The 115,343-nt window shown below is 37.2% G+C and carries 117 protein-coding genes, 2 tRNA genes and 1 riboswitch (1 of these 120 running past the window's edge); of the genes, 60 read left to right on the top strand and 59 right to left on the bottom strand.

The window, feature by feature from the left end:
- The 4 genes from LB465_RS08295 to LB465_RS08280 form a co-directional block, all read left to right on the top strand.
- Positions 1-10, top strand: partial view of a calcium/sodium antiporter gene (locus tag LB465_RS08295; RefSeq protein ID WP_224469175.1) — the final stretch only. It extends 938 nt beyond the left edge of the window; the window shows 10 of its 948 coding nt (coding positions 939-948); the start codon falls outside the window, past its left edge; it ends in the stop codon at positions 8-10.
- 123 nt (positions 11-133) lie between these two features.
- A complete protein-coding gene (locus tag LB465_RS08290) occupies positions 134-2,320 on the top strand; it encodes a glutamine synthetase III family protein (protein WP_224469172.1) in 2,187 nt (728 codons plus the stop codon).
- 134 nt (positions 2,321-2,454) lie between these two features.
- Positions 2,455-3,633 (top strand): AIR synthase related protein, encoded by a 1,179-nt coding sequence (locus LB465_RS08285; protein ID WP_224469170.1) that lies wholly within the window; start codon positions 2,455-2,457, stop codon positions 3,631-3,633.
- Between the two features lie 135 nt (positions 3,634-3,768).
- Positions 3,769-4,479: a hypothetical protein gene (locus tag LB465_RS08280; RefSeq protein WP_224469168.1), complete on the top strand. Its 711-nt coding sequence runs from the start codon at positions 3,769-3,771 to the stop codon at positions 4,477-4,479.
- A gap of 63 nt (positions 4,480-4,542) precedes the next feature.
- On the opposite strand, the gene LB465_RS08275 is transcribed toward LB465_RS08280, so the two are convergent.
- Positions 4,543-5,202, bottom strand: a complete 660-nt coding sequence (locus LB465_RS08275; RefSeq protein WP_224469165.1) for an ATP-binding cassette domain-containing protein — start codon at positions 5,200-5,202, stop codon at positions 4,543-4,545.
- 381 nt (positions 5,203-5,583) lie between these two features.
- Here LB465_RS08275 and prfA point away from each other — a divergent pair, with 381 nt between their 5' ends.
- The 3 genes from prfA to LB465_RS08260 all read left to right on the top strand — a co-directional run bounded on the left by prfA (position 5,584) and on the right by LB465_RS08260 (position 8,396).
- Positions 5,584-6,660, top strand: a complete 1,077-nt coding sequence (prfA, locus tag LB465_RS08270) for a peptide chain release factor 1 (RefSeq protein ID WP_224469163.1) — start codon at positions 5,584-5,586, stop codon at positions 6,658-6,660.
- A 133-nt stretch (positions 6,661-6,793) separates the two neighbouring features.
- Positions 6,794-7,612 carry an orotidine-5'-phosphate decarboxylase gene (pyrF, locus tag LB465_RS08265; protein WP_224469161.1) on the top strand — a complete coding sequence of 273 codons (819 nt, stop codon included), beginning with the start codon at positions 6,794-6,796 and terminating at the stop codon, positions 7,610-7,612.
- Positions 7,613-7,622: 10 nt separating this feature from the next.
- Entirely contained in the window at positions 7,623-8,396 is a 774-nt protein-coding gene (locus tag LB465_RS08260) for an ABC transporter substrate-binding protein (RefSeq protein ID WP_224469158.1), read from the top strand.
- Here LB465_RS08260 and LB465_RS08255 read toward each other — a convergent pair whose 3' ends face one another.
- From LB465_RS08255 to purU, 3 genes are all read right to left on the bottom strand, one after another.
- On the bottom strand, positions 8,397-8,579 hold the full coding sequence (locus LB465_RS08255; protein ID WP_224469155.1) for a Lacal_2735 family protein: 183 nt from the start codon (positions 8,577-8,579) through the stop codon (positions 8,397-8,399).
- 169 nt (positions 8,580-8,748) lie between these two features.
- Positions 8,749-9,456, bottom strand: coding sequence for a DUF4197 domain-containing protein (locus LB465_RS08250; RefSeq protein ID WP_224469153.1), 708 nt, complete (start codon positions 9,454-9,456; stop codon positions 8,749-8,751).
- Positions 9,457-9,511: 55 nt separating this feature from the next.
- Complete coding sequence (purU, locus tag LB465_RS08245) at positions 9,512-10,363, bottom strand: formyltetrahydrofolate deformylase (protein ID WP_224469151.1); 852 nt, start codon at positions 10,361-10,363, stop codon at positions 9,512-9,514.
- Between the two features lie 141 nt (positions 10,364-10,504).
- Here purU and LB465_RS08240 point away from each other — a divergent pair, with 141 nt between their 5' ends.
- Entirely contained in the window at positions 10,505-13,960 is a 3,456-nt protein-coding gene (locus LB465_RS08240) for a methylmalonyl-CoA mutase family protein (RefSeq protein ID WP_224469149.1), read from the top strand.
- A gap of 344 nt (positions 13,961-14,304) precedes the next feature.
- The gene (locus tag LB465_RS08235; RefSeq protein WP_224469147.1) at positions 14,305-14,916 is read left to right on the top strand and encodes a MarC family protein; all 612 of its coding nucleotides are present in this window, start codon (positions 14,305-14,307) and stop codon (positions 14,914-14,916) included.
- A gap of 11 nt (positions 14,917-14,927) precedes the next feature.
- Here LB465_RS08235 and LB465_RS08230 read toward each other — a convergent pair whose 3' ends face one another.
- Positions 14,928-15,350 carry a hypothetical protein gene (locus LB465_RS08230; protein WP_224469144.1) on the bottom strand — a complete coding sequence of 141 codons (423 nt, stop codon included), beginning with the start codon at positions 15,348-15,350 and terminating at the stop codon, positions 14,928-14,930.
- A 97-nt stretch (positions 15,351-15,447) separates the two neighbouring features.
- Between LB465_RS08230 and LB465_RS08225 the strand changes: the two genes are divergently transcribed.
- The 4 genes from LB465_RS08225 (at position 15,448) to LB465_RS08210 (ending at position 18,423) form a co-directional block, all read left to right on the top strand.
- On the top strand, positions 15,448-15,897 hold the full coding sequence (locus LB465_RS08225) for an Lrp/AsnC family transcriptional regulator (protein ID WP_224469142.1): 450 nt from the start codon (positions 15,448-15,450) through the stop codon (positions 15,895-15,897).
- Positions 15,898-16,114: 217 nt separating this feature from the next.
- A complete protein-coding gene (locus tag LB465_RS08220; protein ID WP_224469140.1) occupies positions 16,115-16,309 on the top strand; it encodes a DUF1328 domain-containing protein in 195 nt (64 codons plus the stop codon).
- A 107-nt stretch (positions 16,310-16,416) separates the two neighbouring features.
- A complete protein-coding gene (locus LB465_RS08215; protein WP_224469136.1) occupies positions 16,417-17,838 on the top strand; it encodes a hypothetical protein in 1,422 nt (473 codons plus the stop codon).
- Between the two features lie 231 nt (positions 17,839-18,069).
- The gene (locus LB465_RS08210; RefSeq protein ID WP_224469134.1) at positions 18,070-18,423 is read left to right on the top strand and encodes a DUF1684 domain-containing protein; all 354 of its coding nucleotides are present in this window, start codon (positions 18,070-18,072) and stop codon (positions 18,421-18,423) included.
- Positions 18,424-18,428: 5 nt separating this feature from the next.
- Here the strand turns inward: LB465_RS08210 and LB465_RS08205 are convergent, their stop codons facing one another.
- The 5 genes from LB465_RS08205 to LB465_RS08185 form a co-directional block, all read right to left on the bottom strand.
- The gene (locus LB465_RS08205) at positions 18,429-19,544 is read right to left on the bottom strand and encodes a porin (RefSeq protein ID WP_224469132.1); all 1,116 of its coding nucleotides are present in this window, start codon (positions 19,542-19,544) and stop codon (positions 18,429-18,431) included.
- A gap of 102 nt (positions 19,545-19,646) precedes the next feature.
- Complete coding sequence (locus LB465_RS08200; protein WP_224469130.1) at positions 19,647-20,888, bottom strand: ammonium transporter; 1,242 nt, start codon at positions 20,886-20,888, stop codon at positions 19,647-19,649.
- 32 nt (positions 20,889-20,920) lie between these two features.
- Complete coding sequence (locus LB465_RS08195; RefSeq protein ID WP_224469128.1) at positions 20,921-21,259, bottom strand: P-II family nitrogen regulator; 339 nt, start codon at positions 21,257-21,259, stop codon at positions 20,921-20,923.
- A 169-nt stretch (positions 21,260-21,428) separates the two neighbouring features.
- Positions 21,429-21,803: a fluoride efflux transporter CrcB gene (gene crcB / locus LB465_RS08190; protein WP_224469125.1), complete on the bottom strand. Its 375-nt coding sequence runs from the start codon at positions 21,801-21,803 to the stop codon at positions 21,429-21,431.
- A gap of 6 nt (positions 21,804-21,809) precedes the next feature.
- A complete protein-coding gene (locus tag LB465_RS08185; RefSeq protein ID WP_224469123.1) occupies positions 21,810-22,841 on the bottom strand; it encodes an SRPBCC family protein in 1,032 nt (343 codons plus the stop codon).
- 323 nt (positions 22,842-23,164) lie between these two features.
- Here LB465_RS08185 and LB465_RS08175 point away from each other — a divergent pair, with 323 nt between their 5' ends.
- Together LB465_RS08175 and LB465_RS08170 are read left to right on the top strand one after the other, a co-directional pair.
- Positions 23,165-23,551: a pyrophosphohydrolase domain-containing protein gene (locus LB465_RS08175; RefSeq protein WP_224469118.1), complete on the top strand. Its 387-nt coding sequence runs from the start codon at positions 23,165-23,167 to the stop codon at positions 23,549-23,551.
- A 19-nt stretch (positions 23,552-23,570) separates the two neighbouring features.
- Positions 23,571-24,602 (top strand): Gmad2 immunoglobulin-like domain-containing protein, encoded by a 1,032-nt coding sequence (locus LB465_RS08170; protein WP_224469116.1) that lies wholly within the window; start codon positions 23,571-23,573, stop codon positions 24,600-24,602.
- Between the two features lie 124 nt (positions 24,603-24,726).
- Here LB465_RS08170 and LB465_RS08165 read toward each other — a convergent pair whose 3' ends face one another.
- Positions 24,727-25,794, bottom strand: coding sequence for a branched-chain amino acid aminotransferase (locus LB465_RS08165; protein ID WP_224469112.1), 1,068 nt, complete (start codon positions 25,792-25,794; stop codon positions 24,727-24,729).
- 103 nt (positions 25,795-25,897) lie between these two features.
- Here LB465_RS08165 and LB465_RS08160 point away from each other — a divergent pair, with 103 nt between their 5' ends.
- The 3 genes from LB465_RS08160 to LB465_RS08150 all read left to right on the top strand — a co-directional run bounded on the left by LB465_RS08160 (position 25,898) and on the right by LB465_RS08150 (position 28,053).
- Positions 25,898-26,404, top strand: coding sequence for a DUF4920 domain-containing protein (locus tag LB465_RS08160; protein WP_224469109.1), 507 nt, complete (start codon positions 25,898-25,900; stop codon positions 26,402-26,404).
- A 1-nt stretch (position 26,405) separates the two neighbouring features.
- The gene (mnmD, locus tag LB465_RS08155) at positions 26,406-27,080 is read left to right on the top strand and encodes a tRNA (5-methylaminomethyl-2-thiouridine)(34)-methyltransferase MnmD (RefSeq protein WP_224469107.1); all 675 of its coding nucleotides are present in this window, start codon (positions 26,406-26,408) and stop codon (positions 27,078-27,080) included.
- 70 nt (positions 27,081-27,150) lie between these two features.
- Positions 27,151-28,053: a TIGR01777 family oxidoreductase gene (locus tag LB465_RS08150; protein WP_224469105.1), complete on the top strand. Its 903-nt coding sequence runs from the start codon at positions 27,151-27,153 to the stop codon at positions 28,051-28,053.
- A 76-nt stretch (positions 28,054-28,129) separates the two neighbouring features.
- Here the strand turns inward: LB465_RS08150 and LB465_RS08145 are convergent, their stop codons facing one another.
- The gene (locus tag LB465_RS08145; RefSeq protein WP_224469102.1) at positions 28,130-28,798 is read right to left on the bottom strand and encodes a YceI family protein; all 669 of its coding nucleotides are present in this window, start codon (positions 28,796-28,798) and stop codon (positions 28,130-28,132) included.
- Positions 28,799-28,967: 169 nt separating this feature from the next.
- Between LB465_RS08145 and LB465_RS08140 the strand changes: the two genes are divergently transcribed.
- The 7 genes from LB465_RS08140 (at position 28,968) to LB465_RS08110 (ending at position 36,219) form a co-directional block, all read left to right on the top strand.
- Positions 28,968-29,561: a nucleotide exchange factor GrpE gene (locus tag LB465_RS08140; RefSeq protein WP_224469100.1), complete on the top strand. Its 594-nt coding sequence runs from the start codon at positions 28,968-28,970 to the stop codon at positions 29,559-29,561.
- Positions 29,562-29,591: 30 nt separating this feature from the next.
- Positions 29,592-30,725, top strand: coding sequence for a molecular chaperone DnaJ (gene dnaJ, locus LB465_RS08135; RefSeq protein ID WP_224469098.1), 1,134 nt, complete (start codon positions 29,592-29,594; stop codon positions 30,723-30,725).
- 286 nt (positions 30,726-31,011) lie between these two features.
- Positions 31,012-31,941 (top strand): ABC transporter ATP-binding protein, encoded by a 930-nt coding sequence (locus tag LB465_RS08130; RefSeq protein WP_224469094.1) that lies wholly within the window; start codon positions 31,012-31,014, stop codon positions 31,939-31,941.
- A complete protein-coding gene (locus tag LB465_RS08125; protein ID WP_224469092.1) occupies positions 31,934-33,226 on the top strand; it encodes an ABC transporter permease in 1,293 nt (430 codons plus the stop codon). The genes LB465_RS08130 and LB465_RS08125 overlap by 8 nt, the downstream gene beginning before the upstream one ends.
- Positions 33,227-33,229: 3 nt before the next feature.
- Positions 33,230-34,150, top strand: coding sequence for a mechanosensitive ion channel family protein (locus LB465_RS08120; protein WP_224469089.1), 921 nt, complete (start codon positions 33,230-33,232; stop codon positions 34,148-34,150).
- Positions 34,143-35,051 (top strand): DUF6268 family outer membrane beta-barrel protein, encoded by a 909-nt coding sequence (locus LB465_RS08115; RefSeq protein ID WP_224469087.1) that lies wholly within the window; start codon positions 34,143-34,145, stop codon positions 35,049-35,051. The genes LB465_RS08120 and LB465_RS08115 overlap by 8 nt, the downstream gene beginning before the upstream one ends.
- A 1-nt stretch (position 35,052) precedes the next feature.
- Positions 35,053-36,219, top strand: coding sequence for a sigma-54-dependent transcriptional regulator (locus tag LB465_RS08110; protein ID WP_224469084.1), 1,167 nt, complete (start codon positions 35,053-35,055; stop codon positions 36,217-36,219).
- Positions 36,220-36,226: 7 nt separating this feature from the next.
- On the opposite strand, the gene LB465_RS08105 is transcribed toward LB465_RS08110, so the two are convergent.
- Complete coding sequence (locus LB465_RS08105) at positions 36,227-36,826, bottom strand: hypothetical protein (RefSeq protein WP_224469082.1); 600 nt, start codon at positions 36,824-36,826, stop codon at positions 36,227-36,229.
- A 233-nt stretch (positions 36,827-37,059) separates the two neighbouring features.
- Here LB465_RS08105 and LB465_RS08100 point away from each other — a divergent pair, with 233 nt between their 5' ends.
- The 4 genes from LB465_RS08100 to LB465_RS08085 all read left to right on the top strand — a co-directional run bounded on the left by LB465_RS08100 (position 37,060) and on the right by LB465_RS08085 (position 40,733).
- Complete coding sequence (locus LB465_RS08100) at positions 37,060-38,478, top strand: M20/M25/M40 family metallo-hydrolase (RefSeq protein WP_224469079.1); 1,419 nt, start codon at positions 37,060-37,062, stop codon at positions 38,476-38,478.
- A gap of 82 nt (positions 38,479-38,560) precedes the next feature.
- On the top strand, positions 38,561-39,931 hold the full coding sequence (locus LB465_RS08095) for an MATE family efflux transporter (RefSeq protein WP_224469076.1): 1,371 nt from the start codon (positions 38,561-38,563) through the stop codon (positions 39,929-39,931).
- Between the two features lie 2 nt (positions 39,932-39,933).
- Complete coding sequence (locus tag LB465_RS08090; RefSeq protein WP_224469074.1) at positions 39,934-40,164, top strand: hypothetical protein; 231 nt, start codon at positions 39,934-39,936, stop codon at positions 40,162-40,164.
- On the top strand, positions 40,164-40,733 hold the full coding sequence (locus tag LB465_RS08085) for a phosphatase PAP2 family protein (RefSeq protein WP_224469072.1): 570 nt from the start codon (positions 40,164-40,166) through the stop codon (positions 40,731-40,733). Before LB465_RS08090 ends, LB465_RS08085 begins: the two co-directional genes overlap by 1 nt.
- Here LB465_RS08085 and meaB read toward each other — a convergent pair.
- Positions 40,730-41,818, bottom strand: coding sequence for a methylmalonyl Co-A mutase-associated GTPase MeaB (gene meaB, locus LB465_RS08080; protein WP_224469069.1), 1,089 nt, complete (start codon positions 41,816-41,818; stop codon positions 40,730-40,732). The genes LB465_RS08085 and meaB overlap by 4 nt on opposite strands.
- A 96-nt stretch (positions 41,819-41,914) precedes the next feature.
- Between meaB and LB465_RS08075 the strand changes: the two genes are divergently transcribed.
- A complete protein-coding gene (locus LB465_RS08075; protein ID WP_224469067.1) occupies positions 41,915-42,346 on the top strand; it encodes an organic hydroperoxide resistance protein in 432 nt (143 codons plus the stop codon).
- A 147-nt stretch (positions 42,347-42,493) separates the two neighbouring features.
- Here LB465_RS08075 and LB465_RS08070 read toward each other — a convergent pair whose 3' ends face one another.
- On the bottom strand, positions 42,494-43,057 hold the full coding sequence (locus tag LB465_RS08070) for a DUF2911 domain-containing protein (RefSeq protein ID WP_224469065.1): 564 nt from the start codon (positions 43,055-43,057) through the stop codon (positions 42,494-42,496).
- A gap of 152 nt (positions 43,058-43,209) precedes the next feature.
- Here LB465_RS08070 and LB465_RS08065 point away from each other — a divergent pair, with 152 nt between their 5' ends.
- The 4 genes from LB465_RS08065 to LB465_RS08050 are packed head-to-tail and all read left to right on the top strand — an operon-like array spanning position 43,210 to position 46,489.
- Positions 43,210-43,755 carry an RNA polymerase sigma factor gene (locus LB465_RS08065; RefSeq protein ID WP_224469062.1) on the top strand — a complete coding sequence of 182 codons (546 nt, stop codon included), beginning with the start codon at positions 43,210-43,212 and terminating at the stop codon, positions 43,753-43,755.
- Positions 43,739-44,356 carry a hypothetical protein gene (locus LB465_RS08060; RefSeq protein ID WP_224469060.1) on the top strand — a complete coding sequence of 206 codons (618 nt, stop codon included), beginning with the start codon at positions 43,739-43,741 and terminating at the stop codon, positions 44,354-44,356. The genes LB465_RS08065 and LB465_RS08060 overlap by 17 nt, the downstream gene beginning before the upstream one ends.
- On the top strand, positions 44,346-45,731 hold the full coding sequence (locus LB465_RS08055; protein WP_224469058.1) for a DUF4097 family beta strand repeat-containing protein: 1,386 nt from the start codon (positions 44,346-44,348) through the stop codon (positions 45,729-45,731). The genes LB465_RS08060 and LB465_RS08055 overlap by 11 nt, the downstream gene beginning before the upstream one ends.
- A gap of 56 nt (positions 45,732-45,787) precedes the next feature.
- Positions 45,788-46,489 (top strand): peptidoglycan DD-metalloendopeptidase family protein, encoded by a 702-nt coding sequence (locus LB465_RS08050; protein ID WP_224469055.1) that lies wholly within the window; start codon positions 45,788-45,790, stop codon positions 46,487-46,489.
- Here LB465_RS08050 and LB465_RS08045 read toward each other — a convergent pair whose 3' ends face one another.
- The 7 genes from LB465_RS08045 to LB465_RS08015 all read right to left on the bottom strand — a co-directional run bounded on the left by LB465_RS08045 (position 46,490) and on the right by LB465_RS08015 (position 55,806).
- A complete protein-coding gene (locus tag LB465_RS08045) occupies positions 46,490-46,966 on the bottom strand; it encodes a DUF4199 domain-containing protein (RefSeq protein ID WP_224469053.1) in 477 nt (158 codons plus the stop codon). It lies immediately after the preceding gene.
- A 111-nt stretch (positions 46,967-47,077) separates the two neighbouring features.
- Positions 47,078-50,437 (bottom strand): preprotein translocase subunit SecA, encoded by a 3,360-nt coding sequence (secA, locus tag LB465_RS08040; RefSeq protein WP_224469051.1) that lies wholly within the window; start codon positions 50,435-50,437, stop codon positions 47,078-47,080.
- 88 nt (positions 50,438-50,525) lie between these two features.
- A complete protein-coding gene (locus LB465_RS08035; protein ID WP_008272287.1) occupies positions 50,526-50,747 on the bottom strand; it encodes a DUF2795 domain-containing protein in 222 nt (73 codons plus the stop codon).
- 148 nt (positions 50,748-50,895) lie between these two features.
- Positions 50,896-51,468, bottom strand: coding sequence for a cob(I)yrinic acid a,c-diamide adenosyltransferase (locus tag LB465_RS08030; RefSeq protein WP_224469049.1), 573 nt, complete (start codon positions 51,466-51,468; stop codon positions 50,896-50,898).
- Positions 51,469-52,054: 586 nt separating this feature from the next.
- Entirely contained in the window at positions 52,055-52,831 is a 777-nt protein-coding gene (locus LB465_RS08025) for a hypothetical protein (RefSeq protein WP_224469047.1), read from the bottom strand.
- A gap of 176 nt (positions 52,832-53,007) precedes the next feature.
- A complete protein-coding gene (locus LB465_RS08020; RefSeq protein WP_224469044.1) occupies positions 53,008-54,513 on the bottom strand; it encodes an OmpP1/FadL family transporter in 1,506 nt (501 codons plus the stop codon).
- A gap of 144 nt (positions 54,514-54,657) precedes the next feature.
- Positions 54,658-55,806, bottom strand: coding sequence for a hypothetical protein (locus LB465_RS08015; protein WP_224469042.1), 1,149 nt, complete (start codon positions 55,804-55,806; stop codon positions 54,658-54,660).
- Between the two features lie 110 nt (positions 55,807-55,916).
- Here LB465_RS08015 and proS point away from each other — a divergent pair, with 110 nt between their 5' ends.
- From proS to rpsT, 4 genes are all read left to right on the top strand, one after another.
- Entirely contained in the window at positions 55,917-57,395 is a 1,479-nt protein-coding gene (gene proS / locus LB465_RS08010; protein WP_224469039.1) for a proline--tRNA ligase, read from the top strand.
- 78 nt (positions 57,396-57,473) lie between these two features.
- Positions 57,474-57,545, top strand: a tRNA-Glu gene (locus LB465_RS08005).
- A gap of 66 nt (positions 57,546-57,611) precedes the next feature.
- A tRNA-Glu gene (locus tag LB465_RS08000) sits at positions 57,612-57,683 on the top strand.
- Between the two features lie 30 nt (positions 57,684-57,713).
- A complete protein-coding gene (gene rpsT / locus LB465_RS07995; RefSeq protein WP_224469037.1) occupies positions 57,714-57,962 on the top strand; it encodes a 30S ribosomal protein S20 in 249 nt (82 codons plus the stop codon).
- A 79-nt stretch (positions 57,963-58,041) separates the two neighbouring features.
- Here rpsT and LB465_RS07990 read toward each other — a convergent pair whose 3' ends face one another.
- Both LB465_RS07990 and pepE read right to left on the bottom strand, forming a co-directional pair.
- A complete protein-coding gene (locus tag LB465_RS07990; protein WP_224469035.1) occupies positions 58,042-58,956 on the bottom strand; it encodes a glutaminase in 915 nt (304 codons plus the stop codon).
- Between the two features lies 1 nt (position 58,957).
- The gene (gene pepE, locus LB465_RS07985; protein WP_224469033.1) at positions 58,958-59,665 is read right to left on the bottom strand and encodes a dipeptidase PepE; all 708 of its coding nucleotides are present in this window, start codon (positions 59,663-59,665) and stop codon (positions 58,958-58,960) included.
- A gap of 140 nt (positions 59,666-59,805) precedes the next feature.
- Between pepE and LB465_RS07980 the strand changes: the two genes are divergently transcribed.
- The 8 genes from LB465_RS07980 to LB465_RS07945 all read left to right on the top strand — a co-directional run bounded on the left by LB465_RS07980 (position 59,806) and on the right by LB465_RS07945 (position 66,764).
- The gene (locus LB465_RS07980; protein WP_224469031.1) at positions 59,806-60,603 is read left to right on the top strand and encodes a peptidase associated/transthyretin-like domain-containing protein; all 798 of its coding nucleotides are present in this window, start codon (positions 59,806-59,808) and stop codon (positions 60,601-60,603) included.
- Between the two features lie 36 nt (positions 60,604-60,639).
- Positions 60,640-61,422 carry a peptidase associated/transthyretin-like domain-containing protein gene (locus LB465_RS07975; protein WP_224469029.1) on the top strand — a complete coding sequence of 261 codons (783 nt, stop codon included), beginning with the start codon at positions 60,640-60,642 and terminating at the stop codon, positions 61,420-61,422.
- A 69-nt stretch (positions 61,423-61,491) separates the two neighbouring features.
- The gene (locus LB465_RS07970; protein ID WP_224469026.1) at positions 61,492-62,169 is read left to right on the top strand and encodes a carboxypeptidase-like regulatory domain-containing protein; all 678 of its coding nucleotides are present in this window, start codon (positions 61,492-61,494) and stop codon (positions 62,167-62,169) included.
- The gene (locus LB465_RS07965) at positions 62,150-62,950 is read left to right on the top strand and encodes a carboxypeptidase-like regulatory domain-containing protein (RefSeq protein WP_224469023.1); all 801 of its coding nucleotides are present in this window, start codon (positions 62,150-62,152) and stop codon (positions 62,948-62,950) included. The genes LB465_RS07970 and LB465_RS07965 overlap by 20 nt, the downstream gene beginning before the upstream one ends.
- 27 nt (positions 62,951-62,977) lie before the next feature.
- A complete protein-coding gene (locus LB465_RS07960) occupies positions 62,978-63,481 on the top strand; it encodes a DUF6702 family protein (protein ID WP_224469020.1) in 504 nt (167 codons plus the stop codon).
- Between the two features lie 55 nt (positions 63,482-63,536).
- The gene (locus LB465_RS07955; protein ID WP_224469018.1) at positions 63,537-65,846 is read left to right on the top strand and encodes a M1 family metallopeptidase; all 2,310 of its coding nucleotides are present in this window, start codon (positions 63,537-63,539) and stop codon (positions 65,844-65,846) included.
- A gap of 70 nt (positions 65,847-65,916) precedes the next feature.
- Complete coding sequence (locus tag LB465_RS07950; protein ID WP_075326198.1) at positions 65,917-66,198, top strand: Sec-independent protein translocase subunit TatA/TatB; 282 nt, start codon at positions 65,917-65,919, stop codon at positions 66,196-66,198.
- Positions 66,199-66,206: 8 nt separating this feature from the next.
- Complete coding sequence (locus tag LB465_RS07945) at positions 66,207-66,764, top strand: phosphatase PAP2 family protein (RefSeq protein WP_224469016.1); 558 nt, start codon at positions 66,207-66,209, stop codon at positions 66,762-66,764.
- Here LB465_RS07945 and LB465_RS07940 read toward each other — a convergent pair.
- The gene (locus tag LB465_RS07940; protein ID WP_224469013.1) at positions 66,757-67,398 is read right to left on the bottom strand and encodes an O-methyltransferase; all 642 of its coding nucleotides are present in this window, start codon (positions 67,396-67,398) and stop codon (positions 66,757-66,759) included. The two genes, LB465_RS07945 and LB465_RS07940, sit on opposite strands and share 8 nt — an antisense overlap.
- 168 nt (positions 67,399-67,566) lie before the next feature.
- Here LB465_RS07940 and kynU point away from each other — a divergent pair, with 168 nt between their 5' ends.
- On the top strand, positions 67,567-68,841 hold the full coding sequence (gene kynU, locus LB465_RS07935) for a kynureninase (protein ID WP_224469011.1): 1,275 nt from the start codon (positions 67,567-67,569) through the stop codon (positions 68,839-68,841).
- A gap of 89 nt (positions 68,842-68,930) precedes the next feature.
- Here the strand turns inward: kynU and LB465_RS07930 are convergent, their stop codons facing one another.
- The 9 genes from LB465_RS07930 to LB465_RS07890 all read right to left on the bottom strand — a co-directional run bounded on the left by LB465_RS07930 (position 68,931) and on the right by LB465_RS07890 (position 76,086).
- Positions 68,931-69,605, bottom strand: a complete 675-nt coding sequence (locus tag LB465_RS07930; RefSeq protein WP_224469008.1) for a hypothetical protein — start codon at positions 69,603-69,605, stop codon at positions 68,931-68,933.
- A gap of 37 nt (positions 69,606-69,642) precedes the next feature.
- A complete protein-coding gene (locus LB465_RS07925; protein ID WP_224469006.1) occupies positions 69,643-70,401 on the bottom strand; it encodes an SDR family oxidoreductase in 759 nt (252 codons plus the stop codon).
- Positions 70,402-70,531: 130 nt separating this feature from the next.
- Entirely contained in the window at positions 70,532-70,687 is a 156-nt protein-coding gene (locus LB465_RS07920) for a lmo0937 family membrane protein (RefSeq protein WP_224469004.1), read from the bottom strand.
- Between the two features lie 207 nt (positions 70,688-70,894).
- A complete protein-coding gene (locus LB465_RS07915) occupies positions 70,895-72,442 on the bottom strand; it encodes a cryptochrome/photolyase family protein (RefSeq protein WP_224469001.1) in 1,548 nt (515 codons plus the stop codon).
- Positions 72,427-73,722, bottom strand: a complete 1,296-nt coding sequence (locus LB465_RS07910; RefSeq protein ID WP_224468999.1) for a DASH family cryptochrome — start codon at positions 73,720-73,722, stop codon at positions 72,427-72,429. Before LB465_RS07910 ends, LB465_RS07915 begins: the two co-directional genes overlap by 16 nt.
- Complete coding sequence (locus LB465_RS07905) at positions 73,722-73,859, bottom strand: DUF2256 domain-containing protein (protein WP_224468997.1); 138 nt, start codon at positions 73,857-73,859, stop codon at positions 73,722-73,724. Before LB465_RS07905 ends, LB465_RS07910 begins: the two co-directional genes overlap by 1 nt.
- Before the next feature lie 3 nt (positions 73,860-73,862).
- Entirely contained in the window at positions 73,863-74,513 is a 651-nt protein-coding gene (locus tag LB465_RS07900; RefSeq protein WP_224468996.1) for a flavin reductase family protein, read from the bottom strand.
- A gap of 109 nt (positions 74,514-74,622) precedes the next feature.
- Positions 74,623-74,868, bottom strand: a complete 246-nt coding sequence (locus LB465_RS07895; protein ID WP_224468993.1) for a hypothetical protein — start codon at positions 74,866-74,868, stop codon at positions 74,623-74,625.
- A gap of 96 nt (positions 74,869-74,964) precedes the next feature.
- A complete protein-coding gene (locus tag LB465_RS07890; protein WP_224468991.1) occupies positions 74,965-76,086 on the bottom strand; it encodes an alkene reductase in 1,122 nt (373 codons plus the stop codon).
- Between the two features lie 279 nt (positions 76,087-76,365).
- On the opposite strand from LB465_RS07890, the gene LB465_RS07885 reads away from it, so the two are divergent.
- Positions 76,366-77,727 carry an FAD-dependent oxidoreductase gene (locus LB465_RS07885; RefSeq protein ID WP_224468988.1) on the top strand — a complete coding sequence of 454 codons (1,362 nt, stop codon included), beginning with the start codon at positions 76,366-76,368 and terminating at the stop codon, positions 77,725-77,727.
- On the opposite strand, the gene LB465_RS07880 is transcribed toward LB465_RS07885, so the two are convergent.
- From LB465_RS07880 to LB465_RS07870, 3 genes are all read right to left on the bottom strand, one after another.
- Positions 77,719-79,206 (bottom strand): potassium/proton antiporter, encoded by a 1,488-nt coding sequence (locus LB465_RS07880; protein WP_224468985.1) that lies wholly within the window; start codon positions 79,204-79,206, stop codon positions 77,719-77,721. The genes LB465_RS07885 and LB465_RS07880 overlap by 9 nt on opposite strands.
- A 202-nt stretch (positions 79,207-79,408) precedes the next feature.
- Complete coding sequence (msrA, locus tag LB465_RS07875) at positions 79,409-80,071, bottom strand: peptide-methionine (S)-S-oxide reductase MsrA (RefSeq protein WP_224468983.1); 663 nt, start codon at positions 80,069-80,071, stop codon at positions 79,409-79,411.
- 4 nt (positions 80,072-80,075) lie between these two features.
- Positions 80,076-80,684, bottom strand: a complete 609-nt coding sequence (locus tag LB465_RS07870; RefSeq protein WP_224468981.1) for a hypothetical protein — start codon at positions 80,682-80,684, stop codon at positions 80,076-80,078.
- Positions 80,685-81,076: 392 nt separating this feature from the next.
- Between LB465_RS07870 and LB465_RS07865 the strand changes: the two genes are divergently transcribed.
- Positions 81,077-81,715, top strand: a complete 639-nt coding sequence (locus LB465_RS07865; protein WP_224468979.1) for a hypothetical protein — start codon at positions 81,077-81,079, stop codon at positions 81,713-81,715.
- Between the two features lie 147 nt (positions 81,716-81,862).
- Here the strand turns inward: LB465_RS07865 and LB465_RS07860 are convergent, their stop codons facing one another.
- Both LB465_RS07860 and LB465_RS07855 read right to left on the bottom strand, forming a co-directional pair.
- Complete coding sequence (locus tag LB465_RS07860) at positions 81,863-82,642, bottom strand: zinc ribbon domain-containing protein (RefSeq protein WP_224468977.1); 780 nt, start codon at positions 82,640-82,642, stop codon at positions 81,863-81,865.
- Positions 82,643-82,644: 2 nt separating this feature from the next.
- Positions 82,645-83,739, bottom strand: a complete 1,095-nt coding sequence (locus tag LB465_RS07855) for a Nif3-like dinuclear metal center hexameric protein (protein ID WP_224468975.1) — start codon at positions 83,737-83,739, stop codon at positions 82,645-82,647.
- 104 nt (positions 83,740-83,843) lie between these two features.
- Here LB465_RS07855 and lpxK point away from each other — a divergent pair, with 104 nt between their 5' ends.
- Entirely contained in the window at positions 83,844-84,848 is a 1,005-nt protein-coding gene (gene lpxK / locus LB465_RS07850) for a tetraacyldisaccharide 4'-kinase (protein ID WP_224468973.1), read from the top strand.
- A 106-nt stretch (positions 84,849-84,954) separates the two neighbouring features.
- On the opposite strand, the gene LB465_RS07845 is transcribed toward lpxK, so the two are convergent.
- From LB465_RS07845 to LB465_RS07820, 6 genes are all read right to left on the bottom strand, one after another.
- Positions 84,955-87,180, bottom strand: coding sequence for a response regulator (locus tag LB465_RS07845; RefSeq protein ID WP_224468971.1), 2,226 nt, complete (start codon positions 87,178-87,180; stop codon positions 84,955-84,957).
- Between the two features lie 39 nt (positions 87,181-87,219).
- Complete coding sequence (gene gap / locus LB465_RS07840; RefSeq protein WP_224468968.1) at positions 87,220-88,227, bottom strand: type I glyceraldehyde-3-phosphate dehydrogenase; 1,008 nt, start codon at positions 88,225-88,227, stop codon at positions 87,220-87,222.
- A gap of 15 nt (positions 88,228-88,242) precedes the next feature.
- Positions 88,243-89,121, bottom strand: coding sequence for a lipoyl synthase (gene lipA, locus LB465_RS07835; protein WP_224468966.1), 879 nt, complete (start codon positions 89,119-89,121; stop codon positions 88,243-88,245).
- 73 nt (positions 89,122-89,194) lie between these two features.
- Positions 89,195-89,767 (bottom strand): RNA polymerase sigma factor, encoded by a 573-nt coding sequence (locus tag LB465_RS07830; protein WP_224468963.1) that lies wholly within the window; start codon positions 89,765-89,767, stop codon positions 89,195-89,197.
- Positions 89,758-90,861, bottom strand: coding sequence for a glycosyltransferase (locus LB465_RS07825; protein ID WP_224468961.1), 1,104 nt, complete (start codon positions 90,859-90,861; stop codon positions 89,758-89,760). The genes LB465_RS07830 and LB465_RS07825 overlap by 10 nt, the downstream gene beginning before the upstream one ends.
- 5 nt (positions 90,862-90,866) lie before the next feature.
- On the bottom strand, positions 90,867-91,073 hold the full coding sequence (locus tag LB465_RS07820; protein WP_224468959.1) for a membrane or secreted protein: 207 nt from the start codon (positions 91,071-91,073) through the stop codon (positions 90,867-90,869).
- 235 nt (positions 91,074-91,308) lie between these two features.
- On the opposite strand from LB465_RS07820, the gene LB465_RS07815 reads away from it, so the two are divergent.
- Positions 91,309-91,926: a fasciclin domain-containing protein gene (locus LB465_RS07815; RefSeq protein WP_224468957.1), complete on the top strand. Its 618-nt coding sequence runs from the start codon at positions 91,309-91,311 to the stop codon at positions 91,924-91,926.
- 129 nt (positions 91,927-92,055) lie between these two features.
- Positions 92,056-92,143: riboswitch (TPP riboswitch) on the bottom strand.
- A 95-nt stretch (positions 92,144-92,238) separates the two neighbouring features.
- Here LB465_RS07815 and murB read toward each other — a convergent pair.
- The 3 genes from murB to LB465_RS07800 all read right to left on the bottom strand — a co-directional run bounded on the left by murB (position 92,239) and on the right by LB465_RS07800 (position 95,095).
- Complete coding sequence (gene murB, locus LB465_RS07810) at positions 92,239-93,252, bottom strand: UDP-N-acetylmuramate dehydrogenase (protein WP_224468955.1); 1,014 nt, start codon at positions 93,250-93,252, stop codon at positions 92,239-92,241.
- Positions 93,253-93,255: 3 nt separating this feature from the next.
- A complete protein-coding gene (locus tag LB465_RS07805) occupies positions 93,256-94,446 on the bottom strand; it encodes a pyridoxal phosphate-dependent aminotransferase (RefSeq protein WP_224468953.1) in 1,191 nt (396 codons plus the stop codon).
- A gap of 259 nt (positions 94,447-94,705) precedes the next feature.
- A complete protein-coding gene (locus LB465_RS07800) occupies positions 94,706-95,095 on the bottom strand; it encodes a DUF1573 domain-containing protein (protein WP_224468951.1) in 390 nt (129 codons plus the stop codon).
- A 134-nt stretch (positions 95,096-95,229) separates the two neighbouring features.
- Here LB465_RS07800 and LB465_RS07795 point away from each other — a divergent pair, with 134 nt between their 5' ends.
- On the top strand, positions 95,230-97,860 hold the full coding sequence (locus LB465_RS07795; RefSeq protein WP_224468948.1) for a valine--tRNA ligase: 2,631 nt from the start codon (positions 95,230-95,232) through the stop codon (positions 97,858-97,860).
- Positions 97,861-97,888: 28 nt separating this feature from the next.
- Here LB465_RS07795 and LB465_RS07790 read toward each other — a convergent pair whose 3' ends face one another.
- The 6 genes from LB465_RS07790 to rsfS all read right to left on the bottom strand — a co-directional run bounded on the left by LB465_RS07790 (position 97,889) and on the right by rsfS (position 102,801).
- Positions 97,889-98,164 carry an acyl-CoA-binding protein gene (locus LB465_RS07790; protein WP_224468946.1) on the bottom strand — a complete coding sequence of 92 codons (276 nt, stop codon included), beginning with the start codon at positions 98,162-98,164 and terminating at the stop codon, positions 97,889-97,891.
- Between the two features lie 10 nt (positions 98,165-98,174).
- Positions 98,175-98,831 (bottom strand): phosphatidylserine decarboxylase family protein, encoded by a 657-nt coding sequence (locus LB465_RS07785; RefSeq protein ID WP_224468944.1) that lies wholly within the window; start codon positions 98,829-98,831, stop codon positions 98,175-98,177.
- Positions 98,821-99,624, bottom strand: a complete 804-nt coding sequence (locus tag LB465_RS07780) for a phosphatidate cytidylyltransferase (RefSeq protein WP_224468941.1) — start codon at positions 99,622-99,624, stop codon at positions 98,821-98,823. The genes LB465_RS07785 and LB465_RS07780 overlap by 11 nt, the downstream gene beginning before the upstream one ends.
- A gap of 3 nt (positions 99,625-99,627) precedes the next feature.
- A complete protein-coding gene (locus LB465_RS07775; protein WP_224468938.1) occupies positions 99,628-100,239 on the bottom strand; it encodes an LUD domain-containing protein in 612 nt (203 codons plus the stop codon).
- Positions 100,240-100,338: 99 nt separating this feature from the next.
- A complete protein-coding gene (gene ftsH, locus LB465_RS07770) occupies positions 100,339-102,405 on the bottom strand; it encodes an ATP-dependent zinc metalloprotease FtsH (protein WP_224468935.1) in 2,067 nt (688 codons plus the stop codon).
- Positions 102,406-102,429: 24 nt separating this feature from the next.
- Entirely contained in the window at positions 102,430-102,801 is a 372-nt protein-coding gene (gene rsfS, locus LB465_RS07765; RefSeq protein ID WP_075326231.1) for a ribosome silencing factor, read from the bottom strand.
- Between the two features lie 95 nt (positions 102,802-102,896).
- Between rsfS and LB465_RS07760 the strand changes: the two genes are divergently transcribed.
- On the top strand, positions 102,897-103,628 hold the full coding sequence (locus LB465_RS07760; RefSeq protein WP_224468933.1) for a biotin--[acetyl-CoA-carboxylase] ligase: 732 nt from the start codon (positions 102,897-102,899) through the stop codon (positions 103,626-103,628).
- A gap of 88 nt (positions 103,629-103,716) precedes the next feature.
- Here LB465_RS07760 and LB465_RS07755 read toward each other — a convergent pair whose 3' ends face one another.
- Both LB465_RS07755 and pyrE read right to left on the bottom strand, forming a co-directional pair.
- Positions 103,717-104,109 (bottom strand): SRPBCC family protein, encoded by a 393-nt coding sequence (locus LB465_RS07755; protein ID WP_224468931.1) that lies wholly within the window; start codon positions 104,107-104,109, stop codon positions 103,717-103,719.
- Positions 104,110-104,112: 3 nt separating this feature from the next.
- Positions 104,113-104,754 carry an orotate phosphoribosyltransferase gene (gene pyrE, locus LB465_RS07750; RefSeq protein ID WP_224468927.1) on the bottom strand — a complete coding sequence of 214 codons (642 nt, stop codon included), beginning with the start codon at positions 104,752-104,754 and terminating at the stop codon, positions 104,113-104,115.
- A 7-nt stretch (positions 104,755-104,761) separates the two neighbouring features.
- Here pyrE and LB465_RS07745 point away from each other — a divergent pair, with 7 nt between their 5' ends.
- Positions 104,762-105,385, top strand: a complete 624-nt coding sequence (locus tag LB465_RS07745) for an NUDIX hydrolase (RefSeq protein ID WP_224468924.1) — start codon at positions 104,762-104,764, stop codon at positions 105,383-105,385.
- On the opposite strand, the gene LB465_RS07740 is transcribed toward LB465_RS07745, so the two are convergent.
- A complete protein-coding gene (locus LB465_RS07740) occupies positions 105,353-107,104 on the bottom strand; it encodes a M14 family metallopeptidase (protein WP_224468922.1) in 1,752 nt (583 codons plus the stop codon). The genes LB465_RS07745 and LB465_RS07740 overlap by 33 nt on opposite strands.
- 156 nt (positions 107,105-107,260) lie before the next feature.
- Between LB465_RS07740 and LB465_RS07735 the strand changes: the two genes are divergently transcribed.
- Positions 107,261-108,547, top strand: a complete 1,287-nt coding sequence (locus tag LB465_RS07735) for a PQQ-dependent sugar dehydrogenase (RefSeq protein ID WP_224468920.1) — start codon at positions 107,261-107,263, stop codon at positions 108,545-108,547.
- A 12-nt stretch (positions 108,548-108,559) separates the two neighbouring features.
- Complete coding sequence (locus LB465_RS07730; RefSeq protein ID WP_224468917.1) at positions 108,560-110,848, top strand: TonB-dependent receptor; 2,289 nt, start codon at positions 108,560-108,562, stop codon at positions 110,846-110,848.
- A 169-nt stretch (positions 110,849-111,017) separates the two neighbouring features.
- On the opposite strand, the gene coaD is transcribed toward LB465_RS07730, so the two are convergent.
- Both coaD and LB465_RS07720 read right to left on the bottom strand, forming a co-directional pair.
- Complete coding sequence (coaD, locus tag LB465_RS07725; protein WP_224468915.1) at positions 111,018-111,470, bottom strand: pantetheine-phosphate adenylyltransferase; 453 nt, start codon at positions 111,468-111,470, stop codon at positions 111,018-111,020.
- Between the two features lie 337 nt (positions 111,471-111,807).
- On the bottom strand, positions 111,808-112,788 hold the full coding sequence (locus tag LB465_RS07720; protein WP_224468912.1) for a D-alanine--D-alanine ligase: 981 nt from the start codon (positions 112,786-112,788) through the stop codon (positions 111,808-111,810).
- Between the two features lie 178 nt (positions 112,789-112,966).
- Between LB465_RS07720 and LB465_RS07715 the strand changes: the two genes are divergently transcribed.
- Genes LB465_RS07715 through LB465_RS07700 form a run of 4 tightly spaced genes read left to right on the top strand, consistent with a single transcriptional unit; the run spans position 112,967 to position 115,174 of the window.
- Positions 112,967-113,584 carry a PASTA domain-containing protein gene (locus LB465_RS07715; protein WP_224468910.1) on the top strand — a complete coding sequence of 206 codons (618 nt, stop codon included), beginning with the start codon at positions 112,967-112,969 and terminating at the stop codon, positions 113,582-113,584.
- Entirely contained in the window at positions 113,584-114,630 is a 1,047-nt protein-coding gene (locus LB465_RS07710) for an RluA family pseudouridine synthase (protein ID WP_224468908.1), read from the top strand. The genes LB465_RS07715 and LB465_RS07710 overlap by 1 nt, the downstream gene beginning before the upstream one ends.
- Positions 114,631-114,666: 36 nt before the next feature.
- Positions 114,667-114,900 (top strand): hypothetical protein, encoded by a 234-nt coding sequence (locus LB465_RS07705; protein WP_224468905.1) that lies wholly within the window; start codon positions 114,667-114,669, stop codon positions 114,898-114,900.
- A complete protein-coding gene (locus LB465_RS07700; protein ID WP_224468903.1) occupies positions 114,890-115,174 on the top strand; it encodes a type II toxin-antitoxin system RelE/ParE family toxin in 285 nt (94 codons plus the stop codon). The genes LB465_RS07705 and LB465_RS07700 overlap by 11 nt, the downstream gene beginning before the upstream one ends.
- Positions 115,175-115,343 lie beyond the last annotated feature (169 nt).

Here is a 115,343-nt window from a genome sequence, read left to right as displayed (position 1 = left end):
TTTGGGTTAATTTTAAGGGGGTGTATTAAGAAATACATAAAAATTCAAATCAGGGTGGTAATATTTTACGGGGTGTCTGTAAAAATACATACATTTGGTAGCTGAAATTCAAAATTTATCAAACAACACCAATATGTCAACATTACGATTTGCAGCTTTAAAAGAAACCATGAACCGCAAGCCGGTTAAAATTAAAGAGCCGGCCCGAAGGTCTGAGCTTTTTGGAACAAATGTGTTTAACGAAGCCTCCATGAAGCAATACCTTACCAAGGAAGCTTACGAGAATGTGATGGAAGCTATAAAAACCGGGAAGAAAATTGACCGTAGAGTGTCAGACCATATTTCTACCGGAATGAAAGAATGGGCCATTGCAAAAGGGGCAACCCATTATACGCACTGGTTTCAACCATTAACCGGAGCAACTGCAGAAAAACACGATGCCTTTTTTGAAACTCAGGCTGATGGTAGTGCAATAGAGAAATTTGGTGGTGGGGCCCTGGTACAACAAGAGCCAGATGCCTCAAGTTTCCCGAGTGGAGGAATTAGAAATACTTTTGAAGCCCGTGGTTATACTGCGTGGGATCCTACTTCTCCAGCTTTTATTTGGGGAACTACCCTTTGTATTCCTACAATCTTCGTTTCTTATACAGGTGAAGCTTTAGATTATAAAACACCGCTATTAAGAGCACTGCAGGCTGTAGACCAGGCTGCAACTTCAGTAGCTAAATATTTTGATAAAAATGTTACTAAAGTTAATGCAACTTTAGGCTGGGAACAGGAATATTTCCTTATCGATTCAGCTTTAGCGGCAACGCGTCCCGACCTTACATTGGCAGGGCGCACTTTATTGGGTCATTCTCCCGCAAAAGGACAACAATTAGATGATCATTACTTTGGTTCAATTCCATCAAGGGTATTGGCTTATATGCGTGATTTGGAAATTGAGTGTATGAAACTTGGTATTCCAGTAAAAACACGCCATAACGAGGTGGCGCCAAACCAATTTGAACTGGCACCTATTTTTGAAGAAGGTAACCTTGCCGTAGACCATAATTCATTACTTATGGATATTATGAGCAAAATTGCCGAAAAACACCATTTTAAAGTAATTCTGCACGAAAAACCATTCGCTGGAATAAACGGTAGTGGTAAGCATAATAACTGGTCTTTATCTACAGATACCGGTATCAACCTGTTGGGGCCGGGTTCTACACCAATGAAGAACCTTCAGTTTTTAACCTTCTTTATAAACAGTATTAAGGCGGTACATGATAACGAAGAACTTTTGAGGGCTGCAATTGCAAGTGCATCTAACGATCACAGGTTGGGAGCAAACGAAGCACCACCGGCAATTATTTCTGCATATATTGGTTCTCAGTTAACAGAGGTGCTGGATGAATTGGAAAAAGTAACCGACGGGAAGTTATCTCCACAAGAGAAAACAGAACTTAAACTTAATGTAGTAGGTAAAATTCCGGAAATTCTTCTGGATAATACAGATCGTAACCGTACTTCTTCTTTTGCCTTCACAGGTAATAAATTTGAATTTAGAGCAGTTGGTTCTACCGCGAACTGTGCTAATCCAATGACGGTACTAAACACCATTATGGCCAAGCAGCTAAAAGACTTCAAAGCTGAAGTTGATGAGTTGATTAAAGGCAAGAAAATGAAAAAGGATGATGCCATCTTTAATGTGCTTAGGGATTACATCAAGAAATCTAAGAATATTCGTTTTGAAGGTGATGGTTATGGTGAGGCCTGGGAAAAAGAAGCTAAAAAACGTGGCTTAAGTAATAACAGGACTACGCCACAGGCATTAAAAGCACAGGTTTCTGAGAAAACAATCGCTCTTTATGAAGAGATGAAAGTGATGAACAAAGTGGAACTGGAAGCCCGTCACGAAATTGAGCTTGAAGACTACGCGATGCGAATCCAGATTGAAGGAAGAATCCTTGGGGATATTGCCAGAAATCATGTAATCCCAACAGCGGTTCGTTACCAGAATATTCTTATTGAGAACGTAGAAGGCTTGAAGCATATTTATAATGAGGATTTCAAGAAGCATTCTAACGAGCAATTAGAAATAATTGAAGAGATCTCTGCGCACATTGCTAAAATTAATAGTGGAGTTAAAGCTATGATCGAGGCCAGGAAGGTTGCCAATAAGATAGAAGACTCTGAAAAACGTGCTTTTGCTTATTGTGACGATGTTAAGCCTTATTTTGATGAAATAAGATATCACTGTGATAAATTAGAACTTCTTATAGATGATGAGCTTTGGCCATTAACTAAATATAGAGAATTGCTTTTTACCAAATAGTTTAAAGAATTAGATAAATACCTAAAAACCACGTGTGCTAAACACGTGGTTTTTTGTTTATATAGAAATAAGTAATCGGCATTAGAGGCTAAAAAATCTAATCTGTTTATATTTGGCTTTTCAACAACACAGTTATGAGTCAGGAAGTAAGTAAAAGATACGCCCAGCGTGGAGTTTCAGCAGGAAAAGAAGATGTTCACAATGCGATTAAAAATGTAGATAAGGGTTTATTTCCAAAGGCATTTTGCAAAATCGTGCCCGATTATCTTACGGGAGATGCAAATCATTGCTTAATTATGCACGCCGATGGCGCGGGTACTAAATCTTCCCTGGCTTATATGTATTGGAAAGAAACCGGAGATCTTTCGGTTTGGAAAGGGATTGCACAAGATGCACTTATTATGAATATAGACGACCTGCTTTGTGTGGGTGCCGTAGATAACATAATGCTTTCTTCAACCATTGGCCGTAATAAGAACAAAATTCCGGGAGATGTGATTTCAGCAATTATTAATGGTACTGAAGAATTGATTGCTGAACTAAAAGAGTTTGGTGTAGAAATTCATTCAACCGGTGGCGAAACCGCCGATGTTGGTGACTTGGTAAGAACAATCATCGTAGATTCTACCGTAACTGCTAGAATGAAAAAAGCAGATGTAATTGATAATGCCAATATTAAACCTGGAAATGTAATTGTTGGTTTATCTTCTTCGGGCCAGGCTTCTTACGAAAAAGAATATAATGGCGGTATGGGTAGTAACGGACTTACCTCCGCGCGTCACGATGTTTTTTCTAAAGTTTTAGCTGAAAAATATCCCGAAAGTTTTGATAATGATATTCCAGAAGAATTGATTTATTCCGGGACTAAATCTTTAATCGATTCTGTTGAAAATTCGCCTTTAGATGCTGGAAAATTAGTGCTTTCTCCTACCCGAACTTACGCTCCAATTATTAAGAAAATGCTTTCTAAATTCAGTAATAAGGAAATTAACGGGATGGTGCATTGCAGTGGAGGTGCTCAAACCAAAATCCTTCATTTCATAGATAATTTGCATATTGTGAAAGACAATATGTTTGAGGTGCCGCCCCTTTTCAAACTTATTCAGCAAGAAAGCAAAACCGACTGGAAAGAAATGTATCAGGTTTTTAATATGGGTCACCGTATGGAGCTTTATGTAAATCCTGAAATTGCCGAAGAAATTATTGCAATCTCCAAATCTTTTAATGTAGATGCACAAATTGTTGGTAGGGTGGAAGCTTCAGAAGAAAAAAAACTCACTATAAAAAGTGAATTAGGGGAATTCCACTATTAATAGCTCAACGTTGTGCTTGTTTAAGAGTGAAATTTATATTAGCATTATTTAAAATTATAGGTATTAGTCCATTCATTTATATTTTTCAAAGTCGTTTGTATTAAACTTTAAAAATTTAAACTCCTGGTAAATAAATTGAACATATATAACTCAAAATTTGTTTTTACTTCAACAATATTTTGGGTTGTACTTAATTTACTTGGTCTCTATTTTTTAGATGATGAGCATAGCAGGTGGTTGAGGGTAGCAGCTTCTTCCTATTTTATTTTATGGAGCTTATCTTTTCACGCTTTAAACTCTAAAATACATTATGTATTGCTTTCCTTTTTAATTTGTGATGTATCGCTGCTTTTTTACGAAAATGAGATTTTTAATTTCATAACCTTCATAGCCAGGTCGCTTACTTTTTTTCTATTGGTTTGGATTGTCTTTCCTAAAATTCGAGCCATAAAGTATAATCTTTTAGAATTGTTTATAGGGCTTTTCGTTATAAGTGTGAATATTTATTTGTTGTTTGAATTGTTAGCTATGGTGCCTGAAGCTCATTTATACGATTATTTTGTTCCTGCCTATTTAGGATTCACAATTCTCACAATGATTTTGGTTGGTGCTGCAATTACTTATAACAATAGATATAGCAATAAAAAAAGCCTCTATTTTTTATTGGCTGCACTTTTCATGGCACTTTCTGATGTTAATTTCTTTATCGCATTTTATTTAGAAATCCCGGGATTTTATTACCCCGATAGGTTTCTACATATTTTTAGCCTGGGGTTAATACTTCTTTTTTGGATTAAACCTTTGGATATGTCTACTTATAATAATATAGGGAATCGTGAGGTTTAATTAATTTGGATTGGATATCTTAAATTTCAGGAATCTCTTATACTTGAAATTTCTTCCGAGAATCTAAAAAGTTCCGGCTTTTAAATAATGGTAATCTTCAAGGGCTTTTTCATTTTTTATAAGCTGCGTACTGCCGTTTTTTAGTAAATATAGTTCGTCGCTAGCTTCTAAAATATGCCGGTACATATGGTCGGTTATAACTATGGCTTTATCATACTTCAACTTCTGAAGCAAGTTTTGAATCTTTTCAATGTATAATGGTGAAAGATGCGAGAAAGGTTCATCTAAAAGAACAAGTTGGGCTTTGCTGTTTAGGGAGATATAAATTTCTACAAGCCGCTGTTGACCGCCTGAAATTTCCCGCATTCGAAATTTTTTGTAATTTTTAAATTCTGGGAAATTATTCACAAAATCCATCAAGTTTACTTTAAAAAGTTGAAAGGCACTCTCCATTTTCATTTTTGGCGGAATAAAGTTCTGCTGTGGTAAATAGTTTACGATTCCATATTTAAAAAGTGGTTTCAGGTATGGTTTCTTGTCAACCCTAATCAGTTTATGTCTGGATTGCAAGCTTCCGAAGAAAATATTGAGTAAACTGCTTTTTCCACAACCATTAGCGCCAAGTATACCGGTAACCTTTCCTGTTTCAGCTTTTAAGTAAACCCCATTTAAGATTTGCTTTTCAGCAAAATAAAGCTCAACATTATCGATTTCAAAAATCATACTATAACAGAATAAATTCCGGCGGAAATTATGATGAAAATAAAGTCAATCATAAAACTAAAAACGAAGAGTTTAGCACTGCTTAAGGAAAGGTTTTGGTAAAAGTAGAGATGATGTTTATAGGAAGTTTTATATAAATAAAACACCAAAGAAGCCAGGGAAAGTTTGAATAGCACTATGAAAATGACTGGATTGCCTAAAAACAGGAAAAAGAAATTCAATAAAACAGAAGCCAAAATAAATTGCCTGTAAAAGTAAAAGATTGCCCTGGTTTTGCTTAGCATAAAACTCCCTTGATGGTTTCAATTTACAATTCTTTTTTCAATCCTGTAATTCAATCAATTTATCGTAAATTTGTTTTCCTAAAATCAGTGTGATTATATGATTGAGAAGCTTAATATAGTAAAGCAGCGTTTTGATGAGGTGAATGATTTAATTATTCAGCCCGATGTGATTTCAGATCAAAAGCGATATATAGAATTAAATAAAGAATACAAAGACCTTAGGGCTTTAATGGATGTGCGCGAAAAATATTTGGAGCTCACTAATAATATTGAAGAAGCCAAAGAAATAATTTCCGATGGCAGCGATGCAGAAATGACCGAAATGGCCAAAATGCAGCTGGAAGAAGCCGAAAAGGAAGTTCCGAAACTGGAAGAAAAGATCAGAATGATGTTGGTGCCTAAAGATCCGGACGATGCTAAAAACGTGGTGATGGAAATTAGAGCGGGTACCGGTGGGGACGAGGCCAGTATCTTTGCCGGCGATCTTTATAGGATGTATACTAAATATGTAGAAAGCAAAGGCTGGAAACACAATATTGTAGATTATAGCGAAGGTACCAGCGGCGGATTTAAAGAGATGATTTTTGAAATCTCAGGTGAGGATGTTTACGGCACTATGAAATTTGAAGCCGGTGTTCACCGTGTACAACGTGTGCCACAAACCGAAACCCAGGGTCGTGTACATACCTCGGCAGCAACCGTTATGGTTTTGCCTGAAGCTGAAGAATTTGATGTGCAAATTGATATGAAGGATGTAAGAATAGATTATTTCTGTTCTTCCGGTCCAGGTGGGCAATCGGTGAATACTACCTATTCTGCTGTACGTTTAACGCACGAACCTACCGGTTTGGTGGCGCAGTGCCAGGATCAAAAATCGCAGCACAAGAACAAGGAAAAGGCTTTTAGGGTTTTAAGATCTCGTTTATACGAAATCGAACTCGCGAAAAAGCAAGAGGCCGATGCCGCTAAGAGAAACTCAATGGTTTCCAGTGGTGACCGTAGTGCGAAAATTAGAACGTATAATTATTCCCAGGGAAGGGTTACAGATCACCGTATAAACCTTACGCTTTATGATCTTTCTAATATTATAAATGGGGATATTCAGAAAATAATAGACGAGCTGAGATTGGTAGAAAACACCGAAAAGCTTAAAGAAAATTCAGATATATTCTAAAAATAGTCACCTCCGCGAAGGCGGAGGTCTACAATTCTAATATTAGTGAGAACCTTATTTTAAGAATTACTTTCCGCGAAAGCGGAATTTTCTTTTTATATTTTAAATCTAATTAATCATAAAACTCTAAACTATGTCCCCGCAAGAATTAACTGAACAGATCCTGAAAAAGAAGTCTTTTTTATCTGTGGGACTTGATGTGGATATAGATCGTATTCCAACCTATCTGTTATCTGAAGAGGATCCTATTTTTGAGTTCAATAAAGCGATTATAGATGCTACCCATAAATTTTGTGTGGCCTATAAACCAAATATCGCCTTTTATGAAGCTAATGGTGTCGAAGGCTGGCAAGCCTTAGAGAAAACAATAAATTATCTTCATCACGAATATCCAGAAATGTATACCATCGCTGATGCCAAGCGTGGCGATATTGGTAATACGTCAAGGATGTATGCAAAAACCTTTCTCAAAGATCTTGGTTTTGATTCGGTAACGGTTGCTCCTTATATGGGAAAGGATTCTGTAGAGCCTTTTCTCGAATTTGATAACCGGCAGGCAATTTTGCTGGCGCTGACTTCTAATGAAGGTGCGTTCGATTTCCAGACGCAAAAAATAGATGGAGAAGAGCTTTATAAAAAAGTGCTGAAAACTTCTAAAACCTGGAAAAATGCCGACCGACTCATGTATGTTGTTGGTGCGACTAAAGCGGAATTTTTAAAGGAAATTAGGGAGATAATTCCCGAGAATTTCTTGTTAGTTCCGGGGGTGGGAGCCCAGGGCGGAAAACTAGAAGATGTTTGTAAATACGGAATGACTAAAAATGTTGGTCTTTTAGTAAATTCTTCCCGAAAGATTATTTATGCTTCAGAATCTTCAAACTTTGCTGAAATAGCAGGAGCCAAAGCGGAAGTACTTCAGCAACAAATGGCCGAAGAATTGAAACAGCTTTAATTTTTTTGCAATGGAAGTTAAAGATCAATTACAAAGAAAAATTTACCTTCCAGAAGTCCCCAAACGAATTATTTCCTTAGTTCCCAGTCAGACTGAACTTTTAGTCGATTTAGGCCTGGAAGAACATTTGCTGGGAATCACTAAATTCTGTGTACATCCTGAATATCTTCGAAAAACCAAGACCATTGTAGGTGGTACCAAACAAGTGAAGCTGGAAAAAATTAAGGCTTTAAAACCTGATATTATTCTTTGTAATAAAGAGGAAAACACCAAAGAAATGGTGGAGGAGCTAGAAGCAATTGCTCCGGTTCATGTTTCAGATATTGTTAAGCTTGAGGATGCTTTTGAATTAATGTCTCAATATGGAGAAATCTTTCAGAAAGAAGCTTTAGTAGAAACGATGCTGTCTTCCGTAAAGAAAAAAATTGCAGCACTACAGAAGCAACTCAAAGATAAACCGGTAAGAAAGGTGGCTTATTTTATCTGGAAAAAACCATTAATGGTTGCAGGAAAAGATACTTTTATAGATGAACTTTTAAAGTTGAATAAGTTCGAAAATGTTTTTAAAGAATCCCGTTATCCGGAAACTACTTTTGAAGAAATTAAAGTAAAAAATCCTGATCTGCTATTGCTTTCCTCAGAACCATATCCGTTTAAAGAAAAGCATAAAGAATATTTTTCAGAATTAAATGTGGAAATTAAACTGGTAGATGGGGAATATTTTAGTTGGTATGGCTCACGATTGGTGAAAGCAATAGACTACTTTAAAAAGCTTAGCACTTAACTAGTAATCTATTTTATCGTATTGCATTCTCCTAAGTTCTTTCAGAATTGTTTTAGCCTTTGCGTTAAGTCGGTCGCTTTCTTCCTTATCGGTAAGTGCCAATTTATAAGCTTTGTGCATAAGATGGGTATACTTATCACATAGGCATTCTTCTGTAGATCTTGTTTCAAAGATTTTGAACATAGTCTGTTTTCGTCTTTGATGCAAATATAGGAGGCATCAGCACAAGGGGTTGCTAAGTCTGCGTTAATATTGATGTAAAATTTTCTTCTTGTAGCATTAAAATGTTAAAAAAATGGATAAACGTGCTTTTAATTACTTTTGGCTGAATATAAAGTTGTGAAGGACTAATTTAGTATTGCCTGTCCTGTAGGGCGAAAACCCTTTGCAAAAGGCTGGTAGTTCTTGCAGATACTTTTTCTCTTATTTCTTTTTCTTCAATAGCAATCATAGTATAGACTCCGTTTAGCGCTTCCTTCGTCACATAATCTGCAAGGTCTGGATTTACATTATTAGTAAGTGGTAAGCTGTTATACCGGTTAATGATATTAGTCCAAATTTCGGTAGCGCCAACTTTTTCAAGAGAAGTGGTAACAACTGGATTGAATTTTCCGTAAAGTTGTTCATCGGTTTTCCCGGTAAGATAAACCGTAGCTGCATTATCCTGGCCTAATAAAATATTACGGGCATCGTTAAAAGTAATTTCTCGCACGGCATTTACGAAAATTGGAGTGGCTTCCTGTACGGCTTCTTCGGCAGCGCGATTTAATACCTTTAAACCTTGATCTGCTAAGGCATCTAAACCAACATCACGAAGCGTTTTGTCTACTTTTTGCAATTCTGGCGGAAGCGTAATTCTTACCAGCTCGTTGTTATAAAATCCGTTTTCTTCGGTCAGTTTTGTAACCTGTTTTTCAATTCCCATATCTAAGGCCTGTCTTAAGCCTGAAGCTATTTCGGTATTGCTAACACCGGCCTGCGGATAATTTTCTGCGATGGTCTGTAATTCGGCGCAGGATGAAAATAAGAGAATACTCAGAATCAGGGATAATTTTTTCATAGCAAGGTTTTCCTGCAAATATATCATTTTTGGCACTAAAATAAATTTCAGAATATTAGGTGAAAATTATGGTCTTATTATTAAAAACCAGCGTTTTTCGTTCAATATGAAGTTTTATACCTCTGGCAAGCACAATTTTTTCCAGGTCTCTTCCTTTTAAAATAAGATCTTTAATGGAATGGCTATGAGAAATCCGGGTAATATCCTGTTCGATAATGGGCCCTGCGTCTAGTTCTTCAGTGACGTAATGACTGGTGGCTCCAATTATTTTTACACCTCGTTTATAGGCCAGATGATATGGTTTAGCCCCAGCAAATGCAGGTAGGAAAGAGTGATGAATATTAATAATTCGATTGGGGAAAGCTGTAATTAAAGACTTTGGTATTATCTGCATATACCTGGCCAGGACAATAAAATCTACTTTTTCTTTTTGAAGCAATTCAAGCTGGATTTCAGCAGCTTTTTCTTTCGTGCCGGCAGTTACGGGAATATGATGAAACGGAATTCCAAAATTTTGTGCTACATGTTCAAGCTCCTTGTGATTACTAATAATTAAGGTAATAACCGCCTGAAGTTCGCCCGATTTGTACCTACTTAAAATATCATAAAGACAATGATCATATTTAGAAACAAAAACAGCCATACGGGGCTTTGAATCAGCCGAATACATTTCCCAGGCCATTTTATACTTTTCTGCTACAGTTTCCTTAAATTCTTCTTTGGTGGCACTGATATTGGTTTCCGCATTAAACTCACATTCCAGACGCATAAAAAAAACAGTATTTTCAACGTCTACATATTGATCTATATAAATAATATTGCCCTGCCTTTTATAAAAAAAAGATGTGACATGAGCAATAATTCCTGAAGTGTCAGGGCAATGGATAAGAAGCGTAATTTTTGACATAGCACTATTATAGGATGATAAAATTAAGAATTTTGGGTTGTTTCAACAGAACTGAATTTAGAATTATATTAATATTACGGAAGGCTCTTGAGAATTACAATTTTCGTAAATTGCAGTACCAAAAACACGATATCATTACAAATGGAACAACAAAAACCATATACCCCTAAAAATAAAATAAGAATCGTAACTGCAGCTTCGCTTTTTGATGGGCATGATGCAGCCATAAACATTATGCGCCGAATCATTCAGTCTACAGGAGTTGAAGTAATTCACCTTGGCCACGATCGTAGTGTTGATGAGGTGGTGAATTGCGCCATTCAGGAAGATGCACAGGCAATTGCGATGACGTCCTACCAGGGCGGGCACACCGAATATTTTAAGTATATGTACGATCTGCTTCAGGAGAAAAATGCAGGTCATATCGCTATTTTTGGCGGTGGTGGCGGAGTAATTCTTCCGGAGGAAATCAAGGAATTAATGGATTACGGGATTACCCGGATTTACGCTCCAGACGATGGTCGTGAAATGGGACTCCAGGGAATGATTAACGATATGGTGAAGCGGGTAGACACAGAAACTCGCGATTTAGTTGAAGAAAAATCTGTTGCTGAAGATTTAAAAGATAAAAATGTAAATACTATTTCAAGGCTTATTTCCCTTGCAGAGAATAAACATGATTCTTTTCTGAAACATTTCGAACCAATAAGAAAAGAAACCGAAAATAGTAAAATTCCCGTTTTGGGAATAACAGGAACCGGTGGTTCGGGAAAATCCAGTTTGGTGGATGAACTGGTACGCCGATTCTTAACCGATTTTCCTGATAAAAACATTGGAATTATCTCGGTAGATCCTTCTAAAAGGAAGACCGGCGGCGCCTTACTGGGAGATAGAATTAGAATGAATGCCATAAACAATGAACACGTTTATATGCGTTCTCTTGCGACACGTCAATCTAACCTTGCCCTCTCCAAACACGTGGCTGAAGCCGTTGAGGTTTTAAAAGCGGCTGAATTCGATTTGATTATTTTGGAAACTTCGGGAATTGGACAGAGTGATACTGAAATTATGGATCACTCTGATGTTGCTTTATATGTGATGACGCCAGAATTTGGAGCAGCTACTCAGCTTGAAAAGATTGACATGCTTGATTTCGCCGATTTGGTAGCTATAAATAAGTTTGATAAACGCGGCGCACAGGATGCCTTGCGTGATGTAAAGAAACAATATCAGCGTAACCACCAGTTATGGCACGAAGACGCTGATAAATTACCGGTTTTTGGAACTATCGCCTCTCAGTTTAACGATCCGGGGATGAATACCCTGTATCGTCAAATTATGGATACGGTTGCTGAAAAAACCAAAGCCGATCTAAATTCTACTTTCGAGATTTCTACGGAAATGAGCGAAAAGATCTTCGTGATTCCACCGAAACGAACGCGTTATCTTTCAGAAATTGCTGAAAATAACCGAAGTTACGATGAAAAAGCTGCAAACCAGGCTGAAGTAGCCCAAAAACTCTACGGGGTTTTTAAAACTATCGAGTCGGTTTCTGGTATGGATATGACTAATAATCAATCGCAATACTTAGAAAAGCACGGCATTAACCAGGAAGAAATAAATGATTTTACAGAAGATTCTCAAAAAGATTTTCTGAAGTTACTTTTCGCAGAGTTTGACCGTGTAAAAATGGATCTCGATCCTTATAACTGGGAAGTGATACAAAGCTGGCAGGAAAAAGTTACCAGATATGTAGAGCCAGTTTATTCATTTAAAGTTCGTGATAAGGAAATCAAGATAGATACGCATACCGAGTCGCTTTCACATTCTCAAATTCCTAAAGTTTCCTTGCCAAAATATAAAGCCTGGGGCGATATTTTAAAATGGTGTCTTCAGGAAAATGTACCGGGAGAATTTCCATACACGGCAGGGCTTTATCCATTTAAACGCCAGGGTGAAGATCCAACCAGGATGTTTGCCGGTGAGGGTGGACCGGAGCGTACGAACCGTCGTTTTCATTATGTGAGTATGGGCTTGCCGGCAAAAAGACTGTCTACTGCTTTCGATTCGGTTACACTATATGGAAACGATCCCGATGAACGTCCCGATATTTATGGAAAAATCGGTAATTCAGGAGTTTCAATTTGCTGCTTGGATGATGCTAAAAAACTCTATTCCGGGTTTGATCTGGCAGATGCAATGACTTCGGTGAGTATGACCATTAATGGCCCGGCGCCTATGTTGCTCGGGTTTTTTATGAATGCTGCCATAGATCAGCAGTGTGAGAAATACATCAAGAAAAATGGACTGGTAGATAAAGTTGAAGCAAAATATAAAGAACTCTATGATGACCGCGGGTTAGATCGTCCGGTTTATCGCGGTGAGCTACCGGAAGGAAATAATGGTCTTGGCTTGATGCTTTTAGGCCTTACCGGAGATCAGGTTTTGCCTGCAGAGGTTTATGAAGAAATCAAGAAAAAAACAATCAGCGTTGTTCGTGGAACCGTTCAGGCCGATATTTTAAAGGAAGACCAGGCGCAAAATACCTGTATTTTTTCGACGGAATTCGCATTGCGTTTAATGGGCGATGTTCAGGAGTATTTTATTAAAGAAAAAGTAAGAAATTTTTACTCGGTTTCAATTTCAGGATACCATATTGCTGAAGCCGGTGCAAATCCCATAACTCAGTTAGCATTTACACTGGCCAATGGATTCACTTACGTGGAATATTACTTAAGCCGGGGAATGGATATCAATAAATTTGGCCCCAACCTTTCGTTCTTCTTTTCTAACGGAATTGATCCCGAATACGCCGTAATTGGTAGGGTAGCACGTAAAATTTGGTCCAAAGCCTTGAAACATAAATACGGAGCGAATCCAAGGGCACAGATGTTGAAATACCACATCCAGACTTCCGGAAGATCTTTACACGCACAGGAAATAGATTTTAATGATATAAGAACCACGCTTCAGGCGCTGTATGCGATTTACGACAACTGTAATTCCCTACACACCAATGCTTACGATGAGGCGATTACAACGCCTACAGAAGCTTCAGTAAGAAGAGCAATGGCAATTCAGTTGATTATAAATAAAGAGTTAGGACTCGCGAAAAACGAAAATCCAATTCAGGGATCATTTATTATTGAGGAATTAACCGATCTTGTAGAAGAAGCCGTTTTAACCGAATTCGATCGTATTACAGAGAGAGGTGGCGTACTTGGCGCGATGGAAACTATGTATCAACGCGGGAAAATTCAGGAGGAAAGTCTGCATTATGAAACTTTAAAACATAACGGTGATTACCCGATTATTGGTGTAAATACCTTTTTAAGTTCAACAGGTTCGCCGACGGTTACACCGGGCGAGGTAATTAGAGCAACAGAAGAAGAAAAGCAACATCAGCTTAAAACGCTGAATACGCTTCACAAAGCCAAAGAAGATTCTGCCGAAGAAGCTTTAGAAAAAATCAAAGAAGCTTCAATTAAAAATGAAAATATCTTTAAAGAGTTAATGGAAGCCACCAAAGTTTGTTCTCTTGGACAAATCACCAGGGCAATGTTTGAAGTAGGTGGGCAGTATAGAAGAAATATGTAAGCAGAGAGCCACTTTATCTAAACCTAAGGGCAGAGAAAAAGGTGCAGGCTGCTTATCCCGATGAGCGTAGTGATATAGGGATCTTTCGAAAAAGAAAGCAGTTTATTTCAGAATTTTATGAAAATCAATCATCCCAATGGGCGATAGTCTCATTGGGATTTTTTGTTTAAGATGTTTTTAGAAATAATATTATTTTTTCGGCGTTATGAACACTTATGATACTCATAATTGTCAAGTTTCAAAATGCTTAAAAATTTTATCTTTTTTGTTGGGTGGGGCTAAAATTTCAGATTAATTTTGCAGCTTCTAATTTTCAACCGCTTAAGTACCAAAAATATAAATCTATGGAAAATATCTGGTTATATGCCATAGGTGCGTTTACCGCATTTTTTGCGATCAATAATCCTATTGGAAATATCCCAATTTTTCTGAGCCTTACCAAACAGGCCGATGGGAAGAGAAAGCGTTTTATTTCTAAAAAAGCGACTTTCACGGCTTTCGTGATTGTTACTGGATTTATTCTATTGGGTAAATATATTTTTCAGCTTTTTGGTTTAACTATTCCTGCCTTTAAGATTACTGGTGGAATTCTTGTGTTTTTTGTTGGTTTTGAAATGATTAGGGCGCAGCAATCCAGTATCGATAACCAGAAAGAAATAGATTTTAATGAAGGGATTTCAATCTCTCCATTGGCAATTCCAATTCTGGCCGGTCCCGGAACTATTGTAACCGCGATGAATTACACCACAACCGCCAGTTATATGGATATGGGAATTATTGCAGCAATGTTTGGACTAATTATGTTCTTGAACCACCTCGCTTTTATATCCAGTGATTATTTAGTGCGGTTTATTGGTCAAAACAAGATTATTGTAATCGAGAAAATTATGGGACTAATAATAGCTATTATTGGAACCAATATGCTGATTGAAGGAATAAAAATTGCTTTTTTTTAAAAGGGAGTAAACTAAACTTTTCTTATTTGCTGAATCCAGTCGGCGATCATTTTATCGAAAACATGAATTTCTTTTTTAAGCAAGCTTAGAAACTCACTTTCTTTAGCACCGGAAAATTCAAGATTTTTACAGAGTAACTTTAAACTCTTACTTGCCTTTCTAATATTTCTTATTCGTTCTAAACGTGATCCGGAGCTTTTTGCCGTAGCTACTGAAGCTATTCCCGGTGCGAGTTGAAGAGATTCTGTAACAAGGTCGCCGGCATACCTGTCTTTTGGGCAGGCCGAAAATCCCATTTCCAGAACGTGTTTATCTTGAGTAAAATGCACAGCCATAGCCCTGGAAAGCTTAAATATTTCCAATGCTTTCCGGTAAACCGGCATCTGATAAGTGTTATTTAGAAAAGCCTGCGACATCTTATTTAATTTCAGCATAAAATTAAAGAGAAATTAAATAGCTTATCTTTGTATATTAAACTGTAAATTAGAATTAACCTTTAATTATAAGGTATTTTACAATTAAAACTTTAATATGCAAGTAGATGAACTTAACTGGGCTATCTTAGCGAGGTTGCAACAAAACGCGCGGTATTCTTTTGCAGAAATTGGACGCGAAGTGGGATTAAGCTCTCCGGCAGTTGCCGAAAGAGTAAAGAAAATGGAAGATGCCGGGATTATAAAAGGCTATAAGACTCAAATTTCTTATCATAAAGCAGGCTATCAGTTAAAAGCAATTATTACCCTTCGGGCTTTTATGGGCAGGTTAAAACCATTTTTAGAAAAAGTAAAAGAATTTAGAGAAGTAAATAATTGTTACCGCATTACCGGGAATGAAAATATAATTATGGAAGTTGTACTCCGCGACCAGGTTCATTTGGAAGAATTTATAGATAAACTTATTACTTATGGCGAAACGAAAACCCATATTGTTCTTTCCCAGGTTGTAGATTTTGCTCCTATAAATAAGAGTATGATAAAATGATCTTAAATTTTATTATAGCTCCATTTCCAGCTATTTAAAACTAAGCAATTTAAAGGGGTGAATATTTAGGCTTTAGTTAAAACGGGCTACTTTTTCAGCTATTTTTAACGGAATTCTCAGACCCAAATTTGTTTTAGTTAAAGTATAGCAAATTGTAATTTTGTTAATACCATCGCGACTATACTATACCTATTTTTACAAAAAAAGAAATTACATTATGAGAAAGTATAGTACATTATATCTAATCGTAGCTGCCTTAACGGGTGCGATAGGATTTTCCGGATTAAATTTTTCCGGTATTGAAGTAGTGAGGGTGTTGTTTTTAATCTTTGCAGACTTACTTGTTGTCTCTTTAGTTGCTCGTCTTTTTTTTGGAAGCAATAATATGAGATTACAACGAATTAAAAAATAAAAATCTATCACTATATATTTATTTAGCCTTCATCTGTTGATGAGGGCTTTTTTATGCACGATCTTTGATATCTATGCTTATATTTAAATTAATTATTTGATATTATTATGAAAAAGATACTAGTTCTAATATTACTTTTTGCTTTAACTTTTCAATTTGGGAATGCTCAGGAAATAAAACTTCCCCTGGGTAAAATTGTAGATTCTATCCCAACAACAGATACCACGGCGAGCAGTTTTTCTTTATATCTTCCAAAAAATTTTAATGAACAGGAAAAATGGCCGGTAATCTTTGTTTTTGATCACGAAGGCAGGGGGAGAGCTACCACACAACTTTTTAGAACAGTCGCTGAAGAACAGGCTTATATAATAGCTTCCTCTAATTTAAATTTGAAAGAGGATTCTTTAAAAAATAACATAAACAAAGTAGGGCCAATTATAAATCAGGTAGATGGTATGCTGGCCATAGATAGGGAACAGGTTTACGTAGCCGGACTATCAGAAGGTGGACAATTAGCTACAGCTTTGCCTTTTCTCTACAATAATATTTCTGGTGTGCTGGCGGTAGAAAATGCCTGGATAAATACAGAGTATTTAAATGCTAACAATAAATTTATGTTCAGTGCGGTGGCCTGCGATAGTAATAATTCGATGTTTATTCTAGAGGAAATAGAAGACTATCTTGATAGTGAAAATTTTCCCACCGAAATGAATTTCTATACCTGTGAAGAGAACGTAGAATGGCCTGATGCCGATGTGATTCGTAATGCCGTGGCGGGATTTACGCTAAATGCTATGAAAGAAGGGAAGAGGGCCAAAGATTTAGAATTAGTAAAAGAACTTTTTGAAGCTGAAGTGGAATATGCCGAAGTTTTAAGGCGTACCCGAAATTATTACCAGGCTTTTGAAAAACTTAAGCAAATAGAAGATAAATACGATGATTTTGATCTTGACATAGATTTACGTGATCAGATTAGGAACATCAGAAGAAATAAAGCCTTTAAACAACAACGACGGGAATATCGAAACGTAGTAGCATCAGAAAAGGCTAAACAGGAAGAATATCTATACTATATGGAAACCGATGTAGTAACTTCAAACTTCGAAAATATTGGCTGGTGGGCAGCTCAGGTTGAGGAGCTTCAGAAAAATGAAGAAAAATTTAGCGGACCGAAGCAAAAAATGGCCAAAAGACTCCAGGGTTTTCTTGATAACCTTAGCAAAAATTATTACGACAGCTATGTGAATTCCCAGGCTACGTCCAGAACTAAAGTTTTTGTGAGTATACTTAGAACCATATTCGATAAGAAAGATCCTGAAGCTTATTTAAACATCATTAAAATTGCCGGACACGATGGTGATCATGAAACCGCTCTTTTATATCTCGAGGATTTATTAAAAACCGGTTTTGATGATATGGAAGTTTTATATGATATTGAGGGAATTTTAGACCTTAAATTAAGTGAGGCTTATAATGAAAAAATCAGGGAATATCTTGGGGAGGCAAAATATTATAAAGCTAAAGGTTAAATTGAGATTTAGTGTCTTCCTGTTTTTTCTGCTGTCTATTACGCTGGTTGCACAAGAAAAAAATACGGTAGAATTCCAACAGGAAATGAATTAGAAATTTAGTGACCCAGAGCGTACGCCGCTTTCTAAAAAAGATTTAGCTGAATTTAAAAGCCTGGATTACTTTAAAATTGATTCAGCATATAAGGTCAAAGCCATTTTGTTAGAACTCCTGCCGAAGCTCCCTTCAGAATGCAAACTACGACTGATAGGTTGGCAGTTTATGTAAAATACGGTGAGTTATATTTCAGTATAAAAGGAGAAGAATTTAAGCTTACTGTTTTTCAAAACCAGGAGCTTATTTCGCATCCTGAATATTATAATTATTTGTTTCTACCTTTCACAGATCTTACTAACGGCGAAACCACCTACTCCGGCGGACGGTATTTAGACTTAAGGATACCGGAGGGTGATTCCATACTGTTAGATTTTAATAAAGCATACAATCCTTACTGTGCTTATAGTGGTGATTTTTCCTGTCCCATAGTTCCTGCCGAAAATCATTTGGAAATAGCCATTTCAGCAGGAGTTAAAAATTTCAAATAACTGTTTTAAAACGCGTAAACCGCAGCCAGAACAAAAGAAGAAAGATTATCGGTTCCTTCTAAATCTGAGTTTACAAAAACTGGGGATGGTGTATTGGATACTTTATCCAAACGTAATTCCGGTTTCAGGGTTAGACTTCCAACAGTATAACTACCAGTTAGGGTAAAATCTAATGCTTCTGCATCAGCTCCATACACCGGGCCGCCATCTTCTAATTCTTTAAAATATTCAGCTCTTAAACCTATAGCAAAATTATCGGAAGTTTGAATTTGCGGATATAGTGCCGCTCCATAAAATCCTTCCCCATCGGTAGTGTTATAAGTAGTGTTTAGCCCTAAATAGAAAGCATCGCTAAAATCCCATCCAGTGGTTAAATCTATCTGAAAAGTAGCTTCATCTGAAAGTGGCATTTGTTCGCCGTAGATCAGGTTTAAAAATGCACTACCTGCAGTGGTGGAATACCCAAGCTGACCTCCAAAGGAATATTTCCCATAAGGATTAAACTCTGTCCAGTCGGTTGGATTCATAATGGCCAACATTGCACTCCAGTTATCGTCTATGGCGAAATCGGCTTTAATTCCGGTATGAGAGAATGGTCCATAAGAGAACATATACGAAGTGGAATAGTTGAAGTTGGCCGCCGGAGAGATTACTTCATAGCCCAGGAAAGTATTAAAATTTCCCATCGTTAAAGTAACCGCATCTGAAACATTCCAGTAGGCATATAATTGATTCACAATATTGCTGGGTGCCGCTGATGCAAAAACTGCGTCTTCCCCGCGCGGACCAAAAACCAGGTCGGCTACAAAACCAACTTTTTCACCTTCGTATCCTAAAATTACATTGGCCATTCCAATGGCAAAGCCGGGATCGTTGGCAAAAGATGAAGCCGGAGCTTGCGGACCAACGATTGGATTGCCCGCATCATTATATTCATATTTATTTAATCCGTTAAAATTGGTTCTGAAATAGGTATCTACAGAACCACTTATACTAAAATTAGACATAAAGCTTTCAACTTCAGTTGTTTCAGCTTCCTGAGCTTGCAGGTTAGAACCTACTCCAAAGCATAGCCCTAAAAGGAATATTTTTTGGATATTTGCAATAGTAAATTTTTTCATAATAAAAGTCTTGTTTAATAAGTTGAAATGTGTTGAGCAAAGCTTAATGAAAGGTTTACTTATAGGGAGCGCTCCGCCAAGCGCTCCTTTCTTTTTTAAATTTTATCTATCGTGAGCTGTTCCAAATTCGGCATATGCATCCATACCATGTTCGTGGGCATCGAGGCCTTCAGTTTCTTCTTTTTCTTCCATCCTTAAGCCCATTGTTGCTTTAATAATTGAAAGGATACCGAATGCTGAAATACAACAGAATGCACCAATTATTCCTACGCCCGCCAGCTGTATAAGTAATTGATTAAATCCAGCCATACTTCCAAAGATTCCTACTGCCAGGGTTCCCCAAATACCACAGGCAAGGTGGACAGCAACGGCACCAACGGGGTCATCTAATTTTAGTTTGTCAACCAGCGAAACGCCTAATACAATAACACCACCTGCAACCAGGCCAATAAGAACCGCATCTAATGGCGACATAAGGTCTGCGCCTGCAGTAATACCTACCAGTCCGCCTAAAATCCCGTTAAGGAACATGGTGAGATCGTAATTCTTGTAAGCAATCGTGGAAACCAGAAAGGCTGAGATACCTCCCGCAGCCGCAGCAAGGCAGGTTGTTACCAGGGTGATAGAAGTTAAAGAAGGATCGGCTGAAAGTACAGAACCTCCGTTAAAACCAAACCAACCTAACCAAAGGATAAAAACTCCTGCAGTGGCCAAAGGAATATTGTGACCTGGTATTGCGTGTGACTGACCATCTTTACCAAATTTACCTAAGCGAGCTCCCAGTAAGTAGATGGCAACTAGCGCTGCCCATCCTCCTACAGAATGAACAAGGGTAGATCCGGCAAAATCGTAAAAACCAAGTCCGTCTAAAAATCCACCGCCCCATTTCCAGGAGCCTACAATTGGATAAACAATGGTGATATAGATCACAGAAAAAAGCATAAAACTTCCCAGTTTAATTCGTTCTGCAACTGCCCCGGAGACTATAGTAGCCGCGGTGGCTGCAAACATTCCCTGGAAGAGGAAATCTGTCCAGTAAGTGTATCCTTCATTATAAGCTAAGTCTAAAGAACCGTCCGCCAGAGGTGCACTTAATCCAAAAAGGTCGAAAAAATAATCAGGAATAAATCCGGCAATAAAAGAACCGGGGTACATTAAGTTAAACCCAAGAATAGCATAGGTTAATAACCCGGCACAAATTATAAATACGTTTTTAAATAGGATATTAATGGCGTTTTTTTGCCTGGTAAGTCCAACTTCAAGCAGGGAGAAACCCAGGTGCATAAAAAAGACAAGTGCGGTACACACCATCATCCAAACATTATTAGTAGTAAGTAATTCCATAAAAGTGATTTTTTATAATGAGTTGATTTGTTTTAAGAAAGGGAGTCAGTGCCTTTTTCTTTGGTTCTTATGCGATAGGCTTCTTCTACCGGTGATACAAATATTTTCCCATCTCCTACCGAACCGGTATGCGCAGCTTTCAGAATTGTTTCTACAGTGCTATCAACATTTTCATCTGATACTACCAGTGAAATTTTACGTCTTTGAATATCACTGGTACTGTAAGACACACCCCGATAAACATGACCTTGTTTTTCATTACCTACTCCGGTAACATCCCAATAGCTAAAAAAATTGACTTCAGTTTCATGAAGTGCTTTCTTAACTTCATCAAACGTAGATTTTCTAATAATGGCTTCTATTTTTTTCATAAAAACTTGATTTTGATGATGTAAATGTATAAAAATATCATAACACCCATTAAAAAATAGGGTCTTATGCTAAATTAATATGAAATAAATAAAAACAACCCCTAAAAAATTAGGGGTTATCTTAAATTACATATGTGTTTTGATTTGTTTCTAATTTTTTGACCCGTGACTAAGTCAATTTTGAAAGAAAAAGACCTAAAAAGACAGCTAAAATTCCTAGAATTAGGCTTCCGAAGGTGTAAAAGAAGAAATTTAGGTAATCACCAGAGCGTAAAAGCGCCTGATTTTCGAAAGCGAAACTGGAAAATGTGGTAAAGCCGCCACAGAAGCCAACTGCCAGGAATAAAACAATATTAGAAGTGAAAATATCAGATTTGGCAGCGACTCCAAGAATTAATCCCAGTAGTAAACTACCCAGAATATTTACTGTGAATGTCCCAAAAGGGATAAATGCGGTTTCAAAATTTAAACTTTTACTGATTAGATAGCGTAAAACACTGCCAAAACCGCCCCCTAAAAAAATCAGTAATAGTTGTTTAAGCATATTTGTTTATTTAACCGGAATATAAAGATGCGTAATCCATTTTGCAGGATTAGCTACTTTATCGGGAGTAGTTAAATGCACTTCAAAGTTATTAGCATCTTCAGCGATCTCAAGATCGTTTGCTTCCATATACTTATATGCAATGTCCCAGGCTTCCTTTAAATTTTTATAATCTCCCTTCAGAGTTGTTTTTAGCACTTTTTGGTTAGGCATAAACCCGGTTAAAATCTCACTTTCAGCGGGAGTAATAACTTCGCTTGGTGTGAATATTCCTGCGGAAAAAATGACGTTCCCAGAATTTTCATTCCATTCATTATAAAGGACAAAGGGGTTCCCATTTTTCTCAATTCCGTTTTCATCCATATAAGTAGAAACTTCAGAAAACATAGATGTCATCTTTTCATCTACCTGACTTATTTTACTGGCGGTTGTGGTGTACATATAATAACCGCCCCCGTGCTGGATAATTCCATCTACATTAATAGTATACTTATCCATTTTATTTAAAACAACGCTTTCCATATTATTAAGACCAGTTTGGAATTTGGGACGCATCATTTCAGTTATGCTTTCATCCTCAAAGGTAAAGGCCAGTTTTTCCATAAAACTTTGGTTGCCTTTCATTCCCCAGGTAACCTCAGTGCCGTTTTCAATTTCATTAAATTCCCAGTAAATCTCGCTGGTAGATTCACCAAATGGAGTTTTAAAGCTGATTTCCTGTTCAATTTCAGAATAAGGTTTGGCCGAAATAGTTCTTATTTCCCCATCTCCGGCATTCTCACTTTTCCAGGAATAAGAAGCGCTATCTCCGCTGGTTTTCGCTCCATATTCAATAATCATATCATCTGCTTCGGCCGACCAGGGTTCCCAATTTTCCCAATTATTAAATTCGTTTACTTCCTGAAAAACCATTTCTACCGGTGCTGTAATGATTTTTGTTTCTTCTACCTGGTAATCGCCATCTTTTGTAGCGATATAAATAGAACCTGCAATTATTACAATAAGTAGTAAGAAGAAAAGGTATTTTAGAATTTTCATATTGGTGGGTTTATAGGCGAAGATACTTAATTTAACATAATTAGTAGCTCACTTGGTAAAGATGCGAATTACGGATTTAAAAAGCCTTTAAGAACAAAGAGAAGTCCTATAAAAGCAAGAAATGCTATTAGCACCCAAAAGCTTCCTTTGTATTGTTTTCTATGTAATAAGGTATCTTTTTTATAACTAACTGCAATAATTATTATAAAAACGACTAGAAATAAACCCGCAAAAATGAGTTGGCCAGTGCTAAACATTTTATTTACTTTTATGCAAAGTTAAGGTTTTAGGCTTAACCTGTAATTGATTTATATTATAAACAAATGAAAAAGAGACTCGCCGCGGTAAAGGAATTTCATAAAAGGTTTAAGCTGGGAATTGCTGAAAAGCCGCAGGCTTCACTGGGAAATGAAAAAAATCGTTTACGCTACGAATTAATGAAGGAAGAGAACGAAGAATACCTTGAAGCTGCAAATACTGGAGATCTTATCGAAGTGGCAGATGCCCTTGGCGATATGCTCTATGTTTTATGCGGAACTATTATTGAACACGGCCTGGAGCATAAAATGGAAGCCGTTTTTGATGAAATTCAGCATAGTAATATGAGTAAGCTTGATGAAAATGGGGATCCTATCTACAATGAAAAAGGGAAGGTGATAAAAGGGCCAAATTATTGCAGGCCCGATATAGTGAAAGTGCTTAAAAGTTGAATTTTATTTAAATGAAAAAATGAAAATTTCGTTGCTCTCTATTTTTATATTGCTTGTAGCTTTTGGATGTAAAAATAATACCGAAACTACTGAAGTTCCTAAAAAACTAAAAAATAATGACACAATAACTAAGACAAATAGTAAGTTTCAGGAATATGTTGATAGTACCTGGAATTTTGCGCTGGAATATCCTTCAGATTTTAAAGTTGCTAAAGGACAATTACCGGGGAAAAGTAGCGTGATAAATGTCTATCCAAAAAAATATGAAATCACTGAGCCGCTCGTTATCCATGAAGAACCGGAGCTGGCCTACATCGCTTTTTTACCTAAAGGCTTTGGCGTTGACGGACTATCAGGACGACAAATATCTATAAGCGAGTGGAAAGCCAATCCTGGTCTGTCTTTCAATATTAATAAAAACGATTCCCGGGTGTACCTATTAGAAAATGGTGAAGCCTGGGCTTATTTCTTGAGATTTTACCAATCTCCAGAAAAGTGGAGTAAACACAGTGGTATTTTTGTGCATTATCAAATTGAAAATTTTAATGCTATCTGTATTTCAGCTGATGGCAAATCCAAGCTTATGCAGCAATGCGACCCTTTGGGGGAAGATGAGGTTCGTATTTTTGGAGAGATTAAGGAAGAAAGTAAAAAGCAACTGGATAAAATTATGAGTTCTCTTTATTTCTTCAGGGAAAATGCAGAAGAGCGTAAAGAACTTTCAGATCTTATAAAAGTTGAAAAACCCTCATCAAATAAGCTTATTAATTCTCCTTTACGAATTAGCGGTAAAGCCCGTGGAAACTGGTTTTTTGAAGCGGAAGCTCCTGTAAGATTAGTCGATAAAGATTATAAACTATTGGCAGAAACTTCAATAAAAGCAAACGGCGAATGGATGACCAGCGATTTTGTCCCGTTTTCTACGGAATTATCTTTTGAGAAGATTCCGGAAGACGAAGAAGGCTATTTGATATTTGAAAAGTCAAATGCTTCAGGAAAACCAGAATTGGATAGAAAATTGACCCTTCCCGTGCGTTTCCTATCGGAATAATTTATGTCAACCTGAACCTGCCTCAGGTTTTAATTCGAAAAAATTTTTCGGGAAGACTCCATAAAAAAAACCTCACAGATTCAAAAACTGTGAGGTTTAATTTTTATAAAAAACTCGGGGAAATTTACTTCACCTGGTATCTCCAGTTATGTTTATCTTCGGCCTGGTTGTATTGAATTTTCATTAAGCGGTCTTTAAAAGATTTTCCGTAAGAATCTTCCATTTTTGGAAGCTCAAACTTTTCGCCTTTATATCCAAATCCGGCGATAGGATTAATTACCGTTGCGGTACCTGAACCAAAGATCTCTTTTAGGTCGCCTTTTCTTGCAGCTTCTACAACTTCAGATACCGGCACTCTTCTAATTTCCACTTCAATGTTAAGGTCTTTTGCAAGATCTATGACACTTTTTCGGGTTACGCCATCCAGAATTCTATCGCTGGTAGGAGCGGTGATAAGTTTATCTCCAATTCTAAAGAAAATATTCATAGTTCCGGCCTCTTCCAGGTAATCGTGCGTATTGGCATCGGTCCAGATTATTTGCTGAAAACCGGCTTCTTTTGCGAGATTGGTAGGGTAGAACTGTGCGGCATAATTTCCGGCAGCTTTAGCAGCTCCAACGCCACCATCGGCAGCACGGCTGTATTTTTCTGAAAACTGTACTCTCACTTCACCGCTGTAATAAGCCTGTGCTGGAGAGCAAATAATCATAAATTTATATTTGGTAGCAGGATTGGCAGAAACGCATTCTTCGGTAGCAATTACAAACGGGCGAATGTATAGCGAATTTCCAAAACCTTTTTTGATCCAATCTTTTTCCAGTTTCAGTAATTCTTCCAATCCGTTAAAGAAAAATTCTTCTGGAAATTCAGGGATTGCCAGCCTGGCGCTGGATTTATTGATACGCTTGTAATTTTCTTCCGGTCTAAAAAGCCAAATCTGGTCGTCTTCGTCTTTATAGGCTTTCATTCCTTCAAAAACGGCTTGCCCATAATGAAATACTTTTGCAGATGGATCCAGTTGAATAGGCCCATAAGGCGTAATTTTAGGATTTTGCCACTTGCCATTTTCATAATCACATACAAACATATGATCGGTGAAAATTTCGCCAAAAACCAGTTTGTCAAAATTTACTTCTTCAATTTTAGATTTTTGGACTTTATTAATTTCGAGCTGGTCAGTATCGTATTTCATTATCATAAGTTTAGTTAACAAATTTACCTAAATTAAAACAGAATCAAAATCTAAAGTTTTGGTAAATTTGACTCCTTACAATGTTTTAACTAAAAATAATAAAATGAGAAAAATAGCTGCTATATTGGCTTTATCCTTAATATTTATTGCCTGTAAAAATGAAAAATCTAATGAAGAAGCTGAAGTTTTAGCTAAAACCAATACCGTTTCCTATAATTCTTTTGGAAGCGAAATTGATTCAGAAAATGCCATATCATCCACCCAAGCTCTTGAGAAATTCAATTCGCTGAAACCCGGTGATACTTTAGATTTAAAGTTTACTTCAAAAATAAATAGTGTTTGTAAAAAGAAAGGTTGCTGGATGATTTTAGAACTTCCGGAGGAAGAAGATGTGAGGATAACCTTTAAAGATTACGGGTTTTTCGTGCCGAAAGACAGCGAAAACACTGAAGTGATCGTAGAAGGAAAAGCCTTTATAAATGAAATGTCGGTTAAAGATCAAAAACATTATGCTGAAGATGAAGGTAAATCTGAAGCTGAAATAGCTGCAATTACTTCTCCTAAAATATCCAGGGGTTTTATCGCGAACGGCGTACTTTTAAAGAAATAACTTGGAAAGAAAAATTATAAAAACCGGCGATGGCTCGGTCACTATTCATTTAAGCGAATGGGACGAACAATACCATTCTAAGCACGGCGCGGTACAGGAAGCTCAACACGTTTTTATAAAAATGGGACTGGAATATTGGGTTGGCTTGAATAAAGAGAAAAATCTGGCAATTCTTGAAATAGGTTTCGGTACCGGGCTAAATGCTTTTATCACATTTCTTGAAGCTCAGAAACTTCATCTAAAAGTAAGTTATACCGGGGTTGAAGCATATCCGGTTTCGGCAGCTGAAATAAAAGAGCTGAATTATGCCGAAATGCTTTCCGCACAAAATCAGATAAATTCTTTTCAGAAAATGCATGAAATTCCGTGGAATGAAACGGCAGATATTTCAGAAAACTTTCTACTAGAAAAACAACAAAAACGCTTTGAAGAAATTGAAGATATTAATAAATACGATTTAGTGTTTTTTGATGCTTTTGGAGCCCGGGTTCAACCCGAACTCTGGACTGAAGGAATCTTTTCTAAAATGTTTTCAGCGATGAAGAATAATTCTGTTTTAGTCACTTATTCGGCAAAGGGAAGTGTAAGAAGAGCTATGCAAACTGCGGGTTTTATCGTTGAAAGGCTGCCGGGACCGCCTGGAAAACGCGAAATGTTAAGAGCATTAAAAAACTAGTTGGTTTTGCTGTTAAATCAGTAATAATATTTAGTAGAGGTTTATTCTTGTTACTATCTTGTAAAGAAAAATGCGAGTATTAATCACAGGAGCTACCGGTTTAATTGGGTCTAAAATCACCCAGTTATGTCAGGAAAAGGGGATGGAGGTATATTACCTTTCTACCAGCAAAGATAAACTGGAAAATAAAACAAACTACAAGGGTTTTTACTGGAATCCTACCAAAGATGAAATTGATAGCAAAGCGATAGATGGTGTTGATGCTATTATAAATCTAGTTGGTGCCAGTATTGCAGAGCGATGGACCCCGGAGCAAAAAGAGAAGATCCTTAAAAGCCGTACCGAAACGGCAAATTTACTTTACACTTGTTTACAGGAAAATGAGCACCAGGTAAAACACCTGGTTTCTGCCAGTGCCATAGGTGTTTATCCCAGTTCGCTAGAGAAATTGTATACCGAAGAAGATCAGGGTGTAGATGACTCCTTTGTAGGAGAAGTGGTGGTGAAATGGGAAGAAGCCGTAGATAATTTTAAAGACCTGGGAATTGAGGTCGCCAAAATTAGAATAGGATTAGTACTTGCTGAAACTGGTGGAATGCTCCAGAAACTCAAAGAGCCGGTTAATTTTAATGTAGGTTCGCCTCTTGGCAGTGGAAAACAATGGCAATCCTGGATTCACATAGACGACATTAGCAGCATATTTTTGTTCGCGGTAGAAAATGAGCTTACCGGCGTTTACAATGCCGTAGCCCCAAACCCTGTTACTAATAAGGAATTGGTAAATGAAGTAGCCTCCCAAATGGGAAAACCTGTCTGGTTGCCTAATGTTCCTAAAGTTGCCCTAAAGCTTGTATTGGGAGAAATGGCACACCTGGTATTATCCAGCCAGTTGGTGAGCAGTGATAAAATAGAGCAGGAAGGTTACTCTTTTAAATATGTAAATCTTGCTAAGGCTTTGGAAGATTTAATATAACTTTCAGATTATAAAGCATAAAAAAAGGCTGCCAAATTTTGGCAGCCTTTTTAGTATTCAAATTATATGAATTGTCTTAAGCTTTAGTAGCTTTTAAGTTGATCTTTAAAACAATATCATCGCTTACAAAGTTGTCTCCAAGTCCATCAAAAACAGATTTAGAACCAAAATTTACATTCCAGTTTGTTCTGTCTATAGTGAATTCTTCACTGGTGATTTCAATACTGTCATCAGATTGGTTAATGCTAACAGGGAAAGTAACGTTTTTGGTTTCCTCTTTAATAGTAAGGTTTCCAGATAACATTTTCTGTCCGTTTTCTTCAGTAATATCAGTTACTTCAAAAGTAGCTTCAGGATATTTTGTAGCGTTAAAGAAGTCACCTTCTTTACCTTCTACAGTTCCCATTAAGTGAGCTTCGAGATCTGCTTTATCTTTTCCTTCAAGATCGGTAACGTTAATAGATTGCATATCGATTACGAAATTTCCGCTTTCAATAATACTGTCATTAGCGCTAAAAGTACCATCAGCAAGTTTAATAGTACCGGTATGCTCTCCAGTTGGTTTACTTCCTCTCCACTCAATAGTAGAAGCTGAAGTATCTACCTTAAACTCCATAGCTTCCGCTTGTGCAGTTGCTGCCTCTTGAGCTTCTGAAGTTTCTGCCTGATTTTTATCGTTCTTACATCCTACAACCGCAGTTAAAAAAGCTGCAATTACAAAAGTGCTTAAAATTGATTTTTTCATTTTGTTAAAATTTAGTTTTATTTTAGGCTGCAAAATTACATAAACTAGAAACACGCGAATGCTAAATGTTTACTAAATATTAAGAGTGATTAATATGAGTGACATTTTGACATCGAATCATAATTGGCAATGAATTTGACCCGTTCAAGCTGTATTAAAATGCATAAAAATGAGCAATAAGAAAAAAGATATAAAAGAAGAGCAACAGGATCAGCCTGTGAAAGATCAAGTGGAGGATATTTTGGACGAAGCCATAGACGAGGTAGAAAAGGAAAAAGAAGAAAGTGGGAATGAAGATAATGGATTTGAGCTTACTGAGGAAGAAAAGCTAAAAGAGGATCTTCAGAAGGAAAAAGATAAATTTCTACGACTTTTTGCGGAGTTTGAAAATTACAAAAGAAGAACTTCAAAAGAACGTTTAGAGTTATTTAAAACTGCCAACCAGGAAGTAATGGCAGCCATGTTGCCAGTATTGGACGATTTTGACAGGGCTTTAAATGAAATCAGAAAATCTGGCGATGAAAATTTAGTGCACGGCGTTGAGCTTATTCACAATAAATTTAAAGAAACGCTTACCAGTAAAGGCCTTGAGGCAATGAATGTGAAAGAAGGCGATACTTTTGATTCTGAAATTCACGAAGCCATTACCCAAATACCTGCACCTAAAGATAAGCTTAAAGGCAAGATAGTTGATGTAGTAGAGCGAGGATACAAATTAGGGGAGCGAATTATTCGATTTCCTAAAGTAGTAACCGGCAAATAAAAGCTTTTTTAGAATTCGCAAAACGAGACCATGAAAGAAGATTATTACGACATATTAGGCATAAGTAAAGGTGCTTCAACCGCAGAAATAAAGAAAGCATACCGAAAAATGGCCATTAAGTATCACCCAGATAAAAATCCGGGAGACACTGAGGCTGAAGAAAAGTTTAAAAAATCGGCTGAAGCTTACGAAGTACTTAGCAATGAAGACAAACGAGCCCGTTACGACAGGTTTGGTCACCAGGCATTTGAAGGTGGCGCCGGTGGCGGTGGCGGCTTCGGCGGAATGGATATGGACGATATATTCAGCCAGTTTGGAGACATCTTTGGCGGAGGTGGTTTCAGCGGTGGCGGAGGCTTCTCTGGTTTTGGTGGCGGTTTTGGCGGTGGCCAAAGACGTGCAAAAGGAAGCAACCTTAGAATTAGGGTGAGTCTTACTTTAGAAGAAATTGCTAATGGTGCCGAGAAAAAGATTAAAGTAAAAAGAAAAGTTCAGGCACCCGGTACTACTTATAAAACATGTACTACGTGTAAAGGTACCGGGCAGGTAACTAGAGTTACCAATACTATTCTAGGAAGAATGCAAACCGCATCTCCCTGTACTGCGTGTAGTGGTTCTGGACAGATTATAGATCAAAGACCGCCAGAGGCAGATGCTCACGGATTGGTGCAAAAGGAAGAAACTGTTTCTATTAAAATTCCTTCGGGAGTAGAAGATGGAATGCAGTTAAAGGTTGCCGGTAAAGGGAACGATGCGCCAGGAAATGGTGTTCCCGGGGATTTGCTGGTAGCTATAGAAGAAAAAGAGCACCACAGCCTGCAACGCGAAGGAGACAATCTGCATTACGATTTGTATATCAGTTTATCTGAAGCGGTATTAGGTTCTTCAAGAGAAATAGATACCGTTACCGGTAAAGTGAGAATAAAGGTTGAAGAAGGAGTACAATCTGGAAAGATTCTTAGACTTAGAGGAAAAGGAATTGGTAATCTTAATGGTTACGGAAAAGGAGATCTACTGGTTCATGTAAACGTTTGGACTCCAAAAACTTTGAATAAAGAACAACGCGATTTCTTTGAAAGAATGGCTGAAGACGAGAACTTCCAGCCGAATCCCGAGAAAAGCGATAAATCATTCTTTGAAAAAGTTAAAGATATGTTTTCTTAGAACCCCGGTTTTAAGAAAAAATTTATATATTTGATTATCACTAAGTCTTTTAGTGACAATTTTTCTTTTTCATAGCAATTTTTTTCCCATCCTTAATTTATTAAGGATGGGTTTTGTTTTTTAGGACATTTGAGAAATTATTTTTTCTTTATTACAAAACATCTCTGAAGCTATTTCAATATATTTACTCATTTATGGAAAATTAAATTGTTTCAGGAAATATAGATTTCTAGGCTAATACCTTGTGGGTTTATCTCAAGGAGTCTTATTTATACCAATTCTTTATATGGAAAACCTCTTAGTAGCAGAAAATATCTACAAGCAATTCGGCAATTTTACTGCACTAAATAATGTGTCTATCGCAATTCCCCGCGGAAGTATATTTGGTCTCTTAGGGCCTAACGGGGCTGGTAAAACCACTTTACTTCGTATTATAAACCAAATTACTATGCCAGATAAAGGCCAGGTTTATCTTGATGGCAAGCCTTTACACCCAGATGATATTGCGCATATTGGTTATCTCCCGGAAGAGCGCGGACTTTATAAGTCTATGAAAGTTGGAGAGCAGGCACTCTACCTGGCTCGGTTAAAAGGACTTTCAAAAACCGAAGCTAAAGAACGCCTGGAATACTGGTTTAAAAAATTACAAATAGAAGGTTGGTGGGATAAAAAGATCCAGGAACTTTCTAAAGGGATGGCTCAAAAAATTCAATTTATTATTACGGTTTTGCATAGACCTAAATTGCTGATTTTTGATGAACCTTTCAGCGGATTTGATCCTGTAAACGCTGGTTTAATTAAGAATGAGATCCTTCAGCTTAAAGAAGAAGGGGCAACGATCCTTTTTTCAACTCACCGTATGGAAAGTGTAGAGGAGTTATGCGATTATATGGCTTTAATTCATCTATCTAATAAATTATTAGATGGTAAAGTTGCAGAAATAAAAAGAGAATATAAATCTAACACTTATGAAGTTGGCCTGGATACAGAAAATGATGCCGCGCTAATTGCAGAGTTAAAAGAGAAATTTGTGATTGGTAACACTAATTTTAAAAGTATAAACGACGATCTAAAACTAACTATTCAGCTTAAAGATGGAGAAACGCCAAACCAGCTTTTAGATTACCTTTTAGGTAAAGCCAGGATAAATCATTTTGTAGAAGTTATTCCTTCAGTAAACGATATTTTCATAAAAACCGTCACTCAAAATGCGTAATCTAAAGCTTATAATTCAGCGGGAATATTTAGCGCGGGTAAGGAATAAAACCTTCGTTATTATGACTTTTTTGAGTCCGCTAATTCTGGTAGGAATGTTTGCGCTAATTGCATATTTAAGTATGCTGAATAGCAGTGAGCAACGTATTATTGGGTTGTTTGATGAAACTGAAATGTTTGCTTCAGAATTTAAGGACCAGGAACAGGTTCAATACTTAGACCTTTCGGGAAAGTCTCTTGAAGAAGCAAAACAAATGGTAAATGAGCAGGATTATTACGGACTCATTTATATACCTGAAAATATTGACAGAGATCTGAAAGGGGTTCAATTCTTTGGAAAAGAATCACCCGGTTTGGGAACTATTCAGGCTATTGAAAAAACCATTGCCGATAGACTTACCCGGGAAGAACTTATTGAGCGCGGGATTGACGTAAATCAATTAAATGAGGCCAAAACCGAAGTGAGAATTGAAATTCAAAATTTCTCTGGAGAGCGTACTTCTAAAATGTCCAACTACATAAAAATGTTCTTTGGTGGCGCTGCGGGCTATTTGCTTATGATGTTTATTATTATTTACGGCAATATGGTAATGCGCAGTGTGATTGAAGAAAAAACGAACAGGATTATTGAAATAATCGTTTCTTCAGTAAAGCCTATTACACTTATGATGGGTAAAGTACTGGGAACATCTTTGGCCGGAATCACACAATTTACAATTTGGGTTCTTTTGGCAGGCGTATTGGCTATGACTTCGTTTTACGTTCTGGGTATCGATATTTTTACAGTTCAGAAATCACAATTAGAAACTGTTGAGGAAATAGCGCAACCAGAAATTGCTCAATTGGTGATGGATGTTCTTAATTTACCAATTCTAAGCCTGATTATATTTTTCTTAATTTATTTTATTGGGGGCTATTTTTTGTATAGTGCTATTTATGCGGCAATTGGTGCTGCAGTAGATAGTGAAACCGATACCCAGCAATTCATGTTTCCGGTAATTCTGCCTTTAATGTTAGGAATTTACGTAGGATTCTTTTCGGTTATAGAAAATCCGCATGGTACTGTTTCCACTATTTTTTCTATGGTACCACTTACTTCACCAATAGTTATGCTAATGCGTATTCCATTTGGGGTGCCTTGGTGGGAACTAGTTATTTCAATAGCACTTTTAATTATCACTAATTTTGCAGTTATTTGGGTAGCGGCTAAGATATACAGAGTGGGAATTCTTATGTACGGTAAAAAAGCCAGTTACAAGGAATTATTTAAATGGCTTAAATATTAGAAGATGCAAGAACAAGAGGGTTTTGAAGCTACAGAAGCTATTAAAGAGGTAGTAGAGGAAGATATTTGGGGTGGCATCGTTGATTTTTGGAATCTTATTCTTTTTAAATATGAAGTTAGCGGTACGCCAATAGAAATTACTGTAGGTTTAATTTTATTGGTGGTTTTCGCTTTTGTGATTACCAGTATTATACTTCGTGTAATTAGATCTTTCATTACCGGTAAACTGGCGGAAGGGGACAAGCATAAGTTTATAAGCGTCTTTAAGTTTATAAAATATTTTGTCTATTTGGTGGTGATCCTTATCACATTAAGCTCTGCCGGAATAAATATTACCATACTTTTAACAGCTTCGGCTGCCCTTTTTGTAGGTATAGGTTTAGCTTTACAAGAGTTTTTTCAAGATATTCTTGGAGGGATTTTTATTATTTTAGATAAATCCCTTTTAGTGGGAGACGTGATAGAAATGGACGGTAGAGTGGGACGTGTTTTTCAAATAAAGCTTCGAACTACCCGCGCTTTAACAAGAGATGATAAGGTGATGATTATTCCTAATCATAAGTTTATGAGCGATGTGATCTACAATTATACCCAAAACCATGCAACCACCCGGGAAGGAGTTCAAGTTGGTGTAGCCTATGGAAGTGATACCCAAAAAGTAAAAGATGTTTTGCTGGAATGTGCGAGTGCAAATAAAAATATTGTGAAAAGCCCTGAAGCTTTTGTTCTATTTGATGATTTCGGAGATTCAGCATTGGTTTTTTCATTACATTTTTATGTAGTTGATAGTTTTGTAGATCCAAAAATAAAGAGTGAACTTAGATTTAAAATAGATGAAGAATTCAGGAAAAATAATATCACCATCCCTTTTCCACAGCGGGATGTGCATTTTTATCCTACTCAAAATTTATCTAAAAATGAATAAGACCTTTAAATTTATAGCTTTCCTTTTGCTGGGAGCTGTAACTTTTCCGGTAACGGCCCAATCTACAGATTTAGCCCGAATAGAATATACCTATTTCCCCCAATCAGATTCCGATAATTCATTTCGTAGGTTTAGGACTTTTGTGAATTTGCCCATTAAACTAAATAAAAATGGTGCATATCTAATTCCGGGAGTAGAATACAGGAACGTGAATTTTAAATATGAAAATAATGAAGCTTTTTCAACCAATAACCTGGACCGGTTTCAATCATTTACAGGAAAAGTAGGTTATACTTTTAAAATGAACGAATTATGGCGCTTTGGAGCAGAAACAGGAGTGAAAGTTGCCTCTAATTTTGCTACCAATGAGTTGGTAAAAGACGATTTTATTTACACAGGATCTGTTTATTTTATAAAAATTAAGGAAGATGAGCGTTACATAGAACCCTGGAGACTTATTTTGGGATTAAGCTATTCTACGACTACCGGTTTTCCGTTTCCACTACCTGTAATAAATTATTACAAACGTTTTGATGAAAAATGGTCTTACGGTTTAGGGATACCAAAAACCAATCTTAAATATTATTTTAACGACAAACACCAGGTTCAGGGTTTTGTAACTTTAGATGGTTTTTTTGCTAATATCCAACAAAATTTTAATCCTTATCCTCAAACAAATCCAGGTGCAGACCGGCTTGCCGAAAGTATGTCTATGACTATAGTATTAAGTGGTTTAGGGTATCAATATAATTTTACCGATTATATATCATTCTATGCTTATGCCGGTTATACAGTTATGAACGATATTCGATTAAGGGATAAAGATAGGGAAGACCTGTATACAATAGACGAAAACAATACATTCTACGCCCGTGGGGGCTTAAAATTTAGTATTTTATAATATGGCACATATTTTATTAATTGAAGATGAAGCAGCAATTAGAAGGGTTTTAGTAAAAATCCTTACTGAAGAAAGCGATAATTATGAAGTTGAAGAAGCAGCAGATGGACTTGAAGGAATTGAAAAGGTAAAAGACCAGGATTTTGATCTTGTACTTTGTGACATTAAAATGCCCAAAATGGATGGGGTCGAAGTCCTGGAAGCTATAATGAAAATAAAGCCTGAAATTCCGGTAGTAATGATTTCCGGTCACGGCGATCTTGATACTGCTGTAAACACCATGAAACTGGGAGCTTTTGATTATATCGCAAAACCGCCAGATCTTAACCGCCTGCTCAATACTGTTCGAAATGCGCTAGACCGAAAAGAACTCGTCGTGGAAAATACACGGCTTAAGAAAAAAGTTAGTAAGAATTTTGAAATGATCGGTGAATCAGATGGTATTCAGCGAATCAAAGAACTTATTGAAAAAGTTGCTCCAACAGATGCTCGAGTACTGATTACCGGTCAAAATGGTACAGGAAAAGAACTCGTAGCGCACTGGATACACCAAAAAAGCGACCGGTCTAAAGGGCCAATGGTAGAGGTGAACTGCGCCGCTATTCCTTCAGAATTAATAGAAAGTGAACTTTTTGGCCACGTAAAAGGAGCTTTTACCTCGGCGAATAAAGACCGCGCTGGTAAGTTTGAAGTTGCCAATGGAGGTACAATTTTTCTTGACGAAATTGGTGATATGAGTCTTTCGGCCCAGGCAAAAGTTTTGCGTGCGCTTCAGGAGAATAAAATCTCTCGTGTTGGTAGCGGTAAAGATATTAAGGTAGATGTAAGGGTTGTGGCTGCAACCAATAAAGATCTAAAAAAGGAAATTGAAGAGAAGAAATTTAGGGAGGACCTTTATCACAGGCTCGCGGTAATTTTAATTGAAGTACCATCGCTAAACGAGCGTCGTGAAGATATCCCGCTTTTAATCGATTATTTTAGTGAAAAGATTTCTTCGGAACACGGTTCGGGGAAAAAAGAATTTACCAAAGATGCCTTAAACACCCTTAAAGATTATGACTGGCGCGGAAACATACGTGAACTTCGTAATGTAGTGGAACGCCTTATTATACTTGGTGGTGATACAATTTCTGAAGAAGATGTAAAACTCTTTGGAAGTAAATTTTAGAAAGAAATTAGTTAGTTTTTCTTGGCGGCGGATTATACCTTAAAAAGTACATAGTATCGCCGCTTGGGTGTTGCCATTCGTGAAACAACTCAAAGCCAAAACGCTGATAAACCAATGCATTTTTACGCATTCTTGTTTCAGCATACAATGGGATTTGATATTCAGTTGCTTGCCTGTAAAATTCGTCTTTCATTTCCTTTCCCACCTGGGTGTCGGCACCACGGGATTCGGCTAAAATTCCCCAGAACCAGCAGTAAAGATATTCACTGTTTTGCGGGCGTTGTTTCTTAATGTAATTCTGGTTTTTTACAATACGGTAAGCATTTTTTATCCCCGTAACATTTAAAACCAAACCTATTTGTGTCCAGATATCTTTCAGGAAATTATCTTCTTTCTTGCTGGTTTTAAATAGAATAGCAATTCCCATACGGTTTTCAGAGATAATAAGCGCATCTTTTTCAATGGCTTTTTCTACCATATGCGTAGCAAGATATTCAAAACGTTTGTGACGGTTTCCTCCCTTTTTTACAATATCCATAGAGGATGGGATTTCCTTTAAAAGACTGGTAACCTTGGTAATAATCTCTTCTTTCTCTGCTTTGTCCAAACTGCTATAATTTAGCGGCGAAGATATAAAATTAATCTTTTTTTGGGTTGAATGTATGTCGATTAAAATTCATCAAACTAAAATACTTTTCAGGCATATTCTTTGTTATCAAACTGGTAACTTATAAATATTTCCTGAAAAGTTTGAAAAACAAGTAAGCATTCAGATCGAAGCTTCTGCAGGAATATTTATTTTCGCATCTAAGAGTTAAAATATCAAATCCTATTTCCCCGATGAAACAATACATTTTAGCCATTTTTTGCCTGGTCTTTATAGTAGATCTTAACGCTCAGGCTCCTGAAACACAAGAAGATTCTCTTAAAATTCGAGAACTGTATTCTGCAGCCCTGGTGAATGGTAAAGCCTACGATTGGCTGGACCATCTTTCAAATAAAATTGGAGGTAGATTGTCCGGTTCTTTAAATGCGCAAAAGGCGGTAGAATACACCAAAGAACAGCTAGAAGAATTAGGCCTTGACAAAGTTTGGTTACAACCGGTAATGGTGCCCAAATGGACTCGTGGAGCCCGCGAGCATGCTTTTATCCAAACCGGACCTGGAATGACTACCGAAGTTAATATAACTGCCTTAGGTGGCTCGGTAGCAACTCCTATCAGCGGTTTAAAAGCCCAGGTTTTAGAAGTACAGGGAATTGAGGACCTGGAAAATTATAAAGATGAAATAAAAGGTAAAATTGTTTTTTATAATCGCCCTATGAATCCTGAACTTATTCAAACCTTCGCAGCTTACGGCGGTTGTGTAGATCAGCGTTATTCTGGTGCTGAAGCGGCCGCTAAATATGGAGCTGCCGGCGTAATTGTTCGTTCATTAAGTCATAAAATTGATGATAATCCGCATACGGGTTCTATGAGTTATGGAGAATTACCGGATAGTCAAAGAATTCCTGCTGCGGCAATAAGCACTAAAGATGCCGAATATCTTTCCGGAATTTTAAAACTGAAAAAAGATCTGGAATTTTATTATAAATTAAGTTCAGAAAATCACGGCGAGGTACAATCTTACAACGTAATAGGTGAAATAACCGGGAGCGAATTTCCTGAAGAAATTATGGTAGTTGGCGGACATTTAGATTCCTGGGATTTAGGAGATGGTTCTCACGATGACGGTGCCGGGGTGGTGCAATCTATGGAAGTTTTGCGTTTGTTTAAAGAAACCGGTTACCAGCCTAAAAGAACCATTAGAGTTGTGCTTTTTATGAATGAAGAAAACGGTTTACGCGGCGGTAATAAATATGCTGATGTAGCTCATGCTAAAAATGAAAATCACATTTTTGCTTTAGAGAGTGATGCCGGTGGATTTACTCCCCGCGGATTTTCTTTTGATGCCGATGATGCTCAATTCGCCCAAATTGAAAGTTGGAAATCACTTTTTGAACCTTATCTAATTCATTATTTTGGAAGAGGTGGTAGCGGTGCAGATATTGGTCCGTTAAAGAAGGGAGATATTGTTCTTGCCGGTTTAAGACCAGATTCCCAAAGATACTTTGATCATCACCACGCTGCAACTGATACTTTTGAACACGTAAACAAGCGTGAGCTAGAACTTGGAGCCGCCACAATGACTTCATTAATCTATTTGGTAGATAAGTACGGTATGAAGCGAATTAATCTTGAAAAAGATCAAAAACTTTAGATTTAAAATTTAATTATTCTTTATCGCAATTTAAATTTTAGAGCAGCAAAATCCTATTATCTTTGCCGCCTAAATTTATGTTTTGCAGCTAAGCGCCTACACTAAAGAATTCAGCAAAAATTTAAATATTGCCTTTCCCGTAATGCTCGGCCAGTTGGGCCATGTTATGGTTGGATTGGTGGATAATTTAATGATTGGGCAATTGGGGCCTGCACCACTCGCTGCGGTTTCTTTGGGGAATTCCCTGGTATTTATAGCACTTTCGCTGGGCATTGGTTTTTCTTTTGCAATTACACCTTTAATTGCCGAAGCCGATGGTGCAAAGGATATCAATAAAGGCCGAAGCTATTTTCACCACGGCGTTATTTTATGCACCATAAATGGGGTTGTTCTTTTTCTCACCTTATTGATTGCAAAACCGGTTTTATATTATTTAGATCAACCGCCGGAAGTTGTGGAGCTTGCCATTCCCTATCTAAATATTGTGGCTTTTTCGATGATTCCGTTAATGATTTTCCAGGCTTTTAAGCAATTCGCTGACGGACTTTCGCAAACAAAATATGCCATGTATGCCACTTTAATCGCGAACGTGGTGAACGTGATTTTTAATTACCTTCTCATCTACGGAATCTGGATCTTCCCAAGATTAGAGTTGGAGGGCGCTGCCATAGGGACATTGATTTCCCGCTTCTTTATGCTTTGGTTTGTTTGGGAAATCTTAAGGCGTAAAAAGAAATTCGCCGAATACTTTAAGTGGGGTAAAAAGGAATCTTTGAATTCCGATGTATTTAAAAGACTATTAAATCTTGGTTTCCCAACGGCGCTGCAAATGTTGTTTGAAGTAGGGATTTTTACCGCTACAGTATTTCTTGCCGGGTTATTGGGAACAAACCCGCAGGCGGCAAACCAAATTGCTTTGAACCTTGCCTCAATGACTTTTATGATCGCGGTTGGCCTTGGAGTTACCGCTACAATTCGGGTAGGAAATCAAAAAGGCCTGGCGAACTTTAAAGATTTAAGACGAATCGCATTTTCAACATTTCTACTGGTGTTTCTAATTGAAGCCGTATTTGCTTTAGGCTTTATTCTGTTAAAAGATTGGTTGCCTACTTTTTATATAGATAATGCTGAGGTAATTCTATTGGCTGCACAATTGTTAGTGGTTGCTGCTTTATTTCAGCTTAGCGATGGTTTGCAGGTGGTTATACTGGGAGCTTTAAGAGGACTTCAGGATGTGAAAATCCCTACGGTAATTTGTTTTATTTCCTACTGGATTATTGGCTTCCCCGTTTCCTGGTATTTTGGAAAAGCCGAAAACCTGGGAAGTATGGGAATTTGGCTTGGACTCCTTGCCGGGCTCTCTGTTTCGGCATTAATGTTGTACATTCGATTTAACTATTTAACAAAAAAACTTATTTTGCAAGAATCAAGTCTTGTTCAATCAAAAATTTAATTATGGATTTCCCTAAATTTCTTCTCGGTGATAATACCGATTATCCCACTGCTATTTTTGTAGTGCATACCGAATTTCCGCGTTTTATAATCAACCTTGAAAATGATGAAGTAGAATGGCTGGAAGAATTTGATCAGCACGATGAAGAAGAACTCGAAAATGAAACAGAAGGCCTTATTAAAGAAGCTTCAGAATTCTACGATAGGGAAATAGCCAGATACGAGGAAGATTAATGGAAAGATTAATAGAGTTAGATCACAAATTATTTCTTTGGCTAAATAACCTGGGAAACGAATCCTGGGATTGGCTTTGGTTGCTCATAACCGATAAATGGACGGCAATCCCTTTATACGCCTTGCTTTTATTCCTGATTTTTAAGAAATTTGGTTGGAAATCAAGCCTGGTGACGGTTGTTTTTATAACCTTATTGATCACCGCTACAGACCAGTTGGGAAATGTTTTCAAAGATGCTTTTGAACGTTTAAGGCCCTGCCGGCAGGAAGGGATAATGGAATATGCTCGTTTTGTCGCAGTTCGTTGCGGCTCTTACGGGTTCTTTTCTGCGCACGCTTCCAATTCAATGGGCGTGGCAATTTTTCTTGGGTTATTATTTAGAAAAGTATTTCCAAAGATGATATTCTGGCTAATTGCCTGGGCATTATTAGTGGCTTATAGCCGGGTTTATCTTGGTGTGCATTATCCCGGAGATATAATTGTTGGAATGCTAATTGGAGGACTTATAGGTTTTATTTTCTACAAACTTCACGAATTGGCGCAGCAAAAAATATTTAAGAAGGATTAATCCAGCTTATCAAACTTTTCAATTAACAGATCGGCTGCGGCAAAAGCGGTAATCTTATTGTTTTCGATAGCTTTCAGCTGAACTTCCAATTCTTTTTTCATCATAGAATTTTGATAAAATCGGTTTTTAAGATGCTCGTTTATAGTTTGTAAAAGCCAGAATTTATTTTGCTCTTTTCGGTTTTGCTGAAAATGTCCATTGGCCTTCACTATCTCCTGAAATTCAGAAATAAGTTCCCAAACACTATCTATTCCGGTTTGATTTAGAGCGCTACTAAGGGCAACTTTTGGTTTCCAGCCACTTTCTTTTGAAGGGTAAAGTTGAAGCGCACGATTAAATTCCAGTTTGGCCTCTCTCGCAGCTTTAATATTATCGCCATCGGCCTTATTAATCACAATGGCATCGGCCATTTCTATAATTCCGCGTTTTATTCCTTGCAGTTCGTCTCCGGCTCCGGCCAGTTTCAGCAATAAAAAGAAATCGGTCATACTGTGTACGGTGGTTTCACTTTGGCCAACGCCTACGGTTTCAATAAGTACCACATCAAATCCCGCAGCTTCACATAGAATAATACTCTCGCGGGTTTTTTTGGCAACGCCACCAAGAGAAGAACCCGAAGCCGAGGGACGTATAAAAGCATTTTCTTCTTTTACCAGGTTTTCCATCCTTGTTTTATCGCCTAAAATACTTCCGTGGGAAACACTACTACTGGGGTCTACCGCAAGAACCGCCACCTTTTTACCCTGCTGAATTAAATAAGAGCCAAAACTTTCTATAAAAGTACTTTTTCCAACTCCTGGCACGCCGGTAATTCCGATTCTAATTGATTTTTGGGAATAGGGCAGGGCGCCCTCCAAAAGTTGTTGAGCTTTTTGCCTATGTGAGAATTGATTACTTTCTACTAAAGTAATTGCACGGCTCAACGCAGTTTTATTGCCATCGAGTAATTGTTGAAGCAGGTCTTGTTCTAAAAACTTACTCTTGCGGGAAGCTCTAATTTTTTGAGCCGAATTCGGATTTACATTACTGGAAGCCGGCTTACTACCAGATTCATTTAATGCCGATTGGTGGTCTTTCTTGCTCAAACTATACTTATTTATGACAAATTTATGAATTCGATTTTTGTGAGCCTTGTTTTTGCTTGGTATATTCAAGCCTAATTTAATATAACTTAAATAACGATGAAAAATTTGTATAAAACAACGGTAACTACCAAAGGAGCAAGAAAAGGTCATGCAAAAAGTGACGATGGAATACTGGATGTAAAATTAAGTATGCCAAAATCTATGGGTGGAGAAGGAGGAAATTTCACCAATCCTGAGCAATTATTTGCAGCCGGATATTCTGCTTGTTTTGGAAGTGCTTTACAAGTAGTAGCAAAAAAACATGATATAGAACTAGGTGAAGACCTTAGCGTAAGCGCAGTGGTAAAATTAGGTCAGACTGAAGATGAAAATTTACAGCTTGCAGTAGTGTTAGACTGCTTTTTGCCCGGTGTAGACGTAGAAACCGGTGAGAAACTTGTAAATGAAGCTCACGAAGTTTGTCCTTATTCTAGAGCAACAAGAGATAATATTGATGTGACTCTTAATCTTTTGGTAGATGAGGATTAATGCAAATATTTGAAATTTTCTTTCAGTCATGCTGCTTGTTTCAGCATCTAAGACTTTAAGAATTCCTAAGAAATTAGACTCTGAAACAAGTTCAGGAGTGACGTAAAAAACAACCTCACAGGTTTTAAAACCCGTGAGGTTGTTTTTTTATGCCTTTTCAGGTTTTATAGGCACGCTTACCAGGGTTTCATCCCAGGCTAAATTTAAATGTATAAATTCATTTTTCTCGTTAAAACCAATGGTGAACTGTTCCATAGTCCTTTTTAAATCTTTGGTTGAAACTTCCAATACCAGTGCATCAAATGCCGGGTCTCGATAGGCTTTTTCATCAAAATCAATTCCCCACGGATACATATTTTTATTAAAAATTACTTTCCATGAATTTTCCATTGGGATGGTCCATAGCGTATATTTTCCGGCTTCCAAAAGGGAGCCGTCTACCATTATATCTTTATTGGTCTCAAAAGTAGTAGCCTCGTTGGCACCGGTTCGCCAAACTTCATTGTATGGAATGAGTTTTCCGAAAATCACCCTGTCTTTTTTATATGGCCTGTTATAAAAAACCTCTAGCTTTAAGTCTCCCTGCGTATAACTCACCGTGTCTTCGGGGCTATGCGCTTTGGTACTGTATCGCATTATAAAAACCAATACTGCAGCCAGGACAATAATAACTCCGCCAATTTTTAAAAACGTTTTTACCGGTTTTTTCATTATAAATTTACTTTGTAAAAGTATAGTTCAAAAAGCGTGCAAACTTAATTTTTAACCAATAAAAAGGAAAAACCTATTTTCAATAAAAAATTAACGGAAGCTTGCAACATTGCAAAAATAGTTTCGTCTTTATAGTACAACCAATCAAAAAAATGATACAGCATCAATTAATAGAAGCCTGTAAAAACCAAGATCGCAGGGCGCAGCTGAAGCTTTACAATCAGTATTGTCAGGGTATGCATTATGTGGCCTTGCGTTTTTTGAAAGACCCGTATGAAGCGGAAGACGCGATGCAGGAAGCTTTTATAAAAGCCTTTGCAAAACTCCAGCAGTTTACAGGAGAAGTAACTTTTGGCGCATGGCTTAAACGCATTGTGATCAATAAATGTATAGATAAATTAAAAGCGAAAAAGCTTGAATTGGTTGCTATAAACGAACAGGTGTTAAGCACTGCCGAAGAGGACGACAACTGGCAGGTGGACGACGGAATTGGAATGGAAGAAATAAAGCAAAGTATGGAAAAACTTCCAGAGAAATATAAATATCCGCTGATGTTATTTTTGATGGAAGGCTATGACCACGAAGAAATATCAGAGATTTTAAATATAAGTCCGGTAGCCTCGCGGACTTTAGTGCACAGAGGTAAGAAGAAATTGCAGGAAGAATTAAAGACTATAAAAAATGGCACAGGATATTAGAGAAATGTTCAGAAATGAAAAGGAGCCTAAACCTAATACTTTACCCAAAGGGCACCAAAAGCGATTTGAAGATCGCCTGGAAAAAGAATTCCCTTCAGAAAGGAAAAGCAATAAATTCTTTTTTCTGAAAATAGCGGCGGTCCTTATTGTAGCACTAGGCGTTGGATTCTTTTTTCTGAATTCAAGTGGAGATAATTTTAATAATGAACCTTCAGTAGTAGATACTCCAACTGAAACTTCAGAAGAAAAGGAAGATAAGGGAACACTGACTGAAAATAACTTTCAGTTAAGTGAAGTGTCCCCGGAATTTAAGAAAATCGAAGATTATTATATGGCGAGCCTCAATATTGAATTTTCCAAGATTAATATTACGCCAGAGAATAAAGCCCTTATCGATTCTTTTATGAACCAGATGTCAGAACTGGATAAGGAATACCAACGTTTAAATGTAGAAATTAAAGAAGCCGGGCCAAACGAGCAAACCCTGGAGGCGATGATCGCGAATCTTCAGCTAAGACTTGATTTGTTGTATAAGCTGAAAAACAAATTAAAAGAAATCAAACAATCAAAGGACAACAAATATGAAAACTATGAGGTATAATTTAATAGTTGCGCTGCTGCTCTGCCTTCCGGTAACACTTGGCGCACAAACGAAGAAGCTGGACAAAACTTATAAAACTTCCGGCGATGTAGAAGTGAAAATAGATGCCAGTCATACCAATATCATTGTAGATTACTGGGATAGAAATGAAGTGAAAATTGAAGCCACTTTAGAAACCGATGAGATTGGGAAAGAAGAAAGAGATGAGCTACTCGCTAGTTGGAAATTAAATACTTCAGGAGATGCTTCTGAAGTGACAATATCTTCTGGGGGAGGAATGCAATGGAACGGAGATATAAATCTCAGCGGATTGGAAAAGCCGTTGGCCAGCCTTCCGCAGATGCTAGAGCCATTAATGAACAATTTGGTGACGCCGTTAATGCAAAGTATGGGCGAAAGTATGGGAGCACCGCTTCCACCGGAGTTCAGTGAGAAAATGGGCAATATCAAGTTTGACTATGAAGCTTATAAAAAAGATGGGGATAAATACATCGCAAAATTCGAAAAAGAGATAGAAGCAAATTTTGGAGATGATTTTGAAAAAGATATGGAGAAGTGGGCTTCACAGTTTGAGAAGAATGCCGAAAACTGGGAGAAGAACTTCGAAATGAAAATGGATATTAACAGCGAAGAATTTGAAAAATCTATGGAAAAGTGGGCCGAAGGTTTCGGGAAAGATATGGAAGCCTGGGGGGAATCGTTTGGATCACAAATGGAAGCTCGTTTTGGAGATTCAGAAAATGGAAGCAAAGTGATAGGTTTAAGTAATTCCAAAGCTAAAAAGACCATAAATCTTAAAATGCCTAAGAATACCAAACTTAAGCTTGATGTACGTCACGGGGAGGTAAAACTCTCGGGAACAACCAATAATCTGCGCGCCGATCTTTCCCACAGTAACCTAACCGCCGATAGGATAACCGGTAAAAACACCAATGTAGAAGCTGCCTATACGCCTGTGAATATTAATTACTGGTCGTATGGGGTTATGGATGCCAAATATGTGAAAAACTTTAAAATTAATAAAGTAAAAAGTATCAAACTCAGCTCAAATTCGAGTAATGTAAATATCGGTGAAGTGGAAGATACCGGGATTTTATCTGGGAATTTTGGTGAATTGAATATCGCAAGTGTTGGACCTAATTTCAAGAACCTGGACATCAATTTAGAAAATAGCGATTTAGAACTGACTTTACCTTCTTCAGCATTTAATTTTATGTACAGTGGTACGCAGAGCGATATTAAACATCCCAATGCTTTGAAGGTGACAAGTAGCGAATCTTATGATAATAAAAAGCTTAGCGGCTTTCATAAAGCTAAAGATTCGGGTGGAAATATAAGTATTAAAGCTAATTTTAGCGAAGTCTTGTTAAATTAGATTTCAAGGTGTAATTTTAGCGATTCTTAGACGGCCAATCGTTTAAAAGATCGCTTATGGGAACCACAAATTTTTCTGAATTTCTTTCACAGCTAACCTCAGGGTTTACCAAGGTTTTAGATGTGAATTTAAAGGCAGAAGATTATATAGTAATAGATTTATCTGAAAATAATGTAGAGCTCGGGAAAGTAGATATTTTATCTTCCCGGGCTTTTTCTAATTATATCGCTGAATATTTAAATGCCTTCGGGAAAAAGGTAGCTTTTGGAGGTTATTCTGAAGTGCGAAAACTCTATAATAGAAGTGAACTTTTTACATCTTCAGAAGATGAAAACAGCAACAGAAATATTCACTTAGGACTCGATTTTTGGGCTGATGCCTATACCGATGTTTTAGCAGTTCTAGATGGGAGAATTCATAGCTTTAACGATAATTCTAATATTGGGGATTACGGCCCTACCATTATTCTGGAACACAAATTTGAAGAAAAGAAGTTCTATTCGCTTTACGGGCATTTAAGTAAGGCGTCATTAAATGATCTCATTCCCGGTACTTTTGTGAAGAAAGGTGAGAAAATTGCTGAATTAGGAACACCGGAAGAAAACGGCGATTATGCGCCGCATTTACATTTTCAGATTATTGAAGATCTAGTGGAAAAAATTGGAGATTTTCCCGGTGTGACTTCCAGAAGGGAGCTTGATTTCTACCTGCAAAATTGCCCGGATCCCAATTATTTACTGAAATTAAGAAATTCCTGATTATTTTTTCTTCAAAATAAGCGCGGCTATAGCAGCGGTTACTACGCCGAACATTAATGCACCTGCAATAGATTGTACAATGTATGAGCTTAGATTAAAATAAGCTTCGGCGTCTTCACGTTTCATAGCATTCCTATCTACACTGCTTTCTATGGCATTTTCAAAAAAATCAGGAGAGATAAGGTAGTGTGTAATTAGTTGTCCGATAGGGGAAAGCAGGGCAATGACGATGCTTAAAATTACTCCTGAAACAAATCCCTGTTTCCAGCTCATTTTCCCGCGGAAAAAATTCTTTCTTTTATCGTGAATGGCAAATAGGTAAACCGCAATTGCAATTAAACCGAAAAAATTCGTAAAGATTGGATGCTTAGCGATTAGCACATCGTGCCAACCCATAAGTTTTTCAAAATACATCCAAAGTAAAGAGGCAGCGAAGAAAATAACTCCCCACTTTATTTCTATCTGGTAGTTTTTCATTTTTTTGATCGGTTAGTTGGAAAGCTAATTTACTCAAAAAAAGAAAGGGCTAACTAAAAGTTCCCGTATTTAGGAGTTTTAGACAGCCCTTTTATATAATTTGAAATTAAATTATTGATTTACCACAACCCAATCTCCTTTTTCAATAAGCGGGATCGCTTGTTTGTATTTAAGGGTTTTATTTTCACCGCTCATTACATTTTTAATGGTTACTTTATCATTACGGCCAATTTTTGGTTGGTCCCTGGTGATAGTTTCTGTAACCTGAGGGCGACGTTGCTGTTGGGTATTCCCGGCAGCACGGCTTTGCGCAGCTCTTTCATCTATATTAGGAATTTCTTCCTTCTGGGTTTCAACTTTCTCTTTTTTACGTTGTCTCGCTTCCTGAATACTGGAAACATTGCCTTCCGGAATTTCCCCTTTGAAAAGGAAAGAAATCACATCACGGTTTACCTGATCAAGCATCGCTTTAAACAATTCAAAAGCTTCGAATTTATAGATCAATAAAGGATCTTTTTGCTCGTGAACCGCCAACTGCACACTCTGCTTCAACTCATCCATCTTGCGGAGGTGGGTTTTCCAGGCATCGTCAATTATGGCGAGACTTATATTTTTCTCGAAATCTTTAACTAACTGAACACCTTCGCTCTCATAAGCTTTTTCAAGATTGGTAACTACCTGAAGCGTTTTTTGTCCATCTGAAAATGGTACTGAAATCCTTTCAAAATTGTTGCTTTCGTCTTCATAAACCTGCTTAATTACCGGGAAAGCCCTGGAAGCGCTGTGCTTCATCTTTTCCTGGTAATGCTTATAGGCTTCTTTATAAACAATTCCGGAAATTTTTTGTACGCCCATTTTCTCAAATTCTTCTTCTGAAACCGGGGCACTCATAGAGAAATACCTTATCAGCTCAAATTCAAAATTCTTATAATCCTGGGCAATTTTATTATTTTCGGTGATCGCTTCAGAAGTATCAAAGATCATATTTGCGATATCAACCTTAAGCCTGTCGCCAAATAATGCGTGGTAACGACGTTTGTAAATCACTTCCCGCTGGGCGTTCATCACATCATCATATTCCAGCAAACGTTTTCTAATTCCGAAGTTATTTTCCTCTACTTTTTTCTGCGCTCGTTCAATGGATTTTGAGATCATAGAATGCTGAATTACTTCACCTTCTTCCAGTCCCATTTTATCCATTAATTTTGCAATCCTTTCAGAGCCAAATAGACGCATCAGGTTGTCTTCAAGCGATACATAGAACTGGGAACTTCCCGGATCTCCCTGACGGCCTGCACGACCTCTTAACTGACGGTCTACACGACGTGAATCGTGGCGCTCTGTACCTACAATGGCCAGACCACCGGCTTCTTTAACTTCTTTGCTTAATTTAATATCGGTACCACGACCCGCCATGTTGGTAGCAATAGTCACAATACCAGATTTACCTGCTTCAGCAACAATATCGGCCTCTCTCTTGTGCAGTTTCGCGTTAAGTACGTTATGCGGCACATTTCTCAATTTCAGCATTCTGGAAAGCAATTCTGAAATTTCTACCGAAGTTGTACCAATAAGTACAGGTCTTCCGGCATTAGAAAGATCGGTAACGTGATCTATAACCGCGTTATATTTTTCGCGTTTGGTTTTATAAACCAAATCGTCTTTATCTTTTCTTGCAAGGGGACGGTTGGTAGGAATTTCTACCACATCCAGCTTGTAGATTTCCCACAATTCTCCTGCTTCAGTTACCGCAGTACCTGTCATACCAGATAACTTGCCGTACATTCTAAAGTAATTCTGAAGGGTTACGGTAGCAAAAGTTTGTGTAGCATCTTCAATTTTCACATTTTCCTTGGCTTCAATTGCCTGGTGTAAACCATCGCTATAACGACGCCCGTCCATAATACGACCGGTCTGCTCGTCTACGATTTTCACCTTGTTATCTATTACCACATATTCGTCATCTTTTTCGAATAAGGTATAGGCTTTAAGCAATTGGCGAAGCGTGTGAATACGTTCACTTTTTACGCTGTAATCTCTAAATAATTCTTCTTTCTTCTCAGCTTCTTCTTCCTTAGGAAGTCCTTCTTTTTCAATCTTGGCGATTTCCATCCCCATTTCAGGCATTACAAAGAAATCGGAATCTCCATCAGCAGAAAGGAACTCAATACCTTTATCGGTAAGGTCTATTTGATTGCTTTTTTCTTCAATAGTGAAATAAAGGTCCGCGTCTACTTTTGGCATTTCGCGGTTATTATCCTGCATATAATGATTTTCGGTCTTCTGCAGTAATTGTTTTATACCTTCTTCACTCAAAAATTTTATTAAAGCTTTATTCTTTGGAAGTCCGCGGTAAACCCTAAGCAATAAGAATGCACCGTCTTTGGTGTTTCCTTCTTTGATAAGCTTTTTAGCTTCCGCCAGAACCTTAGTAAGGTGTTTTCTTTGTAATTCTACAATATTTGAAATTGCAGGTTTTAGTTCATTAAATTCGTGAACATCCCCTTTTGGGATAGGTCCGGAAATAATAAGCGGCGTACGTGCATCATCTATTAAAACCGAATCCACCTCATCTACAATCGCAAAATTATGCGGGCGCTGTACCAAATCGTTTGGTGCGTGAGACATATTATCGCGTAAATAATCGAAACCAAATTCGTTATTGGTTCCGTAAGTGATATCGGCATTATAGGCTTTTCTTCTTGATGCAGAATTAGGCCTGTGGTAATCTATACAATCTACACTTAAGCCGTGGAATTCAAAAATAGGTGCCATCCAGGCGCTATCCCTTTTTGCCAGGTAATCGTTTACTGTTACGAGGTGAACCCCGTTTCCTGTTAGTGCGTTGAGATACATAGGTAAGGTAGCCACAAGGGTTTTACCTTCACCGGTTTGCATTTCTGCAATTTTTCCCTGGTGCATTGCCACACCACCAATTAGCTGAACATCGTAATGAATCATATCCCAGGTTACCGGTTTTCCGGCAGCATCCCAGGAGTTATTCCAGATGGCGTGGTCTCCATCAAGATTTACATAATCTTTCTCTCCAGAAATCTCACGATCAAATTCTGATGCAGTAACTTTTATTTGTTCGTTATGGAAAAAGCGTTTCGCAGTTTCTTTTACAGTAGCAAAAGCTTCCGGAAGAATATCGTTTAAAACCCCTTCAGAAGTTTCGTAAGATTTGGCTTTTAACGCATCAATTTCGGCATAAATATCTTCCTTTCGGGTAATATCGTCGCTGGCATCAGCCTCAGCTTCCAATTCTTCAATTTGCTTGTTTATATCTTTTAAAGCTTCAGCGATTTTCGCTTTAAAACTTGTCGTTTTTGCTCTAAGTTCGTCTATAGACAGGGCTTCAAACTCACCTTCCAGCGCCTTGATCTTTTCGACTATGGGTTGTATTTCCTTGACGTCTTTTTTTGATTTATCGCCAACAAATACTTTTAATACAGAATTTAAAAAATCCATAATGGTTTTTGTTTAATACGGGGTTTAAATGTACGCAAAAAAAAAGCCTCACTTTGGAGACTTTTTTCTATTTTTTGCGTGTTGTTATTTAATATTCATCCTCATTCCAAAGATAATCTTCGTCAGTAGGATAATCGGGCCAAATCTCCTCAATAGAATCATACGAATCTCCTTCATCTTCAATTGCCTGTAGGTTTTCTACTACTTCTAGCGGAGCACCTGTTCTAATGGCGTAATCAATTAATTCGTCTTTAGTTGCAGGCCAGGGTGCATCACTTAAATAAGATGCTAATTCTAAAGTCCAATACATGGGTTGCTCAGGTTTATTATTTTTGCAAAAATAAATTTTTTGTGGTAATAGCCAAGAAAAAAATCTATTATTTAATCAATACCGTTAAGAACATACGCAAAAATTATAGATTTTACTGAATATTTCTTGCTAAAGCTTTAGGAAGCGATTAAGATTTTTCGGGAATCCATTTCACCTCCTCGGCCTTTAATCTTTTAGACAACATCCGTGCCAGCACAAATAGGTAGTCAGAAAGTCTATTGAGATATTGTAAAACCCTATCATCAAAAGCTTCGATTTCATATAAAGCGGTGGCAAGTCGCTCTGCACGGCGGCAAACGCAACGTGCTATGTGACAGAATGACACGCTTTGATGCCCGCCGGGAAGAACGAAATGAGTCATCTCAGGAAGATTATCATTCATCTTATCCATTTCTTTTTCCAACATTTCAATGTCTTCTTCAGAAATTTTTGGAATGTTCAACCGGTCTTTTCCGCTTTTTAATTTTTGTTTTTCAGGATCTGTAGCCAAAGTAGAACCAATAGTAAAAAGTCTATCCTGAATTCTACTTAGAATCTGCTTGGTGTGATCTCCCGTATCCTGATCGCGAATTAGCCCAATGTGTGAATTAAGTTCATCTACCGTCCCGTAACTCTCTATTCGAATATGATGTTTGGGAACTCTCGTGCCTCCGAAAAGAGCGGTAGTACCCTTATCACCGGTTTTAGTATAAATCTTCATATAAAAGTTTTGTTTTTTCTACTTAATACTTTGTAGGTTTATTACAAGTTCACTCGATAATCGAGATTTAAATGCTACGAGGCCCGTCTCGAAATCAAGATGTATTTTCAAATAATGCCACTTGAGGCTTTGCCTCTGGGTAGTCTACTTTTCAAAGGTACAAAATGAAGACTTAAGCGAATGGTTTTGGTAAGTAGAGAATCAGGTTTATGTTTCCGATTTTTCCTCTCTTCGACGTTCAATATATCTTCTTCTGAAGTTTTTATTTTTACGTGCTTTTCGCTCCTTTTTCGCTCTGCGGGAATTCCAGATAAAATATATAAGAAAGACCGCAATGAGCGCGAAGTAAATCCAGGTTTCCTGGTCAAACTCAAACATGATTGGCTATTAATTTTTTACAAGGTAAGAAAATCTAATTTTTTTAGGAATTAAAATAGTTTTTTCAAACAGTATTTAATCTAATGCAGGTAAGAGAGCTTAAGGAGAATGATGAAATATTGTGATGAAAATATTTAAAGCCTGCTTTCAAAATAAATTTGAAGCAGGCTCTAAAATTGTCGCAATATAATTTTATTAGTTATATGCTTTAATCTTGTGTAGATGTGGTAACCTGTGGGCCGAGTCCGCTTAACTTAGGATTGTAAACCCATAATTCTTGTGAACCCCCTTTGGTGGTTTTCATCCAGTCTTTTAAAAAATTATCGAAACTTCCCGAACCGTGAACTTCATCATATTTTTCTTTTAGTTTCTGGTTTTTTCCAAGCCAGGAAAAGTCATCAAAAAATTGAACTACAGATAGATCCTGACCTGATTGGGTGGAAGTGAATTCGTTTGTGTAAATGCCAAATGGCATTTCAGGCCTTTTTTCTTTAAAAACTTTGGTTACTTTTTCCAGGCCAGAAGTCATGTTTTCATATTCACCTCTTTCAATATCCCACACCGTCACTTTTAGTTTATTCATTTCAAAATTTGTTGGGAAATGGGAGAGTTTGTTGTGAAATTTCCAGAAAGTGGTTTCTTCTTCTTCGGCTATGTAGGGTACCACATTTGTAGACCAGTCTTCATCGTGAGCGGTATTATCCATAGCTTCATCTAAAGCACTCCAGGGCATTGGCCCCATAACCGCCATAAAACTGTTCGCATTTTGGCCGTTCATAATGTTGAAAACTCTTACGCCCATCGGCCCTTCCGCATGAAATTGCTCGTTGTGGTTTCTCATTCCTTCAGAAAACTCCTTCATTTTATCGCTTTTAGCAGAAAAAATAGTAGTGCCAACAATAAGGTATTCCTCACTGTTATTTTGTTCGTTTTGGGAGAATACTAAAAATGGAATTAGCATCATCCAGTAAAAAATTGATTTCATAAGCTGTGTAATTAAGAGTTAATAATTCAGCTATGATAGATGAGGCTTAATAAATAGGTTCTCTAAGTTACTGAAAAATAGTTATATAGTTCTATTTTGGTTGATATTTTGTAAGAATTAGACAATAAAAAACGCCCGTTAGGGGCGTTTTTTGAAATTTAAGTAAGATATATTTCTTATAAACCGAAGCTTAGTGATAAAATTACTTTAGAAAGATCTCTATCAATGTTTGCGGTATTTGTTAATCCTGTTTCGTATAATCTTGCATTTTCCTCATAATTTGCATTGGTGTATGCCAGGTCTAATTTCATGCTTCCAAAATCATAACCAATACCTCCTGAGTAGCCTGTTAAATCACCTATAGTAGATTCATTGGCATAAGGACTTTGTTCAAAACGATAACCACCTCTTAAACTCCAGTTATTAATTCTATATTCTCCACCTAACCTAAAGGTAGAAGCAGCCTGAAGTTCTTCTGAGATTAGACTATTCTGAAAATCAAATTCGGGATCATCTGTAGGTCTGAATTCAGTGGCAGAATAATCTTTATAAGAATAATCAAAACTAATCAATCCTTTAGTGCCAAATAAAACGGCAAGGCTACCTGTGATTTTACCTGGTGTTTTAAGGTTATAATCAGGGTAAAGATTTAATACGTTTGGGTCTACAACAACACGCTCATTAGCATCGTTATTGGTTTCAAGATATTGGGTGGCTTCTTCAATAATATTAAACCAGGTAGGAGAGTGGTAGGATGCTCCAACCCTAAACCTCTCGCTTACTTTTGCAATGGCTCCTAATTGAAACGAAAATCCGTCTCCGGTTGTACTTAGGTTATTATTAAAAATCACCTGATTAGTAGCACTACCTGAATTATTATTATTCTCTCTGAATCTTGTGGAACGATCGTAATTTAGAAAATGTGTATTTAGATTTGCGCCGAGATAAAGAAAATCTCTAAACTGCGTACCAAAATTGAAAGAAAATTTTCCGTTTAGTCCTGTGGCCACCGAGCGGTATTCCTGGTTAAAATTACCCGGGCTTATAAACGAATTATACGAAGTGTTTTCGGGCGAATCCTCTGCCTGGTCTATAACATATCCCTGATATCCTAAAAAGGCCTGTTGCGCTCCAAAACCTTCGTTTTCTCCAAGGTAAGAATAAAGATCAGAGACACTTTCGTCTTCACGGGTTTGTAGCAAGTCTAAGGGTATGCCGTTAGCATAATTTAGAAAGTACTGGTCTATAGAAGTTTGGCTGGTTCCTGTAGCCAGGAAAGCATCGTCAAAATTATTTGTCTGACTGTAATTTAAGCCTAAACTGAATTTTCTCCAGGGGCTATCACTTCTAGTGTCAAAAACAAGTACTCCACCGGCCTGATTGAAATTAAAATCTGAATTTTCATTAGTAGTTCCTGTTCCAAAATAATCTACATTTTTATTAGTAGAACGATGGGAAAATGTCATCGTTCCAAAAGAATTAAGGAAGACGGCAGAACTAGCCGGGTTTACAGTAATGGCTGATAAATCTCCTCCCAGTGCACCAAAAGCACCGCTAAGAGACTGGAACCTTGCGGTCCCGTTCAACTCTTCAGAACTGTATCTATAAGCATCGGTAATATTCTGGGCCTGGGCGCCTCCTGCTATAAAAAGGACGCTCATTATTATAAATATATTTTTCATAAACTATTTTTAATTCCTTTTACGGTTTTTTTCCAGCCTTAAGACCGGCTGTATAATTAATGATTTCAGAAAAAACCTTACAGTGGATAACTGTAAGGTTGGTTCAATAATTTTATACGCTATATCATTCAAGTTAGGAGTTTATTATCCTCTACCGCCTCCTCTAGAAGAGGAAGAGCGACCTCCGCCTGAACTTCTTGTTCCAGAGCTTCTAGAACTACTTGAGCTACTGCGAACAGTACCACTACTTCTTGAAGATCTATTAGAAGACCTATTATAAGTAGAATTAGATCTTGAACTTCTATTAGAGCTATTTATTGCCGAGTTTCTCCTGGTAGAAGAAGTGTTGACTCTCGCCGGTTCGCTTCTTCTGTTAGAACGTGAATAAATATTAGAGTTATCAGCATTACTTCTGGAATAACTTCTGCTTCTTGTAGCATTATCATTGCTTCTAATATTTCTGATGCTTCTGGAGTAAGAAGATTCATTACTTCTTATGCGGGAAACATTGTCTCTTGAATTGGTTCCATAATCTGAATAACTAGCCCTTCTACCACTATTATAAGCTACATCTCTATAATTAGTGCGATTATTATAATATGGATTATTTATAAAGCCTCTTCTTGCCCAGTGTGGATTATAAAATCCCCCACCGAAGCCGCCATATCCGAATCCGTAGCCAAAGCGATTACCCCAGCCCCATCTAGGGCCGTAGGCAAAACCGCCACCCCAGGGACCTAAAAAGCCTCCTTGCCAGGGGCCGTAACCTACTGCTCCCCATGGGCCAAAGCCACCGCCCCAAGGAGCGTAAAAGGGATCCCACCATAGATCATTATAGAAGCCTCCAAAACCAAGACTGTTCCATCTCCAAGGATTGTAAAACCCACCATGAAAACCGGTATTATAAATGTTTATGGTATATTGATCTGGATCTTCACCCCAGGGAGCTCTTCCGCCCACATAGGCTTGTTGGTCTTCATAATAAATTTCATCTTCAGCACCATCAGCAGAAGAGTAAGATTCTACATCGGTAAAGACGATCTCATCGGCCATCTGGCCATAAAATTCTGATTTTTCTGAAAAAAGGTTCTTATAATATGAATTTCCCTGATCCTGATTATTATTAGCATATTGGGATGGCTCTTCAGCAGTTGATTGCTGTTGGTTAGAATCACCATAGATCCCATCCTCATAACCAGAATACTGGTAAGAACCGCAAGATGCTAACAATAGCAAGAACATAGGAGCAACAAATAGAATTGCTTTCTTGTGTAAGTCGTAATTGCGTATCATTAGCTTAGTATTTTATTGTTGAACATTACAAAAATAGTTAGTTTTGCGCTAACTAAACCTGCATTTAGATTGTGTTTAATAAAATACAAGATTTATGCCAAATTCAGAGAATGAGTAAAAAGTTAACCAAAAGAAGCGAAGATTATTCAAAATGGTACAACGAATTGGTGGTAAAAGCCGATTTAGCTGAAAATTCCGCAGTTCGGGGTTGTATGGTTATTAAACCCTACGGGTTCGCCATTTGGGAAAAAATGCAGGCCCAGCTTGATAAAATGTTCAAGGAAACCGGCCACCAAAATGCTTATTTTCCGCTTTTTGTTCCTAAGCATCTCTTTGAAGCTGAAGAAAAAAATGCCGAAGGTTTCGCGAAAGAATGTGCCGTGGTTACTCATTACAGGCTTAAGACAGATCCTAACGATAAATCTAAATTAATAGTAGATCCTGATGCTAAACTGGAAGAGGAACTTGTAGTGAGACCAACCTCTGAAGCTATTATATGGAATACTTACAAAAACTGGATTCAATCTTACAGAGATCTTCCTATTAAAATCAACCAATGGGCCAATGTGGTTCGCTGGGAAATGCGAACCCGTTTGTTTTTGAGAACTTCAGAATTTCTCTGGCAGGAAGGGCATACCGCTCACGCCACCAAACAGGAAGCCTTGGAGGAAACTGAATTAATGAATAATATTTATGCCGAATTTGCCGAGAAATTTATGGCAATGCCGGTTATAAAGGGAAGTAAAACCGAAAGTGAACGCTTTGCCGGGGCTGTAGAAACTTATTGCATTGAAGCAATGATGCAGGATGGGAAAGCACTGCAAGCAGGAACTTCTCACTTTTTAGGTCAGAACTTTGCAAAAGCTTTTGATGTGAAATTTACTTCTAAAGAAGGGAAATTAGAAAATGTATGGGCAACCTCCTGGGGTGTTTCTACACGGTTAATGGGAGCGCTTATTATGACGCATAGTGATGATAACGGTTTAGTGCTTCCTCCAAATTTAGCGCCTACACAAGTTGTGATTGTACCTATATATAAAGGAGAAGAACAATTAGAAGCAATCTCTCAAGTTGCGAATAAACTTGCCGATGATCTTAAAGAGGCTGGTATTTCGGTTAAATATGACGACAGAGACACTCAAAAGCCTGGCTGGAAGTTTGCGCAATACGAATTGCAGGGTGTGCCGGTAAGACTGGCTATAGGTCCAAAAGATCTTGAAAAAGGAAGTGTGGAACTTGCAAGAAGGGATACACTAACTAAAGAGTTTGTAAATCAGGATGAAGTAGTGGAGAAGGTGAAGCACCTAATGGTTGAAATGCAAGACACTTTATTTGACAAAGCTTACAAATTTAGAAACGAACATATCACCGAAGTAGATTCTTTTGATGAATTTAAAAAAGTTTTAAAAGAAAAAGGTGGATTTATTTCTGCGCATTGGGATGGAACTACAGAGACAGAAAACAAAATAAAAGGGCTAACCAAAGCCACAATTCGCTGTATACCATTTAATTCCGAAAAGGAGTCGGGAAGCTGTGTGCTTACTGGTAAACCTTCAGAGCAAAGAGTACTTTTTGCGAAGGCTTATTAAATTTTAAATTTTTTTTGTTCAACTCTTGCGGCATTCAAAAATAGTTGTATTTTTGCATCCGCATTGAAACAAAAAAATGGTCCGTTCGTCTAGGGGTTAGGACGCCAGGTTTTCATCCTGGTAACAGGGGTTCGATTCCCCTACGGACTACAAAAGAACACAGGTTTTAGTAGTGTGTTTTTAAAGTCCTGAAAAGGCAATTTGAAATAAATTAATGGTCCGTTCGTCTAGGGGTTAGGACGCCAGGTTTTCATCCTGGTAACAGGGGTTCGATTCCCCTACGGACTACTTTTAAAAAATAATTAAAGCAATTTTGTAATGGCAAATCACAAGTCAGCATTAAAGAGGATTCGTAGCAATGAGACTAAACGTCTTAGAAATCGCTACCAGCATAAAACTACCAGAAACGCAATTAAAAAATTGAAAGATTCTGAGAAGAAAGAAGCTGAAGCTCTTTTGCCTTCTGTTATCTCTATGGTAGATAAATTGGCAAAGAAAAATATTATACACGACAATAAAGCTGCGAACTTAAAATCGCAACTTACAAAGCACGTAGCTGAGCTTTAATAATATTACAGTGTTCAATTATAGAAAAATGCTTTCTGCGTTTGCGGAAAGCATTTTTTATTTTTAATAGTTTTTAGGTTTAAAAAACCGAAAGACCGGTTAAGGTAGTAAGGCGTTCTAAAGCTTTCATACCTAACTCTGAGTTTCCTTTTTCATTTAAAATAGGACTCCAAACCGCTACTGAATATTGATCTGGATGAATGGCAACTATTCCACCGCCAACACCACTCTTCCCCGGTAATCCTACTTCAAAACTAAATTCTCCTGCTTCATCATAGAAACCACAGGTTTGCATTAAAGAATTAATCCTTTTTACCGTAGTAGGGGTTAAAATTTCTTCATCTGTACTTAATATCTTACCCTTATTGGCGAAAATCATAAAAGCTTGCGATAACTGCTTACAGGACATAGCCAGGGAACAAAGGTGAAAGTAAAAGTCTACAATAGGTTCTACTTCACATTTAATATTCCCAAGCGCTTTCATATAATTTACCAGGGCAACATTTCTGTAACCAGTAGATCTTTCTGAAGCCGCGATTTTGGGATCAAAATTAATACTATTGTCTTCTGTGATTTTTCTAACAAAATCTAATAATTCTTGTTTTGGGTCTTCTAATTGGTCTACCAAAATATCTGAAATTACTAAAGCACCCGCGTTAATAAAAGGATTTCGAGGTACACCGCTTTCATATTCTAACTGACTTAAAGAATTAAATGGATCTCCCGATGGTTCTACGTCTACCCGGTCCCAAAGATCTTCGCCCATAATACGCATAGCCATAGAAAGGCTAAAAACCTTAGATATACTCTGAATAGAAAAGAGTTCTTCGCTATCGCCAAAACTAAAATGTTGGCGGTCTCCACAATAAACATGCATTCCAAATTTACGGGGATCTACTTTGGCAAGTTCCGGAATATAAGAAGCAACTTTGCCTGTTACGTCCCGGTAACTCAATTCGTCGTTAATAGTGTTTAATATTTTTTGGTAATCCATATTAATTTAATTCGCTTAGGTCTGAATTGGTTTCTATTTCGAAAGGTAATTTTTCTGTTTTAAAAATACGAGCGCTCAAGGTCCCTTTTAACTCAATTTTATTATCTGAAACCAATAACCAGCTACCTTCCCGAAGTCCAACAACCGGTTGGGTATTTATGGTATGGAATTCTTTAATACGCGTTTCTCTCGTTTCTCCTTTATGGGTAGAATTTGTATCGGGATCTAAATAATGCGGATTTATGTTAAAAGGAACTATACCCAGCGTTTTAAAAGTCGGCGGATAAACAATGGGCATATCGTTGGTTGTTTGCATAGTTAAGCCGGCAATATTGGTTCCGGCGCTGGTTCCCATATAAGCACAACCGTTTAGGATACTTTCTCGAAGAGGTTGCATTAATTTATTTCGGTAGAGTTCAGAAACTAATAGAAAAGTATTGCCCCCACCGGTGAAAATTCCTTTAGCTGAAGATATAGCTTCAGTCATATTTTCAAACTCATGAATTCCACGTAAACTTATTCCGGCCTTTTTGAAAGCTTCTGCTGCTTTTTTAGTGTATTCATCGTGAGAAATTCCGCCGGGGCGGGCAAAGGGAATAAAGATCACTTCTTCGGTTTCGCTGAAAAATACTTTTAGTTCCGGAATTAGATATTCCAGATATTCCTGGTCGTGTAAAGTTGAGGTGCTGGCTAATAAAGCTTTGCTCATATTTAAAATTTTTCTAGTGCGAGTATAATATATATTGTCCTAAAATTACTCTAAATAGGGGTTTTAACAAAAGTTTACAAGCTGCTTTACTATAAATAAGTAGTAAGAATTGTTTCTTTATTTATATGAAATCTACAACTATGCTAAAAAACACTTTATATATTACTCTAATTTTCTTCAGCAGTATTTTAATTGCCCAGGAAAAAGAACGAATTCTGGTTAACGGTAATATTATTGTTCCCGAAAATGATACTCCCGAAGGAATGACGATTTTTAATCAGAATACTTCCAGGGGTACTATCGCTAATCCTGACGGGGAATTTAAATTGCGCGTAGGGCTCAATGATACGGTGGTATTTTCTTCCATACAATTTGAAGAATTTAGAGTGGTGGTAGAAGAGGGTGTTATAAACTCTGGGGAAATGAATGTTTTTCTTACCGAAACCGTAACCGAATTGCCAGAGGTACTTCTATCTGATAATAAACTTTCAGGTGATATTAGGGTAGATGTGGCCAGAATTGAGGTTAATGACCCTGAGGTTCCCAGGTATTCTGCAGCTGATTTGGAAGCGATGAATGTTAGAAGGCAACCCGATTCTTTAATGGGCCCGGGTAGAAATGCTGCCCTTGCCGCTGGTAATACAAGGCTGGTAAACGGACTCAACTTTGTGAATATTTTTAAATTACTTGTTGGTGCTGAAGTTGAAAACAATCCTTTTACCAAACAGGAATTAGACGAAAAATTACGGGATCTTTATGACGATGAGTTTTTTAGAGCAAATCTGAATATAGAAAAAGATAAAATAAGTGACTTTATTTATTATGTCACAGATCACGGCCTGGATAATGACCTACTGGAAGATGGAAACGAACTAAACCTTATTGAATTTTTAATAGAAAAGAGTGAAGAATATAAAGCTTTTCACAATCGTGAATAAGTCCGAATAATCATCATCAATCATCAACATCAATCAATGAAATACTTTTTATCAGTCTTATTGCTGTGTTTTGCACTTGCGGTAAGTGCCCAGGAAAAACAACAACTCACCGGTAAAATTAAAGCCGATAGTATTGAAGCGCCCATTCACATTATCAATTTAACCCAGGAGAAAGGTAGCGTAAGTGATAAAGCGGGAAATTTTAATATTGAAGTATCAGAAAATGATTTATTACTCATTTCTTCGGTCCAATTTCAGCGGAAAGAAATTAAGATTACTTCTGAAATTCTTAAAGAAGAAACACTAAATATAGAATTAATCCCCGCCCTTACCGAACTCGATCAGGTAAGGGTTCATAATCTTAGCGGAAATCTCGGAGAAGATATTGCTGATATAAAGGTAATAGATATGCCGGTGATAAGTGTTGCCCCGCCACCCATAAATTACATTCCACCAAGAGGTACGCCCAATGCGGCTTTCGATAACACCCAGGCCGGAAGGACTATGAAAAACGGACTTAACTTCAAATCTATAGGAAGTCTAATTACCGGAAATAAGAATTTTGGGAACATTGGGAGTAAAAAGAGGGTGAGCCCGAAAGCCAGTCAAATTGATTTTGTTAAAAACGTACGTAGTAAATTTGATGATTATTTCTTTTCTAATCACCTTAAAATAGAAACTTCACATATTTATAATTTTCTTGTCTATGTTTTTGAAAAAGGAATAAATGAAAGTTTGATTAGGGATCAAAATGCTTTTGAACTTGCTATTTTTCTTGAAAATGAAAGCATTGCGTATTTAAAACTTATTGGGGAATAGATGAAAAGCAGCTTCTTTCTTATATTTCTGCTCATTTTTTCAACCCATTTGTTTTCCCAGGAAAGTATAATGCTCAAGGGAAAAATACTTGCCGATTCTATTGAAGCTCCAATCCACATTATAAATATTACAGCTGAAAAAGGAACGGTAACCGAAGCAAGTGGGGAATTTTCGGTTGAGGTAAGTGAAAATGATTTGTTATTATTTTCGTCGGTACAATTTCAAAAAAAAGAAATCCTGATTACTTCCGAAATTTTATCCTCTGGTTTATTAGAAATCGAATTACACAAAGATCTCACAGAGTTAGATGAAGTAAGACTTCATCAATTAAGTGGAAACCTTGCAAATGATATCGATGATATTAAAACTTTTGACCCAAGGATTATTGGCTTTGCCCTTTCAGATAAAGAACCTTTAAGTATTGAAGAACGTAAATTGGCTGCCATGAGTAGCCCTATGGATCCTGTCGGGCTCATTTACGGAGCGATTTCGGGAGAAAATAAAAAACTCAAAAAAGCTATAGAAAATAACAGATTAAGCACACTGGTTTATAAGGCCAGAGAATTTGTTCCCGATGAATATTTTACTGAAACCTTATTTTTACCCGAGAATAAAATTATGGATTTTCTCTACTATTGTAGTTTAAAGCCAAATTTTAAAGAATTGGTCAATAAAAACGACCCTCTGGTTTTAATGGAATTCCTAAAGGAAATGGTCCCGAAGTATAATGAGTTTATCGAGGAATAAAAGTTCGTTTCTGTTAGTTTTTGTGCTAATTGCTGTTTCAGCTTTTTCGCAAGAGAAAACAATTTTATCTGGCCAGATAATTACGGAAGAACCTCTTAACTCGCCGGTTCATATTATTAATGTTACAAGGCAAATAGGTGGTGTAAGGGAACTTTCAGGTCGTTTTTCTGTAGAAGTAAATATTGGAGACTCTTTAGTTTTTTCTTCGGTTCAATATAGAAAGAAAACAATTGTAGTAAGTCGTGAAAAACTTCAGCAAAACAATTTTACAATTAAACTAGAGGAAGATCTTACCGAATTAGATGAGGTAAAACTTCACAATCTATCCGGGAATTTAGGCAATGATATTTCAAGAATAAAAATTTTTAATAAATTCGATTTAAATGCGCCAATGGCCAGGAAACCGCCACCTTCACAGGTAGAAAGGCAATTATTTACGGCTACCACAGGTCCTGGAGGTAGCAGGCTTTCTATTTTAGGTGCGTTAACCGGCACAATTCCATTAGATCCCGTTATAAATGCCATTAGTGGCAGGACGGCGTGGCTAAAGAAAAGAAAAGCAAAGGATGAATTTAAATTTACTATTGAAAAAGCGATCTATTTAATTTCTGAAAATACTTTAATTGAAGACTTCGAAATCCCGAAGGATGAGGTGATGAATTTTGTGTATTATTGTGCTGAAAATTACGATTTGGAAATTCTGCTGGAGAATCCTTTAGAATTGTACGAGTTTTTTAAATCCAAATCCGTTGAATTTAAAGCTTTAAGTGCTTTGGATTAATATTTGTTATAGAATAGAAAAAGATCAATGAGAAAGATAAGCTTAATCCTGGCTAGCTTTTTTTTGCTTTCGGCATTTAAGTCTGGCGCTCACGAGTTTTACCTAAGCGTTACTGAGATTGAATACAATAACGAGGAGCAAAGTTTGCAAATTATAACCCGTGTTTTTATAGACGATTTTCAGAATGTTTTAAATGAACGTTTTGATGCCGATATTCAGCTTTCACAGGAAGCGGAAGAAGGAGCAGTTGCCGAAAATATTTCAAAATACCTTGGGCAAAAATTAAGATTAAATGCCAATGGTGAAGACCTTCAGCTAAATTATCTGGGGAAAGAATACGATGCCGATCAGTTGGTACTTTATATTGAAGTTGAAAATGTAGCTTCTTTCAATCAAATTGAAGTTACTAATGAAATCTTAACCGATCTTTTTGACGACCAGAAAAACGTGGTGCACGTAAAAGTAAATGGAAAAACCAAAAGTTTATTGCTTATGCGGCAACAGGAAACAGAAAAACTCACTTTTCCTTGAGGAAAAACTAATTAAAATAATTATTTTTAGCAATCTTTAAATTAAAACAGAATTGATGAATAAATTAAGACTCTTAAGTTTCGCTTTGGTGATGCTTTTTGTAAGTGGTGTTCAGGCCCAGGATTCGGAAGCCGAAGAACAGCAACCAAAACAGGAAGGTCACGAAAATAATAATAAGTTTAAACAACTTTATAAAACCTTCGCAACTCCAAACCAATACCGAACCGGTGCCGGATCTCCCGGGGAAGCCTATTATCAAAACCAGGCCGACTATAAAATGGATATCGTTTTAGACGATAAGAATACCCGTTTAGATGGTGAGGCCGAGGTCACATACTATAATAATTCTCCCGATAAATTAGAATATTTGTGGGTGCAATTAGACCAGAATGTTAGAAAAAAGGATGCGCCGGCTTTAGAGCGAAATCCTAGTGGAATGAGCCCTGTGGCCACTCCTCAGCGTTTTGTAGATCAGCATATGGAAGATTCTTTTGATGGTGGTTTTAATATTGTTGGATTAACCCACGATGGAGATAAATTAAATTATACCATAAATCAAACGATGTTAAGAATAGATTTAGAAGAGGCTTTGGAGCCCGGTGAATCTTTTGAGTTTGAAATGAAATGGTGGTATAATATTAACAACCATATTACCGATAGGGCAAGAAGTGGTTATGAGCACTTTCCGGAAGATGGGAATAATGCTTATGTAATTGCACAATTCTTTCCAAGAATGGCGGTTTACAACGATGTGGAAGGCTGGCAGAATATGCAGTTTTGGGGCAGTGGTGAGTTTGCACTACCTTTTGGTGATTATGAAGTAGATATAACCGTTCCTGCAGATCACATTATGGAAGCTACAGGAGAACTTCAAAACCGTGATGAGGTTTATACCAAAGAAATGATGCGTCGTTATGAGCAGGCCAAAAAATCTTACGATGAACCTGTAATAGTTAGGACTCAGGCCGAAGCCGAAGAAGCCGAAAAGTCTTTTTCTAGCAAAACCAAAACCTGGAAATATAAAGCCGATATGGTTAGGGATTTTGGATTCTCTACTTCAAGAAAATTTATTCTTGATATGATGGCTACAGATGTTATGGGTAAAGATGTAATGGCGGTTTCCCTTTATCCAAAAGAAGGAAATCCACTTTGGGAAGAATGGTCAACAAAAGCCGTGGCCAGTACTCTAAAATCGTATTCAGATCAAACTTTTCAGTATCCATACCATAAAGCGGTTTCCGTTCACGCAAGAAATCAAGGGATGGAATACCCAATGATTTGCTGGAATTATGGCCGTCCCGATGAGGATGGGACATATTCCGATAGGGTTAAATTCGGGATGATAAGTGTAATTATTCACGAAATTGGGCATAACTTTTTCCCAATGATCGTAAACAGTGATGAACGCCAGTGGGGTTGGATGGACGAAGGTTTAAATACTTTTAGCCAGTATCTAGCCGAGCAGAAGTTTGGTGAAAAATATCCAGAAGCTATTGGTCCGTTAGAGCAGTATCCTTCTCGAAGAGGGATTCCAGCGAAAATTGTTCCTTATATGAAAGGAAATCAAAAGTATATCGCACCAATTATGTCTAACCCGGAGAATGTTTACCAGTTAGGAAATAATGCCTACGGGAAACCGGCTACTGCCTTAAATATTCTTCGTGAGACTGTAATGGGACACGAGCTTTTTGATTACGCCTACAAAACATTTGCTCACCGCTGGATGTTTAAACATCCAACTCCTGAGGATTTTTTTAGAACCATGGAAGATGCTTCAGCAGTAGATTTAGACTGGTTTTGGAGAGGATGGTTCTATACTACGCACAATGTAGATATGGGAATTAAAGAAGTTCAAAAACTTTATATTACTGATAATGTAACAGAGAAAGGAAAAGAATTTTTAGAGCGTTATGGTGCAGATCCGGAGGAAATTGATGCAATTTACGTAGTAGAAGAAGGTAGTGAAGAGTTTGATGAAAGCCTGAAAGGTAAATCTGTTTTAGAAAATTCGCCTACTCTAAAAGAGTACGTAATGGATAATTTTTCTGAAGAAGAAAGAGCAAAATTAAAGGATCCTAAATATTTCTATCAGGTAACCTTTGAAAAACCAGGAGGAATCCCAATGCCTTTAATCGTTGAATTCACTTATGCCGATGGTTCTACAGAAATGAAAAGATATCCGGTACAACTTTGGAGAATGAACGATGAGGTAGCGACAAAAACTATTGCAACCAATAAGGAAATCGTGAAAATGGTGGTAGATCCAAACCTTGAAACAGCAGATGTTGATGTAAGCAACAATACCTGGCCAAAAGAGGAAACAACCAGTAAATTTGAAGAATTCAAAGAGAGTCTGGGAAACTAAAATAAATTAAGCCGACTTTTAACGAGTCGGCTTTTTTTATGCTTAAATTTGTGGCTATATTTGTTTTGCTATGAACATCATACCTCTTTTTATTAGTGGTGCCGAGATTGCCTTTATCCTGTTTATTTTGGTAATGGTTTTTGGTGCCGATAAAATTCCTGACATTGCCCGCGGAATGGGAAAAGGAATGAAAATGCTTCGTAACGCATCCAACGATATCAAGACCGAAATTCAGAAAAGTGCTGAAAAACAAGGTATAGATACTGATATTTCTAAAGATGTAAGAGGTGAAATTGATAAAGTGAAGGAAGATATTGATGAAATCACCGGTTCGGTAAAACGTAGATTTTAATCAGTTTTATGTTAGAACAGCTAAAACAATGGGATCGCGAGCTGTTTGTATATCTTAACGGACTGGGAATTGAAACCTACGATAATTTTTGGATTACCGTAACTACTATCCAAAATTGGATTCCGCTTTACGTGACTTTTTTTATTCTTTATTTTATAGCTTTTCACTGGAAAAAAGCTCTTTTTACCAGTTTATTTATACTTGCTACGGCCCTTTCTACTTATGGTTTTACCAATGTAGTGAAGAACTTTTTTTTACGGCTCAGGCCCAATAACCAACCTGAAATAGCCGATGTGATTAGAATTCTACAAACCCCGGACAATTACAGTTTTTTCTCGGGTCATTCAGCGGTTTCTGCTGCTGCTGCCTTGTTTTTTATCCTATCGATGAAGCATAAGTACCCGTGGATTTGGGTAGTGCTTATTTGGCCTCTCTTATTTATGCTAAGCCGAATTTACGTTGGAGTTCATTATCCCGGTGATGTATTGGTTGGTGCTGCTGTTGGGATTATTTTCGCCATTATTTTCTTCTTAGTGTATCAACGTTCCGGAAAACGCTTTATTTAACCCGCGTTAAAGTTAATCCATCTCGAACAGGTAAAATCACGGTTTCCACACGTTCATCTTCTGCCAGCATTTTGTTATATTTTAAAAGGGCTTGCGTAGATTCGTCATCGGGTTTAACCGGCTCTACCACCTTTCCGCTCCATAAAACATTGTCTGATAATATTACTCCGCCGGGATTCATTTTCTCAATAATTAAATTGAAATATGTGGGGTAATTAGGTTTATCAGCATCAATAAAAACCAAATCGAATTTCGCATTTATTTCAGGAATTATCTCTCGTGCATCGCCAATATATTGTTTAATCCGATTTTCAAAATCTGAAGCCTGGAAATATTTCTGCTGAAAATCTTGTAATTCCTCATTAATATCTATGGTATGCAGCATACCACCTTTGGCCAAACCTTCTGCCAGGCATAAGGCCGAATAACCGGTATAAGTTCCAATTTCTAAAATGCTTTTTGGAGCGACTATTTTTGAAATAATGCTTAGAACTCTTCCCTGATAATTTCCGCTTAACATTCGTGGTTGCAATACCTTCTGATTGGTTTCCCGGTTGAGCTTTGCCAAAAGTTCGGGTTCTTTAGCTGAATGTTCTAAAATATACTGGTCTATCGCTTCAGGAAGAAAATGCATTGGATTTTATTTTTTGTCAAATTTAGAGAAATTAATTGTTCTGATATAGCTGCTTTCAGCTACAAATAGGATATGGTTTTTCAGGAGCGCAAGTCTGTCAATAAATTGTATTTTTACTCTCGAAGTTAGCATAGAATTGCTTCATTGATTTAAAAAATTGAACCACACATGCAATTTAAAAACACGCTTGAATATGCCCGGGAACTAGATTCTCAGGATAAAATATCATCATACCGCGATCAATTTATTTTTCCGCAGCACGAAGGGAAAAAAGTGATTTATTTCACTGGAAATTCCTTAGGCCTGCAGCCAAAATCGGCAAAAAAATATGTAGATGAAATTATGACCGATTGGGCAAACCTTGCCGTAGAAGGTCATTTTTATGCCGAAAAACCCTGGTGGGATTATCACGAACGATTTTCAGAAAAACTGGCAAAAGTTGTAGGTGCTAAATCTAGCGAAGTTACAGTAATGAATACCCTCACGGTAAACCTGCATTTGCTGATGGTTTCCTTCTACAGACCAAAGGGTAAGCGCTATAAGATTATTTGCGAGGAAAAAGCCTTTCCAAGTGACCAGTATATGATCTCGAGCCAGGTTCGTTTTCACGGCTATGATCCAAAAGATACAATTGTTGAAATTAAAAGGCGGCAAGGAGAAAATAATTTTAGAACCGAAGATATTTTAGCGAAAATCAATGAAGTAGGAGAGGAGTGCGCCTTGGTTTTAATTGGTGGTGTGAATTATTACACCGGCCAGGTGCTGGAGATGGAAACAATTACCAAAGCAGGACAAGATATTGGTGCGTTTGTAGGTTGGGATCTTGCCCACGCCGCTGGAAATATTGAGCTTAAACTTAGCGAGTGGAAGGTAGATTTTGCTGCCTGGTGCAGTTATAAATATATGAATAGCGGCCCGGGAAATGCTTCCGGATGCTTTATCAATGAAAAATATCATAACAAAAAAGATATTCCTCGTTTTGAAGGCTGGTGGGGTCACAATAAAGAACGCCGCTTTTTAATGGAGCCCGAATTTCAACCCGAAAACGGTGCCGATGCCTGGCAAATTTCCAATGCACCGGTTTTGGCTTTGGCGCCTTATTTGGCTTCCCTGGAAATGTTTGATGAAGTGGGAATGCCGGCTTTAATAGAAAAGCGAAACAAGATCGTTGCATACCTTGAATTTGTTTTACACGAAATTGATAAGGAAGTGGATAGCAGTTTTGAAATTATTACTCCTGCGAATCAGGAAGAACGTGGTACGCAGCTTTCAGTGTTTTTACACGGGGAAGGCAGGGAATTGTTTAATTATTTAATGAAAAATGGTGTGATAACTGATTGGCGCGAGCCGAATGTAATTCGACTGGCCCCGGCGCCTTTTTATTGTTCTTTTGAAGATATGTATCAGTTTGGACAAATTCTTAAGAAAGGAATCCTTGAATAGCAAATAGAGAAGAGAAATTAGAATTAAAAAAGCCACGAATTCACTAATAATTAGTGAATTCGTGGCTTTTTTAATTTCTAAATTTAGTTTTATTTCACTTCAATATCAGTAAAGAATAACTCAAAACTTCCATCTGGAGATTTATGTGATTTTGAAATTTTTAAGCCCTGAAAATCTTCAAAATCTTCCCAGGTAGTAGGCATTTCCCGCTGGCCATCAGCCGATTTATAGATCCATTCCTCTAATAAATAATCGTCTTTATAATAAACCACATAGGTGTCACCGGGAGTATAACCGCCCTCATCTTTATAAGAAACTTCCAGATAATTCATCTCTTCCTTACTGATTGGTGCTTTTCCGGTTTTTTCTTCAGAAATCTCAGCATCACTCCATGCCATCTGGAATGGAAACAAGAACCAATAGGAATCGTTAATAAACTTCTGGTCTATGTCTTTGTGTTCTTCTGCAATACTATCGGTTCTGGTATACGTGCGGCTAATATCGCCTTCGGTTAGCCTAATCTCATCAGTTTGCGGCTTCCAGGTCCAGGCACGACTGGTCCTTATTGAATCCTGAACCCTTACATTAAAGGTAAATTGAATTTCTTCAACTTCATCAAAATTATTTAATCCGTGGGCTTCAGCGATTTGCTGCTCAATGCTTTTCTCAGCTTCAGTTTCAACTTCCTTCCCAATTTTGGTTTCGTTATTTTTACAGCTAATTAAAGCTGAAAATAGAAAAGTAAAAAGTAGTAGTTTTTTCATTGTGTTGGTTTTCCTTTAAAGATACAAAAAACTGTTTTTATATAGCATTAATGCTCATTCCACCATCAGCTATAATATTTTGTCCTGTAATGTAAGAAGATTTGTCCATCGCCAAGAAGGCAATAATCGCAGCCATTTCACTGGCTTTTGCAACACGATTTAAAGGTGTCCTTTTGATAATGTTGTCCATTCTCTCGCTTTCATTCAAAAGTCCTTTAGTGAGCGGCGTAACCGTAAACCAGGGCGAAACCGCGTTCACGCGAATACCATCGGCGGCCCATTCTACCGCAAAGCTTCGGGTTTGCTGAAGTAAACCGGCTTTAGACATTGCATAAGGAGTGCCGGTACCAACATCTTGCATTGCTGCGGAAGACGCGACATTTACAATCTTTGCATTTCCGCTTTTTTGAAGCAGGGAGTGAAGTTTTCGGCTTAATTCAAAAGGAGCGTTAAGATTAATTTCCATTACTTTTCTGAATTCTTCTTCTGAATAATCGTTTGCTTTTTTTCTAATATTGATACCGGCATTATTTACGAGTATATCCAGTTTTCCCCATTCTTTTTCGATGAAATTAAAAACTTTCTGCCGGTCATCTGCTATAGTAACATCGGCAACCAGGCCGTGTATCTTATTACCGTATTTTTCCAGTTCTTCTAAAACAAGGTCTATATCTTTTTGAGTTCTTGAAGTGAAAAGTACTTCAGCACCCAGCTCTAGGAACTCCAGAACAGCAGCTTTCCCAATTCCTTTAGTACCACCGGTTACCAGCGCGCATTTGTCATTCAGGTTCCACATAGTTGTTTTTTAAATTCGAAGATAAGATTTACTTAATAAATGAGGCTTTAAATGGTAGGATGCTTTATATACAAAATCAAAAAACCCTTTGAGATCTCAAAGGGTTTTTCTGATTCGATTAAATTATTAATTACAGACGGCGTCCGGTTAATAATTTATACAATATTAGGATTACTGCTACTACAATAAGTATATGGATAATGCTTCCTAAGTCTGGAAATGCAAAGTATCCAATGAGCCATCCTATTACTAATAATACTACGATAAGCCATATTAAATCTCTCATATTGGTTGGTTTTGTGTAGCTAAGCTACTTTGGTTAATGGTTTATACTTGTTAATAAATAACTCTCAATTTTTAAAGAGTGAAGAGCATAATATTTTAATTTTTAGCTGTCTACTCTGTACTAAGTAAAGTTGATTCTTAGTTCTAAACGAATTTAGAGAATAACTGATTTGGAATAATATCTTTTAACTAGTGTTTAACTCGAATGTTAAAAATTTTCAGGATTCTGAATTATAGAATTTGCTCGTTCTTTTATTCTAAATAGTTCATTTTCAGACTTTTTATCCAGCATATTGAGCATCATGGCCATTCTGCGATTATTTTTAAAAAATTCGCGTTTATCATCTAAAAAATTCCAGTATAAGCTATTAAACGGGCAGGAATTTTCTCCGGTTTTTTTCTTTACATCATAAACACAGCCTTTGCAATAATTGCTCATTTTATTGATGTAAGCTCCACTGGAAACGTAGGGTTTGGTCGCTACAATCCCGCCATCGGCAAACTGACTCATTCCGCGTGTATTGGTTATTTCTACCCATTCTATGGCATCGATGTAAATTCCAAGGTACCAGGCATCAACTTCATCGGGATGGGTTTGAGTAAGTAGCGCATAATTTCCGGTTATCATTAAACGCTGAATATGGTGTGCATACGCGTTATCCAGGCTTTGCTGAATGCTATGCTTCAGGCAATTCATTTTGGTATTGGCATTCCAGTAGAATTCTGGTAATTTATTCTGATTATCAAGCTTGTTTGTTCGCCTGTAACCGGGCATTTCTTTCCAGTAAATTCCACGCATATATTCCCGCCAACCAAGAATTTGTCTTACAAAACCTTCTACCTGAGAAAGATCTATTTCATCCTGATTTTCTCTCCAATGACTAATCACAGAATCGATAACCTCTTTAGGATGTAGCATTTTAGTATTTAATGCAAAAGATAAACGGGAATGGAATAAATAAGCCTCATCGGTGTGTAACGCATCTTGAAAATCCCCAAAATGAACAAGCAGATTTTTACAGAAATAATTTAAAACTGAAAGGGAATCTTCCCGGCTGGTTGGCCAGTTGAATTTTTCAGGGTCAATGTTTCCAATACTCTTGATCTCTGCTTTTTTAATCTCCCGGACTATTTCTGAAACATCTTTTCTAAATCCGCGTTCGTGAGGAATTTCAGGATTTCCGGTCCATTTCTTACGGTTGGATTTGTCAAAATTCCATTTTCCACCTTCAGGATCTTTGCTGTTTACCATAAGTACTTCATATTTCTTCCGCATATCGCGGTAAAAATACTCCATGGTCATTTGCTTTTTTCCTTTGTAAAACCTGGCAAGATCATCTCTTGAAGTGAGAAAATGTTCAGTATCATAAACTTCAGAAGCTATAGATAATTCTTTGCAGAAATCTTTTAGCTGTACATCGAGCCGGTATTCATCGGGAAGTTGGTATTCAAATTTCTCAATTTTATGTTCAAAAATTAGGCTGTTCAGGTTTTCGGGTAAAGTTTGTTTATTGCTGCTATCGTTGATTTTAAGGTAGATTACTTCTTGCTCACGTTCTTTTAAATATTCAGAAAAATTCCGCATCGCGCTAAAAAATCCCGTTATTTTCTGAATATGATGAACCACATAATCTGTTTCCTGCCGCATTTCCATAAAAACATAAAGCAGATTATCCTGTTCTTCTTTAAACCAACTATGCTGATGATTGAGTTGATCGCCTAAAATTAATCTTAAAGTCTTTATTCTTTCAGCCATAACTCCTGAAATTTTTGATTTGAATCATAGCGTTCTGCCTGGCTTTTAATATTGAATTTTCTATCGCGTGGATCATTGCCAACTCCGCTGTTGTACATCCAGTTTCCCCAGTTACTGTGCACATCATAATCTATAAGCAAACTTTCAAAATAAGCGGCGCCAACCCGCCAATCCTGTTTTATTTCTTTGGCCCAGTAACTGGCTACATTTTGGCGGCCGCGATTACTCATAAAGCCGGTTGCTGCAATTTCTTTCATATTAGCGTTTACAAAAGATTCTTCGGTTTTTCCGGAAATCCATTTTTCACGTGCTGCTTGGTCGGTTTTCCATTTCAGATCCTTATCCAAAATTCCTCCAATCTTGAAGATCTTATTCCTGTGTTTTAGGGAAATGAATTTAAAATAATCTCGCCAGATAAGTTCAAAAATAAGCCAGTAGGTATCTTCGTTTTTGGTGATCTCTTTTTGAAATTTTTGAATTTCCCAATAGATTTGTTTTGCTGAAATACTCCCGTTAGCAAGCCAGGCCGAAAGTTTGGAGCTATAATCTTCACCGATTAATCCATTTCGGGTTTGTTTGTATTGTGCTAAATTTTGTGTTTCCCAGAAATATTGCTGAATTCTCTTTTTAGCCTGATTTTCACCACCTTTAAAAGGAAAAGCAGTTCGTGGATCCAGTCGGAAATCCTCAAAACCCAATTGCTGCAGATTGGGAATTGCAGTCTCATTTTGTAGATTGAAGTTTTCCTCATTTAATGGCTCTGGAGCCGGTGTGCAATTTCTTACCGAAACTTTGGCTTCACACTTTTTTCTGAAATTGGTAAAAACTTTCGGTATTTCACTAAAATCGGAATAAGGAATATCATCAGAATGAAATAGAAACTGATCGTAATAAGTTTGAAACTTGATATTTTTAGAAATGCTTCTTTTTACTTTAGAGATCAAGTTTTGCTCTTCGCTGGTCCATTCTTTCTGAAGATAAATAGTTGAAATGGAATGTTGCTGAAGAAAGTCCGGTAATTTTTTTTCAGGTTTTGCGTGATCAATAAATAACGGAATGTTTAAAGCAGTGAGATTTTGTTTTAATTCGGTTAGCGTTTCTATCAGGAACTTCGCGCGAAATTTACCGGTCTTTTTAAACCCGAATTCAGTCATTTCAAACTGCCTGGGATCAAAAAAATAAATGGCAATTACTTGTTCGTTCTCTTTACAGGCCTGTGCTAAAGGTAAATTATCCTCGGTGCGTAAATTGTTTTGAAACCAGACTAATCCTGTACTCATTATTTATTTCTTCTGCATTTTTCACTACAGTAAATTACCTCTTCCCAATACTTCTCCCATTTTTTACGCCACTTAAAAGGTCTTTTGCAAACGGGACATATCTTTTCTGGCAAATCGGCTTTTTTTACCGTTTTCATCAATTAGTCTTCTTTCTTAAAAAACGACTTTATTTCTTGTCCCGGCCTGGCGTAATGAAAGCGGTCTAAAAGGTTTGGAAGCGCATATCCGTCTAAACCATTTATCGCCACGGTTTCCGCATCATCAAGTCGTAACCAGCCATCTAGCGACTGTATGCCTTCATCGAAATAAATATGTTCAATGGCACCAATTACCATTACCGTATCATTTTCTTTAATAAAATATTCATTTACAAATTTGCATCCCAATTTTACCGTAGACTGTTTTACATAAGGCGCATAAAAATTATCAAGGTATTCTTCTTCCAGACCTGTCTTTTGAAATTCAGAAATTTCTTCTTCGTATTTTGCTGCAGTTTGGTGGGCACTTTCAATCATATCTTTCTGGATATGATTTACCGTAAAATACTTGTTTTCCTTTATATTTTTATAGGTGTTTCTCGGTACCTCTTTAGTAGGGCGGGTAATAAAACCAAGTAGTGCGGGATTGCTGCCCAGATGTGTAACTGAACTAAAAACCGCCACGTTAGCCCCTTTTTCTGCAGATTTGGTAGCGATAAGATTAGCCGATTTGTAGCCGGTAACACTATTAATAAGGTTTAAACGGAAAAGCTTTTCCATATCCACTATTTCTTCTGAAGTAATATGTTGCATAGAATTGGTTTAATAAAAAAGGTGACTAAAACTAAAAATGCCTTTTCCAGACAAATTTATGTTTTAGCCACCTAAGGAGTATAATCATTAGCTTTTCTTTATAAATTGATTAGCCTTGATTTTCCAGTTTATTTATTCTCATTTCGTATTCTTCCATAGCCTCACGAACCGCATCTACATTGTCTGAAGATTTTTGGTGGGCTTCGTTCATAGCTTTCTCCAACTCTTTGTCTGGGTGTTGAAACAAATCGGTAATCACGTGGTTTATCTTATCGATAATACTTTCCTGGCTATTTTTAATATCTTCCAGTTTATTTAATGTAGACCTCATTTGCTCAATTTTCGACTCATCCATATTTGTTACATTTTTTTTGGTTCATCATTAAAAATACATTTTTCCTGATAAAATAAAAGTTCAATTAACCTCCTTTTAAGGAGATTTAATCTAAAATTATGAATTTTTCATCTTAGATTTTTCAGCATCATATCGCGGATAATCGGTATAACCCTTTGCTCCGGGTGTATAGAAAGTGTCTTCATCCCAATCGGCCATCGGCGCATTTTTAGCAAAACGCTCCGGTAAATCGGGATTAGAAATAAACAGTTTAGCATACGAAACCATATCGGCATTTCCTTCCTTGATGACTTTATTTCCCGATTCCTGATCAAACCCGGCATTAATTATTAAATTTCCTTTATAAATAGGGCGGTAGTGTTTCGCTATATTTGATTCCAGATAATCTATTTCACTTACATCGGTAAAAGGTTCGGAAAGATGTAAATAAGCCAGATCGTAGGCGTTTAATTTTTCAATAATATGATCGAAGGTGGGAATTGTTTCTTCAGAAGCAGTGATACCAAAAGCATCATTCAGGGAGGGGTTTAATCTTACACCAATACGATTCTCCGGCCAAACTTCACTTATCACTTCCAGTATTTCAAAAAAGAAGCGCACCCGATTTTGAATATTTCCACCGTAATCATCGGTTCTTATGTTAGCATTTTTGTTGAAAAACTGATGAATTAAATACCCGTTTGAAGAATGAATTTCAACTCCGTCAAACCCGGCTTTCTTGGCATTTTCGGCAGCGTGTTTAAAGTCCTGAACTGTTTGTTTAATATCGGTTAGGCTCATAGCCTGGGGTTCTACTGTATCCTCAAAACCATCTGAAGTGTATGCCTGAGTATTGGGATTTACGGCACTTGGCGCCAAAGGTTTTTCCCCATCGTGAAATTTAGGATGTGAAATACGCCCGCAATGCCATAGTTGCAGGAACATTTTCCCATCGTTTTTGTGAACAGCCTCAATTACTTTTTCCCAACCTTTAACCTGATTTTCAGTATAAATCCCCGGTGTATTTATATATCCCGTGGCAGCTTTAGAAATTTGCGAACCCTCAGATATTATTAGTCCGGCGCCGGCGCGTTGTGCATAATATTCAGCGTGTAACTCAGTAGGTGCCTTTTCTTTATTATCGGCGCGGTTACGCGTCATTGGAGCCATAATTACCCGGTTTTTTAGTTCCATGTCACCAATTTTAACCGATTTTAATAAAGCTTGATTTTCAATCATAATTTAAGTTTTTTATTCACTAAATGAGAATTAGAATATTCAGCCAATGATGTCAAATATTTTTTCGCTTGAATAAGCCTGAAAGCTTAGTTCAAGCTAGTTTTCTATTAAATTTAAGGCAAGCAATGCGTAAGTGCTGTTAATTAAATGATAAATAGGTTTTTCTTAAACCCTTTAGAACCGCTTAAATTCAGTATAAATAAGTATTTTCGTAACTTAAAAACTGCATTTTCTCAAAGCTATTTTTCTATCTTCAAGAAGATGCACAGCAGGCACTTTATGCAAACACCTAAAAAAATCGCCATTGTTGGCTCAGGATTGGTTGGATCTTTACTCGCTATTTATCTTAGAAAAGCCGGACATCAAGTTGAGGTTTTTGATCGAAGAAAGGATATTAGAAAAGTAGAATTTTCCGGTCGTTCCATAAACCTGGCGATGTCTAATCGCGGCTGGAATGCTTTAAGAGCGGTTGGCATAGAAAAGGAAATAAAGAAATTAGCGCTCCCTTTAGATAAAAGAGCGATGCACGTTAACGATAAACCGCTTTATTATCAGAAATACGGAAAAAATGAGGAAGCTATTTACTCGATTTCCCGTGGCGTTTTAAACCGAAGAATGATTACCCTGGCCGAAGATGCCGGAACAAAATTTAGGTTTGAAGAAAAAGTTTGGGATATAGATATGGCTGCCGCCAGATTATATACCGGGGAGAGTGAAAAAGGAGAGTGGAAAGAATATCAGTTCGATCTTATTTTTGGAGCCGATGGGGCATTTTCCAGAGTTCGGCATAAAATGCAAAGACAGAGTAGGTTTAATTACTCGCAGCACTTTATAAACGTAGGCTATAAAGAATTAAGTATCGCCCCAAATGAAGATGGTAGCCATAAAATGGATAATGCCTCTTTCCACATTTGGCCTCGCGGGGAATTTATGCTTATTGCCATGCCTAATTTAGATGGTAGTTTTACCTGTACTTTATTTATGCCTTTTGAAGGTGAAAACTCCTTTGAAAGCATAAAAACCGAGAAAGATGCCGATTTGTTTTTTCAAAAACACTTTCCGGATATAAGCCACGAGATTGAAAATTTGAAAAGAGATTTCTTTAAAAACCCTACCAGTAGTATGGTGACCATTAAATGTTTCCCCTGGTCTTATTGGGAAAAAGTGACTTTGGTTGGAGATTCGGCGCACGCTATTGTACCATTTTATGGGCAGGGAATGAATGCCGGTTTTGAAGATATTCTGGTTTTGAGCCAGAAAATGGAAGAACATGGAGACGATTGGGAACGTATTTTTGAAGAATATCAAAATGCCCGTAAACCCAATACCGATGCCATTGCAGAGCTTAGCTATCGGAATTTTATAGAAATGAGCAGTAAAACTGCAGATCCCGATTTTTTATTGCGGAAGAAAATTGAAAACTGGTTCTCTAACAAACACCCTGAAACCTGGGTGCCTTTGTATTCCAGGGTAACTTTTTCTGATAAGCCATATGCTGAAGCTTTAGCGATTGGAGATTATCAGCGAAAAATTATGGATGAGGTGATGAAGATGCCGGAAATCGAAACGAACTGGGATTCTACTGAAGTTGAAAATAAAATTCTTAACTTGCTGGATAATAAACCGGTTTTTTCAGTCTAATTTATCTTCAAACTCAGGTTCAATATTAAGGCTTTCATAAACACCTTCCATTGTTCTGTGATCTTCGGTTAAAACTACCAGCATATCATCGGCTTCAATAACTGTGTTTCCGTTTGGAGTGATAAATTGATCGTCCCTGGAAATCATTGCAATAATCGCTTTCTTCGGAAATTTTAATTCTACAATTCTTTTCCCTACCGAATGGTTTTGTTCCGGAATATTAATTTCCCTCAAAAAAGATTTAGCACCATCGGCCATAAACGCGTCTACCGGCGATTTTTGTTTGGCCTGCATCGGTAAGGCGACGTGTAACCATCTTGCTACAACAGATAATGTGGTTCCCTGAATTAGTACCGAAGATAACGATACAAAGAATACAATATTAAAGATCATATCGGCTTTTTCAATTCCGGCAAGTAGGGGATAGGTGGCAAATACAATGGGCACAGCTCCCCGAAGTCCAACCCAGGAAATATACCAACGCCGGCGCATCTTCATTTTAAAGAAAATTAAGCTTAAAAATACGCCCAGTGGTCTTGCTATAAAGATCAGGAAAACGGAAATAAAAATTCCCACGCCAATAACCGGGACGATATGTGACGGATAAACCAGCAATCCTAAAGTAAGGAACAGCACAATTTGCATTAACCACGCAAGTCCATCAAACATTCGCATAATGGTCTTTTTGTGGATAATATTGTGGTTTCCAAGGTAGACGGCACTTAAGTAAACTGCTAAAAATCCGTTACCTCCAAGAGCATCAGTAGCAGAAAATATTATAAACATTAAGGCAATGGCGAGTACAGGATATAAACCTTCAAAATCCAGATGAATCCTGTTGATTACAAGTCGGCTCAATTTTCCGAAAATAAACCCAAGAGCGGCACCAATTAAGATTTGCTGAAGAAACAACGGAATTATGCTATAAATGCTTTGGTCCTGATTCACTACTAAACCTAAAAAGGCAATAGTTAGAAAATAGGCCATAGGGTCGTTACTACCACTCTCCAGTTCCAGGGTTGGCCTTAAATTAGATTTTAACGCGAGATTCTTAGCCCTTAAAATAGAGAACACCGCTGCGGCATCTGTAGATGAAACAATGGCACCGAGCAACAAACCTTCATAGATTGTAAAATCTGTAATAAACCAAACAAAGACACCAACACTGACTGCAGTAAATAAAACGCCGAGTATAGAAAGGGAAATTCCCTGCCACATCACGGGTTTAATGGTTTTCCAGCTCGTATCAAGTCCACCGGAAAATAAGATAAAATTAAGGGCAACAATACCTATAAACTGGGCAAGTTGGGGGTCGTTGAAGTAAATACCTCCAATTCCCTCTGAGCCTGATAGGATTCCTACCGCGAGGAAAAGTATTAATGTTGGTACACCAAATCGGTAAGATGTTTTACCGGCCAGAATACTAATAAATAACAATAGAGAGCCTATTAAAAGAATATTTTCTATTGTTATGCTCATTCGTTTTCTGTTGTTTTACTCAATATGTGAGCTTTAAAATTTTACGAGGGTGACTCCAAAAGTTAATGGTTTTGGATTTTAAATTTTGCGACCTGTCCTAAAAAGTATTTTCTGCTGTAAAAATACATATTCGGCCCTATTAAATAAAGCCGAATATATTTATTATTAAAAAGCGTTTAGTTAGAACAAATTTACCCAAAGATTAATGTGAATTATCTTTGAGAATTTCGGGAAATTTTTCTTTGAAGCGATTCAATCTTGGAATAGAAACCTTTTGAATATAGGGGTTGTTAGGATTATTCTTTTCGTAATTCTGGTGATAATCTTCAGCTACCCAGAATTTTTGAAAAGGTAAAATTTCGGCAGCAATAGGCTCTTCATAATTTTTTGCTACTTCATTTTTTACCTTATTGATGATATCTTTTTGCTCCTTATTTTGATAAAATATAATAGAACGGTACTGAGAACCAATATCTGGCCCCTGCCCATTTACCTGGGTAGGATCTTGAGAACCAAAATAAACCTCTACCAGGGTTTCAAAACTCACTACTTCTGGGTTGTAAATAACTTCTACGGCTTCAGCATGACCGGTTCTTCCGGTGTTGCTGGATTCGTATGTAGGGTTTTTAGTATGCCCGCCCGCGTAACCGGAAACCGCTTCTTTTACGCCTTCTATACTTTCGTAAATAGCTTCTACACACCAAAAACATCCGCTGGCGAAATAGGCTTTTTCATAACCGTTTTCTGCGGGAACTTCCACAGGATCGGCATTGGCTATTTCGGGTTTGGTAACTGTTTTTTGCTGGGCGTTATTTCCGCAGGAAATTAATAAGAATATAAACGTAGGTAAGAAAAATCGTTTCATTTAATTATTGTTTTTTATAAGTTCCTTCAAGTGTTTTTTTGCCATAAATAGCATAATCTACAGCGAGTTCTCCATTTATATAAAAACCTTTCCAATCTAACTCCATATTTCCATTTTCTCCTGGGCTCAGTATAGCGATAGGATTATTGGTATCAAAATCTTCCCAGGGGAGATCTTCGTTGGTATTTCTATTTGATGGACTTACGAAATAGATATCTATTTCATTTCCGGTTTTTGAGAATCTGGCATTTATATACATTTCATCTTCTGAAAGGCATAATACAGTATTCTTGTTTATATCTAATTCTAAACAATAACAGCTACAATTAGCATCACTTTCATCCGTTTTTACATAGAGGGTGCCGGGAGTAATTGCTAAAGAAGATTTTTCCGAATCGTTTGCACCTGTATTGGGAGATTCTAAAGTTTCTTTTTCTGTCTTATTATAGTCTGAATTGGGTTTTGAAGCGGAATCTTCAGCACTGCGCTCAGAAAGGCCATTATTTTCAGTTTGTTCAGTTTCGAAATCAGGCTCGCTTTCCTGGTCTTTATCATCATTTTTGCAGGATACCAAAATAAAAATTAAGCAAAGTAAGATTGCATAAAATTTCATAATTGAGGGTATTAGTTATTTGAAATAAAGGTAGCTCTAAAATAGATTAATAATGTGAAAAGCTTGTTAATCAATAAAAAACCTAAATTTTCGATATAAGAGCTAGTTGAAAAATGAAACAGATTTTTAAATTGAAATATTTAATTTATTGAGAGAAACTTATAAAAATTAACAAAATTTAATAGATTTACATAAACAATAATTAGACGAGATAATTAATGACAAAAGTAAGACCCTCTAATAGAAAACTTTAAACAAGATTATATGTAAAAAAACAACCCCAAAGTCGGGTATACGAAAGTGTAAATCGACATAAAACAAGATAGTAATCAAGTACATCTTGTTTCTTTATTACTGAAAAATAAACTAATCAATTTTATACCAAAATCTAAATGAAAAATATTACGAAATTATTTTTAGGGATTTTTATATTTACAATTACATTGCAATCCTGCAGTACAGAATCTGAAGAAAATGCTACTGTCCAGGAGCTGGAACAGGAATTGGCTTTAGAGAATGACGGCGTTCTTAAAATTCAATCGGCCACCTACATTTTTAAGAAATCCGGTGAAACCGCTAAATTTCTTAGTGACAATTGGGATTTTAACTTCAAATTCGTAAATGAATTATCATATGATGCAACGTCAACTAACAAGCACGCTATTGAAGGTTTAATGATAACTAATCCCAATACCGATGAATATATGGTATTTTCAAATTTTGAAGAATTAAAAAACGGCTTCTTAAAATTTGATGCAGAATTAAGTACTGGCGAGGTTCTCTCTTCAGTACTGTATAAGCCGGGCAAGGCTAATGCATCTTTAAACAAATGGCACGGAGACCCTATGTTAGAAGAACCTTCTCCCGTAATAGGAGCTATGATCGAAATGTCTCAACAAGCTGTTGTAAAACAATGTAGAGCTGCATCTGAAGTTTGTTCTAATACAAATGGAGTTCCTACGGTTGCATTAACGAATGGAAAAGGATGGTTCACTGCCATTGAAGCCTGCTCTATAGAATGCCATGACTAATATTTGAAACAATAAATTTATAAAATAAAGGAAGAGGCTGTCTCAAAAGATTAGTCTCTTTTTTATTTTATGACAATAACTCAAAAATAAAAAACCGTCTAAAAAGTAATTTTTAGACGGTTTTTAGATGATTCTTTAAGCTCGCTTTTAAACCTTAGCGAAAAGATTTTGCATTTTTTCCTGCTCTTCTTTAGCAAGTTCTTCGTCTACCAGGATCCTCCCACTGTGCTCATCGGTAATGATCTTTTTTCTACCGGCAATTTCCATAATTACCTGTGGCGGAATAGTAAAGTAAGAACCTCCGGAAGCTCCACGTTCTACGGGAACAATAGCAAGTCCGTTTTTAACATTGGTTCTAATTCTTTTATATGCATTAACAAGACGATCTTCAATATTCTTCTCGAATTCAGCAGATTTTTTGATTAGTGCCTGTTCTTCTTTTTCAGTTTCGGCCAGGATCTCGTTAAGTTCACTTTTTTTGTGTTCCAGGTGTTTTTTCCTTTCTTCAAGACGCCCTTTTGTTTGCTCGATAACCTCTTTTTTCTGCTCAATTTGAGCGCGGTATTCTTTGATGTGTTTCTCGGCAAGCTCTATTTCCAATTCCTGAAACTCAACTTCTTTGCTAAGCGCATTAAACTCGCGGTTGTTACGCACGTTTTTTTGCTGCTCAGCATATTTCTTCATGGTCACCTTAGACTCATCAATAAGATTCTTCTTGCTCTTTATGTCGTTCTCGATTACCTCAATATCGGCATCCATTTTATCCAAACGCTTGCTCAATCCGGCTACTTCATCCTCCAAATCTTCCACTTCCAGCGGAAGCTCACCGCGTACGTTCCTTATTTCGTCAATTCTGGAATCAACCAGTTGAAGGTCGTACAACGCTCTTAACTTGTCTTCTACAGTAACATCGTTCTTTTTTGCCATAGTTATATATACTTGATTGGATTGGTGTTTGTCTCTCCTAAAATAAGTGCAAAATTACTAATTTTTTTTGTAAGATAAGAATGTAATAAATCTTTTGTGTATTGCTCACTTTCATAGTGACCAATATCGCCTAAAATGAGGTCTTTATCTGCTTTATAAAAGTCGTGGTATTTTAGGTCGGCAGTTAGATAAATATCGGCCCCGGCAGCTTTTGCCTGGTTAATAGCAAAACTTCCGCTACCTCCCAGAACTGCTACTTTTTTAATTGGTTTTCCTCGGAATTCAGAATGTCTAATACATCCACAATTGAATACATTTTTTATACGTTTTAAAAAGCTTTTTTCATCTTCTGGAGATTCTAATTCTCCTATCATTCCCATTCCCAAATGTTGATTTTCATTCTCTAAAGCGCTTACCTCATACGCTACTTCCTCGTAAGGGTGAGAGCTAAAAAGTGCCTGAAGCAGCTTTTTTTCTAAGTGAGAAGGATAAATAAGTCCGATTTGGGTCTCCTCTTCAAGATGAACTTCCCCTCGTTTTCCAATTACGGGATTAGCTTCTTCATTAGGTTTAAAACTTCCTTCTCCTTTTAAATTGAAGCTGCAATTATCATAATTGCCAATGCTTCCTCCACCGGCATCAAAAAGAGCTTTTCTAACCTCTGCAGCCTGTTTATTCGGAACAAAAGTGGTAAGTTTCTTTATACTGTTTTTACGCAGAATTAATATCTGCCGGTTTTTAAGGCCTATCTTTTCGCAAATCATATCGTTTACACCTTTATATTGATTATCCAGTGCGGTGTGAATGGTATAAATGGCGATATCGTTTTTAATTGCTTTAATTACCGTTCTTTCTACATAGTCTTTTCCGGTAAGTTTTTTTAAACCCGAAAATATAATTGGATGGAAACTAATAATGAGGTTGCAATTTTTATCAATGGCCTCGTCTACCACAGTTTCCAAAGTGTCTAAAGTGATAAGCGCACCGCTTACAGTAGCGTTCTTATCGCCCACCAAAAGACCTACATTATCAAAGTCTTCGGCGTAAGCAGAAGGTGCAAATTCTTCAATTATATCAATAACTTCTTTTACAAGCATCTTGTTTTTCTGTTTTTATAAACGTAGCAGGTTGCTTTTTATTAATTTCGTAGTAGTTGTAATTTCAGCCCAACTTCAAATATAATTATTATAGCCCGCCCTGTATGAAGATTTTACGAAAAATGCTACTTCCCTTTGCTTTATTGTATGGATTTATCACGTGGAGCAGGAATTTGTTTTATAACTCCGGAATTTTGAAATCTAAAACCTATGATTTTCCTGTAATTTGTGTTGGAAACTTAAATACTGGAGGAACCGGAAAATCTCCAATGATAGAATATTTGCTGAAACTTTTACTACCCGATTTTGAGGTGGCAACGCTAAGCCGTGGTTATAAGCGAACTACTAAAGGCTATAAGGTATTAAGCGGAAATGAAACCGCAGCTGAAGTAGGAGATGAGCCTCTGCAATTTAAAAGAAAGTTTAAAGAAGCGCTTATTGCTGTAGATGCCGATAGGCAACATGGGATTGAAAAACTTCAGCAGGAAAATGCTGAAATAATTTTACTGGATGATGCTTTTCAGCATAGGAAAGTTAGAGCTGGGCTCAATATTTTACTTACCACTTACGGCGATCTCTATGTGAACGATTTTATGCTGCCTACAGGGTATTTGCGCGAGCCCACGGTGGGTGCAGACCGGGCAAGAATAGTAACTGTGACTAAGTGTCCGCCAAAACTTACTAAACCAGAAATGGAAACAATCCGGCGTAAACTTAAATTACAGAACTATCAACAACTTTATTTTAGTTTCATTGAGTACGATGAAGAAATAATTTCTGAAAGCAGTAAGGAGAAATTAACCATCTTAAAAGATAAAAAACTTACACTCGTTACAGGAATTGCAAATCCAAAACCGCTTACAAATTATTTAAAGGAAAAAGGACTTGATTTTAAACATTTGGCTTTTAAAGATCATCATAATTTTACTGCAACTGAATTGGCGCAATTAAAAAAAGAACCACTGCTTTTAACTACCGAGAAAGATTACGTTAGGCTAAGAGAGAATTTTAAAAATGAACAGTTATTTTATTTGCCGGTAAAGACTGCATTTCTATGTAAAGAAGAAGAATTCAGGCAGGAGATACTGAATTTTGTGCATAAAAAATGAGGTGAATTCACACCTCATTTTTATTTTGGCTAATTCAAACTATATATGTTTATTCTTCGATATATAATTCAATTAACCCAGGATTTACAAAGTGCGTGCCATAGGGTTAAACGGCGTTTTCCTTAATAGCTAATTGCCTGTTAATTTTAAGGAAGAACTCTTCAGTTTTGTATGGTTTAGGGATAATGTCACTAAAGCCATTCAAGAAGAATTCTTCGAGGTTATCATCTAAAGTTACCGCGGTTAGAGCAATTATAGGAATTTCAGAATTAAATTTTCTAATCTCTTTCGTGGCTTCAATACCGCTGATTCCAGGCATATGAATATCCATAAGAATAAGATCGTAATCTTTTTCCTTGGTTTTTTCTATGGCAATGGTTCCGTTATCGGCCACTTCACATTTAACCCCATGTTTTTCCAAAATCTTTCGGGTAATCATTTGATTTATCTTATTATCTTCAACAATAAGAATGTTTTTGCCTTCTAATTTATCTTCTGCCGGTTCATCTTCAATTCTAGGACTATTGTTAAGCATATTTTCAACCTCTTTGGCTTCAAATTTTAACTGAAAAGCAAATGTAGAACCTTTGCCCAGATCACTTTCTAACTTTATTTCACTGCCAAGCAAACTAAGTAAGTTTTTTACAATAGAAAGGCCTAGTCCAGTACCACCAAATTTGCGGTTAATTTGCGTAGATCCCTGGGTGAAATTTTCAAAAATGGCTTTTTGCTTTTCTTTACTAATTCCTTCCCCATTATCTTTAATTTCAAAATCCAGTAGAACAATATTTCCTTCACGGCTGTTTTTAGTAACATTGATCCATATATCGCCGTCTTCGGTGAATTTTATAGAGTTTCCGATTAGGTTTATAAGAATCTGGGAAATTTTTAAAGGATCTCCTTTTAGTTCCTGCGGAATAGAATCATCGTAATTAAAATGAATTTCGGTATTTTTCTCATCGGCTGAATTTTTTAGAGCAACCAGCACATCTGATATTCGCTTTCTAAGATCAAAAGAAGCTTCCATAATCTCTACTTTATTAGCTTCCAGCTTGTTGAGATCTAATATATTATTGATGAGTGAAAGCAGGTATTCCCCGGAAAATTTAAGCGAATTAAGATGTTCTTTCTGATTTTCGGTAGGGCTTTCTTCCAGCAATAAATGGGTGAGGCCGGTTACAGCGTATAAGGGTGTTCTTAATTCGTGGGTTATGGTAGAAAGGAATTGTGCTTTAGCCAGGGAAGCTTTTTCGGCGTTTTCTTTGGCCTTTGTTAATTCAGTATTTTTCTTTTGCAGCAGTTCGTTAGCGCGCGCCCTTAAGTTATTATTCTTGTAAAGGGAAAGGGTTAAAAGTGATAAAATAGTAATAAGCGCCACACTAAGAATTGTGGTAAGTTTATTAACCTTTAAATTCCTTTCCTGTTCTGCATTTTGTAGGCTTAATTCGTTTAAGCTGCTTTGTAATGCATCTACACCGTATTTAGCATTCATCTCTTCGGCGAGTATTGCATTATTCATAGCAATAATAGAATCCTTACGGGCAAAACTTTTTTGAAGAAAGACTAATGAAGATTCAAAATCCCCGGTTTCTTCATTTATTTGGCTCAGTAGATTATTGGCAGTCATAATCATCCCACCAAAATTTTGAGCATAAGCAATATCGAGAACCTTTCTACTATTTTCTTCGGCCAATTCGTAATTTTCCAATTCTAAATGGGCACGAGCAGTATAGTAGTAAAGTCGCGAAATTTCATATAGTTTTTTAGAATCAGAGATTCTATTTTTTGCTCTCTGAAGAAGGTTAAGTGCCTGCCCAGGCTGATTTTCAGTATTTAGAACTATAATTGCCCGGTTTAAATCTATGATTCCCAGGTATACTTCGTTATCCAGTTTTAGATAGATCTCTTCTGCGAGATTTAAATAACGATCGGCTCTTGTTTTATCGAGTTGAGCCATAAAAATTTTGGCGAAATTCACATAACTATAAGCCAAACCTTCCTGATCGTTAATTTCTCTTTGAATGGAAATTGCCCGTTGTAGTTCAGTAATTGCTTTATCAAAATCGTGCCTTAAATAGTAAAGTTTGGCGAGAATACTACTGGAAAGGGCAATAGCACGTTTGTCGTTTATTGATTTTGAAAGTTCCAGGGAAGAATTTAGTTGTTCGATAGCATTATCAAAATCCAACATATTTACAGAAACTTCAGCATCATTCAATAATTGCTGAATTTTGTCATTTGCAACCGGAGTATCTTCAGTGTGATTTAACTGTAGTGCATACGAAAGATTGCACCAAAATGCGAAAAGTAGTATAAAGGTAAAGTTCTTCATTCGGGAAATTCAGCTAAACGCTTATCTCGATAAATATAGTTATTTATCATTAACGATAGAAATTAAATCGACAAGACGACTGGAATACCCGATTTCATTATCGTACCAACCAATAATCTTAATTAATTTTCCACCTATTACCGAGGTCATTTGTGAGTCAAATATACAAGAATGCGGATTGTTATTAATGTCAATAGATACTATAGGATCTTCGGTATAACTAAGAATTCCTTTTAAAGAAGTTTCTGAGGCTTGCTTAAAAATTACATTTATTTCTTCAATATTGGTTTCCTTGCTCACATTTAGTGTCATATCTGTAAGAGAACCATTGGGAACGGGAACTCTTATCCCGCAGCCACCAATTACGTCGCTAATATCAGGGAAGATACCGGTTAGGGCTTTTGCTGCTCCTGTGGTGGTAGGAATTATAGATTGCGCTGCCGCACGGCTTCTTCTTAGGTCACGATGTGGTTTGTCGTGCAGACTTTGGTCTGAAGTATAGGAGTGTATTGTCGTTATATAAGCCTGCTCTACTTTAAAATTCTCGTGAATAAGTTTCAGCATTGGGGCGGCGTTATTTGTGGTACAGCTGGCATTGGAAATTATTTCCTCACTGCCGTCAAGAATATGCTCATTTACTCCCAGCACCACCATTTTAATCTGTTCATCTTCCGGTGGAACCGATAAAATCACTTTTTTCGCTCCGTTTTCAATATGATGCTGAAGATCTTTTGAAGTCTTAAATTTTCCGGTAGCTTCTATTACTGTGTCAACTTCGTATTTACTCCAATCTATATCTTGTGGATGAGCAACGTTTAGTAATGGAACTGAATTGCCATTTACAATAATACTATTCCCTTCTGAAGAGATTTGAGCTGTGGAAACGCCGTGAATACTATCGTATTTTAGTAAATGCGCAAGGGTTTTAGCATCAGCCAGGTCGTTTATTGCAACAACATTAATGCTTTCATTTTCGATTAAAAGTCTAAAGAGACTACGCCCAATACGGCCAAAACCGTTTATGGCAATATTGATGCTTTTATTCATTTAATAAAGGAAAACTTAGTCGATGTGTTTGTGAGCTTTATAAGAAGAACGAACAAGAGCGCTACTTTCTACATGACGAAATCCAAGATCAAGACCAATAGCCTCGTATTTCTTAAACTGGTCTGGCGTAATAAATTGCTTAACCGGTAAGTGCTTTTTACTGGGTTGCAAATATTGGCCAATAGTTACCACATCTACATTTACACTTCTAAGATCGTGCAGGGTTTGAATCACTTCATCTTCCTGCTCGCCAAGGCCAAGCATAATTCCAGATTTAGTTCTATTAATTCCCTGATCTTTTAGGTAACGAAGTACTTCAAGACTACGATCGTATTTAGCCTGAATTCTAACCTCACGTGTCAAACGCTTTACTGTTTCCATATTATGAGAAACCACTTCTGGCATAACTTCTATAATTCGGTCTAAGTTACGTTCATTTCCCTGAAAATCTGGAACTAGTGTTTCCAAAGTAGTTTCGGGGTTCATTCGGCGAATAGCTTTTACGGTTTCCGCCCAAATAATAGAGCCCATATCTTTAAGATCGTCCCGGTCTACACTGGTTACCACGGCGTGCTTAATGCCCATTATTTTAATAGAACGTGCTACTTTTTCGGGTTCGTCCCAGTCTACCGTTTCCGGGCGGCCGGTTTTTACACCGCAAAATCCGCAGGAACGTGTACAAACATTCCCCAAAATCATAAAGGTAGCGGTGCCTTCACTCCAACATTCTCCCATATTTGGGCAACTTCCCGAAGTACAAATGGTATGCAAATCATATTTGTCTACCAGGCTGCGAAGTTCGGTATATTTTTTACCAGTTGGGAGTTTTACCCTTAGCCATTTTGGTTTGGCTTTCGGCTTTTCTTTAACGGGGCTTATAGTGTCTGTACTCATAGCAAAATTCTAGGTTTCAAAGATACAATAATCTAATGAACTGCATAAATTAGAACGTTAAGTCGGTGATAACTTACACCGATTTTCGATCCTCAATAATTCCTGCAAGTAACTTTTTGGCTCTCAGGAGTTTTACTTTTACATTATTCATAGGTTCATCCAAACACTCGGCGATTTCTTTATAAGATTTCTCCTGAAAATATCTAAGATTGATCACCTCCTGGTAATGTGGCTTCAGTTGTTTAATATCGGTAAGGAGTTGCGCTAAATGCTGTTCGCTAATTAATTTGTCTTCAATAGTAGGGGTTTCATCGGCAATACGATGTACTTTTTCATTTTGATCTGAAGTTGTTTGAGACCTGATAGAAGACTTTTGCTTCCGAATCATATCTACGTGAATATTCTTTGAAATCGCAATAAGCCAGGTGCTAAAAGAATAATCTTCATCAAAAGTATGGATCTTATTAAAAGCTTTGGAAAAAGTTTGAATGGTAATATCTTCAGATTCGTAAGCGTTACCGGTTTTTTTTAGCTGAAAACCGTAAACATTATCCCAAAAAGTATCAAGCAAATAATTAAAAGCTGACTGACTCCCTTTTTTGGCAGCTTTAATTTTGGTAAGTAGCAATTCCTGATTTATTTCCAATGCGTAGGTTTTGAAACGCTGTTTGCTATAAATATGCCAAATTGGGTGAATATTAAAAATACTTCTAAAAACGGAAATAACCAAACTACATCGGTCTCCTGAAGTTTTTTAGCCGATTTAGCGTAGACAATCGCCTGTACCAACAATACAAGTCCCGCTACACCTAAAACAAGTTGCCATTGAAATTGAAGTACGAGTAAAACTAACAATAAGATCCAGAAAAAGAATCGCGAAGTATAAAATAAGCCCAGCAAAACTTTGTCTTTTGTTTTATAAAAACCGGCTACTGAAGCGTGCCTTCTTTTTTGTTGAAACCAGGATTTCAAATCGGTCTTAGGAACACTTCGCGTGCTGGCTTCGGGGTGATGACAGATAAAAGTGTTGTACTCGTTTCCTCCTTCATTTACAAAAAGATCATCGTCCCCCGAACGCAGATGCAAATGATTTGCAAATCCTTTTTGATCGTAAAATTGTTTAGAAGTGTAGGCAAGATTCCTGCCCACGCCCATATACGGATTTCCTAATTTTGCATAAGAAAAATACTGAATAGCCGTAAGCAAGGTTTCAAAGCGAATAAGTTTGTTAAGTAAAGACTTGCTGTTTTTAAAATAACCGCCATAACCTAATACGATACTTTTTTCTTCCTGAAACCCAGCAGCCATATGGGTAATCCAATTTTGGCTTTGCGGAGCGCAGTCGGCATCGGTGAAAATTAAATAAGGATTCTGAGCTTTTTTAATTCCTAAGGTAAGAGCATACTTTTTATTAGCCCAAAAAGCTTCATTATTTTGTACATCTACCAGTTTTATCCTACCATCGAGGGCCTGAAAATCCTCTATAACTTCTAAAGTTTCATCTTGCGAAGCATCATTGATAATTATTACTTCAAAATAGGGATAATCCTGATCCAGGATAGGAGGAAGAAAGTTTTTAAGGTTTTCAGCTTCGTTTTTAGCACAAACAATAACCGAAACCGGCAAGTTCATTTTACCGGGATTTTTTGTTTTATCACTTGCGAATGCGAAAAAGGCCAAATAATAGGCCAGAATGATTAAGGAAAATAAAAAGAAAAATCCCAGTAGAATTGTTGCCATTTAGTCTAATTAGCCTTCTTTTCTCCAGAACAATCAGACATTTCATCGGGTAATTTCCCGCAGAAACTACAGGCTTCACCTTCTTTGTTTAAAAATGGACTTTGGCTGGCGCAGGTTCCCGCAAATTTACCGTCTTTCTTTCCCCATATTTTGATGGCGATTCCGGCAAAAGCCAGTCCTAAAAGTAAAATTGTTATTAATAATAATTGCATAGCTGTATTTTTTACTAAAACCTTTTTTCTAGATCAAGGTTTTTATTTAAATAATTCCCGAAAACATCGGGTATATTATTACTACTGCAAAAATAACAATAAAATGACGTTTGGGAAAATTACGGAGTATATTAGTATAAGCTTTACATACTTTAACTAAAATTTAATCGTAAAAGCCTCAAAATGTCGATATTAGACTCTAAATTAGATTGCTTAAACCACTAAAACTAAATTTATGAAATCTAAATTTTTATTAATACTATTGGCAGTTTTTGCATTCAGTTTTACTTCTTGTGAGGATAATAAGAAAAAAGAAGAAGAGAAAGCTCAAATGGAGCAGGAGGAAGCAGAGCGTCAGGCCGAAATGGAAGCTGAGAAAGAGCGTATGGAAATGGAATCTAACAGTATTGCAGCTAAAGCAATGGCGACCGATTCTTTAAGTACTTTGGTTAGCGCACTAAAAAGTGCAGAATTAGCCACTTCTTTTACTGAAGATGAAGGTCCTTTTACTGTTTTTGCACCTACAAACAGTGCTTTTGAAAAAGTTGATAAAGCTACATTAGACGAATTAATGAAGAGTGAAAATAAAGATCAATTAGCCGGGGTATTGAAATATCACGTAGTAGATAAAGAAATTACCGCTTCAGATCTAAGTCAAATGATAGAAGACGGAGACGGTGAGGTAACTTTCGCTACAATGGAAGGTGCAGAGCTTACCGCTATGATGGACGGTGAGAACATTGTTCTTAAAGATGGAAATGGAAATACAGCGACCATTATCGCTACAGATATTGAAGCTTCTAATGGTATGGTACACCTTATTGATGGTGTAGTGATGAAGAAAGCTTCATAAAACAACAATAATTATAGAGTATTGGAAACCCGTCAATTCTGTGACGGGTTTTTTATGCAAATATTCAACCAAAAAAGCTTCATTTTCCCTAAAGAAAATGAAGCTCTCCTCGTAAAAAGACAATGAAGTCTTTTCAGATTCAATATTTCCTACGCTAGGATTATCCAGATCAGGTTTTTGCGGGTATTTCTCAGCCTAAGCACCCCGATATTGATTTTATAAATATAAGAATATTTTATGGGTTATAATGCTAATATTAAGCCAATTATAATATTTTTTTAAATTCAAAAGTTAAATAAATTCTTATTGGAATTAGATAACATTTACTTCCGGTTCGAGTTGTATGCCGTATTTCTTATAGATCTTATCCTGAATTTCTTTGGAAAGTGCTAAAATCTCCTGTCCGGTTGCATTTCCATAATTCACGAGAACCAATGCCTGATTTTTATGTACTCCCGCGTCTCCTTGTCGGTAACCTTTTAAACCGGCCTGGTCTATAAGCCAGCCTGCAGGAATTTTAATGTTATTTGCCTGCAAAGCATAAAAAGGCATTTCAGGAAATTGTTTTTGTAGTTTTTTGAATTCAGTTTCCTTAATAACCGGATTTTTAAAAAAACTACCGCTGTTTCCCAGTTCCCTTGGATCTGGTAATTTCTGTTGACGGATACTTATAACCGCATCAGAAACATTTTTAACCGTTGGCTTTTCAATATTATGTCTGTCCAGTTCTTCCTGGATCGCACCATAGGAAGTGCTTAACTGGTGATCTTTTTTACTGAGCCTGAAATTTACAGAGGTAATAATATATTCTCCTTTCAGTTTATTCTTAAAAACAGAATTTCTGTAATCAAATTCGCATTGTTCGGCGCTAAAGGTGTCCACTTCTAGCGTTTGAATGCGCATAGCTTCGCAAGATTCAAAACTGTCTTTTAGTTCAACGCCATAGGCACCTATATTTTGAACCGGTGCTGTGCCAACATTACCCGGAATTAAGGAAAGGTTTTCAAGCCCGCCGTAGCCCTTTTCAATACAATATAAAACAAATTGGTGCCAGTTTTCGCCGGCACCAACTTTTAAAACTACATCATCACGGCTTTCAGAAATAAGTTCAATTCCTTTTAAGCCAATATGAATAACGGTTTTATCTATATCTTGTGTAAGAAGCATATTGCTGCCGCCCCCCAAAACAAAAATTTCGGAAGCATAGGTTTGCTGCAAAACATCACGTAATTCTCCAGTAGAGTGCACCGAAACAAATTTCCTGGCTGTTACATCTACTCCAAAAGTATTGTATTCTTTCAACGAAAAATTTTCAGCAACCTGCATAGCCTATTTGTTGTATTCTTCCAGGGCTATTTTAAGAATTTCTATGGCTCTTTCCAGGTTTTCTTTTTTCAAAACATAAGCAATTCGCACCTGGTTCATTCCGGTATTTGGAGTAGAGTAGAATCCGGCAGCGGGAGCAACCATTACAGTTTCCTTGTTGAATTCAAAATCTTCCAGTAACCACTGGGCAAATTTATCGGCATTTTCTACAGGTAGTTCAGCGATACAGTAAAACGCACCTTTTGGTTTCGCTACTTTTACGCCTGGAATTCTTTCCAAACCTTCAATTAAAAGGTTTCTTCTTTCGGTATATTCTTTATTTACTTCCTCAAAATATTCATCTGGGGTATCTAAAGCAGCTTCTGCAGCTATTTGTGCAAATGTAGGCGGACTTAATCTTGCCTGTGCGAATTTCATCGCGGCCGTCATTACTTCCTTATTCTTGGAAACCAGGCATCCAATTCTTGCGCCACACATACTGTAACGCTTGGAAACAGAATCTACCATAATAGCGTTTTGTTCCAGGCCGGGAATACTCATAATAGAATGATGTTTTACACCATCGTAAGCAAATTCGCGGTATACTTCATCGGCAACAATAAACAGGTCGTGTTTTATCGCTAAATCTGCAAGCTGCTGAATTTCTTCGCGCGTATATAAATAACCGGTTGGATTTCCCGGGTTACAAAGTAAAATCGCTTTGGTTTTATCGGTAATTAATTTTTCAAATTCTGAAATTTCCGGAAGTGAAAAATTATCTTCAATAGATCCTTTAATAGGAACAATTTGAACTCCCGAAGCCGTTGCGAAGCCATTATAATTAGCATAAAAAGGCTCCGGAATTATCACTTCGTCTCCCGGGTCGGTAATACTTCCCATAGCAAATAACAAAGCTTCAGAACCTCCAGTGGTGATGATAATATCTTCAGCATCTACCGGGATATCATTCTTGCGATAATATTTAGCCAGTTTGATTCTATACGATTCAAAACCTGCAGAATGGCTGTAAGAGAGCACATCGATATTGTTGTTTTTTACCGCGTCTAGAGCTGCTTTTGGCGTTTCAATATCTGGTTGCCCAATATTTAATTGGTATATTTTTTTTCCTTTTTTTACTGCTGCTTCAGCAAAAGGAACTAATTTTCTTATTGGAGATTCGGGCATATTGCGCCCTTTGTTTGAAATACTTGGCATGAGATTGTTTTTAATAAGTGCAAAAATGCAAAATTCCTGTAAGATTCTAAGCCTATTTTTGGTTATAATTGGCTAAACCTGTATATGCATTCCTTAAGTTAAAATTCTAAAATTTAAGGCGTAAAAAAACCGTTTGAAAATTCTATTTACATCAAGCTGAACTTGTTTCAACTTCTAATATATTAGATCCTGAAACAAGTTCAGGATGACGTTTATACAGACTTTTCAAACGGCCATTCTTAATTCTTCATCTTAAAAATTAACGGCTGGTATCGTCTTCGATAACTCTTCCTTTAATTTTAAGCGATTTTGTAGCTTCGTCAGCATTAGAATAAACAGTAACCGTTTTTCTAATTGGCCCCACAAGTTTGGTGTTGTATTTCACCTGAATTTCACCGGTTTCGCCCGGTTGAATAGGTTCTTCAGGCTTTTTAGGGATAGTACACCCGCAACTTGAAGTCACATTGGCAATCACCAATGGAGCGTTTCCGGTATTAGTAAATTCAAAAATCCTAATTCCGTCACTTCCTTTTTTTATTTCGCCATAATCGATAGTTTCACTCTTGAATTCTATTTTGGCTGTTTCCTGTGCCATTGCAGTACCTAAACCGGCAACAACAAAAATGGCAATAGCGATTAATTTTTTCATAATTTCTGGTTTTTAATAACGAAAGGTAAAGATAAGCTGAAATGATGTACACTCAAAATTATATTCAAATCAACTTCTTTTATAATCCTTAAGTTATATTTACTTTTGCCTTTATTTTCAAAAACCAGACCAATATGGCGATTGCTTCCCAATACGATTCAAAAAAAGTAGAAGATAAATGGTATAACTACTGGATGGAAAACAAGTATTTTCATTCAGAAGTAGATGAGAGAGAGCCTTACACCATTGTGATTCCGCCGCCAAACGTGACCGGTGTTTTGCATATGGGGCATATGTTGAATAATACTATTCAAGATGTCCTGGTGAGAAGAGCCAGGTTAAAAGGCTATAATGCCTGCTGGGTACCGGGAACCGATCACGCTTCTATTGCAACTGAAGCAAAAGTAGTAGCAAAATTAAAGGCTGAAGGAATTGATAAAAACGATCTTAGCCGTGAGGAATTTCTACAACACGCCTGGGATTGGACACATAAACATGGCGGAATTATCCTGGAGCAGTTAAAAAAGCTAGGCGCTTCCTGTGACTGGGATCGTACGAAGTTTACGATGGATGAAAACATGTCAGCTTCCGTGATTAAGGTTTTTGTTGATTTATATGAAAAAGGCCTTATCTACCGTGGCTACCGAATGGTAAATTGGGATCCTGTAGCAAAAACCACGCTTTCTGATGAAGAGGTGATTCACCTGGAAAAACAAGGAAATCTTTATTACCTGAATTATAAGATAGAAGGTAGTGATGAGGTTTTAACCATCGCAACTACACGTCCCGAAACTATTCTGGGAGATACGGCAATTTGTATTAATCCCAATGATGAGCGTTTTACGCATTTAAAAGGTAAGAATGCAATTGTGCCTATTTGCAATCGCGTGATTCCAATTATCGAAGACGAATATGTAGATGTGGAGTTTGGTACCGGTTGTTTAAAAGTAACCCCGGCTCATGATGAGAACGATAAAATGCTTGGAGATAAGCATAACCTGGAGGTAATTGATATCCTTAATGATGATGCCAGCCTTAATGCCCATGGAATGCACTATGAAGGTAAAGACAGGTTTCAGGCCAGGAAAGAAATTGTAGAAGAATTAAAAGAAATGGGTGTGCTTACCAAAACTGAAGAGCACATTAATAAGGTAGGAACCAGTGAACGTACCGGTGCGGTTATAGAACCAAAACTTAGCGATCAATGGTTTTTAAAGATGAAAGAGCTGGCTAAACCGGCAATTGATGCGGTGGTTGGTGACGAAATAAACCTGGTGCCAGATAAATTTCTGAATACCTATAAGCACTGGATGGAAAATGTGCGCGACTGGAATATTTCGCGTCAGCTACTTTGGGGACAGCAGATTCCTGCTTATTTCTTCGGAAGCGGAAAAGAGGATTTTGTAGTTGCTGAAACTGCAGAAGAAGCATTGGAAAAAGCCCGTAAGAAATCCGGTAATGAAAGTCTTAAGGCTGAAGAATTAATTCAGGATAAAGATGCGCTGGATACCTGGTTCTCGTCATGGTTATGGCCAATGAGTGTTTTCAACGGTATCCTGGAGCCGGAAAATGAAGAAATTAAATATTATTATCCTACCAACGATCTTGTTACCGCCCCCGAAATTTTATTTTTCTGGGTAGCACGTATGATTATGGCCGGGTATGAATATCGAGGTGAAAGACCTTTTAAAAATGTATATCTCACCGGTATTGTTCGTGATAAGCAGCGTAGGAAAATGTCTAAATCCCTGGGGAACTCACCAGATCCTCTGGGGTTAATTGAGCAGTATGGCGCCGATGGTGTTCGGGTAGGAATGTTATTAAGTTCTCCCGCTGGAAACGATTTAATGTTCGAGGAAGACCTCTGTAAGCAGGGGAGTGCTTTTTCAAATAAAATTTGGAACGCTTTCAGACTAGTTAAAGGTTGGGAGGTTTCCGAAGAAAAAGAACAAGACGAAACTTCTAAAATCGCTATAGACTGGTATACGGCGAGATTTAGAAAAACTCTTGCTGAAATTGAAGATCATTACTCTAAATACCGAATGAGTGATGCTTTAATGAGTACTTATAAGCTGGTTTGGGACGATTACTGTTCCTGGTTTCTCGAAATGGTGAAACCCGCTTACGGGCAGCCTATGGATTCCAAAACCTACAAGGCTGTAATTGAAATCTTAGAGGATAATCTAAAGATTCTTCATCCATTTATGCCTTTTGTAACCGAAGAGATTTGGCAGGAAATTACCGAAAGAAAAGCATCTGAAGCTTTAATTATCGCAAAATGGCCTGAACTTAAAGATTTCAATGAGGGAATAATAAGTGAATTTGGTTTGGCTTCAGAAGTTATTGCGGGAATTAGAAAAATAAGGAAAGAAAAGAATATTTCATTCAAAAACACCATAGATCTTATGGTGATGAATAATGAAAAGGCATCAGAATTATTTGATCCTGTAATTTTGAAAATGGGAAATATAGATGCTTTTAGCTATGTAGATAAGCAGGTGGAAGGCGCACTTTCCTTCCGTGTAAAATCTAACGAATATTTTATTCCAATTGCCGGTTCTATAGATGTGGATGCTGAAATTGAAAAACTGGAAGAAGAATTAAAATATAATGAAGGTTTCTTAAAATCTGTAGAGAAAAAGCTTTCTAACGAGCGTTTTGTAAATAATGCACCGGAAAAAGTGGTTGCTATAGAAAAAGCTAAAAAGGCTGATGCTGAAGCAAAAATAGAAGCGATTAAAGCAAGTTTAGAAAGTTTGAAATAAATTAAAAGGGGATATTTTGGCGGAGTAACTAAGTATTTACTTCGCCAATATGTTTTTCTACAAGTTCTACATATTTTTCGCGAGCTTCCTGCTTGCTTAGATCTTTCACCTGTAATAAAGCGTTTATTTTAAAGGCATTTCTAAGATCGCCCTCGTTGGTAGGTGGAATGTAAAATCCGTTTACCTGGGTGGCTTTTTTGTAATAGGCGTAGAAATGAAGCATGACATCTGGCGCAAATTTTTGATTGGTTTTGCTTGCCATGTCATAGGCTTTTAAAAATTTTTCATCTGTTGTTTCAAGCATAACGTATTGCTTATTCTTCAATTTTGGCTATTACACTTAGCCCGCCTTTTACTTTCTGGTTAAGTTTAACCGAAATTGGTGTGTGTAAGGGTAAGAATACATCTACCCTGGAACCGAATTTTATAAATCCGCTGTCACTACCCTGAATTACATCATTGCCAACTTCAGCATAGTTAACAATCCTTTTCGCCATTGCCCCGGCAATTTGTCTGTATAAAATTTCACCGGCAATATCGTTTGCTACTACCACGGTTGTTCTTTCGTTCTCTTCACTGGACTTTGGATGCCAGGCAACCAAAAATTTCCCAGGATGATATTTACTGTATTTTACTTTCCCTCCCACAGGATGTCTGGTTACGTGTACATTTATGGGTGACATAAAAATAGAAACCTGAAGCCGTTTGTCTTTAAAGTATTCTTTTTCTTCAACTTCTTCTATCGCGACAACTTTACCATCTACCGGAGCTACCACAGTGGCATCGTTTAAATCAGTTTTCCGTTTAGGATTTCTAAAGAACTGGATGACCAATAAAAATAATATTATCGTCAACACCAGGATAGTAAATTTTATCCAGTATGTATTTATTAACGAATATGAAACTGCGTTTATTGCGATAAACAGCAAAGCTGCCAACGCCATAATTTTATAACCTTCTTTATGAAACATAATCTAGAATATAGAGATAAGCATATACAAATGGGCTCGAAAAAATAATACTGTCTAATCTATCAAACAATCCGCCGTGACCCGGCATTAAACTTCCGCTGTCTTTTACACCGGCTTGTCGTTTAAATTTTGATTGAATAAGATCGCCCAATGTACCAAAAATACTAAGTATTATAGCCATTCCCAGCCAGATTGGGAAGGTGAGGAATTGGGTGTAATAAAAAATAAAAAAACTGGCTACACCACTAAAAACAAGTCCGCCCAGGAAACCTTCTACAGTTTTATTAGGGGAAATGCGTTCAAAGAGCTTTTTATTTCCAAAATTTTTACCAACAATATAAGCAAAAGTATCGTTTGTCCAAATTAGGATAAATATTCCTACCACAAGTTTTGGTATAAATACGCCTTCTATGGTAGGAATAAGCGTTAAAAAAATAACCGATGAGATAAGGTAGAATATTATAATGATGTACTTTTTCTTTTCAAAAACCGGGATTTTTCTAACCACCAGTAAATCTTTTACTAGAAATAAGTTTACAAAAATGGTTGTGAAAAGAAGCAGGATGGTGGCATCCTGATTGAATTTTAAATAACTAAAGAGATAAAAAAGTAAAGCCTGAACTGCATAAAGCGCATAACTTTTTAAATGCAGCAATTTTTGCATCTCAACAAGACAAACGAGTCCTAAAAGATAAAATAAACTGATGAAAATTAATTCTGAAGAAAGTATAGAGGCCACCAATATGGATACGTACAACAATCCTGAAATAGTTCTAATAATTGCTTCCCTCATGTGTTATAAATCTTCCAGCAGGAGCAAATATAGGTTTTTTGTACTACTTCCATAGCTCATAAAATCTCCTTCTTTTTGAGTTTCAAAATTTTTGATGGTAGTGATATTAGAAGGAATTCGCTGTTTGTTTCTAAATTTAATGCCGCGAAGGCCTTCGCCAATAGTATCTATTAACTGGCTTGTAGAAGAAATAATAACAAAATTATCTGGTAAATCGTTGAGTTTACATTCTTTAATCTGGTTGGAGGAAATTAGGATAGATCCATCGTTGGAAACCAAATATTCACAGGTGGAAAGAAAGAATGGTGCAGCACCAGATCTGGTAAATGTAAGGTTGAAACCTTTAAATTTGTCCTGAAGATTGGGATCCAGACAAAAACATTCCTTTTCGTACCAATCGTTTTCAAGCAAAATATTATCAAAAGCTTCCTGCATTTCTTTATTGTCTTCACAATAGAGAAATTTTCCGCCGTTATTCTTAAAATTGAGCATGAAACGCTCATCTGTAGGTAGTTTTACCTCTGGCATGTATTTTCCCCGCTCAGCTTTTCCAGGAGATTCCTGCTGCTTGTCTGATTTAGATTTAGGGTTAAGAAATCTTCTAAATAGACTCATAGAGTTTTGGGTGTGGTTCTCAACGTCATTTTAACCAAAGGTAAAAAATCTTAATTTAACCCTTGAGCAAATTAAGATTTTTTAAACCGTGGTTGTGAACTATTTATTAACTGAATTATTTTCAGTTATAGTGTTCTCTTCAGGATCATTTTTTGGGGTGGGATTTTGTTCTTCTGTTTCTGAAGCTTTTTCTTCAATTTTTGGAGTCTCTTTTTTTCCCAATACTTCAGTTTTATCCTTCTCTTTATCGTAAGGCCTTTTTCCGAAGATGGTTTCAAGGTCATCTTTAAAGATCACCTCTTTATCAAGCAATATGTCTGCTAATTGTCCCAACTTATCCTTGTGCTCGGTTAGTAGATCTATAGCGCGCTTATATTGGGTTTCAATTAAATTTGAAATCTCTTTATCAATAAGTTCAGATGTACTTTCACTATAAGGCTTGGTGAAATTATATTCACTCTGGCCAGAAGAATCGTAATAAGTAAGATTCCCAACTTTATCATTTAAACCATATATGGTAACCATTGCTTTGGCTTGCTTGGTCACCTTTTCAAGGTCACTTAAGGCCCCGGTTGAAATTTTATCAAAAACAACTTTCTCAGCGGCACGGCCACCAAGGGCAGCACACATTTCATCCAGCATTTGTTCCGGTCTTACAATAAGACGCTCTTCTGGTAAATACCAGGCGGCACCAAGTGATTGTCCACGAGGAACAATAGTTACTTTTACCAATGGCGCAGCGTGCTCTAACATCCAGCTTACAGTCGCGTGGCCGGCTTCGTGATAGGCAATTGCTTTTTTCTCGTCTGGAGTAATAATCTTGTTCTTTTTCTCAAGTCCGCCAACAATACGGTCTACGGCATCAAGGAAATCCTGTTTTCCAACAGCTTTATTGCCTTTACGAGCTGCAATTAGCGCAGCCTCGTTACAAACATTGGCAATATCAGCTCCCGAAAATCCAGGGGTTTGTTTTGCTAAAAATTCAGTATCAAGTTCTTCTGCTACTTTTTTAAGTGGTTTCAGGTGAACTTCAAAAATTTCTTTTCTTTCATTTAAATCGGGAAGATCAACATAAATTTGTCGGTCAAATCTTCCGGCACGCATTAAAGCTTTATCCAATACATCAGCCCGGTTGGTTGCGGCTACCACAATTACATTGGTATTTGTACCAAAACCGTCCATTTCAGTCAATAACTGGTTTAAGGTATTTTCACGTTCATCGTTAGAACCTGAGAAATTACTTTTTCCACGGGCACGGCCAATAGCGTCAATTTCATCAATAAATATGATAGAAGGTGATTTCTCTTTGGCTTGCTTAAATAAGTCACGAACCCTGGAAGCACCAACTCCTACAAACATCTCTACAAAATCTGATCCTGAAAGTGAAAAGAAAGGCACTTTAGCTTCTCCTGCAACAGCTTTAGCCAGTAAAGTTTTACCGGTTCCGGGAGGGCCTACAAGTAAGGCTCCTTTAGGAATTTTACCACCTAAGGAAGTATATTTATCGGGATGTTTAAGGAAATCTACAATCTCCTGAACTTCTTCTTTTGCGCCTTCTAAACCGGCCACATCTTTAAAAGAAGTTTTTACATCGGTATTCTGATCAAATAGTTTTGCTTTGGATTTCCCGATATTGAAAATTTGGCCTCCTGCACCGCCACCGGCACCTGAGCTCATTTTTTTCATTATAAAAATCCAAACTCCAATAATTAGGATGAATGGAAGTAAGGCCCAGAAAATTTCACTCATTACGTTACTTTGCGTATCGTAAACAACAGTAGTATCCAGGTTATTTTTAGCTTTTATTTCCTTGATATCGTCTTCAAGGTTTTGCAAATCACCAAACTCAAAACTATAAGCCGGGGTTTCACCACCGGTGTTAAAAAGCTCGGGATCGTTAGCTGTTTTATGAATGTCTTTTCGTGCTGCCTCCTCGGTAAGATAAACCTTAGCTTGTTTTCGGTTTACAATCTCTACCTTTTTTACGTCACCGTCCCGAAGGTAAGATAGAAATTCAGCCGGATTGGTTTGAGCCGGTTCACTAAAACCGCCTCCGCTAAAGAAATTGATTCCGATAAATATAATAATTATAGCGGCATAGATCCAGTAAGCATTAAACTTAGGCTTCTTTGGATCTGTATTTTTTTTGGGTTGCTGTTTCGCCATTCTTGGTAATTCTAAATTAAATAATTAATAATTGGTTTCTATGGAAGTGATTTTTGCATCACCCCAAAGACTTTCAATATCGTAAAACTCTCTAATATGTTTTTGAAAAACGTGAACAACCACGTTTACATAATCTAAAAGCACCCATTCTGCATTTTCTCCGCCTTCTACGTGCCAGGGTTTATCTTTAAGAGCCTTACTTACAGTTTTTTGTATGGAATTCACAATGGCGTTTACCTGTGTGTTGGAAGTTCCGTTGCAAATTATAAAATAATCACATACGGTGTTTTCTATTTGTCTAAGGTCAAGGATGTCAATGTCGTTACCTTTTACCTCTTCAATTCCTTTAATTATATGCGCAATAAGTTGATCGTTGTTCGCTTCTTTTTTTGCCATTAAAATTAATTATTTTCGCAAAGTTATTACTTTTTAGCTGTTTATAGGCTTAGTTTACATAACATTTAACGCCCGTTTCATTTCTTACTATTAGTATGCGTATAATCAAAGTTAATGCCACCAATTCCACCAACGAATTTGCCCGGGAACTATACCGCGGTAAAACCTCCTTCGAACCAATATGTGTGGTAGCCCACGAGCAAACTAAAGGTCGCGGCCAACGTGGTTCCGGCTGGATTTCAAATGTGGGGGAGAACCTTACTTTTAGCGTTTTATATCCTAAAATAAAGGTTGGTGTAAACCATCAGTTTTTGATGAGTGCCACCGTTTCCCTGGCAATTATTGAAGTGCTAAACAAATTTAATGTGCCTGCGTTAAAAGTAAAATGGCCTAACGACATAATGTCAGCACGCTATAAAATTAGTGGAATTCTTATTGAAAACATCCTGAAAAATAATGAAATAGCTGCCTCTATAATTGGAGTGGGATTAAATGTGAATCAAACTGAATTTCCCGATCTTCCGCAGGCTTCTTCGCTAAAACTGGTAACCGGAGTTCATTTTAATCTGGATGAATTATTAAAAAGAATTACCGATGAATTTGAAGAAAAATTAACCCAAATAAATGCTGAAGAAGAAACTTCAATTTTAGAGAGATATGCAAAGAATATGTTTAGACGGGATGTGGTGTCTACTTTTCAACTGCCAGATGACAAGTATCTCACCGGAATTATTCGGGGTGTCACCACTTCCGGAAGATTGAATTTAGAAATAGAAGATTCGGTTTTTAAAACCTTTGATTTAAAAGAAATTAAATTAATGTATTAAAAAACTGTTTGAATGCTTTATCTCCGTCAACCTGAACTTGTTTCAGGTTCTACGTCGAATAAAAAAACATTCAAACAGTTTTTAAATTTTAAAGCTTCCCAATATTTTCGGCTAAAGTATTTATGAATTTGGTTAATGGTTTTTTAACCAACATAGCCATCATCGCATTAAACTCACCGTTGAATGCCATTTGCACTTCACTCTGGTTGTCATTTAAAGCCGAAATATGCGCTTTTAATTTAAAATCAAATTTATCTGAGGTAGAAGCCAAAATAACCAATTCCGGTTCTATGGTTTCCTGGATTTGTAATTTTATTACGGGCATTCCTTTAAGGCCAAACACAAAGGTTTTTTCATCCCTAACTTCAAATACTTCTTGGCTCTCAGGCATTAATTGTTCATAATTTTCAACCTTGGTTAAAAAATTGAACATTTCCTGCTGACTTTTATCAGCGGTAACTTTTGGGCTTTCTATATTCATTATTTATTTTTTCCAGTTTGCGGGATCTTGACGCCATTCTCTTAAAATACCGGCTTCAGTTGCATTAATATAATTGGTGCGTTGTGCGGTTTCCAATAAAAAATCGTAATCGCTAAGCGTATGTAATTCTATTCCTTCTTTTTCAAAGTTTTCATCGGCGGTTTTAAAACCGTAAGTAAAGATTGCCAACATTCCTTTTACATTGGCTTTAGCTTCTTTTAGAGCTTTTACCGCGTTTAAACTGCTGTTTCCGGTGCTAATTAAATCTTCAATTACTACCACGGTCTGGCCTTCAGAGAGATTGCCTTCAATCTGGTTTTTTCGTCCGTGGCTTTTGGCTTCAGGTCTTACATAAATAAAGGGAAGACTTAAGATCTCTGCTACGAGCATACCAATTCCAATGGCACCGGTGGCTACCCCTGCAATAACATCGGGTTTACCATAAAGTTCTTCAATTTGTCTTGCAAACTGTTCCCTTAAGTGATTTCTAATTGGCGGATAGGAGAGAACTATTCGGTTATCGCAATAGATTGGCGACATCCAACCACTGGCCCATGTAAAAGGTTCTTGTGCATCTAATTTTATTGCTTTAATTTGCAATAGCAGTTCAGCGGTTGTTCTGGCTGTTTCTTTATTTAAAATCATACTGCAAATGTATAAAGTTTTTGTAAATGATGTTCCCTTAATTCTCTCTACGAAGAAAGATTTAGGTGAAAATTATGTATCGCTGCCTATTAAAAAAGTTAGAATTAAGCGAATAATTAAAAAAATTAGCAATGGCGAGCTGCTTTATGTGAATCTTTATCACGAAAAAGAAGAAAAACTACTGAAACATTTGTTTAAAAAGCTACGCGTGGTTACTGCCGCCGGCGGAATGGTACTCAACGATAAAGACGAAATTCTATTCATTTATCGAAAAAAACGCTGGGATCTTCCCAAGGGAAAAACCGAAAAGAACGAATCTATTGAAGCTTCGGCAATTAGAGAAGTTGAGGAGGAAACCGGTGTTGAAGGTTTAAAAGTGACTAAATTTTTACAGAAAACTTATCATATATTTAAACGAAAGGGTCGTTACCGGCTTAAGGTTACCCATTGGTATGAGATGCGGACTTCCTACGAAGGGGAATTGCGCCCCGAAACCAAAGAAGGTATTGAAAAAGCTAAATGGAAAGATTTGAAAAAGAGCCAAAAGGCACTTCAAAAATCTTATGCGAATATTAAACTTCTTTTTTCTGAAAAATACTTAGCGCGGCATTCTGAAGATAGGGTAGCGTAAATGGGCATCTTCGTAATGTTTAGATTGTTTGTGCAGCCAGGCTAACTGTTTATAGTAGCTGTTTGAAAATTCTGCATCATTGCGTTTCTTTTCTTCAAACTGTTCTTTTAATTCCGGGTTTTCTTCTAGCATTTGCTTGGCTATATCTTCAAATACGTAGGGCGAAAAACCTTCTTTTTGCTGAAGAACACTATCAAAGAAATTCCAGTTAAAGAAAGAATCCGGTGCTTCTGGTTCTAAAGTTTCAATTAAATATCGTGCACCATCCTGAAAGGTTTTTACCACAAAATCTCCTTTTCTAAATCTTACCGAATCCATCTTTTTTGAAATTTTCGTTTCACTGTGCATGTAATGACCTTCGTAAGCTTGATCGAGGGTTTCAAAATCTTCTATTCTATAAGTTTCAACATATAGTGTGGTGTCGCGCTGTAAAGGTTCCATTTTAATTTTATTCAACTTTAGAAGGTCGGTAAGATGCCACCATCCCTGAGGTACAATATAGGCGCGTGGAATTTCAATTGTATCTTCGGCCACAAAATTATTATAGTAGTCTATTTCTTTATTAAATGGTTTGCTGCTATCATATTTTAAGCGTTCGCCCCCGGTAACTTCACTGGCTATCATTTCGCCTTCGTAACCTTTAAAATTCCTCTTGCTGGGATTTTCTATATCGGGTTTATAATTAATCGGATACCAGCGCTCTGTCAGGTATTTTCTTGAAGCCCTGTTGCGAATATCTTTCATTCGTTCCCTATCTTTTTCAGCAATACCAATCATACTGCGCATCAATTCATAGGTGCCTTTTACACGCTTCGGGTAAGGTTTTAGCATATGCGTTTCTACCATCATTCCAATAGTGTTCCAGAGCGTTGTATAACCAGTAGAATAGCGCGGATGATCATTAAACTGAGAAAACCCCTCTTCAGGCACTTCATTAAAAACATTCACATAAGGCGTGATGTCCCAGTCTTTTTTAGCGAGTGAATCCTCGAGCGCAGGCATAATTTGTTCGTTTAAATAAGACCCGAGTTCGCCGCCAAGTTTATTGTGTTGCGTAAAAAGATGCGTGAGTGTATATTGATAATCGGCGCCATTACTAACGTGATTATCAATAAAGATATCTGGTTTTACGTGGTGAAAAATCTCGTAAAAACTTCGAGTGTTTCGGGTATCGGCTTTTATAAAATCTCGGTTTAGATCGTAGTTCCTGGCATTTCCTCTAAATCCATATTCGGAAGGTCCGTTTTGATTGGTCCGGCTAGTGGAATTTCGGTTTAAAGCGCCTCCAATATTATAAATAGGAATTGTTGCTAGAACGGTATTTTGTGGAGCTTTAATAGAATCTCCCGCTAAATCTCTAAAAAGCATCATTGTAGCATCTATACCATCGCTTTCCCCGGGATGAATTCCGTTATTTATAAGAATTATACTATTTTTCTCCCTCAATTCTTCAAAATCAAAATCTTCGTTAGGACTGTAAATGGCAAGATGAAGGGGTTTGCCACTGTCAGTTTTACCAAATTCCTCCAATTTTATTTTGCCCGAACTTTCGGCAAGTTGGCTGTAAAAATCAATAACTTCTTCATAAGTACCGGTTTCTTTCCCATCACTTTTCTCAAAACGGGTTTCCAGATCATAATCAGTAACCAGTTGATATTTTTCTAAATCGCAGGAAATCAGCGAAAGTAGCCCCAAACTCAAAACGAGAATTTTTTTCATAGTATCCTTAGCAATTGAAAGCATAAACTTAACTAAAACCCGCCTAGCCACCAAAAAACTTAGGCTAATTGGCTCATGTTAAAGTAAACCTAATCTGCTTAAAAAACTTTTCAGCCGAAATATTAAAGGCTAATTTTAAACTAAAATGCTGAAATTATGAAAAAGCTTACTACAATTATAGGCATTTCTCTTTCTTTCTGCTTAGCCATTACGTCTCAGGCTCAAGTAAATACTGATCTTAGTGAAGAAAAGAAAAATGAATTGGCTCAACAGCCAGCAAATATTGTGCAAACTGAAATTGGTGAACTTAGGTTAGTACCACCTTTTTCTTCAGAATCTGTTACAAAGGAAAGTGAAGTTATTGGTTGGGGAGACAAAAAACCAGAGGCTCCTGCCGGATTTAAAGTGACAAAATTCGCAGAGAACTTAAAGCACCCGCGAAGGACTTATATTGCGCCCAATGGAGATATTTTTGTGGTGGAATCTAATACCGAAAACAGCGCAGACAGGATTACCTTAATTCGAGATAAGGATGGAGACGGTACCCCAGACTATCAGGATGTTTTTATGGAAGATTTAAACCAACCTTACGGAATGTTGATTTTGGATAATTATTTTTATGTTGCCAATACCGACGGACTTTACAGATATCCATATACCGAAGGTGATACTAAAATTGAAGCCGCAGGAGAGAAAATCCTCAGTCTTCCAGCTGGTGGTTACAATAATCATTGGACGCGGAATTTAATTGCCAATAATGATGGAAGCAAAATCTATGTTTCTGTAGGTTCTGCCAGCAATGTTGGTGAATATGGTATGGAAAAAGAAGAAGGACGTGCCGCCATTCTTGAAATTAATCCTGACGGTAGCGGTGAGAAAATTTATGCAGCTGGATTAAGAAATCCCGTTGGAATGGATTGGAATCCTGTAACCGGTGAACTTTGGACCGCCGTAAATGAGCGTGATAAAATTGGTAATAATTTAGTTCCAGATTATATTACGAGCGTAAAGGAAAACGGGTGGTATGGCTGGCCTTATTCTTATTACGGGCAAATTCAGGATCCACGATGGGCTGAAGATCCGCATATGGAATTAGTTGAAAAAGCAATTGTGCCAGATGTTCCCGTTGGACCGCATACAGCTTCTTTAGGATTGGCTTTTTATACCAAAGACAAATTCCCTAAAAAATATAAAAATGGCGCTTTTGTAGGGCAACACGGTTCCTGGAATCGAGCGAATTTTTCCGGGTACAAAATTCTATTTGTACCTTTTGATGAAAACGGAAAACCCGGCCAGCCGGAAGATTTTCTTACCGGATTTATAGCTGATGAAGCCGAAAGTAAGGTTTATGGAAGACCCGTAGGAGTGAGCGTTACTCCAGATGGAGCTCTTTTAGTAAATGACGACGATGCAAACATAATCTGGAAAGTTTCAGCCGAATAAAAAAATAAAATATTGGAAAAAAAATTATTGGCGCTTTTGTGCCTACTCTACGTTGGAAACCTGTTTTCTCAGGAAAATCAATTTAAAATATTAAATTCAAATACTACTGAACCCTTAGAAAATGTTAGCATATACAAAGCTTCAAACCTGGTCGCAGTTTCAGATGAAGAAGGAAATTTTAGTCTAAATTCAGAAGAATTACCAGGAAATTTTCAAATTTCCGCGCTTGGCTTTGAAACTTTAGAAATTGAACTGCAAATTTCAACCTCTCCTCAGGAAATATATATGAGTCCGACTTCGGAAGCGCTTTCAGAAGTTGTGGTGCGAAGTACGATGATACCTAAAACACTCAGAAAAGTTCCTGCGGCGGTCAATTTAATTACAGAAACTGATTTTAATCGAACCGATGCTACGAACATTCTGGAAACTTTTAATAATGTTCCCGGCATGTATGTTAATCAGGGTGCATTAAATACTAATAAGATTAATATTCGTGGTATTGGCGCTCGTTCTCAATACAGCACCAATAGAATCCAGGCTTATTTTGACGGAATTCCCTTAACCACCGCTGAGGGGGAACTGACTTTAGACGATTTTGACCAGGAAAGCCTGGGTAGAATTGAAGTGATTAAAGGCCCTACCTCGAGTATTTATGGCGCCGGGCTAGGTGGTTCTATCAATTTATATTCAAAAGAACACGAAAGGGAAGAAGCCCGACTAACTGCAAAAACTCAGTTCGGAAGTTTTAATACCCAAAAACAGGTTTATCAAGCGTCAAATACCACTGAAAATTCCGCACTGTTTGCAACCTTCAGCAACTTAACTAGCGATGGATACCGTGATAATGGAAGTTATGACAGGAAATCGGCTTTAGTTAATGGAAGTTTAAAAACGAGCGAAAACGGTAGCTTATCTTACCTGGCAAATTTTACCCGGTTAAAGGCTTTTATTCCGAGTTCTTTGAATGAAGATGATTTCTTAAATAATCCCGAAACTGCCGCTTTTACCTGGGGGCAATCTCAGGGATATGAGTCTTATGATCGTGGAATGCTCGGCGGTTCTTATACACATTCGCTTTTTGATAATTTTAGTAATACCACCAGTATATTTCTAAGTTTTAGGGATGCTTATGAGCCGCGACCTTTTAATATTTTAAAGGAAGAGCGTGTTTCTACCGGGGTTCGCACAAAATTTAATCTGGAGGCCCAGATTTTCGAAACTCCTTCAGAAATAAGTTTTGGAACCGAATATTATAATGAATGGTACGAAACGGGAACTTTTCAGAATTTATATGAGGAATTCCCCAATGAAGGCAGTGTACTCGGCGAACGATTAAGTAATAACGAACAGGATCGTAATTACGCTAATTTCTTTGCGCAGATTAATTTTGATTTTACCGAAAAATGGAACCTGGAAGCCGGTTTTAACCTGAATACTACAAAGTATAGTTTAACCGATCTTTATACTCAAGACGAAGTAGATCAGACCGGAGATTATAGTTTTGATACGGTGTTTTCGCCTCGAATTGGAACGAGTTATGAAATTGGTGCCGGGAAGAATATTTTTGCTTCCATAAGCCACGGATTTTCAACACCCACGGTTGCTGAAACTTTAACTCCGGATGGCCAAATAAACACCAATCTTGAGCCGGAAACAGGAATTAATTATGAAGCCGGATTTAAAGGAAACTGGCTCCAAAATAAACTGTATACCGAAATTTCGGTTTTTTCCATTCAGATAGAAAATTTACTGGTTGCACAACGTGTGGCAGAAGATCAATATGTTGGAATAAATGCAGGAAAAACTAATCATAACGGAATTGAGTTTTTAACGAATTACCGTTTTTTAGTAGGTCCTGATATTTCAATTAAACCTTATATCAACGGCGCCATAAACTTTTTTGAGTTCGATGAATTTATAAATAATGACGAAGATTTCTCTGGAAACGAACTGCCGGGAGTACCGAAATATACTATGAATCTGGGAGTAGATATTCAAAGCGAATCCGGTTTTGAATTCTACGGAAACTATAGAAATGTTGGGGAAATTCCTTTGGATGATGCTAACTCGGGTTATACCGATCAGTACAGTCTTTTAAATTTTAAAGCAGGATATACTTTTAATGTATTTCAGGATTTAAACTTGAATTTATACGGCGGTATCAATAATGCTCTGGATGAGCATTATGCGGCAAGCGTCTTAACCAACGCCGTTGGGTTTGGAGGCGCTGCACCACGTTCTTATTACCCCGGCAATCCAAGAAATTACTATGGTGGCGTTCAGCTGAGTTATATTTTTTAGAAATTAAAAGCTAATGTCATAGCGAGTGAAGTAATGAGTGTGGCGATCTTTTGATTAGCGAGAAAGTTTTTAAAGAAATCGAACGAATCAAGAACAGATTGCCACGTCGGCAAATGCCTCTTCTCAATGACGGTGTTTTTAGATTCCCCTTTTCCGGGCTTGGGAGCTTTTATTTTCTCACCACATCTGGCACCATAAACTCATAATCACCATTATTGCGAATAACATCCCGCACAACAGTGGAAGAAATATGACTTTTCCCTGAAGAAGTGATAAAAAATAAGGTGTCTATACCGCTCATTTTGTAGTTGGTTTGTCCAATGGCTTTCTCAAATTCCAGGTCCTGCGCATTTCGCAAACCACGAAGGAGGAATTCTGCATTTTGTTCTTTGCAGAAATCTACGGTAAGTCCTTTATAAGTGGTGACTTTTATTTTAGGTTCATCTTTAAAAGTTTCTTTTAAAAAACGAAGCCGTTCTTCCAGCGAGAACATATATTTTTTATCGGAATTTGTACCAATAGCCAGAATAATTTCATCAAAAAGTGGAAGCGCCCTTTCAATGATATCGGTGTGGCCTAAAGTAATGGGATCAAAAGATCCCGGAAATACTGCTTTTTTCATAAAAATTATTTTATCATTTCCGCACTTCGCCGCCTCAGCATAAACTCCGGCGGAAATCTAATTTAGTCAATATTCGGTAATTTTGTTTAAGTTCCCGTCGTCAATTCGAGTAGGCCGAAGGGAGAATTGGCAGTGTTAATACCAAACCTGTTCTCGATACGGTTTTTTAAAGCTACCGCCTTAAAAAAATCTACTCGAACTGACGGTGGAGTCAATTTGAGATTAACCCCTCCGCTTATCGGCTTCTCCCCTTTGAAAAAAGGAAGGAACTTTAAAACTTTTTGCATATAGGAATCTTTGATTTCGTATAGTAGCATAAAATTCCCCCTCCGGGAGGTTAGGGGGCTTTCAACGCCGTTTCAATTGCACTTCCATAAAGGTCGGTTAAACTAATGCCGGCGGCTTCAGCTTGTTGAGGTAAAATACTGGCCTGGCTTAATCCCGGGGTGGTATTCATTTCAATAAAATGGGGTTCACCATTATGGAAAATAAATTCAGATCGGGTAAATCCGCGCATTTTCAGTTTCTGGTATATCAACTTTGCAATTTCCTGGACTTGTTTGGTTTTTTCTTCAGAAATATTCGCCGGTGTTATCTCCTGAGATTTTCCTAAGTATTTAGCTTCGTAATCAAAGAATTCATTTTCAGAAATAATTTCGGTGACTGGAAGCGCCTTTACTTTTCCTTTATAGGTGATCACCCCTACGGAAACCTCGGTGCCATCAAGAAAAGATTCAATAATTACTTCGTCATCTTCCTTAAAAGCAGTTTTTGTGGCGGGAATAAGTTCTTCTTCAATTTTAACTTTGGTGATCCCAAAACTACTGCCGGCTCGATTGGCCTTTACAAAACACGGCAAACCAACTTTGGCAATTATTTCTTCAGCATTTACTTTATCCTCTTTATTCAGAAAATAATTCGTCGCGGTTTTTATTCCGTAGGGTTTTAAAACGCTTATAAGATCTCGTTTGTTAAAAGTTAAGGCCGCCTGGTAATATCCACAGGTGGTTTGCGGGATTCCCACCAATTCCAGGTAAGCCTGCAGTAAGCCGTTTTCTCCCGGCGTACCGTGAATGGTATTGAACACACAATCGAAAGAAATAGTTTTACCACCCATTTTTACCGTAAAATCATTTTTATTGATCGGGTAGGGCATATCATCATCGGCTATTACCACCCATTCTTTTTGTAAAATATGTACGCGATAAGGCTCATATAAATCTCGGTTTAAATGTTTGTAAACCATATTTCCGCTATTGATGGAAATATGATACTCACTGGAAAAGCCGCCCATGGCGATGGCAATTTTTTTCTTCATTTCTCCGTTATCAGTTGTCAGTTATCTGTTTTCGGTTATCAGTTTTTCAGCTATTTGTTCCGGATATAAAGCGCTCTGAGAACTCAAAACCGGGAACCCATAACTGGTAGAACAAATCTACAAACAATCTGCCACCAAAAGCAGGGGTTTTATATCTTTGCTGCTTAGAAACAAATGTATGGGATTCTTTAAATTTATTTTCAGCAAAACATTTTTAATTCAATTAGTGATTGCTGCAATTTTAGTAATAGTAATCGCCTTTTTAGCTTTAAAATGGCTGGATTACTCTACAAATCAGGATCAGCGTATTGCTGTTCCAGACCTGTCTAAACAGTCTTTAGATGTGGTAGATGATAAACTTGCTGCGCTCGATCTAAGATTTGAGATCCTCGATTCGGCGAATTTCAACCCCGATTTTCCTCGATATTCGGTAATAGAACAGGTGCCGGAACCGGGACAATTTGTAAAAGAAAACAGAAAGATTTACCTGACTTTAAATCCGTCCGGTTACCGAAAAGTAATGATTCCCGATTTGATTAGAAGAACCCGAAGACAGGCCGAACCTACGCTGAGATCTTTAGGTTTTGAAATTGGTGATATTAGCTATAAACCAGATATTGCTGAAGATGCCGTCCTGGAGTTAAGGCATAAAGGCCAGAAACTGGAGCCGGGAGATGAACTGATGAAAACTTCTAAAATTGATCTTGTTTTGGGCGATGGCTCTGGCAGGTACAGAATGGAAGGCGAAGAAGAACAGGATAGTATAATTCCTGAAGAGGAAGAAATTGAATTTTAATGAAGGAAGACGAACAACACGAAATAGAAGAACAGGACGAAACTTTATACGAACATCATAAATTTGAAGCCGGTCCCGGCCAAAGCCCATTGCGGGTAGATAAATTCTTAATGAATTTTATTGAAAACGCGACCCGGAATAAAATCCAGAAAGCCGCGAAAACCGGTAATATCTACGTTAACGAAGAAAAGGTAAAACAAAATTATAAGGTAAAAGCCGGCGATGTGGTGCAGGTAATGTTTGAGCATCCGCCTTATGAGTTTTTACTAACCCCGGAAAATATTCCTTTGGATATAGTTTACGAAGACGATACGTTGTTGGTAGTAAACAAACCTGCCGGAATGGTAGTGCATCCCGGCCACGGAAATTACAGCGGTACTCTTATAAATGCTTTAATCTATCATTTTGAAAACCTTCCCAATAATTCCAGTGACCGCCCCGGATTGGTTCATAGAATAGATAAAGACACCAGCGGACTCTTAGTTATCGCCAAAACCGAAGAAGCGATGGCACATCTTTCAAAACAGTTTTTCGATAAAACCAGTGAGCGGGAGTACGTGGCTTTGGTTTGGGGAAATGTTGAAGAAGACGAGGGAAAGGTAGAAGGTAATATTGGTCGCCATCCCAAAAATCGCTTACAGAACACTGTTTACGAAGGCGACGATGCCGAAAAAGGAAAACCAGCCGTTACCCATTACAAAGTCTTAGAACGTTTCGGTTATGTAACGCTGGTTTCCTGTAAACTGGAAACCGGAAGAACACACCAGATTCGTGTGCATATGAAGCATATTGGTCATACACTTTTTAACGACGAACGCTACGGTGGCGAAAGGATTTTGAAGGGAACAACCTTTAGCAAATACAAACAATTTGTAGATAATTGCTTTAAGATATTGCCCCGCCAGGCACTTCATGCCAAAACACTTGGATTTATTCATCCAAAAACCGGGGAAGCGATGAGTTTTAATACCGAAATACCGGAAGATATCCAGGCCTGCATCGAGAAATGGCGCAATTACGCCAAAAACCAGAAGGAGGTTTTGTAAGGGATTTTAGTTATCTTTAATAGAAAGATTTTTACAATGGAAAATTTACATTTAAAGATTAACGATAGGCAGGCTTACAAAGATCTGATGCAATTTTTGGAGAAATACAGTAAACAGGAATTGGAAATTATTTCAGTAACCGATTTCAAAAAGCAAAAAGAAGAACTAGATAAGGAGCTGGAAGCAATTGATAATGGAGACTCCGATTTAATGGATATCGATGAATATGATAGCTATCTGGAAAAGGTAATAAATGAATATGAAGATTAAATTATCTTCAAAATTCAGGAATAAACTTGAGCGTCAGGTAATATATATTGCTAAGGATAAACCTGGAGCGGCCAGGAAATTCAAAACCGACTTATTAACTGAAATTCGAAAAATTTCAGCCCATCCTTATTCTTTTCGGCAATCGATATATTTTGAAAATGAAAATATACGTGAAATGATTTTCAAAGGATATGTAATCATTTTCCAGATAGATTCTGAAAAGAAAATAATTTTGATTTTCTCTCTTTTCAAACACGAAGATTTCCCTCAATAAATTGTTTTAAAAACAATCCAAAAGCTCCTCCCCTTATTTTCAAGCTACCGTGTGTACACATCTTTTGCCAGTTCTAACCCTTCCATAATATAGTTGAACCTTTCCATTCCTCTTTTTAGAACGATTACTCCAGGTGGACCTTGAGATTGATACCCTTTCCATCCACCAA

It is taken from the genome of Salegentibacter lacus, from assembly GCF_020164555.1.
GTDB lineage: Bacteria > Bacteroidota > Bacteroidia > Flavobacteriales > Flavobacteriaceae > Salegentibacter > Salegentibacter lacus.
This window is presented reverse-complemented; position numbering and strand designations above follow the sequence as displayed.

Bases quoted from the DNA above. Each gene is read 5' to 3' on its own strand.
- LB465_RS07950 (WP_075326198.1), top strand. From the start codon at position 65,917: ATGAACATCATACCTCTTTTTATTAGTGGTGCCGAGATTGCCTTTATC.
- prfA (WP_224469163.1), top strand. From the start codon at position 5,584: ATGATTGAGAAGCTTAATATAGTAAAGCAGCGTTTTGATGAGGTGAAT.
- LB465_RS08275 (WP_224469165.1), bottom strand. From the start codon at position 5,202: ATGATTTTTGAAATCGATAATGTTGAGCTTTATTTTGCTGAAAAGCAA.
- LB465_RS07925 (WP_224469006.1), bottom strand. From the start codon at position 70,401: ATGTGGAACCTGAATGACAAATGCGCGCTGGTAACCGGTGGTACTAAA.
- LB465_RS07965 (WP_224469023.1), top strand. From the start codon at position 62,150: ATGAGTTTATCGAGGAATAAAAGTTCGTTTCTGTTAGTTTTTGTGCTA.
- LB465_RS08100 (WP_224469079.1), top strand. From the start codon at position 37,060: ATGAAACAATACATTTTAGCCATTTTTTGCCTGGTCTTTATAGTAGAT.
- LB465_RS08145 (WP_224469102.1), bottom strand. From the start codon at position 28,798: ATGAAAAAATCAATTTTAAGCACTTTTGTAATTGCAGCTTTTTTAACT.
- LB465_RS07940 (WP_224469013.1), bottom strand. From the start codon at position 67,398: ATGCATTTTCTTCCTGAAGCGATAGACCAGTATATTTTAGAACATTCA.
- coaD (WP_224468915.1), bottom strand. From the start codon at position 111,470: ATGAAAAAAGCAGTATTTCCGGGATCTTTTGATCCCATTACTTTAGGC.
- LB465_RS07720 (WP_224468912.1), bottom strand. From the start codon at position 112,788: ATGAAGAAAAAAATTGCCATCGCCATGGGCGGCTTTTCCAGTGAGTAT.
- LB465_RS08035 (WP_008272287.1), bottom strand. From the start codon at position 50,747: ATGTATTGGACTTTAGAATTAGCATCTTATTTAAGTGATGCACCCTGG.
- purU (WP_224469151.1), bottom strand. From the start codon at position 10,363: ATGTCAAAAATTACGCTTCTTATCCATTGCCCTGACACTTCAGGAATT.
- LB465_RS07885 (WP_224468988.1), top strand. From the start codon at position 76,366: ATGCAAACACCTAAAAAAATCGCCATTGTTGGCTCAGGATTGGTTGGA.
- LB465_RS07800 (WP_224468951.1), bottom strand. From the start codon at position 95,095: ATGAAAAAATTAATCGCTATTGCCATTTTTGTTGTTGCCGGTTTAGGT.
- LB465_RS07890 (WP_224468991.1), bottom strand. From the start codon at position 76,086: ATGATTGAAAATCAAGCTTTATTAAAATCGGTTAAAATTGGTGACATG.
- pyrF (WP_224469161.1), top strand. From the start codon at position 6,794: ATGTCCCCGCAAGAATTAACTGAACAGATCCTGAAAAAGAAGTCTTTT.
- LB465_RS08205 (WP_224469132.1), bottom strand. From the start codon at position 19,544: ATGAAAAAATTTACTATTGCAAATATCCAAAAAATATTCCTTTTAGGG.
- LB465_RS07795 (WP_224468948.1), top strand. From the start codon at position 95,230: ATGGCGATTGCTTCCCAATACGATTCAAAAAAAGTAGAAGATAAATGG.
- LB465_RS08050 (WP_224469055.1), top strand. From the start codon at position 45,788: ATGGGAACCACAAATTTTTCTGAATTTCTTTCACAGCTAACCTCAGGG.
- LB465_RS08120 (WP_224469089.1), top strand. From the start codon at position 33,230: ATGCAAGAACAAGAGGGTTTTGAAGCTACAGAAGCTATTAAAGAGGTA.
- LB465_RS07740 (WP_224468922.1), bottom strand. From the start codon at position 107,104: ATGAAAAAAATTCTCGTTTTGAGTTTGGGGCTACTTTCGCTGATTTCC.
- LB465_RS08195 (WP_224469128.1), bottom strand. From the start codon at position 21,259: ATGAAAAAAATAGAAGCCATTATTAGAAAATCTACGTTTGATGAAGTT.
- LB465_RS07905 (WP_224468997.1), bottom strand. From the start codon at position 73,859: ATGAAAACGGTAAAAAAAGCCGATTTGCCAGAAAAGATATGTCCCGTT.
- pyrE (WP_224468927.1), bottom strand. From the start codon at position 104,754: ATGATTTTAAATAAAGAAACAGCCAGAACAACCGCTGAACTGCTATTG.
- LB465_RS08030 (WP_224469049.1), bottom strand. From the start codon at position 51,468: ATGAAGATTTATACTAAAACCGGTGATAAGGGTACTACCGCTCTTTTC.
- LB465_RS08015 (WP_224469042.1), bottom strand. From the start codon at position 55,806: ATGATACGCAATTACGACTTACACAAGAAAGCAATTCTATTTGTTGCT.
- LB465_RS07715 (WP_224468910.1), top strand. From the start codon at position 112,967: ATGGGATTCTTTAAATTTATTTTCAGCAAAACATTTTTAATTCAATTA.
- LB465_RS07705 (WP_224468905.1), top strand. From the start codon at position 114,667: ATGGAAAATTTACATTTAAAGATTAACGATAGGCAGGCTTACAAAGAT.
- LB465_RS08170 (WP_224469116.1), top strand. From the start codon at position 23,571: ATGAAAATTTCGTTGCTCTCTATTTTTATATTGCTTGTAGCTTTTGGA.
- LB465_RS07990 (WP_224469035.1), bottom strand. From the start codon at position 58,956: ATGGATTACCAAAAAATATTAAACACTATTAACGACGAATTGAGTTAC.
- LB465_RS07780 (WP_224468941.1), bottom strand. From the start codon at position 99,624: ATGAGGGAAGCAATTATTAGAACTATTTCAGGATTGTTGTACGTATCC.
- LB465_RS08125 (WP_224469092.1), top strand. From the start codon at position 31,934: ATGCGTAATCTAAAGCTTATAATTCAGCGGGAATATTTAGCGCGGGTA.
- LB465_RS07930 (WP_224469008.1), bottom strand. From the start codon at position 69,605: ATGAAAAAACTACTACTTTTTACTTTTCTATTTTCAGCTTTAATTAGC.
- LB465_RS08290 (WP_224469172.1), top strand. From the start codon at position 134: ATGTCAACATTACGATTTGCAGCTTTAAAAGAAACCATGAACCGCAAG.
- LB465_RS07805 (WP_224468953.1), bottom strand. From the start codon at position 94,446: ATGCCAAGTATTTCAAACAAAGGGCGCAATATGCCCGAATCTCCAATA.
- LB465_RS08220 (WP_224469140.1), top strand. From the start codon at position 16,115: ATGAGAAAGTATAGTACATTATATCTAATCGTAGCTGCCTTAACGGGT.
- LB465_RS08130 (WP_224469094.1), top strand. From the start codon at position 31,012: ATGGAAAACCTCTTAGTAGCAGAAAATATCTACAAGCAATTCGGCAAT.
- LB465_RS07970 (WP_224469026.1), top strand. From the start codon at position 61,492: ATGCTCAAGGGAAAAATACTTGCCGATTCTATTGAAGCTCCAATCCAC.
- LB465_RS07910 (WP_224468999.1), bottom strand. From the start codon at position 73,722: ATGAGTACAGGATTAGTCTGGTTTCAAAACAATTTACGCACCGAGGAT.
- LB465_RS08065 (WP_224469062.1), top strand. From the start codon at position 43,210: ATGATACAGCATCAATTAATAGAAGCCTGTAAAAACCAAGATCGCAGG.
- LB465_RS07825 (WP_224468961.1), bottom strand. From the start codon at position 90,861: ATGGCAACAATTCTACTGGGATTTTTCTTTTTATTTTCCTTAATCATT.
- LB465_RS07820 (WP_224468959.1), bottom strand. From the start codon at position 91,073: ATGCAATTATTATTAATAACAATTTTACTTTTAGGACTGGCTTTTGCC.
- LB465_RS08150 (WP_224469105.1), top strand. From the start codon at position 27,151: ATGCGAGTATTAATCACAGGAGCTACCGGTTTAATTGGGTCTAAAATC.
- LB465_RS07735 (WP_224468920.1), top strand. From the start codon at position 107,261: ATGAAAAAGCTTACTACAATTATAGGCATTTCTCTTTCTTTCTGCTTA.
- LB465_RS07915 (WP_224469001.1), bottom strand. From the start codon at position 72,442: ATGGCTGAAAGAATAAAGACTTTAAGATTAATTTTAGGCGATCAACTC.
- LB465_RS07945 (WP_224469016.1), top strand. From the start codon at position 66,207: ATGTTAGAACAGCTAAAACAATGGGATCGCGAGCTGTTTGTATATCTT.
- LB465_RS08285 (WP_224469170.1), top strand. From the start codon at position 2,455: ATGAGTCAGGAAGTAAGTAAAAGATACGCCCAGCGTGGAGTTTCAGCA.
- LB465_RS07880 (WP_224468985.1), bottom strand. From the start codon at position 79,206: ATGAGCATAACAATAGAAAATATTCTTTTAATAGGCTCTCTATTGTTA.
- LB465_RS08090 (WP_224469074.1), top strand. From the start codon at position 39,934: ATGGATTTCCCTAAATTTCTTCTCGGTGATAATACCGATTATCCCACT.
- LB465_RS08140 (WP_224469100.1), top strand. From the start codon at position 28,968: ATGAGCAATAAGAAAAAAGATATAAAAGAAGAGCAACAGGATCAGCCT.
- proS (WP_224469039.1), top strand. From the start codon at position 55,917: ATGAGTAAAAAGTTAACCAAAAGAAGCGAAGATTATTCAAAATGGTAC.
- LB465_RS07815 (WP_224468957.1), top strand. From the start codon at position 91,309: ATGAAATCTAAATTTTTATTAATACTATTGGCAGTTTTTGCATTCAGT.
- LB465_RS07870 (WP_224468981.1), bottom strand. From the start codon at position 80,684: ATGAAATTTTATGCAATCTTACTTTGCTTAATTTTTATTTTGGTATCC.
- LB465_RS07980 (WP_224469031.1), top strand. From the start codon at position 59,806: ATGCTAAAAAACACTTTATATATTACTCTAATTTTCTTCAGCAGTATT.
- lipA (WP_224468966.1), bottom strand. From the start codon at position 89,121: ATGAGTACAGACACTATAAGCCCCGTTAAAGAAAAGCCGAAAGCCAAA.
- LB465_RS07975 (WP_224469029.1), top strand. From the start codon at position 60,640: ATGAAATACTTTTTATCAGTCTTATTGCTGTGTTTTGCACTTGCGGTA.
- ftsH (WP_224468935.1), bottom strand. From the start codon at position 102,405: ATGGCGAAACAGCAACCCAAAAAAAATACAGATCCAAAGAAGCCTAAG.
- LB465_RS07790 (WP_224468946.1), bottom strand. From the start codon at position 98,164: ATGCTTGAAACAACAGATGAAAAATTTTTAAAAGCCTATGACATGGCA.
- LB465_RS08250 (WP_224469153.1), bottom strand. From the start codon at position 9,456: ATGAAAAAATTATCCCTGATTCTGAGTATTCTCTTATTTTCATCCTGC.
- LB465_RS08215 (WP_224469136.1), top strand. From the start codon at position 16,417: ATGAAAAAGATACTAGTTCTAATATTACTTTTTGCTTTAACTTTTCAA.
- lpxK (WP_224468973.1), top strand. From the start codon at position 83,844: ATGAAGATTTTACGAAAAATGCTACTTCCCTTTGCTTTATTGTATGGA.
- LB465_RS07785 (WP_224468944.1), bottom strand. From the start codon at position 98,831: ATGTTTCATAAAGAAGGTTATAAAATTATGGCGTTGGCAGCTTTGCTG.
- LB465_RS08070 (WP_224469065.1), bottom strand. From the start codon at position 43,057: ATGAAAAAACCGGTAAAAACGTTTTTAAAAATTGGCGGAGTTATTATT.
- LB465_RS08210 (WP_224469134.1), top strand. From the start codon at position 18,070: ATGCAAACTACGACTGATAGGTTGGCAGTTTATGTAAAATACGGTGAG.
- LB465_RS08060 (WP_224469060.1), top strand. From the start codon at position 43,739: ATGGCACAGGATATTAGAGAAATGTTCAGAAATGAAAAGGAGCCTAAA.
- LB465_RS08240 (WP_224469149.1), top strand. From the start codon at position 10,505: ATGGAACAACAAAAACCATATACCCCTAAAAATAAAATAAGAATCGTA.
- LB465_RS08110 (WP_224469084.1), top strand. From the start codon at position 35,053: ATGGCACATATTTTATTAATTGAAGATGAAGCAGCAATTAGAAGGGTT.
- LB465_RS07895 (WP_224468993.1), bottom strand. From the start codon at position 74,868: ATGGATGAGTCGAAAATTGAGCAAATGAGGTCTACATTAAATAAACTG.
- LB465_RS08085 (WP_224469072.1), top strand. From the start codon at position 40,164: ATGGAAAGATTAATAGAGTTAGATCACAAATTATTTCTTTGGCTAAAT.
- LB465_RS08255 (WP_224469155.1), bottom strand. From the start codon at position 8,579: ATGTTCAAAATCTTTGAAACAAGATCTACAGAAGAATGCCTATGTGAT.
- LB465_RS08230 (WP_224469144.1), bottom strand. From the start codon at position 15,350: ATGCTGAAATTAAATAAGATGTCGCAGGCTTTTCTAAATAACACTTAT.
- LB465_RS07760 (WP_224468933.1), top strand. From the start codon at position 102,897: ATGCGTATAATCAAAGTTAATGCCACCAATTCCACCAACGAATTTGCC.
- LB465_RS07960 (WP_224469020.1), top strand. From the start codon at position 62,978: ATGAGAAAGATAAGCTTAATCCTGGCTAGCTTTTTTTTGCTTTCGGCA.
- LB465_RS07700 (WP_224468903.1), top strand. From the start codon at position 114,890: ATGAAGATTAAATTATCTTCAAAATTCAGGAATAAACTTGAGCGTCAG.
- LB465_RS07855 (WP_224468975.1), bottom strand. From the start codon at position 83,739: ATGCTTGTAAAAGAAGTTATTGATATAATTGAAGAATTTGCACCTTCT.
- crcB (WP_224469125.1), bottom strand. From the start codon at position 21,803: ATGCTTAAACAACTATTACTGATTTTTTTAGGGGGCGGTTTTGGCAGT.
- LB465_RS07710 (WP_224468908.1), top strand. From the start codon at position 113,584: ATGAAGGAAGACGAACAACACGAAATAGAAGAACAGGACGAAACTTTA.
- LB465_RS08075 (WP_224469067.1), top strand. From the start codon at position 41,915: ATGAAAAATTTGTATAAAACAACGGTAACTACCAAAGGAGCAAGAAAA.
- LB465_RS08175 (WP_224469118.1), top strand. From the start codon at position 23,165: ATGAAAAAGAGACTCGCCGCGGTAAAGGAATTTCATAAAAGGTTTAAG.
- LB465_RS07865 (WP_224468979.1), top strand. From the start codon at position 81,077: ATGAAAAATATTACGAAATTATTTTTAGGGATTTTTATATTTACAATT.
- LB465_RS08045 (WP_224469053.1), bottom strand. From the start codon at position 46,966: ATGAAAAACTACCAGATAGAAATAAAGTGGGGAGTTATTTTCTTCGCT.
- LB465_RS07900 (WP_224468996.1), bottom strand. From the start codon at position 74,513: ATGCAACATATTACTTCAGAAGAAATAGTGGATATGGAAAAGCTTTTC.
- LB465_RS08185 (WP_224469123.1), bottom strand. From the start codon at position 22,841: ATGAAAATTCTAAAATACCTTTTCTTCTTACTACTTATTGTAATAATT.
- LB465_RS08020 (WP_224469044.1), bottom strand. From the start codon at position 54,513: ATGAAAAATATATTTATAATAATGAGCGTCCTTTTTATAGCAGGAGGC.
- LB465_RS08115 (WP_224469087.1), top strand. From the start codon at position 34,143: ATGAATAAGACCTTTAAATTTATAGCTTTCCTTTTGCTGGGAGCTGTA.
- msrA (WP_224468983.1), bottom strand. From the start codon at position 80,071: ATGAAACGATTTTTCTTACCTACGTTTATATTCTTATTAATTTCCTGC.
- kynU (WP_224469011.1), top strand. From the start codon at position 67,567: ATGCAATTTAAAAACACGCTTGAATATGCCCGGGAACTAGATTCTCAG.
- murB (WP_224468955.1), bottom strand. From the start codon at position 93,252: ATGCAGGTTGCTGAAAATTTTTCGTTGAAAGAATACAATACTTTTGGA.
- LB465_RS08235 (WP_224469147.1), top strand. From the start codon at position 14,305: ATGGAAAATATCTGGTTATATGCCATAGGTGCGTTTACCGCATTTTTT.
- LB465_RS07955 (WP_224469018.1), top strand. From the start codon at position 63,537: ATGAATAAATTAAGACTCTTAAGTTTCGCTTTGGTGATGCTTTTTGTA.
- LB465_RS08055 (WP_224469058.1), top strand. From the start codon at position 44,346: ATGAGGTATAATTTAATAGTTGCGCTGCTGCTCTGCCTTCCGGTAACA.
- LB465_RS08225 (WP_224469142.1), top strand. From the start codon at position 15,448: ATGCAAGTAGATGAACTTAACTGGGCTATCTTAGCGAGGTTGCAACAA.
- LB465_RS07745 (WP_224468924.1), top strand. From the start codon at position 104,762: ATGTATAAAGTTTTTGTAAATGATGTTCCCTTAATTCTCTCTACGAAG.
- LB465_RS08025 (WP_224469047.1), bottom strand. From the start codon at position 52,831: ATGAAATCAATTTTTTACTGGATGATGCTAATTCCATTTTTAGTATTC.
- LB465_RS07775 (WP_224468938.1), bottom strand. From the start codon at position 100,239: ATGAGTCTATTTAGAAGATTTCTTAACCCTAAATCTAAATCAGACAAG.
- LB465_RS08200 (WP_224469130.1), bottom strand. From the start codon at position 20,888: ATGGAATTACTTACTACTAATAATGTTTGGATGATGGTGTGTACCGCA.
- LB465_RS08165 (WP_224469112.1), bottom strand. From the start codon at position 25,794: ATGAAATACGATACTGACCAGCTCGAAATTAATAAAGTCCAAAAATCT.
- rsfS (WP_075326231.1), bottom strand. From the start codon at position 102,801: ATGGCAAAAAAAGAAGCGAACAACGATCAACTTATTGCGCATATAATT.
- LB465_RS07920 (WP_224469004.1), bottom strand. From the start codon at position 70,687: ATGAGAGATTTAATATGGCTTATCGTAGTATTATTAGTAATAGGATGG.
- LB465_RS08160 (WP_224469109.1), top strand. From the start codon at position 25,898: ATGAGAAAAATAGCTGCTATATTGGCTTTATCCTTAATATTTATTGCC.
- pepE (WP_224469033.1), bottom strand. From the start codon at position 59,665: ATGAGCAAAGCTTTATTAGCCAGCACCTCAACTTTACACGACCAGGAA.
- LB465_RS07860 (WP_224468977.1), bottom strand. From the start codon at position 82,642: ATGGCAAAAAAGAACGATGTTACTGTAGAAGACAAGTTAAGAGCGTTG.
- LB465_RS08260 (WP_224469158.1), top strand. From the start codon at position 7,623: ATGGAAGTTAAAGATCAATTACAAAGAAAAATTTACCTTCCAGAAGTC.
- secA (WP_224469051.1), bottom strand. From the start codon at position 50,437: ATGGATTTTTTAAATTCTGTATTAAAAGTATTTGTTGGCGATAAATCA.
- LB465_RS07845 (WP_224468971.1), bottom strand. From the start codon at position 87,180: ATGAAGAACTTTACCTTTATACTACTTTTCGCATTTTGGTGCAATCTT.
- rpsT (WP_224469037.1), top strand. From the start codon at position 57,714: ATGGCAAATCACAAGTCAGCATTAAAGAGGATTCGTAGCAATGAGACT.
- LB465_RS07755 (WP_224468931.1), bottom strand. From the start codon at position 104,109: ATGAATATAGAAAGCCCAAAAGTTACCGCTGATAAAAGTCAGCAGGAA.
- gap (WP_224468968.1), bottom strand. From the start codon at position 88,227: ATGAATAAAAGCATCAATATTGCCATAAACGGTTTTGGCCGTATTGGG.
- dnaJ (WP_224469098.1), top strand. From the start codon at position 29,592: ATGAAAGAAGATTATTACGACATATTAGGCATAAGTAAAGGTGCTTCA.